Below are 115343 nucleotides of genomic sequence, written 5' to 3' on the forward strand. Positions count from 1 at the left end.
ACGGTTTCAATATGCTTTTCTAAATTATGTATACCTTCTAATACGGCGTGTGCATTCTCTTCTTTGAGTTCGGTTTTCTTGATTCCGCCATGCATCTTTAATGCTCTCACTGTCGCCACAATGACAACTGCACCAGGTTTGAAATCACCAGCTCTTGTTTTAATGTGCAGGAACTTTTCTGCTCCAAGATCTGCTCCGAATCCAGCTTCTGTTACGACATAATCAGCTAATTTTGCTGCCATTTTGGTAGCAATTAAACTATTGCATCCATGTGCAATATTAGCAAAAGGACCGCCATGGACAAGGGCTGGGGTTCCTTCAATCGTTTGAACAAGGTTCGGTTTGAGTGCATCTTTTAAAAGTAACGTCAGAACACCTTCATATCCAAGTGCTCCCACAGTGACTGGCTCTCCTTCTTGATTATAGGCAACAACAATAGAAGAAAGACGTTTTTTTAAGTCGTTTAAGTCTTCTGCTAAACAGAGGATCGCCATCATTTCGGAAGCCACTGTAATATCAAATCCGTCTTCTCTAGGATACCCATTTAACTGACCGCCAAGTCCGACAACGACCTGTCTTAATGCACGATCGTTTAAATCAAGCACCCGCTTCCACACAATGCGCCGCGTGTCGATGCCAAGTTCATTTCCGTGATGGATATGGTTATCAATAAATGCAGATAGGGCGTTATGTGCAGATGTAATGGCATGAAAATCTCCTGTGAAATGAAGATTGATTTCTTCCATTGGCAGCACCTGTGAATATCCTCCGCCCGCTGCTCCGCCTTTAATCCCCATTGTAGGACCTAATGATGGCTCACGCATCGCAATGATCGCTTTTTTGCCAATTTTTTCGAAGGCTTGACCAAGGCCGACAGTTACGGTGGATTTCCCCTCACCTGCTGGCGTAGGGTTAATCGAAGTGACAAGAATCACGTGTCCTTCTTTTTGTTTCTTTAAACGGTCAAAAATAGTCAAAGAAATTTTCGCTTTTGTGAAACCATAGCATTCTAATTCTTCGTCATGTATTTGCAGCTTTGCTGCGATGTCTTGAATCGGTCTCAGCTTAGCCTTTTGGGCAATGTCAATATCTGATAAATGCTTTGTGATCATAACAAAACGGCCTCCTTTTTTTACAGAAACAGCATTCTTTTTTGCTCTATTTTTCATTGTAACATAATTGAAACATTGAAATATCGCCAGAAAGTTCCTATAATGAAGTGAAATTAGCTTTGGTTCAGGGGGTGGCGAGTTGCCTATTAACATACCAGTTCATCTGCCGGCAAAACAAATACTAGAGAGCGAAAATATTTTCGTCATGGATGAGACAAGGGCATTCAAGCAAGATATCCGTCCTTTGAATATCGTGATCTTAAATTTAATGCCAAAAAAAATACAAACTGAAACGCAGCTGCTGAGAATGCTCGGAAATTCTCCTTTACAAGTGTACTTTACGTTTTTGATTCCAAGTACACATACACCGAAGAATACGTCGAGAGAGCATCTAGATGAATTTTATACGACCTTTGAATCGATTCGCTATAAAAAATTTGATGGAATGATCATCACTGGCGCACCAATCGAGCACTTACCTTTTGAAGAAGTTTCTTATTGGAAAGAACTGCAGGACATTTTGGACTGGAGTAAAACCAATGTGACGTCTACCCTTCATATTTGCTGGGGTGCACAGGCAGGTTTATATCACCATTACGGGATTGAAAAAATCAAGCTTCCCGAGAAAAAATTTGGCGTATTTGAGCATATTGTGAAAGAGAAAAAAGAAAGATTAGTCAGAGGTTTTGATGAAGTATACTATGTCCCACATTCTAGGCATACAGATATTAATACAGAACAATTAAAAAACACGCCGAATTTGAAAGTCTTGAGTATGTCTGAAGAAGCGGGTGTTTGTTTAATTGTTTCAGATGATGATAAACAAGTATTTTTAACTGGACATCCTGAATATGATACAGATACATTGATGCAGGAATATGAAAGAGATTTATTGAAACATGATACAGTCCAAAAACCTGTCCACTATTTTATAGAAGATGGTGACACATTAATTCCAGTAAATCGCTGGAAAGCCCATGCAACCTTATTGTTTATGAATTGGCTTAATTATTATGTTTATCAAGAAACACCATACGTTTGGGAATAAAATAGACTGTGGTCTGATGATAAATCGTCAAAATGTGTTAAAATACAAATGGCTCTGTCTTCCATTATCAATTGAATCTGTTTGTTTTTTAAAATTAGTTTAATTCTTTCGTAACGAATGATATGCTCTAACTGTTTATATGTTATCTTTATGTATATGTAGACCTATGAGATTAATAGTTTTCGTACGAAGTTTTGTTGTTGTTGATTACATTTGAGGTGAATATTCTTGAATACCAATAAAAAAATATTAATCTTGACCGCAAATTATGGAAATGGACATATGCAGGTAGCAAAAACACTGTATGATGAATGCAAATCCCAAGGGTTTGAACATGTTGTAGTTTCTAATTTGTATCAAGAATCGAATCCCATTGTGTCAGAAGTGACTCAATATTTATACTTGAAGAGCTTTTCCATTGGGAAACAATTTTATCGCTTGTTTTATTACGGTGTAGATAAAATTTACAATAAACGCAAATTTAACATTTATTTAAAAATGGGAAATAAGCGTCTCGATGAATTAATTCAGTTACACAATCCGGACATCATCATTATTACATTCCCAATGATTGTGGTACCAGAATACCGAAACAAAACAGGTAAAGTGATTCCGACTTTTAATGTCATGACAGATTTTTGTCTCCATAAGATTTGGGTACATGAAAACATCGACCGATACTATGTTGCAACCGATTATGTGAAACAAAAATTAGTGGAAATCGGCACACATCCAAGCGATGTCAAGGTGACAGGTATTCCTATTAGACCACAGTTTGAAGCAGACGTGCCAAAATCGATGATCTATAAGAAATATGGATTATCATCAGATAAAAAAGTTCTTCTCATCATGGCCGGTGCTCACGGTGTACTAAAAAATGTGAAGGAATTATGTGAGGCGCTGCTTCTCGACAGTGAAGTACAAATTGTTGTTGTATGCGGAAAGAACGCCGCGCTGAAACAATCGCTTAGCGTTCTTGAACAAGCACACCCAGATCAATTGAAGGCGCTTGGATATGTGGAACAAATTGATGAATTGTTCAGAGTAACAGATTGTATGATTACAAAACCAGGCGGCATTACTTTAACAGAAGCAACTGCAATCGGTGTCCCAGTCATTCTTTACAAGCCTGTCCCTGGACAAGAAAAGGAAAATGCTCTTTTCTTTGAGGATTATGGCGCTGCCATTGTCATTAACAGACATGAAGACATTTTAGAATCTGTGACCAGCTTACTGCAGGATGAAGAAAAATTAGAAACAATGAAACAAAACATGAAAAAACTGCACTTAAAACAATCTTCCCAAACCATTTTGGAAGATATCGTCGAGCAGTCAGATCTCATCATGAATAACAAAACTTATGCTCGCGCATTATCATAAAAAGGTGTCCGTCAATGACGGACACCTTTTCTTCACCCTTGATTTCCATTTGTTGTGTATACTTCTTCAAACGGCTGAACGACAACAAAGCCGCTTCCGGTAAACTTCATTTGAATGGACTCTCCGCTTCCCCTGCCAATAAACGTTTTAAAGGAAACATCTGTCACAAATTCAGTTTTTAAATCCCCTGACCACGCAACAGTCGCATTCGGATCTGTATAAACAGAGTCACCCGGCTGAACAATGAGTGTCAGCGGCTCATAATGACTTGTGATTGCTACTAAGCCTGGCCCTTCTAATTTGACATTAAATAATCCACCTGCAAGCATGCCAGACACTTTTTTCATCAATTTGATATCCCAGCGGACAGATGGTTCAAACGCGAGCAGATCGTTTCCATTCACAAAAATGGATTCTCCTTGAGCCAAACGAAGAATCGAGATTTTTTTACCTTGATCTGCCATATATAATTTCCCATCACCTGTCGCCTTCATTAGTGAGGTGCCTTCTCCTGAGAGCATTTTTTTGAACATTTTTGAGACGCCGTGCTCAAAAACACCTTCACGTTCAAATTTGATTTTCCCTCGATAGGAAACCATGGAACCCGTTTTTGCCCAAATCGTGTCAGTCAAATTAATTTCTAAAAGTCTTGATGTTTCAAGTTCGAAGACACCTTCTCCTTTATCTTCTTGCTGCGTATTCTGAACAAATTCTTCAAGTGTATAACGATTCATGATTGCACCTCTTTCTGTATTTTTTTTATATACGGACAAGCTGCACGTGAGGTTCCGAAAAGAACGTTTTATATTTCACTGTTATTCACCAAAAAAACAAAAAAATCAAACATTCTGCTCAAAATTTGGCTCGCCTGCTTGACGCTTTACTTTTGATGGTGTATAGTGGAACCATCATTTAACAACTGCAAAGTCGTTAGGTGATGAAAATTTTTTTTAGTATGCCAAAAGGTGTGCTACAGTACTAGGAGGAAAAAGCAATATGCAAAACGGTAAAGTAAAATGGTTCAATAATGAAAAAGGTTTCGGCTTCATTGAAGTTGAAGGCGGAGACGATGTATTCGTTCACTTCACAGCTATCGAAGGTGACGGCTACAAGTCTTTAGAAGAAGGACAAGAAGTTTCTTTTGAAATCGTTGAAGGTAATCGTGGACCTCAAGCTGCAAACGTAACAAAACTTTAATCAACTAAATCAATGATGAAACGACAAAATAAAGAGAGGCTTATGCCTCTCTTATTTGATTTTCAGCTGAATTTCAATGGCTAAAATATTTTGTTTCAGTCGTTGTTCAATTTCAGAAATATCTTTTTCGAGAAAAGGTCTTCCCTTCTTTGCTACATCTACTAGCTGCTCTAGATCGCTGTATACCTCTTGAAATGTTCGATGTAATACCGTTTCGAAATCCTTATTATCCATGCCGGCCTTCCCCTTTTCCTCTATTATCCGTCACTTAGTCAAAAAGTAACTCAACCAAAACTTTCTATAGTTATATCGGCTCATTTTTCAGAATATGTTCTTTTTTTACACATTCTATCCGTTTTTTTTCATGAGCGGATGTTTGAGCAGGGAAAACCGGGGCGGCAGCCGCTTACTTTTTAAGCAGCGTCTGTCCGTATTCTTTTATTTTCTCTCCTACTGTGCATTGCTGAATACAAAAGGAGTGGGCGTATTTTTTTCCATATTCTTTTCGAAAGTGCTTCTTAATCAAACAATCTGAACAATACGTGTCTTGGAGATCCGTCAATTCTTGTACTGCTGTTTTTTTATCCACATTATTCAGCTCCGTCTGCTTCTAATTTCAATTTACTTTCAATTGGAACGTCTGCAAGCATCTGCCTTGCAAGCTGATCCGCTTCTGCATTTTGTTTACGATCGATGACTTCATAGGTTGGCGTTAGCCTCAGCTCTTTTAAAGCCTCTTCAATCCGGTCGAGCCATTTGTTATGTATATCATCATAACAAGGCCATTCTCCTTTTAATTGATTCATGACAACAAGTGAATCGCCTCTAATCGTGACAGAATTTCTGCTTGCTCCAAGGTCTTTTAAAGCTTTGACTGCCTCAAATAAAGCCGCATACTCTGCTTCATTATTGGTGATTCCTTTGAAGGGCTGATTTTTTCTCAGACGATAAGCATCTTCTCCGAGCTTATAGTAGACGACAACCCCAAGACCAGAGTCGCCTGTTTCTTTGTGAAAACTTGCATCAAAATAGACCTGAAGCTGATCAGGTTCAAGCTTTAGTTCTTCATTTAGCTTTTCAAGTTCTTTAATAGACCACATCGCCCCTTTTTCATCTTCAAATGATAGGAGGGACTGTGGTTCTTTTTTATCGATATGTTTGGCTAAAATCAAGGCCTCTTCTAGCTCCATCCAATCTTCTTGGAAAAAAGCAATGGACCCAATCGATTTCACTTTCATTGTATAGTGTGCTCTTAATTTCATTGATCACATCGCCTTCCCGTGCTTTTAAGGTAAACATACGTTATGCTATAATCAAAAAGTTACATTTTACAATGAGAAAGGAAGTTCATGTCACTTGTTTAATGAAGGTATTTGGATCTTATTTGCGATCATTAATTTTATCATTGTTCTTCTATTTTATAAAGGATTTGGCAAGATGGGCCTTTTCGTCTGGATTGGCTTTGCGACGGTTGCTGCAAATTTACAAGTGGTCAAAACCGTTGAATTGTTTGGCTTAACAGCAACACTTGGAAACATTTTATACGGCAGTGTATTCTTTGCAACGGACGTATTGAATGAAAAATATGGACAAAATGAAGCGAGAAAAGCTGTCTGGATTGGTTTTGCCACCCTTTTAACACTAACCGTTGTCATGCAGGAGGCTTTACTTTTCCATCCCGCTCCATCTGACATTTCTCAAACATCGCTGGAAACCATATTTGGCTTTATGCCAAGGGTCGCTCTTGGCAGTCTTGCTGCTTATATCATCAGTCAAATGTTAGATGTTTATGTATATTCGTTTATTCGCCGGATATTTCCTTCTGATGGTGCGCTCTGGGTGCGCAACGCTGGAAGTACGATGATCAGCCAGCTGCTTGATACACTGATCTTCACAACGATTGCCTTTCTTGGGACCTATCCATTTCATGTATGGATCGAAATCTTCATCACGACTTATGTGATTAAATTTATCGTCGCCGCGATTGCGACACCATACGCGTATGCAGCGAAAAAAATGGTTCCGCTTGATGAAAGGGTGAAATAAATTGCCAGCTGAAATATACATTGATGGTGCTAGCGCAGGTAATCCGGGTCCTTCTGGCATCGGTATTTTCATTAAATATGATGGAAAGGCAGAATCTTTCTCGATTCCTCTTGGATCAATGAGCAATCACGAAGCAGAATTTTCCGCTCTCATTGAAGGGATGAAAATCTGCGTAGAAAAAGGACTGCGATCCGTTTCGTTTCGAACAGATTCACAGGTAGTTGACCGTGCGGCCAATGCAGGATTTGCTAAAAATCCAGCCTTTCAGCATTTTATAAAAGAGATGATCGAGCTTCAAAGCCAGTTTGATTTATTTTTCATTAAGTGGATTCCAAGCAAGGAAAATCAAGTAGCTGATCAGCTCGCTAGAAAAGCGATTCACCTTTCTAAAGGATGAATCGCTTTTTTTCGGTTATGCTAATGTATGAGGTGATACTGATTGGATAAAGAAAATAAAGGTCGTGTCACAAATGGGACAACCCCTCAAGGTGATGCGCAAACAAAAGATAAGCAGCCACTATCTCAGCTCGAAAATAGAGCGAAGAAAAGCAACACAAAAAGATGAATTTAGAGATCAGCTTAGCTTAGCTGATCTCTATTTTACTTAACCGATTTACCATCGGTTCAATTCCTTTGATTTGATGGTATCGCAGCATGGCAGCAGCCCGTTCTTGATTGATGTTCACCTTCGTCTCATCAATTGGACAGCTCAGCGGGACATCACATTTGATCTCTGCCAATAGACGGGAAAGCTTCAAATCTTCTAATCCTGCTTGCATTTTCTTTTGCTGCGCAGCCGTTAGTTCATGAACATTTTCTAATAATCCGTCAATGGTTTGATATGTTTGAATAAATTTTAATGCTGTTTTTTCTCCGATTCCTTTGACGCCTGGGTAATTGTCACTTGAATCCCCCATAAGTGCTTTCATATCGATCAGCGCCTTTGGAGAGATACCCATTTCCTCTTCAAATAAGGCTTTTGTATAATGTTTATAGTTCCCGATTCCTTTTTGCATTAAAGCAACCGTCACTTGTTCATTCAATATCTGCAGCAAATCTCTGTCCCCAGTTAGGACAGTCACACGTGCTTCATTCTGATAGACTGCCGCCAGCGTGCCGATACAATCATCTGCCTCAAAGCCCTTTATACCAACGTTTACAATTCCTAGTTCTTCTGTCGCTTCTTTTGCTAAATCGAATTGCGGAATGAGCTCGACAGGTGCCTCTCCTCGATTTGCTTTATAATCTTGAAACAATTCATTTCGGTATGTTTGGCTTCCCATATCCCAGCAGCAAACAATATGGGTTGGCTCAAATGTCTGAACAGCGGTTAATAAATGCTTCAAATAGCCATTTACTCCATTCGTCGGGACACCGTGATCATTTATCATAAAATTTCGATGGACAGCCGTTGCATAAAACGATCTGAATAGAAGCGCCATGCCATCAACAAGCAATACGTGTTTATTCATTCTTATAAACTCCCTTTTTCAAAACAATACTCCTATTCTATCATAGAACATAGAATTCGACATAAAAAAGGCGCCTTCTTCTTTTGGAAAAGAAGTGGCACCTGGGGATTACTTTTGACCGTATTGCATTTTTTTCGATTCTGCTTCTGCGTAGGACGGCATCTCTTTTTGTTTAGGGTTACGCTCATCCTGCTTTTTTGCATGCTGCTTTTTTTCCATCATCATTCCCCTTTCTCGGTTCACTTGTTAAGATGACCAAAAAAAGAGAAAGTTACTCTTTACTTCTGTTTTCGTTCGACATACTCCCTGACCATATCAATTGTGACATGCTTACGCAGAGGAACAATTCCGCCTCGTGCAAGCTCATTCATCTTCGAGGTAATCGCATTGATCTCGTCAGTTGTAAATGGTTCGTTTTGCTCACACTTGAAAACAGCAGTCTCTATTGCCTGCTCTCTTTTCTGCTCAAGCGCAAGAAACGACTTGATATGAGCATTCTGTTTTTGTGAATGTGCGGAAATCTCTTCGTGTACGCTCGTCATTTTTTATCAACTGCTTTCTTTTTTATATAGTCTATCATGAATCAAATGGTTTTCAACTGGTTCTTCCATTCATTTGTTTGTTTGTATACTTGTTCTATCATCGCCTGCTCTTTCGCATCTGTCGTCAAGCTCATGATAAATGTTTGTTTTTGTTCACTCAGCTGCTTGAGCGCTTCTGTTTCATATCTTTCAGTAAAGGTCTTCACCATCATATCGTATCTGCTCTGTAGTTCTTCTTTTTCTTTATCTGCCCATTTCGTCGTTAACTGGAAAAGAACATCTCGAATCGCTTCAATAAACGCTGCCTTCCCGTTCTGTTCAAAGAAAGCTTTCGCTGATTTTTGCTTCTTTAAGAGCGGCTCAAACGGCATCAGGTCCGCTTCCACTTCAATTTGTTTCAGCTCTGCATTTTTCTCATCTGGCGGCGACAGCCGGAGAGAAAAGTAAGGATCTTCTGCACACGCAGCCTGTAATCCTTTCTCCCACTCCTCTTTGAAGTATTGAGTGATAAACGATTCCATTCGAATATCAAGCGCTTTTATCTCCTGTACAAATTCAAATTCATAATCCTTTAACGCCTGTTCCAGCGCTTTTTTCAACTCCTGTCTGAAGTCCCCTTGAGATATTCCAGGATAAAAGGCTGTCTTTAACAGATCATTTGCATAAAGTGACAAGCGCTGAACAATGTGGTAAAGCTGTTCGTGCAAATCCTTTTTCACACTTTCTGTCACTAGCTTAGATCGTTTAATATGACTCATTTGATCAACGATCGCTTCATAGGATGTGTTTATCTTTTTCTTTTCTGCTTGCTTTTCATCTTCCGACTGATGCAGCGTCTCATGCAGCTTCTCAACTGTTCTACATAATGTACTAGCTTCAAAATACAGAAGCTCAATCGCATCTTTCGTTAATTCTTCCTCAATAAAATAGTCGAGCTGTGTTCTAAGCTGTGCATACTGGTTATAAGGCGACTGTCCCTTTCCTTCGATCTCTTCCTTACTGGATACGTGATGAAGGTTTGGATGCCGGATGCCTTCTTTTGTGAGCTCGTTTTTCACATAGTCAAAGACGGTTTCAAGCTCTGTTTGATCCTTTGCGAGGTCAGCTGCATTGATAATAAAAAACATTTTATCCATGCTAAATGAATCTTTTACAAGCCCGAGTTTACGTAAAAATGACCGGTCTGCTTTTGAGAAAGAATGCTGGTAGTAAGTTAAATAAAGAAGGGCATCAGCATCCTTCATATATTGAAAGGCAATCTCTGTGTGACGTTTATTCATACTGCTGGCGCCTGGTGTATCAACAATCGTCAGTCCTTTATCTGTTAAAGGTGTGCTTAAATAGACCGTCACTTCCTTCACCACACAAGAAACAGCCTCTTCTGCCACATATGGCTTTAATTCTTGCAGGGTGACATTGAGCGGTGTTTGTTTTTGAATGGAATCACGGAACTTTTCATGAGCGTTTAAAAAATGGTCAACAATGATGCGGTGATCCTGTTCAAGCTCTCTTTTTTTCAGTGTTCGCTCGAGTTTCGCTTGAAACGTATCTCCCTTTTCTTCTGTTATAGAATAACCGAGAATTTGATCGAGCTCCTCTAATATTTCCTGCTCGGTTTTGAACACTACTTTCACACTTTCATGCGGATGGTCTTCTGTCGGCCGCGTCAGCTTATTGATCGTGGCCGTCGTTGGTGTAGGAGATGATGGCAGCACCTTTCTCCCAACAAGGGCGTTGGCAAACGAAGATTTCCCCGAACTAAAAGCACCGAATAAGGCGAGTGTAAATTCCTTCGCTTGCAGCCGCTTTGTTCGTTTTTCAAAGGACTTTCTTTGAGACCCAAGCGCGTTTAATGGCATTAAAATTTGAGAAAGCTGCTCAAACTGGTCAATCGACTGCGCTGTCGGGATATGCTGTGATTGTCGCATTTGATCAAGCTTTATCTGCTGCTGATTTTCTTTTTCGCTTTCTTCCGTATGAGTTGATGTTTGATTCTGATTTAGCTCGTCATGCTGCATCCGATGTTTTTTCACATAAAACCAATCTTCTTCGATCTGCTCATTTGTTCCGTTTTGCCATATATCCCAGACATGCTCAATATCTTTTCTGATTTGATCATTTTTTCCCATGCATTGCTCCAGCGCTTGGAGCTCCTGTGCTGCCTGGGCCCATTTATCTTGCTGCTTTCCCTTTTCATTCAGGAGCTGGGTTTTCAGCATCTCGGTCATTTGTTCAATCAATGGTATTGCTTTCTGTTTCGTCTGTCTTTTCAGTGCTTCACCAGCATCTTTTGCATATTGCAAAACATATTCATTTGAAAATGTCGCACCGTGATGGATCACGTTTTCAAGCAGTGATTCTTCTACAGGCGTTTCAAACGCCATCACTTGATTTAATAATTCTTCACCAAGCTGATGCTTCTTGACTTCTTTTTTGAGCAGCTCAGCAATATGCCAGTCTACTTCTGCTTTCATTCTTGCTTTGACATCTGCTAAGAACTCATTCGCCCGCTTTTCTTTTTCCTGCTCGGTTTTATTTTTAGCGAACAGCAGACCTACCTTAAAGCCAGGTGCTTTCGATTCAATATAATCACTTGCGAGCTCTCTCATTTTAAATGGGGTTAGATTTGCATTTTTTAAAATGTTCTCGACTTCAGAAGACACTTCATCTGCTAACTGTTTTGCTCCATTTTCAATGAAGCTGCTTCTCGCTTCAAGTTCCTTCACTTCTTTTCTTTTTTCTTGAAGCTGTAAATCAAGATCCTCTTCCTGCAGCTCTTCTTTTAATGAGTCAATATGTTCTTTTAAAACATGCTCTATTTTCTGCTCGGTATAGGCGCGAAGCGATGCTTTCGGCAATGTTTGTAATTCTTGCAGTTTCTCAATCAAACGAATCATTTCGTTTCTTGGATGCGACTCATCAGTCACAGATGTAAAGTATAGATGTTCTTCTTCAATGCCTTCTTTTTGAAGCATATCAACTACTTGATTTTTGTAGTCTTCAAACGCTGTCTCATGTTCATCATGTCGATCGACTTGATTGACGATGAAATAAAGATTTGGCACTTTCTCTTTAATGGAGCGAATGAAACGAATGTTTTCCTCCGAATGAACATGGTTGTAATGAAGGACATAAAAAAGAGCATCTGCTTGGTGAAGAATAGACGCAGCAGATAAAAAGTGAGCATGATCCGTTGAATCAATTCCGGGCGTATCAATCACTGCCACCTTTTCTTCCAGTCCTCTATAGTCCCCGCTAATTTCCACCATTTCAATCTGTTCTCCATCCTTACAAAAACGCTGAACTGCTTCTTTATCATAAGAACCGCTCATTTTTGCAAAACGGCCATCTGAGGTGTGAAGCTTCACTTCACTCTCCCCTTTCCTCACGACGACCAAGTTTGCACTTGTTGGAATTGGACTCGTTGGCAGGATGTGATCATGAAGCAGATGATTCACAAGTGATGACTTTCCAGCTGAATAGTGGCCGGTAAATGCGATATACACTTCTTCTTCTGCTTCCTTTTTGATAATCGATGCAAGTTTGACTGCGCGTTCATGATCATCCCTTTTGAGAAGGCTTTGATATAAAGCACCTGTAGTTTGAACGATCGAATCTCGAATAGACAAGTCTTTCATGACGATAAACCCCTTTGTTTTTAGAAAAGTCAGTTATGTATGTGATACCATTTTACACAAAATGAAGAGATTTTTCTTCTGATCTAAGGAAATAAAAAAATCTGCTGCCCGATCAGTCGCAATTGACTGCGATCAGGAAGCAGATTTTTTAGAAACACCTTTTAATACGAAGCCAATTAATAGGCTGTATACACAGACCGTACCGAGTAAGAAAACCATTGTCATGTGATCACCGTCCATCCTTCGTGATTGAGAATGCTTTTCATTAATGAAAGTGTATCACAATTGATAATGATTTTCAATATTAATTTAACAAATACTGATTGAGCGCTTTCTCTTCTGTTTGAATTCTCACAGCCATCATCCATGCATTTAAACATGTGAACAAAATGGCGGTAAAATAGGCATTAAACAATAGCGGAATCAGCATAAGCTCAATCGCCACCACGACATAGTTAGGATGCTTTAACCAGCGATAAGGTCCTTTTTTCACCATCATCGCATTTGGTACAACTAAAATCTTTGTATTCCAATATGTCCCAAGAGAACATAATGCCCAGTATCGAATCACCTGTGTGGCCAGCAGGAAAATGAGCAGCACAATAAAATAGCGTGACGGCGTCCTGTTTAACCCCCATACCTCAACCATGAGTGAGAGAAAAAAGCCCGCATGCATAGCGACCATATAAGGATAATGACTTGCACCAAATTCAATGGCACCGATCGCTTTTACTTTCTTTTCATTTCTTTTAGCCACAAGCATTTCAATAAGCCGCTGACAAACGAAGAAACCAATGACGAGCCAAATGATTATGATAAGACCTCCTCCCATTTCATCATCAGCAGCTCTGAGGAAAAGCCCGGACCAAGCGCTCCGCAAAGACCCATATCTCCCGCTTCAGCAGATTGGTGTTCAAGATAATGTTTGATCACATACATAACTGTGGCAGAAGACATATTCCCGTGTTGTTTAAGTACCTCTTTTGATGAAAAAAGTTGATCCTCTTGTAAGGATAGACTTTCAATATAGGCGTCAATCACTTTTTTTCCTCCAGGATGAGCAAGAAAAACTGATATATCTTCTGCCGAATACCCTTGCTGCTCTAAAAATTGATCAACCTGCTCTTTTAACCAGCCGGAAATAATGGAAGGAATGTCACGGGAGAAAATAACCCGAAAGCCGTCACTTGTAAATTCCCAGCCCATCACATCCTCAGACTCTTTCATTGTGACGGATTGTGTACCAATCACTTTAGGGACTGTTTTTAGATGGGTATATTCTGATACACCTTTTTCTCCAGTTAAGAGTACCGCTGCTGTCCCGTCTCCGAACAAAGATGTCCCGATTAAATTGCTTTTTGATTGATCTTGCGGCTGGAAAGTTAAACTGCACAGTTCACAGGCGACAACCAGCACCTTTGCTTCTGGAAATGCCCTTATGTATTCGTAAGCCCGGGACAACCCTGCCGCTCCGCCTCCGCACCCTAATCCCCAGATCGGTACTCGTTTCGTATAAGGCGAAAAAGGAAGAACATTCATCAGTTTTGCATCAAGACTTGGTGTCGAAAGTCCGGTGCTTGAAATAAAAAACAATGCATCGATCTCTTCAAACGGAATCGGTTTTTTCAGGAACGCCTTCTCATGAAGACAGTGTATGACCGCTTCTTTTGCATGAGCCAATGCTTTTTCCAAATAGAGATTGTTTTTCTCCTCAAAAGAGTGGTGCGTCTGATACCATTCAATTGGCTGCACAAACTGTCTGCTCTCGATTTCTCCGTTTTGAAAAGCTCTCAGCAGCCGGTCGATATCTTTAAACGATCGTTTAAATTGGGATCTAGCAAAATCAGCCGCCTTTTTCTGATCCACATGATGTTTTGGCAGACTCGTTCCAACAGAAAGAATGTATGCCATCGGCTTCACCTCTTTTTTCGATTAATATCCCCTATCGAAAAAAGGATATACATGCCAAAACGTCACAATTCAGTCAAAATATTTTCCTCCGGCTAACTTTTTGTCTTGACGACAATTGATAAATATTGGATAATATAGGTGAAAACATGATGTAGTTTTCCTCCTTCACAGGTTCGTTCTAAGCCAAGCGAACCTGCTTTTTTTATGCATACTGTACAAGAATTATGTTGATTTAATGAAAAAAGAAAAGGACTCCGTTAATTGGGAGTCCCACTATGAATGACCTCTCTTACGTACACCTAAAGCGCAAAGCTTCGCCTAAATCTTTTCAAGGATTGACTTAATAAAATCAGTTTTTTCATCTGCGTATTTGTGTTTGTCATTTTCATGTAAACTTGACAATTTGAGTTTAAGCTGTTGGTATTCACTTCTAGCTTGCTCGTTATTGCTCAAGTAATCTCTGAAATTTAACTGTTCAAGTAAAAACTTATTGTCTCTTTGGTACATATGGATTTGATGTGTTCTTGGTTCTCCTTTATTAAAGTAGTGTCTTTCAGGTAATACATTTGTTCCTTTATATGAGTAACCGAGTCCTTCCAAAGCTACTACACATTTTTCTCCATCAAAAAAATGATCTATTTCAATTGCAATATCAATAATTGGCTTAGCACTTAAACCTTTTACTGCTGTACTTCCAATATGGTGTACATTGATTATGTATTGACCAATATCACCTATTATCTTGCGCTTTTCTCTTTCAAATTCTTTTGTCCACTCAATAGACCAAGGGACTAAAAAGACTTCCCCTCTTGGTAATCCAAGCATTTGCTTATCCCACCTTTTTAATTTCAACGTCCATTTGGAAAATTTTAATAAACCAAATTTATCATAGGTCTCATTTGTAGAGAGCAGACAGATTTCAATAATAATCCTATTCGTTTAGATCTATTTCCTGGTTGATGTCATTCAATACGATTCTTAACAATTCACTCTCATCTTATTTTATATCTAAAGAAATGAGTTTTCACGTTCACCTTTTACATAGTAGCCAATCACTGATTCAGTTGTACTGACTTTGATTTCTTTTGTTTCTTCTTTATTTTGTAGGGGTAAGAGCTTTTCTCTATGTATTTCGCGATTGATAGCCTCTATCTCCAATATCCACATGAGCATCCTTTTTTCAATGAAATCGTCATTTTACAACACACGGAATCTCCCTTCACTTCGCATTAATGGTTAAAACTGTTGCTATCTTAGCGTATAAATATCAACGTTTCGATCATTATTCAGAATTATTTCATTTAAACATGAATGGGTCACCTTTTATTCTGATCAACACAAAGAAATAACCATAAAATGCTAATTTATTTGATTATTATATATGAAAAGGTGTTTTTTTCCTGTATACTTAATCAATATGAACACCATGAAAAACAGTGAAAAAAGACAGAATCTACTACATGATTCGGCACAAAATTTAATTGACTGGAGTGATTGTAATGAAAAAGGTGTCCAAAAAACAGACACCCTACAACACGATACTTCTCTCGAAGATAATTGGTTTAGTGCTTCTTACACTGTTTCTCTTTTTTATCTGGGATATGTCTAAACCCCATTTGCAGGCGACAAATGGGCAAGCAAAAAATGTTGCTAGCAGTGACCTCCGTGACACAAGCATCAGTCTGAAAGCAAAAGATCAGTCTACAAGAACATTGGATACACATTTTAAGACCAATCCAAACCAACAGGCAACGAATAAAACGGTCTTTTTAACATTTGATGATGGTCCTTCTGCTACATCAAATCAGCTGTTAAATGTATTAAAAGCACATCACGTGAAGGCAACATTCTTCATGCTTGGACCGCAAATCCAAGCACACCAATCAGCTGTGAAAAGACTTTATCAAGAAGGACATCAATTAGGTCTTCATGGCATGACGCATGATATAAACCTCTTTTATCAGAACAGCGAGTCTCCCGCAAATGAAATGAGAGAAGCTCAGCGTATTCTTGCCTCTGTTACAGGCGTCTACAGCCGTCTTGTAAGAACCCCCTATGGCAGTGTTCCAAATTTAACATATCATCAAAAAGTACGTTTAATCCAAAATGGCTTTATTTACTGGGATTGGACGATTGATAGCCTTGACTGGAGATATAAAAACTCACAATATGTTCCAGAGGTGTTGAATCAACTGCAAATGTTTGAGATAAATAAACCATGGGAACCAAAAGTGATTTTAATGCATGATCAACCCTCTACCACAAACTATTTAGATAGCCTGATTACACAACTAAAAGCAAGGGGCTATACATTTGCAGTCATTAACGAAACAATGCCACCGGTACAACATTAATAGCACTAATCACAAAAAGCCCGTATCCAAAAGATGCGGGCTTTCAGCCTGTAGACAAACCCTCACACGCTCCTTCCTAGGATTCTAGAACTTCAAAGGTTTTTTATCAAGCTAAAAAGAAGACAAAGAGCTAAAATAAGTCATTTTAGCTCTTTGTCCATAATCTGAACCCCTCTCCAAGAGAGGGGTTTACATAACAGATTGCTTAGGTTCTTCTACCAGGTCATGCCCGGCTTCTTTTTTAAATGGAATCATGTGATAAATAATATGAAGCAAAATAGCGGTAAAGCTTCCGGCCACAATTCCATTACTTGTTAATAATTTAATCGAATCTGGCAGATGCTCAAACATTTGCGGTACGACAGTAACTCCTAAGCCGATTCCCACGGAGCAAGCAACGATCAGCAAGTTCTCCTGCTTTGCAAAGTCCACGCGCGAGAGCATTTTAATACCGTATGCAATGACCATGCCAAACATGGCAACCATTGCACCGCCAAGGACTGACTTTGGAATAATCGTCGTAAAGGCAGCGATCTTAGGAAAAAGACCAAATAACATGAGCAATGCTCCTGTTACAACAATGACTTGGTTTTTCTTGACGCCTGTTAACTGGATCAATCCAACGTTTTGCGAGTAGGCTGTGTACGGAAAAGCATTAAAGATTCCGCCTAATAACACAGCAATCCCCTCTGCCCGATAGCCTTTGGCCAAATCCTTCTCTTTTAATGACCGGTTTGTTAAATCACCTAATGCGAAATAAACGCCTGTTGATTCAACTAATGACACAATCGCAACTAACGTCATGGTCATGATCGGTGCAAATTCAAAGGTCGGCATCCCAAAATAAAATGGCTCAATCATACGGAAAACCTGAGCGTTTGCCACCTCAGCTGTTTCCACTTTCTCCATAAACGCAGCAACTGCTGTCCCAAGAAGAATACCGATTAAAATGGCGATCGCCTTCATAAATCCTTTCGTGAATCGATAGAGCAGTACAATGATAAACAGTACAAGGAAAGCGAGTCCTAGATTTTCAAAAGAACCATAGTCTGCACTTCCTTCTCCTCCTGCCATATTGTTCATCGCTACAGGAATGAGGGTGATACCAATAATGGTGACGACAGAACCTGTGACAACAGGCGGGAAAAATTTCACAAGCTTCCCAAAGAAAAAAGAAAGAAGAATGACAATACATCCAGAAGCGATAATACTTCCATAGATAGACGAAATTCCATACTTAGAGCCAATCGCAATCATCGGCGAAACCGCAGTAAATGTACAGCCTAATACAACAGGCAGACCGATCCCAAAGAAGCGGTTTTTCCATACTTGAAGCAATGTGGCAGCCCCGCACATAAAAATATCCGCAGAGATTAAGTAAGTCAGCTGTGCAGGCGTGAGCCCGAGCGCATCTCCAACAATGAGCGGTACAAGAACAGCACCTGCATACATTGCCAGTACATGCTGAATACCCAGTGAGAGCGTTTTGACTTTTTTAGCGGCACTCATGATTGTACCTCCCGTACAAACGTGACTTTCCCTTCCTCAAGTGATTCAATACGTGCGAGAGACTCAACGCGGTAGCCCATTTGCACAAGCGCATTTCTTCCAGGCTGGAATGATTTTTCAATGACAATGCCAAATCCGGCTACTTTCGCCTTCGCCTGCTTTGCAATCGCAGCAAGCCCTTTCGCAGCTTCACCATTCGCTAAAAAGTCATCGATGATTAACACACAATCATTTTCACTCAGATGCGTATTTGAGACAGCAATCGTGCTTTCTACTTTTTTTGTAAAAGAGTACACACTGGCTGTTAATAGGTTATCCGTTAATGTGAGTGATTGACGTTTTCTTGCAAACACAACAGGTACTTGAAGAGCAAGCCCAGCCATCACAGCAGGTGCGATGCCAGAAGATTCAATTGTGATGATTTTTGTAATGCCATCCTGCTTAAATAATCTAGCAAACTCTTGCCCGATCTCATGCATTAACACAGGATCAATTTGATGATTTAAAAAAGCATCTACCTTTAACACTTGATTTGACAGAACGATTCCTTCGTTCTCAATTTTTTGACGTAACAATTCCATCATTCTTCCCCCTAGCATATTGGCAAACATTCAATTTTTGGCATAAAAAAAGCATTGCTGTCCATGAGGAGCAAGCAATGCGAAAACGATCAACGGATCTTCAGCTCAAACAAGAGCTGTTTCATTTTGCTCACTCATAGTCGGACCTTATCGGTGTCCGGTAGAAACTTGCGTGCCATCATCACGCGATTATATGAGTGTTATAGTGTTCAAATTATAACAAGATTTCAGACGCTTGGAAAGCACTTTTCTAGAAAAATACCGAACTTAAATAATAGATCAGAACAAAATGTTCGTTTTTAGAATATTCAAGCATCAAAAAAGCACCCCTCTCATGAAAGGGTGCCCTTCTTTTATGATAAATACAGTTTCGTATATTTATCCGTTAAGTAGTCGATTAAATATTGAACATTTAATTCTTCGCCTGTTGCATCTTGAATGATTTCAGATGGCTTTTTCCGTTTACCATGCTGGTGAACATGTTCCGTCAGCCATGCTTTTATCGGTGCAAAAGACCCAGTTTGAATGAGCTCATCAAAATTTGGTAAATCTTTGATCATTTGCTGCTTTAATTGCGCTGCATACATATAACCAAGGGCATATGAAGGGAAATAGCCAAAGCTTCCATCAGACCAGTGAACATCCTGCAAGATACCGAGTGCATCATTAGGAGGCGTAATGCCAAGATACGCTTGATATTTTTCATTCCAAAGTGCAGGCAGATCTTCAACTGCTACTTCTTCATTGAAAATCGCTTTCTCAATTTCATAGCGGATGATAATGTGAAGCGGATACGTCAGTTCATCGGCTTCAATTCGAATGTAAGTCGGCTTCGATTCATTCACTGCATGCACAAAGTCTTCTAAAGAAACATCTTTAAATTGCTCAGGAGAAGCTTCTTGCAGCTTTTGATAATACGTTTTCCAGAAATCTTCGTGTCTGCCGATAAAGTTCTCAAAGAAAAGAGACTGTGATTCATGGATACCCATCGAAGTCCCATCACATAAAAGTGTTCCGCTCAGTGCTTCATCAATGTTTTGCTCATAGATCGCATGACCACATTCATGAATCGTTCCAAAGATCGCCATTCGAAAATCATGCTCATCATAACGGGTCGTCACACGTACGTCACCTCTGCTTAACGTTACAGCAAATGGATGGACTGTTGTATCAAGACGGCCTGCGTCAAAGTCATATCCTAATTCTTTTAAGAAAAAGAGACTCAATTCCTTTTGTTTATCGATTGGGAAGCTTTTCGATAAAAATGAAGTATCTGGCTTATTAGGTGAGGCTTCGATTTTTTTCACAAGAGGAACAATAGCGTCACGAAGTGCACCAAACTTTTGATCAAGCTGTTCAACCGTCATATCTGGCTCATAGTTATTGAGCAGCACATCATAAGGCGTTTTTTTCACGCCCCAATATTGGATGAAGCGCTTGTTAAAGTCAATAAGCTGTTTTAAGTATGGTGCAAAGAGTGAAAAGTCTGATTTCTCCCTTGCTTCTACCCAAACATGCTCCGCTTTTGATTGTAAAATCGAGTATTCTTTAAATTCTTCTTTCGGAATTTTAATGTTTTCATCATACTCTTTTTGTGATAATTCGAGCGCCTTCTGTGTATCTTTTGACAGCTCATCTCGATGTTTGTTTAATGCTAGAAGAAGATCTCTCATTTCATCAGAAGTCTTCATATTAAAAATATCACTTGATAATTGACCGATCGTTTCAGCTCTAAAATCCGCACTTTTTTTAGGTGCTTGTGTTCTAGAGTCCCAATAAAGTAGATGGAGCGCCTCTGTATAATGGGCGATTTTCCCTAGTAATTGATAAAACGCTTTCTCAGTTGCTTCAAGACTCATGCGTTTGTTCCCCCAATCAATAAAATATGTATGTACGTTTCAAGGCTACTTCAATGAATGTTCTTTTGTCAATGAAAAAGGAGGATACACCATGGTATCCTCCTCATTTGCAAGTTTTCACCTATTTAAGATATGATGATGGGCTTCACTGGCAGGACGGATTCAATTTTACTTTGAAGCTCAGTATCTTCCTTACGATCAAAGTAAATATGAATGCTTCCTGCATCTTGGCTTGTCCGGATCAGTCTTCCGATCCCTTGGCGTAAGCGAAGCAGCATATACGGAAGGTCAACTTCAGCATGTGCATCCTTTGCTTCATTCCGTTTCGCTTCAAATACTGGATCATGCGGCGGATAAGGAAGTCCCCAGATGATCACATTCGTTAATGATTCACCTGGAATATCAAGCCCTTCCCACAGATGAACTGAGCATAACACGGATGTCTCATCAGCTTGGAACTTTTGAACAATCGTGCTGATTTCCTCGTCTCCCTCAAAATATACGTCAAACGGCAGTGATTCATTTGCTGCTTCAAGTTGTTTTCTAAAGAAATGAAGTTCATCAAATGAAGGGAATAGAATCAGAGATCGTCCTCCATTTTCTTTCAGCTGAGTGATCACTTGCTGTGCTTTTGCCTCTTGCTCAGTGAGCTGCTGAATTCCGTGGAAATAAATCTTCATTTGTTCATCGTAATCATATGGCGAAGCGACACTCATTGATAAGTAATCTTTAATCCCGAGACTTTCAGCTAAATAATCAAAGGATTGATTCTCAGACAATGTAGCGGAAGAGAAAATATATGGTCTTTTTTGCGAGAATACTTTTTCGCCAAGCACCTCTGCGACCGTCTTCGGCATCACAACAAATGTTGTATCTAATTCCTGTTTTTCCAGCCAGCTAATGGCATTTTTTTGATAAAGCGATAAAGAATACGCCATTTGTTCAATGTATTCTTCCACAACAGATAATTCGTATTGATCGATCGTATACATCTCAGATTCAAACACGAGCGCTTCTCCGATTTTTTCAAGCAAGTCACACAATTCACTTGCAGAACGCTTCACCTCATCGACACGCCCAATTTCAAGCCGGTGCGAGCCTTTGACTTCTTTGGCATGCGTTTTTAAGAGATAAAAGAACTCATCGTTTGTTGCAAGTGCATCTTCAACAAGCTCTGCAAATTCTTCGCGTATGTCGTTTTGCAAAAGACGTTCCAAAAATGTTTCGAGCGTTGATTGCTTCACTCGGTACGTTAACGCTTTTTGTGCGGCAAACTCGAGAAGATGTCCCTCATCAAATACGACGGAGCTATGCTCAGGAAGCAGCGGAAGCTGGCCCTCACGTTTCCGGGATTCCTTTGTCCACACATGCTCCATGTAAAAATCATGTGAACAGATGATGAGATCTGTCGCTTTCCGGTAATGATCTCTTGATAAATTCAGACCGCAGCGATGACGCATATCGCACGTCAGGCAGTCCTGAAACGAGTCATAGCCAATTCGTGACCATTCATCATTTGATAACTCTGGATACTCTTTTCGATCGCCATACGGATAAAAGGTTTGCATGCCATGTGATTCATGAACAAATGAAGGCAGTGATTCATAAATATCGAGCCACTTTTCATCATCTTCACGCTGCATCGTTTTCTCCAGCTTCTTTAAGCATAAATATTGATCATGCGATTTACTTAATCTCGCATCTATTTGAATATCAAGGTGATTGGCAATTTTATAGATATCACCTTCTTGTTTAACGAGCTGTTCAATTAACGTTTCGTCTGCACATGCAATAATCGCAGGCTTCCCTGTATACCTTGCATATGTGACGGCAAATAATAGATAGACGATGGTTTTGCCTGTGCCTACCCCAGCTTCGGCAAACATCACACTTTTTTCTTTAAAGGCTCTTTCTAGTTGAAAAGCCATAAATATTTGTTCATCTCGAAGATCAAAGCCCTTTTCTGGCAAAATGTCATAAAACACATCACCAATCCAGTTGCCCAGTTCTTCGTAAAAATTGTGTTCTTTTGATAATGAAAAAGGCAAACGAGATGCTGTCACCTGCTTCAACCCCCAACTTTTGAATCATTCAGACATTCAATAGTACCATTTACGCTGGGGAAAAACAATCTTTTTTTATGAGCGCAGGCGATGTTGATAGCTTTCCTTCATTAAAAATGCATGCTCAGAACGTTCTATGTATGCCTGAGCCAGCGCCAAATCTTCGATGGCCGCCGTAAGCTGAGCAGATTGTCCACCTTCATGCCCTTCAATTTCTTGAGCAGTCGAAGCGAGTGCTTTTTGGATTAACTGAATTTGATCATAATGAATCATGAAGACACCTCTTTTTTTAAAATCAAGTTCAGTTTATTCCGTCTCGCTGAGAGTTATACCTTTTCAGTACAAAAAAGCCGCACCTTCTTTCGGTGCGGCCTTTTATTACGATTCGGTTGGTTGCTTTCTAGGCGGGCGTTTTCCCCAATATTGATAATAGTCTGTTTTAATAAATCCATTAAACAGTTTTCTCTTTTTCGTCGCTTTTCTTCCGAAGCACTCTTCGAATTTTTCGTGTGACGTTAAGATGTAAATGGACCATGTATCTAGGTTCTTAAACGCTTCACCCATTCCTTGATACATTTTTTCAACTGCTGGTTTATCACTCAGTCGTTCACCGTAAGGAGGATTTCCGACAATCACACCGTACTCTTCTTTTGTTTGAAAGTCTTTTACTTGCATTTGTTTAAACTCAATCAGTTCACTCAGTCCTGCTTCTTCTGCATTCATTTTTGCGATGTCTACCATACGATGGTCGATGTCACTTGCAATGATGCGGAGCGGCTGATCATAGTTTGCTTTTTCTTCTACTTCCACACGCGCTTTGTTCCATACGTCTTCACCGATCCATTCCCATGATTCAGACGCAAAATCCCGGTTAAATCCTGGGGCAATGTTTTGTCCTATCATCGCTGCTTCAATGGCGATTGTTCCTGATCCGCAGAAAGGATCAACAAACGGACGGTCAGGTGTCCAGTTCGTTAATAAGACGAGCGCAGCAGCAAGCGTTTCTTTAATAGGTGCTCCGCCTTGATCCATGCGGTATCCGCGTTTATGAAGACCTACACCAGATGTATCAAGCGTAAGAACCGCTTTATCTTTTAAAAGAGCGATCTCGATTTTATATTCAGGTCCCGTCTCTTCAAGCCATTCAGACTGAATGTTGTAGGAGGATTTAAGCTTTTGCGCAATGGCTTTTTTGACGATGCGCTGGCAGTCCGGCACACTGGCAAGCTGAGATTTCACAGATTTCCCAATGACAGGAAACGTACTGTTTTTTGGTAAAAAAGCGGCCCAGTCAATCGCCTTTGTCCGTTCAAAAAGCTCATCAAATGTTTTTGCCGAAAATTCAGCAACTTGTACCTTAATTCGGTCTGCTGTGCGCAGCCAAAGGTTTGCACGGCAAATCGCAAGAGCATCCCCCTTGAAAATCACTTTTCCGTTGTCGACTGTGCACTCATAGCCAAGGTCTCTTACTTCTTTTGCAACAATTGCTTCAATTCCCATTGGAGCTGTTGCGATGAGTGTATAGGTTTTCATTGATTTATCACCTGTTTTCTCGTCCTTTTATGTATTCAAGATAAAAGCTCTCCATATGTTGAAATAGGAGAGCTTTGTTTCATCATGTTTATTATAACGGATTTAACGTTCTGTAAGCCATGTTTTGTTCCATCGTACTGCAAACGGCAAATGCCTCGTACTCAGGTGGTAATCATCTATCTACAGAATTCTCTGTCCTTCTCTCCGTTTGGTTCCTTTGAGAAAGTTCCCCTACCAAGTTTGGGTTTCTCGCTCGAGGGGTTTACCGCGTTCCACTCTCACCATTTCTAGTGAGACTTCGTCACTGTGGCACTTTCAAGGATACTTTGCCATATCCTAAAAAGGACGTAGGCATTTTTCCTGCCGTCAGCCTTTCCCAGGCTGCCCTGGCTTATTTTTTCGCCAGGCACGAACACTACGGGCATCTCAGCACCGTGCGAGCATGGACTTTCCTCTGCAATGCCCTAAATAGCATTACAGCGATTACCCGAACGTTAATCAATAAGCGTTATTATAAACGACAATGACATCTGACACAAGCTTTTTCAGCAAGACTCAATCATAAAGTTTGCTGCCGAAAACGTGTTTCTCAAGGTTCGATAGTCTTTTTAAAATATCAAAGTTTGTTGTATTAGACTGTGCAGGCTGTCTTTTCCCTTGTTCAACTGCTTCTTCAAGCTGTTTTGACAAGTGGAGGTTTTCTTGTTGAAGTTTTTCGATTTCTTGGTTGAAGGTCTCATAGTCTTTAATGACCATATCTAAAAATTTATCGACTTCTTCTTGTTTGTACCCTCTGACACCTGTTTTAAATTCTTTTTCTAAAATTTCTTTCGCAGAAAGCTTTACTTTATCAGCAAGCATCTTTTTCACCTCATATCGTGAATTCATAGTATATTTTTTCAGAAATACGTGACGTTGTCAAATTTTCTCTTGCTTTTAATCAAAAAACGGATCTTCCGCCTCAACCTGCGCTCTTAGATCATCCATCGTGATGTACATAATCGGGTAATCGGTATAGGCTTCCGCCTCCCTGATCATATACTTCGGCGATCCCTCATGCTCGGGATCATATAAGACGAGAAGGCCATCTGTTTTTTCAATAAAAAAGCGGTTCTTTTGTTTAAATTGTGCCGGACTTTCGTACGGTCTATGCGTGACACTTTCTACAAAATCGGCCTGTGCAAGAATTCCTTCATACAACTCTTTGTTTTGTTCATTCCAGCGCTCTTCCTGTTCATAAAAAGGCGTAATAACTGCAAGTTTTAACGCTGGATATTCCTCCTGAAGCTCAAACACCACTTCGGCTGTCCAAATTTCTGCCCCAAGCTGGCCTGATATGAGAACCCATTCCAGACCTTCTTCGATAAGGGCTGTCAGCCTTTTTTGAAGCTCCGCTTTTATGTATTGAAGTGCAGGCTCGTCTTGTTTGAATATCCCAAGCTCAAACGGCTTGTACCCTGTGACAGCAATAATTTTCATTTTTTCACCTGCTTTTAAAAAATGGGACTTATTAAAGTCCCATTAACTTTATCTGTTACAGCAAGGTCCACCGCAGTTAAAGTGTTGATGTGTTGCCGGGTCCATCTGAGAAAACGTATGCGGGAAGTAGTGAACATGTTGGAAATTATGGTGGTGAACATTTGTCACATGCTGCGGGTGGATATGCGGCACAATTGTTGTTGACTCGCTGTGTGTACAGCAATGATTCGTCGGATGAACAATTGGCTGTGTAACATTTGGATGGCAATGATGATGATGATGGTACATGTAGCATTCCCCTCTCCTTTATTTTCTTACATTAACAATGTATGAATTAAGAGGTGTACATGTACTAATGCATTAACCTATTTTAAAAGTTGGCAAGAAAAATATCTTTATAGTTTGAAAACACAAAAGCGACCAAAATGACCACAAGAAAAAACAAGTAGAAAAGACCCTTATACATGCTCTACGCTCCTCATTCAATTTCTAACGCTATTTTACAGGATTCGCGGCCTTTCTACAATAAAAGTGCTAAACAATTTTTATTTTCGGCCGAGAGCCGAACGTTGTCATTTTTTGCGCTTTCCCGGGCAATAAATAGTTCATTGCCCAGCTTTTCTCAATAGCCGTTTTTTGCGCTTCTCAAGCTCTTTCGTGTCTCGTTCGCTTAATGAAGAGAAAGATAATAAAGATTCCGTGATGGAAAGAGCTGATCTTGCATCTTTTTGGCGATGCTCCTGAAACTTCGCAAGCTCTATGCCCGCTTTTAATGCTAAATGGACATCACTTGATTCAAATAATGTTTCCCAAATTCGAACTGCTTCATCCCACTCGTTTAGCCGTTTATATTGTAAGGAGAGATCAAAAGCCGCCTGATTGGCATGTTCAAAATCAGCACCTGTTAATTCCCGCAAATGCTTCGTAGCTTCCTGTACATCACGATGCGCAAGATGCCACCTAGCCAGCGCGTATTTCTCATCGTGCTCCTTTACCGCATCCATAGATAGAATTTTTTTGGATAGATGAATGTAGAGGCTGATTAACGAAAGGACGTCTAATTCATTATGAGTCAAAATCCCTTCAATGAGCTTCGGATTTTGTTCCTTTAAAAAGTGAAAATAGATCATCGGTGCCAAAAAACCCGGTGTGTCTCCTTCCCTGAGAACGTGCAGCTCTTCTTTTTCAACCACAGACAGCGCCATTCGTTCATATTTATGCTTCCACAACCGTCTTGACCCATGCAGAAGATCAAAATGGCCAAACTCTGGAAGCGCAGGGATTTGATCTCTCAACAAAGTATGTCTCGTTTTCACTTGCGGCCAATCGAATGATTTTCCATTATATGTAACGAGTGATTCTACGTTCACTTCATCGAGAAAACTTTTATAAAGAGCTGCTTCATTTCCCGGATTTGTGAGCAGGTGCTGTTTCACCACTACTTTGTCAGCAAAGACCCGCGCATGTCCTAGCAAGAAGATCATATTTCCCGTTCCGCCAGATAATCCAGTTGTTTCTGTATCAAAGAAAAACAGTTCATGCGGCTTGTAACCTTTAGCCGATAGAGAATGCTGGATGCCGCTTTTGTTCCAAGCCTCGATGATCTTTGGCAGTTCCGCAAACGAGTAGAGTCCATGCTTGTCTTCTAATGAATAGGTGACTTCTCGAATGAGACAAAAGGAATCCTCAAAGTGATAAGGAGCTGCACCCAATTGCTCCCATTCCTTTAAAAATGGGATGTTTTCGGCCGTTACAGGCTGAGGTTGCCCTTCCACTGCTTTTTGCCGTTTTTCATTTGGCTGGTTGTGCGATAGGTGCTTCTTCATTCGATTTAATTTCCCTTTTAAAGACATAAGTAGGTGCCTTCCTCCTTTCCCTTAAAATACAGACATCAATTCAACAATGCTGCTTTTTCCGCTCACCTCTTTCATTTCCATGCCAATGCAGGATGGACAGCCGTTCTCACAGCGGCACCGCTCTATCAGCTGAATGGCTGCACCTGCTATTTCATCGAAACGAGCTTGGACTTCTTTGCTTAAACCGATTCCGCCAGGGTAGTGGTCATATAAAAAGACTGTCGGTTTCCCGGTATGTGCCGCTTTAATTTGTGAAACAACATGAATATCTGAGCGGTCACACATCACAAAAGCAGGTACAATGTGCTGAAGAACATTTGCAATGCCAAGCAGCAGCTGTTCAAGTGTTTTCTCTTCAAATCTCCGCTCTGCATCATGTAATTCAAACCAAGCCGCACTCGTATGAATTTCTTCTTCAGGTAGGTGAATTGGACCAGAGCCGATATTTTCACCGGTACTGAGCCGGATTTTTTTGAAAATTGTTGGCATTGCGTTGACAGTCACATCACCGTAGTGAACAGATACCGCTTCTTTCTCTGTTGTCTGGTCGATTTCCAGCACCTTGAGCTGAACAGCTAAATTAGCATCTGTATAGTATTCTACATCTACTTGTTTCACATAAGCCTTCAAATGCTCGTAATCTAGCTTTTCTACTTGATACTGAACCCCTTCATGTAAATAAATCGCCTCATCATGAAGCAGTGTCATTGCACTGAATCGATCCATCTCTCCAATAATCCGAACATTCGCTACGTCGGATTGATCCACAATTACCACATTTTCCTGGCTTGCAGACCGCAGGCTGATGCCATGCGCTGGGAACGATTGATCTGACCAATAATACCGGTTCCCACTAAAATGAAGAACCCCTTCCTCATGTAAGTATTGCAAAATGTCTTCTACTTCCATGCCGCCAAACTGTTCATCCGTCCGAAATGGCAGCTCGTAGGAAGCACATTTTAGATGATCCACTAAAATAATGAGATTTTCAGGATTGATTCTGGCTGCTTCAGGCGGTCTATTAAAGAAATATTCAGGGTGTCTGACAATATATTGATCAAGGGGTGAGGAGCTTGCCACCATGATAATGAGCGCCTCCTCATGACGCCTTCCAGCACGTCCTGCCTGCTGCCATGTACTCGCTACACTGCCAGGATACCCCGTCATAATGCATACCTTTAGCTGACCTATATCAACCCCTAATTCTAGTGCGTTTGTGCTGACGACACCTAGAATGTCTCCTTCTCTTAACCCCTTTTCAATCACGCGCCGCTCTTTTGGCAAATAGCCTCCTCGATACCCGCGAATCGATTTTGGACCGATTTCTTTTTTCACAAGCTCTTGAATATGACTTAAAATCACTTCTACTCGTACTCTGCTTCTAGCAAAAACGATCGTTTGAATTTTTTCTTTTAAAAATGTTTTAGCCAATTGGTTGACGACAGTGGCAGCGCTTTGTCTAATATTTAATGGTTTATTCACCACTGGCGGGTTATAAAACACAAAATTCTTTTTACCGCTAGGCGCTCCGTTTCGTTCAATAAGATGCACTTTGCTCCCTGTGAGCTGCTGCGCCAGCTCTTTTGGATTTGCAATCGTTGCTGAAGTACAAATGAAAATTGGATCACTTCCATAAAATGCACAAATTCGTTTTAACCTGCGAATCACATTAGCCACATGACTGCCAAATACGCCTCGATATGTATGAAGCTCATCAATGACAATATACTTCAAATTCTCAAATAAGCTGACCCATTTCGTATGATGAGGCAAAATAGCTGAATGCAGCATATCTGGGTTTGTGATGACAATATGTCCTGCTTGTCTGACTCGCTGCCGAATGGCCGGGGAGGTGTCCCCGTCATATGTTTCACTATGAATCGGAACATCCATCTCGTGGATGATCTCGTTCAGTTCACTCTTTTGATCCTGCGCGAGCGCTTTTGTTGGGAATAAATAAAGAGAGCGGTTTGTCTGGTCTTCTGCGATCGACTGAAGAACAGGCAGATTGTAGCAAAGCGTTTTACCTGAAGCTGTTGGTGTAACAGTCACTACATGCTCACCATCCATTACACGTTCAAAGGCTTCCTTTTGATGAATATACAGCTCTTTCACGCCTCGTTTTTCAAGCGCCTTTTTTAGCCTGTCGTCCACTCTTTCAGGAACGGGTGAGGTCTGTGCAGGCTTTGCTTCAATTTCATGCCAATGTTCTATCTGTTCGTCTTTCTTTAATTCTTCTATCAGTTCGTTCATTGTTTTCTTTTTCATATTGCGTCCACCTCTCATTCTAGTGTACCGAATATTTGTTTGCATGACTAGGCGGCAATTTTTTGATGCAGACTTATGAGCAAATACTTTGAACTGTTGTAACAATATCTATTACACTTCTAAAGTGAAATGATTTTATCAAGGAAGAAGATGATCAGATTGAAAAACGAATTTAAGCCTTTGTTTGAACCATTTACGTTTCCAGGAGGCGCCTCTATTGATGGCCGGTTAGTGGTTGCTCCAATGACACACTTTGGTTCTCATGACGACGGCACCATTTCAAAAGACGAAATTGACTTCATTACAGCTAGATCAAGTGAAATGGGCATGGTGATTACAGCATGTGCGAATGTGACTCCAGATGGGAAGGCATTTGAAGGACAGCCTTCTATCGCAAGAGATGAAGATATACCAGGCCTGAAAAAACTGGCTGCAGCTATCCAGGCAAAAGGAACAAAAGCCATTATTCAAATTCATCACGGCGGCTCTCAGGCCCTCCCTCATTTAGTTCCAAACGGTGATGTGGTTGCGCCAAGTGATGTGTTTAAAGATGGAAAACAAATTGCACGCGCTTTAAAAGAAGAGGAAATTACTCATATTATCGACTCCTTTAAAGAAGCAACAAGACGAGCGGTTCAAGCAGGGTTTGACGGCGTGGAAATTCACGGGGCAAACGGTTATTTATTACAGCAATTTTACTCACCGCATAGCAATGAGCGTACTGATCAATGGGGAGGAAACGAAGAAAAACGTTTAGCTTTCCCTATTGCTGTTGTAGATGCAGTTAAAGAGGCCATTAAAGAACATGCGGCTAAACCGTTTATCTTTGGATACCGATTATCTCCTGAAGAGCCAGAAACTCCTGGTTTAACAATGACAGAGACGTTTACATTAGTGGATGTCCTCAAAACAAAAAGCCTCGATTATTTGCATATCTCTTTAATGGAGATTGGCTCTAAAGCAAGACGAGGCGCAGATTCTAATAAGACACGTATGGAACTGCTAAAAGAACGCTGCGGCGATGCTCTTCCGCTTATTGGAGTAGGCAGCGTCATTACAGCTGAAGATGCACTCCATGCTTACAATCAAGGAATTCCTCTCATCGCTGTCGCACGAGAGCTGATCGTCGACCCAGATTGGGCAAAGAAAATTAAAGAAGGCAGAGAACAAGAGATTGAAACCGTCATTAAACGCAGCCAAAAAGACAAGTATCTCATTCCAGAAGGATTGTGGTCTGTCATGGAAGCGAGTCAAGGCTGGGTTCCAATGGAGGATTAATGTCCCCAGCTCAATAAAAAACTACCCTATCAATGGGTAGTTTTTTTCATGAACTATTTCATTTTCACTGTAAAGAGCTTGGACGTCTGCTTTTCTACAGAGCCTTTTGGTTCTTTATCAAGTCGTTCGATAAGGTCACCGTTCATAATCACAATCGGTGTCACTGTACTTGACGCTTTCTCTTCAATCAGTTCTAAATCACACGTAATAAGAGGATCCCCGATTTTCACCTTATCCCCTTCTTTCATGTGCGCTTCAAATCCTTCACCATTTAACCCAACTGTTTCAAGTCCGATATGAATCAGAAGCTCAAGCCCTGAGAGTGTTCGAATGCCAATTGCATGTTTTGTATGGAAGAGCTGAATGATTTCACCCTCTACTGGTGACACAATCGTCCCACTTTTTGGTTTTACTGCTACGCCGTCTCCCATCATCTTTTGAGAAAAGACGGGATCTGGTACATCAGTCATATCCATTAACTCTCCATCAACTGGAGAATAAATGACTTCTTCCTTTACATCATCTTGGTTTTTTCCGAAACCGAATAGTTTTTTCAGCAATGTCAATTTGCTCCCTTCAAGCTTTGCTTCCTAAATCTATTTCGTGTATGAAACTTTACGCCCATACACCTTGCTTCATTCAACACTATTTAATCATAATTTTTTCCTCTCATCAATTGATAACCGCCTGAGCCCCCTCTGCATAGGCTGTAGATGAGAGGTGATTCAGATGAAACATGAAGGCGAAAAGAAACATGAAATGCTGGCAAATGAAGATATGCTATATGAAGCGATTGAACAATTTTTTGCATCCTCCCCGTTTCACGAGATTTTAAATAGTGCAGAGGCACTCATGACCACATCGCATTCACTTGCATCCATTACGACCGATGTGACAGAGGATGAACAAAATGTGTATATCGAGATTCAATTTCCAGACCATTTTGTCGAAGGGGATATTGCGCTAGAAGTAAAAGCCCAATATTTACACTTATCAGTGCAGGAAAAAATCAAAACGGATACGACTTCTTCGTATTCAAGCTTTACCAAAACCATTTTAATGCCGGCAAAAATAGATGAAACGAAAATGAAGAGTGTGTGGAAAGATCAATCGCTTCATGTGTCTGCGCCAAAGCAAACAACCCAATAGATCAATCTATTGGGTTTAGCTATGCTTTAAAAATGCTTGTAAATCCTTTCGCCAATGAGCCTACTTGATTCATTGTACTCATCATTTGGCCAGCTGTATCAAACATTTTGTTAAAATCGTATTGCCCATTTGACTTTTTGAATTGTGACAGCACACTTTTAAATTGAGATGGCTGCTGTTTTTGCGGCCTTGGCAAAGGATAAGGATTCATAGGCGGCTGCATGGGCATCATGCCTGGTGGCTGCATTTGGGGTGGATTCATCGCTTCAGGCGGCTGCATAAGCGGCACGTTTTCTTGGTATCCATAAGGCGGCTGATAAACAGTAGAAGGTGCCTGATTCATTCCCCCTCCACCTTGATACGGCGGCATGAAATAGTCTGGAGGCTGCGGAGGCTGCTGCTGCATCTCTGAATACGGAAAAGGCCTTTGCTTGAATTGATTGAATTCATAAGGCTGCTGGTTTGAATAAGGGAACATTTATCTCGCTCCTCTCGCTCTCAACACATATTGATGTCACTCATATATTATGACCAAGAGCAGAAGATGTGCCTAAAGAAGCCATAAGAAAAACGCAGCATCATGTCTTTAGCTGCGCTTTTTGATTTCTTCTATTAAAAGGTTCAGAGTGTAAACCACTGACTCAACTAAATTTTTCACACGGGGCGCGTGCTGTTTACCAAAATAAGATTGCAGGACAACCTCTTTACCATTTTCTTTTACGGCTTCAAGCTGTTCTTGGTGTAAATATCTAGGTTTGGCCTGCTCAATAAACGAGATCGCAGCGGTGAGCCACTCCTCCATTTTCTGATCAAATGTAACAACGGCCGGCTGAATATCCGTATAAAAATCATACGATGGGTACTCCTCTTCAGCCTTTCCCTTTTGGTACTGCTCATACGCTTCTTCGATCCATATTCTCAAGTTTTGTGTATGTTCAAGTAATGTTTGATTATCCAAAGTGTTCACCTCTATGAACCATCCTATCAAACGTTTACCTATTGCTCAAATAGAAAAGCTATCCGGCGTGATATGCCGGTCTTGCTGCCAGTTTATACTCGGCTGCATGAAGCTTCACTTCACAGTCCTTTACTTCTGATTCAAGCCGGTCAATTATTTGTTCTTGCTCTTCTATCGCTGCACGTTTCGTCTGCTTCACAGCAAGAGACAGCTCTTCCTCCACCGCATCAATTTTCCGCTCGATTTCCTCTAACAACTGCATAATGGATTCTTTTGATACAAATTCGCTCATCATCAGATTCCTCCTTTATTGTCTCTCGTTACATTCTCTTTTCTTTCTCCCCCTCCTTCACACATGACAAAACTAGAAGCAAATCGCCAATCTAAGTGTAGATAAGCGCTATTTCTTCCTTTTCGACAGATGCTTGTCCTTCTTTGTATGATTGCGTCCGATTGTGTAAATTCTAAGGACAAAAGGAGGTAGATTTCATGAAAAAGCAGCCAGCACCAAAAGAGCAAAAGCCAAAAGGGAAAGAAAACAGTCCAGATCAGCTGGATAAAAAGCTCGGCGGTCCTAATCGTCCATCTACGTAAAAAAAAGCAGGCACCCCCTGCTTTTTATTTATGCAAAAAATAGTGCTCTAATGAGAAAAGAAAACGAAGCTGTCTTTTTTTATGAAAATACCAGTCGGTCAGATCAATCTGCTTTGGCAGCGGCTCTGCCTCAAATAAAGATGGACTCAATTTCTTTTGAAACCAATCTTCCCTTAGATCGTCTAATGAATGTGTCATCACCGGATAAACCGTCCGAAGAAAAGGTGTTGACCTTCTAGCGATCCCTAAAAACGGCTCAAAATCAAACCGAGACCCCGTATGCGGAACGGTATGCAAAAAATGATAAAAATCCGAAAACAAATCGGCTCGAAATAATAGTTTCGCTAGTTTTTTACCTAATGTAATGCGTTCCTTTACATTGGAAAACTTCCGTATGGTTAAGCCGTACAAATGCCCGTCCACCGTTGGAAAAACAACGGTTTGGAAATGTCCCCACTCGCTGAAAAGATATTGAATCGAGTGAAAAACATTCTTTTTCAGAAGAGGATTTTGTATAATAGGAGATTGTATAGTATATTGTTCATTTATGATGAGTGCATAAAGCAGACGCTCTGTGTCACGCTTTAGCCAGAAACGTTCCCACTCAGCACTCATAAAACGAGACACGGAGAAATAAGGAAGCAGATGAAACAAAGGTTTACTGCACCTTTTAGACCATTCATACAAAAGAAGCTGAGGGTAAGCATCCGAAAAGATCAGCCAATTCGCTCTTTCATATGCTGTGAAAAAAAGGTGCCCCTGCTGATCCGTTAAACCTGGATGGAAGAGCTCGCCCTTTAAATCCGTCATGGACCACCCAGCATTTCTCGAGACAAAGGAAGCGAGCAGCGACCATTTCATCTCTGGATGCCGGTCATAAAAGCGCTTGTAAGCATTTGTCCTCGTCAGGTTGTCTTTATTTTTTGCTTTCGTTTCACGCAAAATTTGCTGAGTGATGATGTGCTCTTCTTGGGACAACATGGTGATCTCTCCAATACAAAATGCATTAAAAGGAGGCTGAAACTTGATGATTCGGTATCCAAACGGAAAATCGTATCAGCCCATTCAACAAATTGGGACAAAAAAAAGAATCAGCGGCGAATCCTCTTATAGTAACCGCGGGATGACGCTTGAGGCTGATTTAAATGAAACGAACCAATACTATTTGGTCAACGGGATCGCAGTCATTCATAAAAAGCCTACCCCAGTTCAAATTGTGAATGTGGATTATCCAAAAAGAAGTGCTGCTGTCATTAAAGAAGCCTATTTTAAACAATCATCCACAACAGACTATAACGGGGTATACAAAGGCCGCTATATCGATTTTGAAGCAAAGGAAACCAAAAGCACTACCTCGTTTCCGCTCAAAAATTTCCACGACCATCAAATTGAGCATATGAAACAGGTTGAAAAGCAAGGCGGCATTTGTTTCGTTATTATATCCGCTTTTGGCTCCGTTTATTATTTGCCCGCTTCAGATCTCTTTTTCTTCTGGGAGCGGCAGAAGAAAAACGGCCGTAAATCTATTAGCAAAGACGAATTAATGGAAGCTGGCCACATAATGACACTTGGATATTCGCCAAGAATTGATTATATTAAAGTAGTGGAGACACTTCATTTTTCGGATGAAAGCAAGCAGCAATTACGTTCGAAAAAGGTTTAACACGAAAGGTTGAGATGTGATGTCTGATCAATTTACAAGTCGTGAACAGCGACGTAAAGCAAGTCAAGAAAACAATAAGAAGCAAAAGAACAAAAAAGGCAAAAAGAAAGCAGGTCTATTTAAAAAAATATTTTTATCTTTACTCGTGATCGGTCTACTTTGTTTAGTTGCCGGAATCACAACTTTTGCCGTTTTTGCATCAAGCGCTCCTTCTATTGATGATAGTAAGCTTAAAACACCATACTCTTCAAAGCTTTATGATAAAGACAAGAAAGTGTTTGCAGAAGTTGGTGCAGAAAAAAGAACGTATGTCTCGATAAAAGATATACCCGATGTGGTAAAAGATGCGTTTATTGCGACTGAAGATGCACGTTTTTATAAGCACCACGGGATTGATCCAATCCGTATCGGCGGTGCCCTTGTCGCAAACGTTGAGGACGGCTTTGGTGCTGAAGGCGGAAGTACCATTACACAGCAGGTTGTGAAAAACTCCCTCCTAAGTAATCAAAAGACGTTAAAACGGAAAGTACAGGAGGTATGGCTCTCAATTCAGCTCGAGCAAAAATACTCTAAAGATGAAATTTTAGAAATGTATTTAAACCGTATTTTCTTCTCTCCTTATGCTTATGGTGTGGGGAAAGCAGCTGAACAATTTTTCGGAGTCACAGATTTAAATAAACTAACCGTTGCACAGGCTGCCACACTTGCAGGGATGCCGCAGAGTCCTTCTGCCTATAACCCAGTGAAACATCCCGAGGCAGCGGAAAAACGCCGTAATATCGTTTTAAGCCTTATGAAAAAACAAGGCTACATTTCAGAAAAAGATTATGACGTTGCAAAAGCAACCCCTGTCAGCAAGACTGTTGTTTCAGCTAGTAAATATAAGAGCCAAAACTCTAGTAAGTACTCTGCCTACATTGAAGAAGTGATGGAAGAAGTACAGAAAAAAGCCAAAGTGGATGCATCAACTGATGGATTAAAAATCTATACTTCACTTGATCGAAATGCACAGGATCATCTAAATGATATCATCAATGGAGATTCAGTTGGATTTACGAAAGGGATGCAGGCGGGTGTGACCCTGCTTGATACGAAAAATGGTGAAATTCGTGCCATTGGCGGTGGACGTGATGTACCAGCCGGCGGGTTTAACTATGCGACGGATGCAAAACGCCAGCCAGGGTCCACAATCAAACCGATCTTAGATTACGGCCCAGTCATTGAAAACAAAAAATGGTCAACATATCAGCAAATTGATGATGCACCGTATACGTACTCGGATGGTACACCGATTAACAACTTTGACAGAAGACATTTAGGTAAAATGTCGATGAGAAGCGCTTTGGCACAATCGCGTAACATCCCTGCACTTAAAGCATTCCAAGAAGCTGGTTCAGCCAATGCCGCTCAATTTGCTAATAATTTAGGCATGGACTTACCTTCTGATATTCCAGAATCTTATTCAATTGGTGGATTTGAAGATGGTGTGTCTTCATTAAAAATGGCAGGTGCATTTAGTGCGTTCGGCAATAACGGATACTATAATGAACCGCACGCTGTCACATCTGTTGAATTTAATGACGGGACAAAGCTTGACCTTACGCCGGACTCAAAAGCAGCAATGAGTGATTACACAGCATTTATGATTACAGATATGCTGAAAACTGCTGTCCAATCTGGAACTGGTACACTTGCACAAGTACCGAACGTTCAAGTAGCTGGTAAAACAGGTACAACGAACTTTACACAAGATGATATTAATAAACACAATATTCCTTCTGGCGGTGCGAAAGATTCGTGGTTTGTCGGTTATACGCCGCAATATACAGCGGCCGTTTGGACTGGAATCGGTAATTCAAAAGATGCAGACGGCAAAATATGGCTGAATGATTATGAGCAGCGTGTTGCCAAAGTCGTCTTCCAGCGATTAATCTCTCAAATTGATGATGGAAGCGGATCGTTTGAAAAACCAGACAGTGTCGTTGAAGCAACGGTTGAAAAAGGATCGGATCCAGCGAAATTAGCCGGACCGAATACACCAAGTGACAAGAAGACAACAGAATACTTTGTTAAAGGAACGGTTCCAACAAAAGTGTCTGACACATACGAGAAAAAAGAAGCCGATAAGCCTTCTGATTTAAAAGCGGTGTATGATGAAGAGAAAAAATCCATCACACTGACTTGGGGCTATTCTGACGACGCTGATGCTACATTTAATGTCAAGCAAGCGGTTGATAATGGCGGCTATAAAGAGATTCAAAACAGCTCTGCTAAAGAAGCGGTCATCTCTGATGTGAAGCCTGGCTCCACATATAAATTCCAAGTGACAGCCACTGTAGATGATGTCACAAGTAAAGCGGCTTCTACCTTCCTCACCATTAAGGATGACGCAGATGAGGAAGAAAAAGCGGATGATGAGAATAAAGAAGAAGAAGAACCGCAGCAGCCTGACGACGAGCAGACAGACCAAACAGACGATAACAAAAATCAGCCCCCTGGCACTGATGAGCAAAAGCCTGATGACAAAAAAGATCAAGATAAAGATCAGGACCAAGGCGGAAATACAGAAAACGGAAATAATGGTTCTTCAGATGATGGCTCAGACAGTACAAATGGGAACAGCAACTCGCAAACTGATAATAAAGATAAAAAGAAAGATGATGAGAAAGCCAACTCTCAAAGTTCCAATTCGCAATCAAATGCTACTTCTCGAAAAGAAGATGAATAATGAAAAAGCACTTGCCTCCTTGGCAAGTGCTTTAAGATTGTTGACAAAGGGCTAAAATGATCTTTATTTTAGCCCTTTGTCTTCTTTTCAGCGTGATAGAAAACCTTTGCAGTCTAGGAAGGACGAGCATCGGAGCGGAGCGAATTTAACATTCGTGAGCACCGGAGCGCAGGACTGACAACGAATGCGAGGGTTTGTCTACACGCTTGAAAGCACTTGCCTCCTATGGCAAGTGCTTTTTTTAACGCTGCTGTCTGATTTTCTTAAGTGCTTCGAATTTTCCATACTGCTTTTTTAATTCCATGTATAGCTCGTCCAATTGAATAAAACAGTGATATTGAGTTGGTTTTAGCAAAATGAACTCTAAACGTTCCGTCCAATTAATCGGAGCAACAGGAAATGTCTCTTGCTTGATATGTTCCCATTCAAACGTTTGGACACTCTCCCCTTTGATCCAGTAAAACATCGCAATCATACTGACGATTCCTTGCAGCATATCATCTTCTTCACAGCGGGATTTTCTTGTTTGGAAACGAGGAAGCATTTTTTCTTTTAATTCGTTCCACAGCTCAAACATCACAGGAACAAATTCTTCAGTTTCCTGCCATGGAAGCTCGTCTGTTAAAGGTTCTGAAGATAGATCATATGCGAGCGGATTGGCTCTCAGTATAGCTACTCGATCACCTTTAATCTCTACCTTTTTTTCTTTTAGCTTTTCGACATATGAGGTGAAAACAGCTGCCCCGCTCATGCCAGCTTCACCAATCCTTTTTTCAGCCTCTTCTGCCCTTCTCTGCACATATCAAGAAGTGGACACGATTCGCACTGCGGCCGCTGCGCCTTACAATGATATCTCCCAAAAAAGATCAGACGGTGATGCGTCACAGACCAATCTTCTTTTGGCACCTTTTTCATCAAGGTTTGCTCTACTTCAAGCACAGAATCCTTCCAGCGGCAGATGCCTAGACGTTTACTGACTCGTTCTACGTGTGTATCTACTGCTATTGCCGGTACCCCAAAAGCGACTGAAACGACGACATTTGCTGTTTTCCGGCCAACCCCAGGAAGCTTAACAAGCTCGTCCCGGTCCTTTGGTACTTCACCGCCATATTCTTCAATCAGCATTTTGCTCAACTTTTGAATGTTTTTAGCCTTATTTCGATAAAGACCAATCGAGCGAATATCTTGCTGCAGTTCTTCAAGCGGTACACTTAAATAGTCTTCTGGTGTTTTATATTTTTGAAATAACGTTTTGGTGACCTTGTTTACAAGCACGTCCGTACATTGAGCAGAGAGCGCAACAGCAATCACAAGCTCAAATGGGTTGGCATGAACAAGCTCACACTCAGCCTCTGGAAACATATCTCCTATAATATCTAAACACTCATTGATTTGTTTTTTTGATAACATGCCTTCTCCTTTATTGGTTATTGTTCCAGCCAATTATAAAAAGGAACTTGTCGTTTATAAGTGGACGTCTCTTCGTTTGAAGGTGGCGTTTTCTGCTGAGAACGGAAATGCTGGCTATGTTCTTTTGCTTCTTTCGCTGTTTTCAGCCCTTTCTTTTTCCACTCAAATAAAATTCGATCAATATAACGGAAATTTAATTTCCCTGATAAAACGGCTTCTCTTAGTGCTAGCCGAATCATCTCAGCATCATGATGGTCTTGATCCATCCAGATCGAAAGTGTTTCTCCTTCAAGAGGTGACAGCGGCCTGCCGAATTCATCTTCAAATAAAGCATATAAAGATTTTTCAGCCTGCACATGATGTTTTTGCGCTTCTTTCGCCTGTTTTGCTTCTAAAAAGTCATACAGCACGCCCCATAAAGGTTCTACTGAGTACCGGTCATGCTGAATACCAGACCTGTCTTCAAATGGCTGAATCGAGATAAATCCTTTTTGAATCAGATGCTGAACCATATACGCGCACTCTTCCGCTGAAATGGTCATGCCTTGAGAAAGCTCTTCAAATGTTTGAAAGAAAACGCCTTGTTCTTCATTCATTTTAATCTTGAGCATCACCATCATCTGTGATTCATTCAGTCCTAACTGCTCATAATGAGCAATCAGCAAATTAGGCAAACTTGTCGACCCCATTTGCTGCATATTAATAAATTGCTGCCTATTCATCGGATACACCTCTTCATTTTAAGTATATCACGTTTTATTTCACGTGCCCCTCTAAAAAGACGTTTGAAAAAGCCTCCATTTGTTGGAGGCTTTCACGTCTTAAGGGTATAAACGGTTTAATAATCTTGGGAAAGGAATGGTTTCACGCACATGCGGCGCTCCGCTAATCCAAGCAACTGTACGTTCAAGTCCAAGACCAAAACCTGAATGCGGCACAGAACCATATTGTCTTAATTCTGTATACCATTTGTAAGTTTCCTGATCAAGCCCATGTTCTTTCAATCTTGCTTCAAGAAGCTCTAAATCATGAACACGCTCAGAACCGCCAATAATCTCTCCGTAGCCTTCTGGTGCAATCAAGTCTGCACAAAGGACAACATCTTCACGATCCGGTGCTGGCTGCATATAAAACGGTTTTAATGATGTTGGGTAATGAGTGATAAACACTGGTTTATCATAGCTTTCGGCGATCGCAGTTTCGTGAGGCGCGCCGAAATCATCTCCCCATTCGATATCATCAAAGCCTTTTTCCTGCAAGAATTTAATCGCTTCATCGTAAGTGATGCGCGGGAATGGTGCTTTGATATTTTCTAATTTTGCTGTATCACGGCCTAGTGTTTGCAGCTCCACTTTACAGTTTTCAAGTACACTTTGAACAACATGAGACACATAATTTTCTTGATACTCAAGGTTTTCATTGAATTCGACAAAAGCCATCTCCGGCTCGATCATCCAAAACTCAATTAAATGACGTTTTGTTTTAGATTTTTCAGCTCTAAATGTTGGGCCAAATGAGAATACTTTTCCGAGTGCCATTGCTGCAGCTTCCATGTAAAGCTGACCGCTTTGAGAAAGGTATGCATCTTCATCAAAATATTTCGTAGCAAACAGTTCCGTTGTGCCTTCAGGTGCACTTCCAGTTAAAATTGGCGGATCTACTTTCACGAAACCTTCTTGATGGAAGTATTCATATGTAGCACGAATAATTTCGTTACGGATTTTCATAATGGCATGCTGTTTTTTAGAACGAAGCCATAAATGACGATGATCCATTAAGAATTCTGTTCCATGCTCTTTTGGTGTAATTGGATAATCTGTCGCTTCATGAATCACTTCAATGGATTTCACTTGCAATTCAAAACCTAGCGGTGAACGCTCATCTTTTGTCACTTGACCTGTTACATAGACAGATGTTTCTTGAGTGACTGATTTCGCAAGCTTAAAGACTTCCTCTTCCACTTCTGCTTTTACTACGACTCCTTGAATAAAGCCTGTCCCGTCACGCAGCTGCAAAAATGCAATTTTTCCGCTTGAACGTTTATTGGCAATCCATGCGCCGATGGTTACTTCTTGATCGACGTGTTTGAACACTTGATTAATCGTTGTTTTCAACATAATTCCCTCCAAAGCCAGAAAGAAACTCACCTTTAGACAGGTGTGAATCTTTTTTCATACATTTTATTATAACCGTTCTAAATCAGCATGGTCAACGCAAGACAGGAGAAACTACGGTGTTAAATTTTTTTCCACGTGTCCTGTCGAGAAGTCGACATAGCTGAAGCTATATTGATTGTTTTCATTTAAGTATGTCACTTCCCAAAGAAGTACGTCACCTTCTCTCGCTAATTTGACTTCTTTTAGCTTAGAGACCGTGTTCTCCTTTTGAACGGCTTGTACTGCTTGATTCGAGGTAATGCCTTCTTTTGCTTTTTTTGCGATCACTTTTTCTTTTTTGCTGGCAGGAACCCAAACGTAGGTCGTTTCATTCTGTTTGTTTTTCCCTTCAACAATAAATTGTTTTTCTTTCCCGACAAAGGTTTCCACTTGCTCCACTTGTACGATGTTTGCTTGTTCTTTTGCTCGTTCGATCGCTGCTTCATGCCCTTGTTCTCTTTGTCCCATGGCAATTTGATAAATCCACGTAAAGCTGATGATGCCAATAAGCAGAACGAGAGCCACTACAGATGAAATAATCCAGACTATTTTTTTCATGTCAAGCTTCCCCTATGTGCGATATATCGTAAATACCGCTTGATTTTGGTCTTCTTGATCTAATGCTAATCCAAACATGAGATCTTCTCTTTTAAGCGTTCTGTTCAATAAATCAACGATTTTGTATAGGTCTTCTGAATGCTTAATTTGAACAGTTGAAAGTACCTCTATTTTACTTTCCACTTCTAATTCCTCCTCGGTACGTAAATATTGTTAGACATACTTTTCTGCACGGGAACCGATACTATTTTTACAACGGAACACAAAAAGCCGTTACGATAAATTAACTCCAAACCCACACCAGCTAAAGGCCGCTTATGACAGCGGCTTTTCGTTGTTAAGGTTTTCTATATACGCCTCAAGTGACTCTTTTGACATCTCGTGAACCGGCGCATGAGGGAGTGATTCTAAAAATAGTTTTCCATATGAAGCGGTTTTCACTCGGCGGTCTAAAATTAGCAATGTGCCTATGTCTTTTTCAGAGCGCAGCAAGCGTCCAGCTCCTTGCTTAAAGGTTAACACAGCTTCTGGTAAAGCGACGGCTTTAAACGGATTCTTCCCTTGTTTTTTTGCTGCATCACATTTGGCTTCAATGAGAGGAGAATCAGGCGGCCTGAACGGAAGACGTGCCATGATGACTGTTGTCAGCTCTGAACCCGGAAAATCAACACCTTCCCAAAAACTACCCGTACCAAGTAAAATGGCTTGTTTTGCTAATTTGAACATTTTCGTTAATTTTACGGGGCTTCCGCCTGTCAGACCTTGAGCAAAAAGGGCGGACTGCATCCCTTCTGTTTTTAGCTCTTCATAGACTGCTTTTAACATCTCATGTGAATTAAACAAAACCAATATTTTTGCATGCTGCTGCTTTTCCATAACCTTAATATATTGCGCAGCCTGCTTTACATAATCTCGTTCATCACGGTTTGTAATCGGCGGCATGTCTGCTGGAACAATGACCTTAAGCTGTTTTTCAAGTTCAAAAGGTGAATCAATTTGCACAAGATGAGGGTAAAAATCTTGCAGGCCAAACCGTTCCAAGCAATAATCAAAGCGGTGATTGATGGTGAGTGTCCCTGATGTGAGGACAACACTCTTTTTGTTCATAAAGAAACGATCAGCCAAAAGCTCCCCAGTATCTAACGGCTGTGCATGCATAAAGACAGCGTTTTTGGCACCTTTTGCATCAATTTCAATCCAAACTGTTTCATCGTTTTTCGGTTCAAAGATAAACCGGTACAGTGTACTGCAAAAAGTATGCATAAACGACATGACTTGGTCGTATTCCTCTGCTTCAAAGGCAAAGTGTTCTGTCAGCTGATCACTTTTTTGAAGAAGCTCGTTTTTTTGCTGTTCATACAGCTTCTCACAAGCAATTAACAAGGAACAAAGCTTACTTGCCGTTTCTTTAATCCGTTTCCACTGAGCATGCTTTGAATGATGACGTACTCTATGAATGAGACGATTGATGTCGGCTTTTGGTTTTGTCCTTTTCACAAATGAATGGACGGTGCTAAAGAAAGCGTCACTTTCCATTTGAAGCTGATTGAGATACTCATCCATTTCAATAAAGGTGTCTGTCTGTAACCCTGCATGATGAAATCTCTTTTTCAGTTTCTTTAACAGTCCGCCTTGCAAGGAGCCAAGCTGCGTTAATTTCGCGTGAAGCTGGATATAAGACGCACTATCCCCTAATGTTTCATTGGCTGTTTTCTCAAATTGATGGGCTTCGTCTATCACATATACGTCAGCATGCTGAAAGATAGACGATGCCTCCGTTTGTGATAAGAGCAGACGATGATTCGTTAAAATTAAATCAGCTGTTTTTGCCCTTTTTTTGGCGCGCTCATAAAAGCAATACTCTTTAAAACGGCGCTTTTTCGATGTAAACGGCATATGCACACAGGAAATGCGGTCTTTTATATTGGCAGCTCCTGACGGTAAATTCAGTTCAGATAAATCACCTGTTTCTGTTACAAGGAGCCACATTAAAATTTGCGCCTTCGTTAAGACGACATCATAGTTATCATCTTCCTCATGAAGCACATGCTCAAACTTATCTAAACAAATATAATGCGCCCGACCTTTAAATACACAGGCAGCAGGCTCAAACGGGAGCAATTGATTCAACATCGGCACATCGCGCTGAAGCATTTGCTGCTGCAAAAGTATGGAATATGTACTAATAATGACAGGTTTTCCTGATTTCCTCGCTTCTAGAGCAGCTGGGATGAGGTAAGCGAGCGTTTTCCCAATACCCGGTGCCGCTTCAATTAATGCATAGGCTCTTTCATGAAACACGTCTCTCACTTTATTCATCATCGTAAGCTGGCCTTCTCTTACCTCATAGCCTTCTACCGTTTGCGGAAGCTTCTTTTTGATCTCCTCAAACAGCTGTTCATCATCTTCACCTACTGAATGTGTCGCCCTGCTGATAGGATTGGTGACATCTTTTACAGCAAAAGAGCCGACTTCCACCAAAGAATCTTCCCGGCTAGCATGGCTCGTTTCAAGCTGCTTAATTAAAAGTCCTATATCACTTAGGAGATAAGAGGATAATCTGCGCAGCTGCTTCAGCACATTTTTCGGTGTATGTTTTAATTGATGTAATAAAGTTAAAAATAACATGGCAGTAACTTCCGCATCACTATCCGCCCTATGCGGGTGGTCATGTGGAAGCATGAGCTCTTCACTTAATTCAGTGAGCTTATAACCTTCAAGCTCAGGATAAAGAATTCTAGAGATCTCAACTGTATCAATTGCTAGCACATCCAGCTCATGTTTCCCGCATGCTTTTAGTTCATCATTTAAAAAATTCAAGTCAAAATGAACATTGTGCGCAACAAAATAAGCACCCTGTATGAGATCATACACCTCTTGGGCAATGTCCTCAAAAAACACCGCATCGTCAACCATGTGCTGCTGAATGCCTGTCAGCTGTTCAATAAATCCAGGGATTGCTTTTCCCGGGTTCACATATTTTGAATACCGTTCGACAATTTGTCCATTTTCAATGACCACCGCAGCTATTTGAATGATTTTATCACCCTTTTTAGGTGAATTCCCGGTGGTTTCAATATCAACGACAACAAACCTTTGATCGGTCATAAAATGGACACCTCAATTCCTCGTTTCACCCTGAAGTGAAACACGCTCTGGACAAAATAGATGAAACAGAACAGCCTCTCTTCCTGAAACTGTTCTGTTTCCACGGAGCCTGCGTTATAAAATCGTTCTCGCAGGCTCTTGCCCAATCATTTGTTCAATTTGATTTTGTTTATTTAACACGACCACTTTTGGTGTATGTGTCTTAGCTTCTTCTTCTGACAGCATCCCATAAGCGATAATAATGACTTCATCCCCTGGCTGAACGAGTCTCGCCGCCGCCCCATTTAGACAAATGACACCGCTCTTTCTTTCGCCGGGAATAATATATGTTTCAAGTCTCGCGCCATTATGATTATTGACAATTTGTACTTTCTCATTTGCCATCATACCTGCCGCATCAAGTAAATCTTCGTCAATTGTAATACTTCCTACATAATGTAAGTTTGCTTCTGTTACCGTTGCTTTATGAAGCTTAGATGTCATAAAGGTTCTATACATGTTTTTCACCGCTTTCAGGAACATGGAAAATCACATTATCAATCAGTCTTGCCCGTGAGAATTTCACCGCAATCGCCATAATGACTTGACCTGCTAACTGCTGAAGCGGCTCAAGTTCTGGATATGAATAGATCTCAATATAATCTATTTCTCCGCACGTCTGAACAAGTTCCTCTTCAATCAGCTGATACACACGACTGACATCACGTTCACCGTTTTCAACAGCTGACCGTCCTTTTTTTAATGCGCGGTATAAAGCGGGTGCTTCTTGTCTTTCTTTTTCTGACAAGTACACATTCCTTGAGCTTTTCGCTAAACCGTCTTCTTCTCTGACTGTCGGTACAGATACAAGGTGAAGATCAAAGAAGAAATCCTTGATCATCGCATCGATCACAGCGACTTGCTGTGCATCCTTTAGACCAAAGTAGACATTTGTTGGTGACACAAGATGAAACAGCTTTGTGAGCACAGTGACAACACCGTCAAAATGTCCTGGACGTTTTTTTCCGCATAAGACATCTGTCCGCTTTTGAACCGTCATCGTAATAGATGGTTCATTTTGGTACATTTCCTTCACATCAGGTGTAAATAAAATATCCACCCCTGCTGCTTCTGCCAGACGTTGGTCTCTTTCCATATCCCTTGGGTAGGATTCAAAGTCTTCATTTGGTCCGAATTGCAACGGATTGACAAAAATACTCATCACGACAATGTCATTTTGTCCTCTTGCCTCTTTCGCAAGCGTCAGATGTCCTTCATGAAGAAAGCCCATCGTCGGGACAAAGCCGATGGAATGCTGCTTTTCTTGATGCTGCTTGATTAATTCTTTTAGCTCGTGAATATGGGTGACAACGTTCATTTTTTGATTCCCCCATATAAGCCATCAAGGACTTCTTCTTTGATATGAAACGTATGCATGTCCTCTGGAAATGTGCGTGCTTTTACTTCTTTTGTATATTGAATGAGCGCTTCTTCTAAAACAGTATCAATTTGCGCGTATTGTTTCACAAACTTAGGTGTTCTAGACACCCCGTATCCTACCACATCATGGTAAACGAGAACTTGTCCGTCTGCCTCAGCTCCTGCACCAATTCCGATCACAGGAATCTTCAGCATGTCGGTAATTCGTTTTGTCAGTTCACCAGGTACGCATTCCAGCACAAGTGCGATTGCACCGGCTTCCTCACATTTCAAGCTGTCTTCAATCAATTTTTGAGCACTTTCGTGGTCTTTTCCTTGCACTTTATACCCGCCAAGTACACCAACTGATTGAGGTGTGAGGCCTAAATGACTGACGACAGGAATTCCGCCTCTTGTTAGAGCTTGAATGGATTCAAATACTCCATCTCCGCCTTCTAGCTTTAAGGCATCGGCACCACTTTCTTGCATGATGCGTGCTGCATTTTTCATTGTTTCTTCTAACGAATAATGGTAAGACATAAATGGCATATCAGTCACAACAAATGTGTCCTTTGCGCCTCTTTTCACTGCTTTTGTATGATGGATCATATCATCCATCGTGACTTGAACTGTGGAATCTAGTCCAAGTACAACCATCCCAAGTGAATCACCAACTAAGATCATGTCGACTTCCGCTTTTTCCGCTTGTTTTGCAGCTGGATAGTCGTATGCGGTCAGCATCACAATAGGTTCGTTTTGTTCTTTCATTTTGAAAAAATCTAGCTTTGTCTTCATTTGTTCCTCCTCATTCTGGAGAGGAGATGGCTTGCCTCACATCACATGCTTTGATTTCTCATGTGCGGCGAATCATCCCTCTGTCCAAGTCCCTTAGGATCAAGGCAGAAATTTATCGAATTTTTCTTCCTAACAGGTACAGTTCTTTGCAGATACTGCCCACACGAAGTATATCAAAAATGTGCCGGGTGTTCCACTCAAGTTGACTTGATCTCAATGTCTGCGGAGTAGATTTTTTGGATACCGTCCTCCGTTTCAAGCAATAACACACCTTCTTCATTGATGCCAAGCGCCTTCCCCGTATATTGCCCATTGACGGTGCGGGCAACAATATGTTGACCGATCGTCATCGCAAACGATTCCCATAATTGTTTAATCGGCGCAAATCCTTGCTTCATGTAATCGTCATACCTTTTTTCAAAAGTGGACATCATCTGTTGTATGAGTGCAGCCCGATCCACTTTTTCATTCAGTTCCATTCGCAGACTTGTGGCGACATCCTTTAGTTCATCTGGGAAGTCATCAGCTGTTTGGTTCACATTAATGCCCGGCCCAATAATGACCGCATGAACCTGATCAGCTTCTGCTTTTAATTCAGTCAGAATGCCAACGACCTTTTTTCCATTCAACAAAATATCGTTTGGCCATTTAATAGATGGATTGAGTCCCGTTTGCTGCGCAATCGCTTCTGCGATGGCTACAGATGCCAAAATCGTCATTTGCGGCGCTTTATGCAGCGGGATCTCAGGCCGGAGAATAAGACTCATCCAAATGCCTGTCCCGTATGGTGAATGCCACGTTCTTTGAAGACGCCCTTTTCCGTTTGTCTGATGATCGCTGACAACGATTGTGCCGTGGGGCGCACCTTCATTGACAAGATCATGGGCAATCAGCTGAGTTGAAGCGACTTCTTTCTGAAAGTAAATATGCCTGCCGAAGCTCTCTGTTTCCAGACCAAACAGAATTTCGTCCTCACTAATTTTGTCCGGTTTACGAAGCAGACGGTATCCTTTTCTTCTAACTGCTTCTACCTCATACCCCTCTTTTCGCAAGTCCTCCATATGCTTCCACACAGCTGTTCGGGAGCAGCCAAGTTCATCACAAATCTGCTGACTTGAGACAAAATCCTGGCTGGATGCTGTAAATAGTTCAATTAATCGTTTTCTAATTGCGGATCGCATGCTATAAGCCACTCCTCTATGGCTTCTTTTCGGTTTTCTAAACGGTTTTGCAAAACGGCTTTTTTCACAAAATTGAGCTCCTCTGCAATCCATTTCCCAGACGACTTTTGCCGAAATGCCATTAAATCTTTTCCTGAAACAGCGAGGTCTTGGAGCTTTTTAATCGGCAGTGCATCATAAGAACGCTTCGCTGCCTCCAGCTCATCAAAGAAAATGCGGCGCTCATGTTTTAGCTGTGTGATCTTCAAACTAGATAAGAGCACGTGTTCACCAGCTTCAAACATGTTTTCCGCATCCCAGTCACAATCAACGTATTTACTAATGGCTACTGCTTCTTTCAAAAGCTTGGTTGACAGCTTCCATTCTTTTAAGAAGGCCGCAGCCTCCGCTTCATCTAGGCCGAGCAAATGGATGCAAGCCCCCCATACCTCTTCTAGTCCATCCAGTAAGTAATATGGAAAGGCTTGAAAGGATTCATGAAGACGCTCCTCTTTGAGACCTGGCAATTCTTCATGTAATTTGGTTGAAATGAGTACTTGAATGGCCTGCTCACAATGACGGCCTTTTAAAAGCTTCTCCATTTCAATCTTTTTGCGCTCAACTGATATGTTGGCAAGCAGATGCTTATCCTTTTTCATAGCTTCAGCCGTTTCATCAGCGAGTTCAAAGCCAAGCTGGCTTAAAAAACGGACAGCTCTCATCATGCGAAGCGCATCTTCTTGAAAGCGGCACGCAGGATCTCCAACAGTTTGAATTCGTTTCCGCTTAATATCCTGTTTACCACCTACATGATCAATAATTTCCCCATTTATATCCATGGCCATCGCATTAATCGTTAAATCTCTTCTTAAAAGATCTTCCTTAAGCGACGTGATAAACGCCACTTCTTTCGGTCTGCGAAAATCTTCATATTCTGATTCCGTTCGAAACGTCGTGACCTCATAGCTGACACCATCATGCAACACAATGACAGTGCCATGCTCCTTACCGACATCTACTGTTTTTTCAAATAAAGACTCAACCTTATCAGGTGTTGCATCTGTCGCAATATCGATATCACCGATTTCCCGTCCTAATAGAACATCTCTCACCGCTCCGCCGACAAAGTAAGCCTGATGCCCATGTTCGTGCAGTGTATGTAATATAGGGATCGCATGTGTGAATGGTTCATTCATCTTCATCATCACCTTCGATCAATTCTAGGTAAAGCTTCTCATATTCACTCACAATCTTATCAGAAGAGAAATGAGCCTGAACACTAGACTGAGCTGCCGCTGACACTTTTTCATGAAGCGCTTCGTCTTTCAGCAGAGACACTGCGTGCTTTGCTGCTCCGTCTATATCGCCGAGCGGGACAAGAAACCCTGTTTCTCCATGTGTAATCACCTCTGGAATACCACCGACATCCGTACCGATACAAGGGACACCGCACGCCATTGCTTCAAGAAGCACAAGCCCAAAGCTCTCCTTCTCTGAAAGAAGCAGTTTCAAATCACTTATTGAATATAGCTCCTCAACCTTCTCTTGCTTGCCTAAAAACAATACGCGGTCTGTCAGTCCTAATTTTTTCACGAGTTCGCATACAACCGATTTCTCAGGACCATCACCAATGAGCAGCAGCTTTGCCTGCACCTGTTCAGAAATCTTTTGAAACACATGAATCACATCATGCACCCGTTTCACCTTTCGAAAGTTTGATACATGGATGATGACCTTTTCGTTCGGTAAAAGACCATAATGTGTCTTTAGCAAATCGTGATCTTCACGCAAATACACCCGTTCATCAACAAAATTATGAATCGTATCAATTTTTTTATCTGGTTTGATGAGATCGTATGTCTGCGCAGCTAATGAATGCGACACCGCTGTTACGCGGTCCGATGATTCGATGGCGAACCGAATCACTTCCTTTAATGATGGATCATAGCCTAAAACCGTAATATCCGTTCCATGAAGCGTCGTAACGACTTTCACAGAGTGTCCAGTCATTTGTTTGGCTAGAAACGCACAGACAGCGTGCGGGACTGCATAATGCGCATGAATAATATCAAGCTTTTCTCGTTTTGCAACTTCTGCCAATTTACTTGCCAGCGCAAGGTCATAAGGCGGATATTGAAAAACTGCATATTGATTCACATCCACCTCATGAAAATAAATATTCGGATATACTTTATTAAGCCTAAACGGAATGCTAGAGGTAATGAAATGAACATCGTGCCCTTTTTCAGCTAAACGTTTTCCAAGCTCCGTTGCTATAATGCCTGAGCCGCCGACACTTGGATAACAAGTAATTCCGACCTTCAGTTTTTTCATAATTACCCCCCAAGTAAGTCATCGTCCAACAAAAGTGGTTTCTTTGTGATAAACCCTTCTGCATAAGCTTTGTTGACTTCTCTTCCATACATAGACTCTCTCATTTTGACAAAATCAATATAACCGTTCACAAGAGGCGTCTCTACTGAGTTTGCCGATTTAACAAATTGGCTTTTATACGCATGCAAGCTATCAATTTTTTGGTGCATTTCCTCAGAAATATCGATCACAAAATCTGGACGATGGTGCCCATTAATCATGTAATAATACATTTGGCTTATTTTATGCGCTGGCTGCTTGTATGAATCTTCAAATTTATGTATACCTGCAGAAAAAGCGGCCTCTTCTACAAGTGAGCCCGCATGGCCATGATCTGGATGCCGATCTTGGTGGTACGGAGCGAAAATCAGTTTCGGTTTGTAAGTTCGAATCACGCCCGCAATTTCCTTCATCGCTTCGTCGTTTAGATACAGCCCTCTATCTGGCAGTGTGAGCTGGATTCTCGCTCTGACACCTAAAATAGCGGCGGCGGCTTTTGCTTCTTCTTTGCGGCTCTCTACTGTTCCATTTGAAGATAATTCGGCCTGGGTCAAGTCGCAAATCCCGACGCGCGCCCCTTTTTTTACGTATTTTGCAATCGTTCCGCCCATTCCGATCTCTACATCATCGCTATGGGCACCGAATGCAAGGATATCAAGTCGTTTCATTTGTTCCTCCGTTTTTTGCTACATCTCGAAAATCAAACGTACCTTTATTTAAATTCCTGACTAAAATTTCAGCAGTTCCCATATTGGTGGCTAATGGAATGGTATACACATCGCAAAGCCGGATGAGTGCAGATACATCCGGTTCATGCGGCTGCGCAGTTAGCGGGTCTCTAAAAAAGAGCACAAGATCCATTGCATTATCAGCAATTAAAGCACCGATCTGCTGATCTCCCCCAAGTGGTCCTGATTGGAAACGATGAATGGGAAGCCCCGTCGCTTCTTTCACTCTCAAGCCTGTTGTCCCTGTTGCGTAAAGTGTATGATCTGCCAAAATATCACGGTACGCAGTGGTAAACTGAATCATGTCACTTTTTTTCTTATCATGAGCGATTAAAGCAATGTTCATCAGGAATCCACTCCTTATTAGTCGATGATATTTTCTAAACCATAAACGAGCTGATCAATGTGCATGACCTGCTCTACTGAAAGCTTCACGCCTGACATAAAGGATGCACGGTTATAAGAATCATGACGAATGGTGAGCGTCTGTCCGTCCATTCCAAACAGCACTTCTTGATGTGCAATCATGCCAGGAAGTCTCACGCTGTGCAGACGAATACCATCATAATCAGCTCCTCGTGCCCCTTCGATCAATTCTTTCTCTTCTGGATGTCCCTGCTTTTTGCTTTCTCTTACTTCTGCAATCATTTCAGCCGTTTTTAAGCCCGTACCGCTTGGGGCATCTAGTTTTTTATCATGGTGAAGCTCAATGATTTCAACGTCAGGAAAATAATTCGCTGCCATTTTGGCAAATTTCATCATTAAGACCGCACCGACAGCAAAGTTTGGTGCAATAATACAGCCTATGCCCTTTTCTTCTGTTAATTGCTGAAGCTCTTTTAGGTCATCTTCTGAAAATCCAGTTGTTCCGACGACTGGACGCACGCCATGTTCAAGTGCTTTTTTTGTATGTACTTTCCCGATTTCTGGTGTTGTCAGATCAATTAATACATCTGGTGCTGTTTCTGAAAGACATACATCAATATCCGTATAAATCGGTGCATGAGATGTCGTATGAATCACATCAGATAATTTTTTTCCTTCATGCGTGTGATCAAGTGCTGCCACCAGCTCAAAATGGCCTGTTTCTTCCGCCAGCTTCACAGCCTCTATCCCCATTCTTCCTCTTGCTCCAGCGATTACTACTTTGATGGTTTCGTTCGTCATCGTCTCTACTTCCCTTCTTTTTTCGTCCAGCGGTCTTTATCTCTTGTATTGAATTTATGCATCACACGATCATGTGCTTCTTCTAGTGAAATATCAAGTGAATTAGCGAGGCATGTTAACACAAACAAAACATCGCCAATTTCTTCTTCCATGCTTTTTTCTGTTTCCGTTGTTTTTTTCGGCTTTTCTCCATAGTAATGGTTAACCTCTCTTGCCAGCTCCCCTAATTCTTCTGTCAGACGGGCCATCATGGCAAGCGGGCTGAAATAGCCTTCTTTAAATTGTCCTATGTAATCATCTACTTCTTGCTGCACGTGACGCAGCGTTTTTTCTTTCGTCATGAAGCTCATCCTCCTATCCATCTCTTACATGTTAGCGAAATCATAAATATTTGACAAATGTTTAAGTCTCAGTTTGCTTGTTTCTCTCCCATACCATATAATATTATCGCTGTCTAAGCAAAAAAAGGAGTGGTCTCTTGCTAAAAGAAATTCGTCTTAAAAATATCGTATTTATTTTAATAGGATCTGCGATTTTTTCTTTCGGTCTTGTTCATTTTAATATGCAGAACAACTTGGCGGAAGGCGGATTTACAGGTATTACACTGCTTTTATATTTTCTATTTCACATTGACCCATCTATTTCAAACCTTGTCTTAAACATTCCGATCTTTTTTATAGGCTGGAAAATGCTCGGCAGAACGATGTTTACTTATACAATTGTAGGAACAGTGAGTCTTTCTGTCTTTCTTGCCATCTTCCAGCGCTTTCAAATACATATGCCTCTCCAGCACGATTTAGCCTTAGCCGCCCTCTTTGCAGGTGTATTTATCGGAACAGGCCTCGGAATCATCTTTAAATTCGGCGGTACAACAGGCGGTGTGGACATCATTGCAAGACTGATCAACAAGCATTATCAGGTGGCAATGGGACGAACGATGTTCATCTTCGACGCATGCGTCATTACCATCTCTCTGACCTACTTAAATTATAAAGAAGCGATGTATACACTTGTCGCAGTGTTTGTTGCTGCGAAGGTCATTGACTTCATGCAAGAAGGCGCTTATGCTGCCAAAGGCGCCATGATTATCTCTGAAAAAGATGACATCATTCAAAAGAAAATCACGGATGAAATGGAGCGCGGTGTCACCATCTTAAAAGGGGTCGGTTCCTATACGAAACAGGAGCGCAACGTTCTTTATTGCGTCGTTCCGAAAAACGAGCTTGTCCACCTTAAAAGCGTCGTGACCTCAGTCGATCCTCATGCGTTTGTATCTGTCAGTGACGTGCATGATGTACTCGGTGAAGGCTTTACATTAGATGAACACAAAAAGCCGCTCAATCCACATTAAAAAAGAAGCACCAGTTTTGGGCTTCTTTTTTTATGATTTAGGATAATCAGCCTGACGTTTTTGCTTCTTTTCTTTTTCAGCACGATATTTCCGAAATCCAACATACGTTAACGTTAATAAAATGATACTCCCGGTTGTTAAGATGACCCATAAAAGCGATGGATCAGCTTCATCTTCATCGACGTGAGCAAACACACTCGATAAATCCTCTTCCAGCTTCGTGAGACGTTCAAGCTTTGTCCCACTTGATGCTTTTAAAAATTCACCTTGCTCAATCACTTCCATGTGCTGCTTAATTGTCTGCAGCTTTTCAGGCGAAATATCAATGGTTAAACTTGGATAGATCATATCGTATAAAGAAACCAGCTCATTCCAAGTTTCATAAAATGTCGTCGATTCTGGATCTTTTACTTCTTTTTTCAAAGTAGGAAAAGACCCCATAATAGGCTTCTCCAGCGAACCCCAAAGAGGCTCAGAATCCGACTGGATCGCATCAAGCAGCATTCTAAATTGAGAGGCATAACGAAGTTTTTCGCGCTCATTCAATTCTTCCTGCGGCAGCCCTTTTATCATATCTTGATAGCCAAGTGTAATTTGCCGAATCTGCGTATTCGTCAAAGTTCCACGCCAATTCTCAGCTTTAAATGTCTTTTCAACATACAATGCGACTTGTAACGCCTCATCATATTTAGCTTGTCTCGTTAATTGAAAGATGGAATCTGATAGTTCCGTTAATTCTTGCAGCGTGTTAGCAGCTGTTTCCTCACCTTTAGCAACTGCTGGCTGTAATACGAGAAAAAATAATAGAATCATCGCGATTGGCTTTCGTTTCATGCAAGTCCCTCCTAGCCCTTCTCCTTACAGCGTATGAAGAAAAGGACAAGGTTAGACCAACATTGTTAAGGGAGTTCCAGCTTGACCGATTTTTTCGATAGAACGAGATAATACGAAACAAGAAGAACCGCAATACTTAGCCAAAACGTCACGTAGCCGATCTCGTTTGAATAAGCAGACAGCATAGAATAACGGGGCATCATACCAAATACATAATCAATTACATCGTTATGTAAAATCCAAATGCCGGCTACTACGAGATGACGCATTTGAAAACGATAATACGGCGCAAACAATACAGCCTGAACCGCCATCGCAAAGTGAGACCCAATCAGCATGTATCCTTCCCACGGAAAATCATCAACAGATAAAAGCACAAAGATATTCATTCCTACCGCCCATAACCCATATTTAATCAAGGTCACAAGAGCAAGTGCTTCAAAATAAGGAGCATTTCGTTTCATCAAAAACGCAAGTAATACAAATAAAAAGAAAAAGCTGGCCGTTGGACTGTCTGGTACAAAAGCTAAAAAGACAGCCGGTGTCTCTACGAGCTGCGGAATATACCAATAGTAGCCGTACACAGTGCCAAGGAAATTGATCATAAGCACCAGCACAAGCATGTAGCGCGTCGCTAGCAAATATTGAATCCATCTCATATGTCTCTTCACTCACGATCTGTTAAAATCAGAAAAAAGCTGACAGCGCCAGCTTTTTCTCTTTTGAGTATATCCTTGTACTTGCATTTAAACAACTGAATTATTTTGATTTGACCTCAGATAAATATTTAGAGAGCTTCTCAAGTTCTTCATCACTGCCTTTAAAAACACCCTTCGGCATATTGCCTTTACCTTCTACAGCGATTTTAGCGATCTCCTCAGGCGAAAGACCGTTGTCAACGAGTGACGGTCCGGCTGCTCCGCCCTGCATGTTATCCCCATGGCAGGAGATACATGTCTGCTCTTGATAAATTTTATACTCTTCAGCTGAAGTATCAATCTCTGCTTCTTTCTTAATCTCACCTTGTTTTGCCGCTGCTTCCCAATCATGAGTTGCAACAGACTCCCACGTTAAATACGTTGCTGCGCCGACTGCAAGAATCATCATCCCGACTGCAATTGGTCTTCTATACGGTCTGCGTTCTGGACCTGAATCAAGAAATGGTGCGAGCAAAAGTGCACCAAACGCAATTCCAGGCATAATCATCGCGCCGACGACAGTGAAGTTTCCTGCAGCAAATTCATATTTTAATAACTGGTACAAAAATAGGAAATACCAGTCTGGCAGCGGAATATAGCCAGTATCTGTTGGATCAGCCATCCGCTCAAGCGGAGGCGCATGAACAACAGTTAGGACAAGAAATCCAATTAAAAAAACGGCACCTACAAGCCATTCCTTTAAAAGAAAGTTCGGCCAAAAGGCTTCTGTTTTTCCCGGATATTCGGAATAGTCTTTAGGTATGTTAGGTTTTCTTTCTGCCGGTATTCTGGAATCTCCGACAAACTTCATCCCTTTTCCCCTATGCAAAGTCATCCCCTCCTCATTGAACATTCATCAAACGCAGCATTTTATAGCGGTCCAGAAATTCCTTGCTTACGAATCATAATAAAGTGGGCAGCCATCAGCCCAAATAATGCCGCTGGCAAGAAAAAGACATGGATAGCGAAAAATCTCGTCAGCGTTTGTGCCCCTACAATGTCAGGATGACCTGCAAGCAGCGTTTTGATCTCTTTACCAATGAAAGGTGTTGCTTCTGCTATTTGAAGACCAACCTTCGTCGCAAACAGCGCCTTCATATCCCATGGTAAAAGATAACCTGTAAAACCAAGTCCAAGCATCACAAAGAAAATGAGCACACCAACAATCCAGTTCAGCTCTCTAGGCTTTTTATACGCCCCTTGGAAAAAGACCCTTAGCGTATGTAAAAACATCATCACAATGACTAAACTCGCACCCCAGTGGTGCATCCCTCTGACAATCTGTCCAAATGCCACTTCATTTTGCAAATAATAGACAGATTCCCAGGCATTTTTAATATCCGGCACGTAATACATCGTTAAAAACATGCCCGAAAGGACTTGAATGACTGTCACAAAAAACGTTAAACCGCCAAAACAATACACAAAAGCGGAGAAATGATGTGCTGGGTTGACGTGCTCTGGCACCTCATGATCCGCAATATCTCTCCATATCGGTGTAATGTCCAGCCGCTCATCTACCCAATCGTAAATCTTGTTAAGCATCGTTACCCTTCCCCTTTCGGCACAGCTTTTCCAAGATAGAGGTATCCGTCCTTCACTTGCTGCTTATAATGGTCAAGCGGTGCAAGCGGTGGAGTTCCGGGTACGTTTGTACCATCCTTGTCGTACAGCCCATAATGGCACGGGCAGAAAAATTTGTTTGGATTTTTCGGATCACTGTTCCAGTTCACTGTACATCCTAAATGTTTACAAATTGGCGATAAAGCGACAATTTCATCCCCTTCTTTGTACACCCATGCTGACCTAGATTCCTTTGACTCGTACCATGCATCTACTTGATCAATTTTAAAGTCAAAGCGCTTCGGTTCCTTTGTCAATTCATCTACACTGACAACTTGAACCATATCCTGATCCTCTGTTCCTTTTAGCACAGGGTCAAGCGCAAAGCGAACCATAGGCATGAGCATTCCAGCGGCCATAAATCCCCCCACGCCGGTCAACGTGTAATTCAAAAATTGACGCCTGGACACTCCATGTCTCTTCTCGCTCATTTTTTTCTCCCCCCCTCAGGTCGTCAGCTACTTTATAACTGAATTAGAAAAAATTTCATAAAACTAGGACACCCTCATAATATATCAATCTATTCACAAGGTCAACATCCTAAAAAGCTATGTACAATGCAAATGTAAGGGTTTTTATGAAGGGTTCCATTTTTGTAACAAAAAGTTCAAAATTTGTTCTACACTGTCTTGAATGACTTTTTGCTTTAATTCAACCTTCAAATGCTCCAGCGGAACCGGCTTGAGCAAAAATAGCGATTCACTGATCTCACCATGCTCTTTCCACTTGTGATCAGATGTGATCAATATGACATGCTGAAAATGATCTTTGAGCGACTGCTTCATTGTGAGTATGTCTTCTGGTTTCCGGTCACTCACTTCCAAATATGTATGTGGCGGAAAAAGAAAAACCCGCCCTTTTAACTGTCTTTCAAGTTCATCTGCTACAAGAATAGTAAACTCTCCTAAAGACACGGTTTGTTTCATTTGATCCGCATCAATCCCAACTAATGGAATGATAGCGGTATCAATGTAAGCTTTAGATTGCAAAAAGCGATCCGCATCCTCTGATTGAAACCTCATCAAATTCCCCTCTTTCATGACATAAGCCCTGCCTGTATAGGGCAAGGCTTATTCGTTCAGTTTATGACAATAGGCTTAATTCTTTTGCCAGCTTATTAAATGTTTCTTGATCATGACGGTCAAGTGCTTCATCTATCTCTTTCATGAGCCGTTCTTTTTGGAAAGTTGCGATTGAGTGCTCAAGCACTTTCTCAGCAAGATCCTTATCTTTTTCGTTCTCATAAAGATCCTTTGGAATATGAGGATTTGTTTCAAGAACAGCTGCATATTCCGGCGAACGATAAGCAGAACGGAAATTCAATTGAATAAACAAATCCTGCTGTTTATTCAAACGAATATCATGAAATGACTTTTCAGCATCTGTCGTCATGATGTTTTCTTTATAAAATCTAAAGGGAACTTCATCCACACAGTGTGTTGACATGATGATTCCCCTTGGGCAAAATTCTGCTTGCTCTACAAAATGAACCTTTTCCATCAAAGAGTCGTGACTCATTAAATAATTTAATATCCAAACACATTCTCTTCGCTTTAGCTGATAATGGTTTAAGAACCACCGGATAAATTCCTTTTTTTCATTGACAGAAACAGGGGTCTGCATGTTATTCCCTCCTCTATCGTAAATTAAATTGCTATACATGAATTATTCAACAAACCAGTTCTTCATTCCTGCAAACTATAAGGAAATTTCGTCTTCAATTCTTAAAATGGTTTCTTCAATTTCTTCATTCGTACCATCTTTCTCTAGAACTTTGCGTAATAACGGCAATGCTTCTTTTTGTCTGCCCTCTTCTAAAAGGAACGAAGCGTATTCATATAAAAAGTCACGCTCCTCATCAAAATCAGGCAGGGCAAGCTTGAAATACTCGGCAGCTTCTTTGTATTCTTCTCGCCCGACAGAAGCAGATGCAGCATACCAATTCCATTTTGGATCATCTTCCCCAAAGCTTTTAACCTCTTTAATAACATCCAGAATTTCATCAAACAGCTCTTCATTTAAATAGATCGCCAGCAATGTTTGAACTGCTTCAATATAACCCGGATCGAGAGCAAGTGCTTCTTGAAGCAGTTTTTTCGCATCTTCTGAATCCCCATTTTTCAAATCAATCTTGGCACCATATAAATATAATTCTTTGTTATACTCATCAACTTTAATACCCTCTTTTACTACTTCTAAAGCCTCGTGATATAGTCCTTCTTCCTCATAACTTTTCGCTAAAGGCATATATAGTGACGAATAGGACGGATCAATATCTTTCAGTTCTGTAAGCTGCTGAATGGCTGTTTTCGTTCTGCCAGCCCTCATTGCTGTAAATCCGTAGCCAAAAAGAGTATTCGGGTCTGCTTGATCTTTTACTGCCTTTTCGTACCATTCAAGTGCATCCTCAAATTCTCCAGCTGTGCTGAGCGATTCAGCGAGCCGCTGATACACATTGACACCGCCAACCTCATGCTGTTGATCTGCCACTTTGTAGAAATAATCAGCCGCTTTCTTTGAAAGGCCTTGAGAAAAATACAACTCACCTAATGCAAAATCGATGATGGCTTCATTCGGAAGTAGTTCTTTCGCTTTTAAAAGCTTTTGTTCACTGACTTCAAATAGTCCTTGCATTTGATACAAATCTGCCATTAACAATAAACTCTCTGGGTACGCATCATCATCTTCAGGAATCGTTTCTAATACTGAAATTGCCTTCTCTTCTTCATCAGAGTCAATCAACAGCTCTGCATAAAAACACGTTAAACCTGTTTCCTCTGGATATAAATCATGTAAATCACTGATGAGATTCCGTGCTTTATCGATATCTCCCCAATCATAATATAATTGAGCCGCTTGCGCCTTTTCTTCATCATGCAAATGCTTCTCTGCTTGAGCAAGTGTTTGGAGTCCTTTTTCAGTCTCACCCGCCTCAACTAATTTTATGGCTTCTTGTAATGAACTATTCAAATCAAACCGTTCCTTTCTGTTTCCAAAAACCTAAACTATTGTTACTTCATATCATAATCGACAGGTACACATCCAGCAAATATGTTGCTCTTTTAAAATGAACCCATTTTTGTGTTTTAAAGACTGTTTTTCATTTCATCCTATACGAAACTGATGATTTGTAAACTGCAGACACTATTTTTATCGGACAAAATGTTTTTTTTCAAGGTTTCACCTTGAGACAAGCTATGCTATATTTCTGACAAATATGCAAAAGGAAAGAAAAAGCCTGAGGACCTCCTCAGACTGTTTTCGTTAAATATTCAATGTGTTCAAAGAAATTCGGGTATGAGACACGAACAGCATCTGTATCTTCAATCTCAATGGCTTGATTTGTCACACATGCGGCAATTCCCAGCATCATACCGATACGGTGATCTCCGTAGCTTGAGACGACTGCGCCGCCTTGAAGCGTAGTTTTACCATGAATCTTCATACCATCATCTGTTGCTTCAATATCAGCACCGAGTTTTTTAAGTTCTGATACGACTGTATCAATTCGATTGGTTTCTTTAACTTTTAACTCAGCAGCATCTTTAATGATCGTTGTTCCTTCTGCTTGGGTCGCAAGAAGCGCAATAATCGGAATTTCATCGATGAGTCTTGAAATCATGTCACCAGAAATTTCAATCCCTTTTAATGATGAAGTAGAAATCGTTAAATCACCATACGGTTCTCCGCCTTTGGCATCTACTTCATTGATTTCAAGATTTGCACCCATAAGTTTCAGCACATCAATAATACCTGTTCTTGTTTTGTTTAGCCCGACATTTTTTAAGACAATCCGGCTGTTAGAAACGATTGATCCAGCTACAAGGAAAAATGCAGCTGAAGAGATGTCTCCAGGAACAAATATATCTGTTGCTGTTAATGTCTGGCCGCCTTCAATGGATACACTTTGTTCATCTTCATCTAGTTTTACACCAAACATAGAGAGCATTCTTTCTGTATGATCTCTTGACTTATGTGGTTCAGTTAATGTTGTTGTACCCTCTGCTTGCAGCCCAGCTAAAAGGACAGCCGACTTTATTTGTGCACTTGCCACCGGGGACTCATAAGAGATGCCTTTTAAATGACCGCCACGAATAGACAGTGGTGTATACTCGCCATTTGCTCTGCCGTCTATTTTGGCTCCTAGTTGTTTAAGGGGACCCGTCACACGTTTCATGGGTCTTTTGGCAATACTCTCATCACCAATTAGTGTACTGTGAAACTCACAACCAGCTAATATTCCCATCATTAATCGAATGGTTGTACCAGAATTACCAACATCGAGAATGTCAGACGGCTCCTTGAGCTCTTTCAGTCCTTTACCATGAATGACAACATCTGTCCCTTTTTGTTCAATTTCAACGCCCATCTTTCTAAAGCAATCAATCGTACTTAAACAGTCAGCTCCAGGAAGAAAGTTTTTCACTACTGTGGTACCTTCAGCAATTGCACCAAACATCACTGATCTATGTGAAATAGATTTATCACCTGGGATATGAATTTCTCCATTCATAGGAGCATTTTTATGAATTTTCATGTTTGTCACCTCAGTCAGCATAAAATGTATCGTAATTCGCTCTATTTTTTATACAGATTTCTGCACGCTTGCGGTCGTCATCTGTTTGAAAACTAATGCGTAAAATCCCATTAATGTCTTCCCGCGTCTCAATAATACGGATATTTGTAATACTAATGTTTTCACTTGCTAGATGCCCTGTAATCTCCGATATGACCCCAGGGTGATCCGGAACATCGACATACAGATCATAAAAGGCAGGAATGGCTCCTTTTTTCCTTAGAGGCAGTCCATCACGATATTCCTTTGCATCTTGAAAATAAGAGAACAATCCTTCAGCATCTTCTTGCTCTACGAAGGTTTCAATGCGGTTAATCTCTTTTTTCCATTCATGGAATCGGTCTAAAATCTTGTGTTTATTGTGCAGCAGGATATCCCGCCACATTGCAGGATTGCTTGAAGCAATCCGTGTGATATCACGAAAGCCTCCAGCAGCAAACCGTTTAACAAGTGGGAATTGTTCTTCAAAATGATGTGCTTGATGCACAAGGCTGGCTGCAACAATATGAGGAAAATGGCTAATTACACTTGTCACAGCATCATGTTCTTCTGGTGTCATCTCGATGAAATGAGCATTTGTCCCCTTTAACAAATCCATCAACTGATCAACAGCTTGGCGGTTTGTTTCCTTTGCAGGCGTTAAAATGTAGAACGCATTTTCAAATAAAAAGTCTTTTGCTGCAATAACACCTGACTTATGAGAGCCTGCCATTGGATGTCCACCAATAAATTGGTAATGCTCAGGCAGCGCTTTTTCAGCAAAATGGACGACCTTTTGCTTTGTGCTGCCGACATCAGTGATTATGAGCTCTCTTTCAATTCCAGAGTCTGCAATATCACTAAGCATCTTTACTGTTTGCTGGACAGGTGTTGCCAAAATAATGGTCGAAGATTCTTCTAAACCAGCCAAAAACGAATCAGCTGTTGCATCAATAATTCCCAGCTTCGTTGCAGCAACCATTTGCTCTTTGGAAACATCAAATCCTACAATTTTTTTATGAGGATACTCTTTTTTAATCGAGAGTGCAATGGATCCCCCAATTAAACCGAGTCCAGCGATTAATATTGTTTCGTTTGCATCATTCATATTCATCACCTGATTTTTCGCGAAAATTAAACAACCTATTTCAACAGCTTATATGTATTGAGGTTGGTACAATGAAAGCCATATCCTGCCTTAGGATATGACTTTATGGTTATGCTACGCACGAATGCCTTGCAGTAAATCGGCAAGTGTGCTTAGAATGTCTTCATTTTGCTCTTTTGTTCCGACGGTAATACGTAAAGAAGTCGGAAAACCAAGTGCTTTACCGGAACGAACAATGTAACCTTTTTTCAATAATGCATTGAACAATTCATCTGCATCTCTTTTAAAATCAATCAGCACAAAGTTTGTTTGAGATGGATAGATATATAGTCCAAAACGGTCAGCAAAATCTTGATATTGCTTGAGACCTGCTTCGTTTTTCTGTCTGCATGATTGTATGAAATCTTGATCTTTGATCGCTGCACGAGCAGCTGCCTGAGCGATACGGCTGGTATTAAACGGCTCTCTCGCTGGTTCAATGGCAGTAATCAGCTCTTCTGATGCAATTCCGTAGCCTACTCGAAGCGCTGCAAGTCCATATGCTTTAGAAAACGTTCGAAGTACAATGACATTTTGATAATTGTGTAATAAAGATAAACTGTTTGGAAAATCTTCCGCACGAACGTACTCAAAATACGCTTCATCTAGTACAACAAGCACGTGAGCTGGCACTTCGTCTAAAAACGCCACAATCTCAGATTCTGACAAATGATTTCCTGTCGGGTTATTTGGATTACATACCCAGACAACCTTCGTATTTTCATCGATCGCATCCAGCATGCCCTTCAGATCGTGAGCTCCTCCTTCTAAAAGAGGCACTTCTCGAATTTCAGCATGTTCAATCACTGCATTGTGACGGTATTGCGGAAAAGATGGAGATGGGATGACGGTATTTGTATGTTGGTCAAGGAATGCTCTCGCAATAATTTGCACAAGTTCATCTGAGCCGTTCCCGAAAATTAATTGTTTTTCACTTACTTGAAGAAACTCAGCAAGCTCCGTTCTTAAACTTGCGCTGTATCCATCCGGATAAATCGCTAGATGTTCGAGCTCAGCTTGTATTGCCTCTCTTGCATGTACAGAACATCCAAAAGGGTTTTCATTTGAAGCCAATTTCACAATTTTGTCTAATTGATATTCTTTTTTGACCTCTTCAATTGGTTTCCCAGGTTGATACGGTTTTAGCTGTTTTAATTGATCTTTGATTTGCAAAATGTTTCACCTCATTTGAATGAATAGAGGGGACTAAATGTTTTTGCATATGTTTCAAATTCTCTTAAAGCCTCTTGACGTGTATCACTTGCCAGCAATTGTTCTTGAAGCTCTTCAATTTTTTTCACAAGTGCACTTCCGACAACAACACCGTCACTCAGTTTATTCATTGAGTCTACCTGCTCTCTTGTTGAGATGCCAAAACCGACGGCAACCGGTATGTGACTCAGCTGTTTCACTTGTTGAATAAAATCTGTAATTGACGCGTCAAAGGATTGTCTGACACCTGTTACACCAAGAGATGAAACACAATACACAAAACCTTCTGCCTGCTCTACAATGTTTACTAATCGTTCCTTGCTTGTTGGTGCAACGAGTGAAATATATGAAATGTCATGTGTTTGACAGTTCTTTTGCAGCTCGCTGCTCTCTTCAAACGGCAAGTCGGGTGTTAAGAGTCCCGAAATATGATTTTTGCGCAGTAAAGCGAAAAAGTATTCTGTGTCTAATTGTAACACAGGATTATAATACGTAAATAGAATTACAGGAATTTTTACACCGTTTTTTTTCATCTTCCCTGCTAATTCTATCGCTTTTACGATATTCATGCCATGATTTAGAGCTCTTTTGGAGGCTCTTTGAATGACAGGACCGTCTGCTAGTGGATCGGAATAAGGAACACCGAGTTCAATCGCATGTGCACCGGCTGCTTGAAGGGAGATAGCTAAATCAATCGTGATGTCTTCTGACGGATCTCCAGCTGTGATAAATGGGATAAATAATTTTTCGCCTTGCTCTAATTGAAATCTAATCATTTTGTTTTCCCCTCACTTTCGAGCACGTTCATTAATGTATGCACATCCTTATCGCCTCTTCCTGACAGGCAGACAAGAATGATTTCATCTTCATTCATCGTCTTGCTTACCTCAAACGCCTTGGCTAACGCATGTGCAGATTCAATTGCTGGAAGTATTCCTTCTTTTTCAGTCAGCAGTTTTAGGGCATCTAGTGCTTCTTGATCTGTTGCACTCACATATTGAACCCGCCCGCTCGCATGTAAATATGCGTGCTCTGGTCCAATTCCTGGATAATCTAAACCAGCGGAAATAGAATATGGCTCAATAATTTGGCCAAATTCGTCTTGGATTAAATATGTCAAAGACCCATGAATCACACCTTTGGTTCCTTTCGTGATGGTTGCAGCATGGAGCGGCGTATCGATTCCTTTTCCAGCTGCCTCTACACCAATGATATCTACCTCTTCATCTAAAAATGCCCGGTACATTCCAATGGCATTACTTCCGCCGCCAACACAGGCAATGACTTTATGAGGAAGCCTTCCTTCTTTTTCAAGCAGCTGCTCTTTTGCTTCATCACCAATCATCCGCTGGAACTCGCTGACGATTTGAGGATACGGATGAGGGCCTACAACGGAGCCAATCATGTAAAAATGATCACTGCAGTGCTGAACCCAATAGCGGATAGCTTCGTTGGTTGCATCTTTTAGTGTGCCATTCCCGCTTGTGACAGGTATAACTTCAGCGCCAAGCAGTTTCATTCGAAAGACATTGAGTGATTGTCTTTCCACATCTTCTTTTCCCATAAATACCGTGCAGGATAACCCGAACTTTGCGGCCACCGTTGCAGCAGCTACTCCGTGCTGGCCCGCGCCTGTTTCCGCGATGATGTTTGATTTCCCCATTTTTTTCGCAAGCAGGGCCTGACCAAGCGCATTGTTAATTTTATGAGCACCCGTGTGGTTTAAATCTTCTCTTTTTAAATAGATTTTTGCGCCGCCGAGGTATGCTGATAATTGGTCAGCATATGTAAGCGCAGTTGGTCTGCCTGAATAGTTTCGAAGTAGTGATACATATTCTGCTTGAAAAGCAGGGTCTTCTTTTAATTCACGAAATGCCTGCTCGATTTCTGCTAGTGGCTGCATGAGCGTTTCCGGGACAAATTTCCCTCCGAATTCTCCGTATCTGCCAATCTCATTTGGATATGCGTACATCATTTAACATCCTTTCTTTGAGCGCTTCTATCTTAGCACTGCTTTTCTTTCCGTTTTCTTCTATTCCGCTTGAAAGATCGATCGCTTCTGGACCATAGGCAAGGAGCTCTGCTATCGTTTCTGGTGTGATACCGCCTGCAATTATGCAAGTTTTCTCCAGCCGTTTTGCATGCTTAACGTATGCAGGCACCGCCTCCCAAGCAAAAGCTGTTCCAGAGCCGCCTCTCATCCCTTTTACTTTCGCATCAATGAGAAAGCCATCGACAACAGGCGCAAATGCCGTCATTTTTTCAAGCGTGTTTGTGATATTGGATTCGTGGTGGAACACTTTCCAAACGACAGCCCCTGTTTGTTGTTTGATTTCTTTAGCGTCATCCTGCGTTTCATCTCCATGAAGCTGTACGATATCTAAAGGTATATGTTTTGTGATCTCACACACTTTTTCGATCTTTTCATTTACAAATACACCGGCAATTTTCTTCTCACACTTTGTTTGGATGAGCCATTGTTTCACTTGATCTGGCTGGACTTGTCTTTTACTTGGAGCAAAAATAAATCCAATGGCATCTGCGTGAGATTGCGCAATACATTCCACATCATCTTGTGATACTGCCCCGCAATATTTTACATAAGGCTTCATCCTGTTCATTCTCCAAACAATGTTTGAACGGCTTTTTCTTGTGATTGTTCTCTCATTAATGATTCTCCTACAAGAACTGCACCCGCTCCATGTTTCTTCACAAAGGTCAGATCATCAAATGTTTGAATACCGCTCTCACTCACTAGTAAGACATCGTTTGGAACGAGGGGTGCGATCTCTTTTGTTTGTTCAACTGTTGTTGTAAATGTATTTAAATTCCGGTTGTTCACTCCAATGATTTCAGGAGTGAACAACTTTAAAATATTTTCCAGTGTATCTGCTGCATGTACTTCGACAAGGACATCAAGGCCTTTCTCTTTCGCTTCAGCATAGAGCTCTTGCAGCTTTTGCGGCTCAAGTACTTCTCCAATTAATAAAATGGCATCTGCCCCTATACGTCTTGACTCTTCTACCTGTATGGAGTCAATGATGAAATCTTTTCTTAAAATTGGACGATCTACGTGTTTTTTAATGAGGGATAAGTATTCGTTTTTCCCTTGAAAGAACGGTTCATCCGTTAAAACAGATAAGCAATCAGCGTTTGATTTTTCGTAAGCTTTTGCTGTTTGTAAAGGATCAAAATTCGGTTGAATGATTCCTTTGGAAGGAGACGCTTTTTTCACCTCCGCAATTAGACCAATTGAGCGATGAGGATTCATGAGTGCTTCTTTAAATGATCGTCTTTCAAAGTGTCCATCTACTGGTAACTGCAATGTTTGGATATGTTCTTTTTTGCGGGCAATGATTTGATTAAGCATAAATCTCTTCCTCTCTCGTTTTTTGTTTTAAACGAGCCAATTGTTCTTTGGCTGCGCCGTTTTTAATCGTTTCAATCGCTTTTAATGTTCCGGCCATGAGGCTTTCTGACTTCCCTGCGACATATAAAGCGGCTCCAGCATTCAGGGCTGTAATATGAAGCGGTGCCCCTCCTGTTTGATGATTCAATATATTCTGAATCAATTTAGCACTCTCTTCCGGTGATTGGACCTGAATATCTGATAAGTATCCTTTTTGCAGCCCAAAGTCTTCTGGATTGAGTGTATATTCTGTCATGACATCTTTTTTGAGTTCAATCACATATGAATTTGCTGTAATCGTTAATTCATCCAGTCCATCTTCTCCGCAAACAAACAGCACATGTTCTGGCTCTAACGGTGCAAGGGCTTTTGCCATTAATTTTGCCTTTTCCTTTGAGTAGACACCGATGATTTGCTTTTTGGCTTGCATTGGGTGGCAAAGCGGTCCTAAGAGATTAAATACCGTCCGGAAGCCGAGCTGCTTGCGGACTGCGGCTACTTGTTTCATAGATGAATGATACAATGGTGCAAATAAAAAGCCCATGTTTTTCTCTTGTATTTGTCTTCTTGTTTCTTCTGGTGTGGATTGAATATGAATCCCAAGACACTCTAGTACATCGGCACTCCCGCTTTTAGAAGAAACTGATCGATTTCCATGTTTGGCGATTTTGGCTCCAGCAGCGGAAGCGACAATGGCAGCGGCAGTTGATATATTAAAGGTGGAGAGTCCATCGCCTCCTGTGCCGCAAGTATCTACAACATCAAGCGCTCGTTCCATTGGTGCTGCATTTTGCCTCATGGCTTTCACAAAACCCGTCATTTCTTCAGCGGTTTCTCCTCTATGCGCTAAAATCGAGAGACTTGCAGCGACTTCAGCATCTGTTAAAAAGCCGCTCATCATATCATGCATGAGTTTATTTGCTTCATTTTCTGATAGAAAGCCTCCATTAACAAGAGCTGATAGTCGGTGATTCATCCTGCACACTCTCCTTTTCTGAGAAAATATGTTCCGCAAGCTGAATGGCTTTCAGAAGTGCTCCTGCCTTGTTACAAGTCTCTTCCCATTCATTTTCCGGGACAGAATCAGCCACAATGCCGGCGCCTGCTTGTATAGAAGCGGTCTGATTTTTGACGCTCATCGTACGAATCGTAATACAGGAGTCGATATTGCCGTCGAATCCAATATAAGCAATACAGCCGCCATACGTTTCCCTTGGCTCAGGCTCCATTTCATTTAATAATTGCATCGCTCTTATTTTCGGGGCACCTGTTAATGTGCCTGCTGGGAATGCGGACATGAGCGCATCAACTGGATGTGTATCCCGCTTTAGCTTTCCTGTCACAATGGAGATGATGTGCATGACATGAGAGAAGTTCACTACTTTTGTAAAGGTTGGTACGGACACACTGCCGTATTCTGCCACACGGCCTACATCATTTCTGGCAAGATCCACTAACATGTAATGCTCGGCTTTTTCCTTTTCATCTTCAAGCAGCTCTCTTGCTAGTTCAGCATCCTCTTCTCTTGTTGTTCCTCGTTTTCTTGTGCCAGCAATAGGATGAATTTCTAAATGCCCATTTTTGGCATGGATTAATCGTTCTGGCGAGCTGCCGACTAAATCACGATCTTTTAATTTCATAAAATACATGTAAGGAGATGGATTCACAATGCGAAGCACGCGGTATAACTCAAATGAACTCACTGATACAGGGATATCAAAGCGCTGCGAGAGTACGCCTTGGAAAATGTCACCCGCTCGAATGTATTCTTTGATTTTTTCAACATCCTTTAAAAATTGCGCTTTTTCATAGGTTGACGTTACATGTTCAAAGGATGGCGGCTCATTCATATTCCCTGATAAAATCAGTTCTTTCATATCAACCTTTGAATGGAGCTTGTGAATCATCTGTTCAAGCTGTTTTTGATTTTCTTTGTAAGCTCGAATTTTTTCGTCTTCTGTTTCATGTCCGGCCAGCTGAGTGTATTGGATAAAATGAACATGATTTGTTTCATGATCAAAGGCAATCATCGTTTGACAGACAAATAATGTGCAATTTTCTGTCGTCGATGCGCTGCGGTGAGGTCTGACAGAAGGTTCAATGTTTGGGATCAGATCGTAGCTTAAGTACCCAACAGCCCCGCCTGTAAATGGGATATCAATATCTGGCGTTTTGATTTGATATTGCTCTTTCATCCAATCCAGCAGTTCTTTCAGCTCTTGCTTTTGCACGACTTCCTGCCCCGCAGCGTCACGTGCAACGTATTTGTTTTGGTCATCATGTAAGGTTAAAAATGGGTGCAATCCAATGAAGGAATATCTCGACCAGCTGGAAGACTCATCTTTGCTTTCTAGCAAATACACAATATCTTGTTTGAGTTTTTCAACAATTTGAATCGGTGAGAGCGTATCGACTGTAATGGTTTCAACAATTGGGATCGTTTTGTAGGACTCACTGTCCTTTAAAAATTGAGTCAGGTTTGATTGGGAATTCATAAGCACACTCCTTAAATGGGATTAAGGAGAATGAGGGGACATATAGAGGGTTTGTATGAGTATACGAAATAAGCCTAAAAGAGGGTTGCTCTTTTAGGCAGTATGATTAAATAGAAGTATCGTATCTCTGCTCAACTCTACTCATCTCAACTACCCTAGTCTCATTCTCATCTTCTCTAAGCTTGCAATGCCGTTTACACCTGTGTGTAAACTTCGGCTGTTCATATCGTATTATAATTCCTTGTTTTTTGTCAACTGTAAATCAGGGCGAAGCGTCACAGCTTCTTCCAAGTATACATGCTGTATGTCTTCCTGCTTTGTATCTGTCTGGACAGTCATTAAGACACGAATACATTGCTTTAAACCGCCATCAATGTCCAGTTCCTGCATGCAAGTAACCGGTACATATGTCCATCCTTCAAACTGACGAAGTGCTTTTGCCGGAAAAACGGAGTGAATATCTTGTGTAGCTGAAATCAAGATCTGCACGACACGTTCTGGATCTACTTGGTTTCTTGAAATGATCGCTTCTAACAGCTGTTTCGTTTTGTTTAACACTTCTGTTTCTGTATCTTCTATCACAGTTGTAGCCCCACGTATCCCGCGAAACATCATAGACATCCCTCCTCCCGTTTCCATTCTTCGAGCCAGTAGTGCAGCTCATCTTTTGTGAAAGACTGCAAGGTGACGTCTCCAACCTGTTTTAATAAAACAAATTGAACACTGCCGCCTCTTGCCTTTTTATCTCCAATCATCCGGTCAACAAAAGTTTTCGTGGAAATATCTTGTGTGACTTGTACAGGGAATCCAAGCTTTTTCATCCACTCTTTTAGTTCCAAACGATTAAGGCTGAGCCCCAGCTGCTTTTCGCTCACATACAGCGCAAACTGCATGCCGATTGCAATGGCATCTCCGTGCGTGATGGCGCCATATCCATACTCTGCTTCAATGGCATGCCCCAGTGTATGGCCTAAATTCAAAAATGCACGCACACCTTGTTCTTTTTCATCTTCTTGAACGATTGACGCTTTGACTTGAATGCCTTGATACAGCATATGTGCCAGCTCGCTTTTTGATAAATCCGTCAAAGAACGAATGGACATGAGTTCTGATAAAAATTCTTCACTTGAAATCAGTGCATGTTTGATGACTTCTGCAAAACCTGATCTTCGTTCAATTTGAGATAGTGTCTCAAGCATACTAGTATCATAGATCACAGCTTTCGGCTGATGAAACGCACCGATTAAATTTTTACCGAGCGGATGGTTGATCCCTGTTTTCCCGCCAACTGCACTATCATGTGCCAGCAGCGTCGTCGGCACTTGGATAAAATCAATGCCTCTCATATAAGTGGCAGCAGCAAAGCCAGCCAAATCTCCAATCACGCCGCCTCCCAGCGCAATGATGCAGGAGGAACGATCAAGCTGAAATTGAATGGCTTTCGTATGAATATGCTCAAATTCGGCAAAGGATTTCGACTGCTCTCCGCTCGGCACAACCACTTTGTTCACTGGCCACTTCTGCTGAAGTAAGCGAACCATCTCATCACCATAAATGGCATCAACAGCTGCATCTGTGACGATTAAGAGCTTCGTATAGGAATGCCCAGTGGAAGTTATCAAGTCGACGATATTGCGTTTAATCCCATCCCCGATAAATACAGGATAAGTGGCTGAAGACGTCTTAACTTCCAGTGTTTTCATTAAAATTCCCTCTGAAGCTGGCGCATTTTCTCAACATTTTCTTTAATGCGGTCGATTTGGTCAAGGCCAAACTGCTCCACAACTGCATTGGCAATTTCCCATGCAACGACTGCTTCTGCAACAACACTTGCAGCAGGAACAGCACAGCTGTCAGATCGTTCAATACTTGCAGAGAAAGGTTCTTTTGTTTCAATGTCAACGCTTTGAAGCGGCTTATAAAGCGTTGGGATTGGTTTCATAACCCCTCTTACGACAATTGGCATACCCGTTGACATTCCGCCTTCAAGACCACCTAGGCGATTTGTTTTTCTCGTATAGCCCTTTTCTTCATCCCAGATGATTTCATCATGGACCTCACTGCCATTTTTAGAGGCTGCCTCGAAGCCAATACCGAATTCAACCCCTTTAAAAGCGTTGATACTAAGTACAGCGCCAGCAAGCTTGCTGTCCAATTTACGGTCGTAATGAACATAGCTGCCAACCCCAACCGGCATCCCTTCAACGATGACTTCAACAATTCCGCCAATTGAATCGCCGTTTTTCTTCGCTTCATCAATTGCATCCATCATTTTCTGACCTGCTTCACTGTCATAGCAGCGAACAGGGGATTCTTCTGTTACCTTCTGCAAATCTTCAATAGATTCATATGCTGTATGAGCTGCTTTCACTCCGCCAATTTCAAGAACGTGGCCAGCTACTTTAATCCCTAGATGCGCCAAGATTTGTTTGGCAACTGCGCCTGCTGCTACGCGAACCGTTGTCTCGCGTGCTGATGAGCGCTCTAATACGTTTCTCATATCACGGTGTCCATATTTGATCGCCCCATTTAAATCCGCATGTCCTGGTCTTGGACGGGAGATTTGACGCTTCATTTCACTTTCTTCTTCTTCCGTGATCGGCTCTGCCCCCATCACCTTTGTCCAATGCTTCCAGTCGTTGTTTTCAACAACAAGTGCGATTGGGGAACCTAATGTTCTCCCGTGGCGAACACCACTTAACACTTTCGCCTGGTCTTTTTCAATCTGCATTCTTCTTCCGCGGCCATGACCTTTTTGTCTTCTAGCCAATTCATAATTGATGTCATCCTGCTCTATGTAAAGTCCCGCTGGAACTCCTTCAATAATTGTGGTCAGTTGTGGACCATGTGATTCACCTGCTGTTAAGTACCTCATGACTCAATCTCCCTTCATCGCATTAACGCTTTTAAGTAAAAATATAATAACACACTTGCTACTAAAAAGTCAGCTACATACCCTTCTTTTGATAAAAGAAAGTATCAGCAGATGTCAGTCCAAACTTTTCTGGATGAAAAATTTGCTCTGTAGAACCAACAAATAATACGCCATTTTGTTTTAAACTGCTGCTCATTTTTAAGTAAATTTCTTCTTTTGCCTCTTCAGTAAAGTAAATCAGTACATTTCGGCAGACGATGAGGTCAAGCTGTTTTTCATATGGATCTGCTAAAAGGTTGTGCTTCTTAAATTGAATATGCTTTCGAACCTCATCCTTCACAGTGTAAAATGAAGAATCTTCTTTTGTGAAATATTTTTGCTTGATATGATCTGGCACCTCTTGCAGAGAGCGTTCATGATATCTGCCTTTTTGAGCTGACTGCAGAACTTTATCATCAATATCAGTTGCAATAATTTGGAAGTCTTTCACAAGAGGATGGCTTGACAGCAGCATGGAGAGTGTATATGGCTCCTCTCCTGTCGAACATGCTGCACTCCAAATCTTTAAGGTGCCGCCATTTTTCGAAAGCAGCGGCAGGATTTTTTGATCAAGTACTTCCCAGCGCTGATAGTTTCGGTAAAATTCTGACACATTAATCGTCATGCGGTCCATCGTCTCATCTAATAATGCTCTGTCCTTTTCAAGCGCGGCCGCGAATGCTTCAAAATCTTTATATCCTTTTTTATCATAAAGTGATGTTAATCTCCGTTTCATTTGTGCTTCTTTATATAAATTTAGATCAACCCCGGTTAGTTTTTTCCATTTTCCAACAAATACTTGATATGGATCCATCAATGTCCTCTCCTGTCTCATCTATCTTTGTCCTAGTATAGCTGTTTTTATCGAAAATTTGTATCTTCTCATGCGAAATTTCGTGTAGAAAGTTCAATATAAAAAAAGCCAAAGTGCTCATTAGATGAACACCTTGGCTTGAATCTTAATAAATCCAGCTTGAGATGGTTTGATCCCAGCTTGTGAGTTCTTCTTGTTTGAAGAATAAGTTAATTTCTCTTTCAGCACTTTCTGGTGAGTCTGACCCATGGATAATGTTTTTCCCAACAGTCAATCCATAGTCTCCTCTTATTGTGCCTGGAAGCGCTTCCTTTGGATTTGTTTTGCCGATAATCTGTCTTGTTACGTCTACTACCTGTTCACCTTGCCATACCATTGCAAATACAGGTCCTGACGTAATAAAGTCAACCAATTCCCCGAAAAACGGTTTTTCTTTATGCTCTCCGTAATGGGTTTCTGCTACTTCCTTTGGAATACTCATTAGTTTTGCACCAACAAGCTGAAGCCCCTTTTTTTCGAATCTTGACACAATGTCACCGATTAATTGTCTTTCCACACCATCAGGTTTAACCATAAGAAATGTTTTGTCCATATACGTTTTCCACCCCGTCGTTATGTATGTATAGGCTTACATTGTTACAAAGTGATCGTATCATTTTTTTTTATAATAATCAATTTTTGACAAAAAATTTCACAAAAAAACCAATCAACATCACGTTGATTAGAATTTTCGTTTCCCAATATATTTTGCAATGGAGGCGAGTGACGTTCTCGCACGTCCTCGAGGAAGTTTGTCGAGCTGTTCAAAAGCTTTTTTCAAATACATTTCACTCACTCGAATCGAGCGGTCGATCGCATCTGTTTGTTTGAGGCTTTCAATGACAGGCTTCAGCTGCTTCTCCGTCGTTTCACTATTGATCAGCTTCAATTGACCTTCTAGTGTCGGATTTTTCAGTGCATACAAGACTGGGAGTGTGACATTCCCTTGTAAAAGGTCTCCTCCGACAGGCTTGCCCAGCTCTTCTTCAGTTGATGTGAAATCAAGGACATCATCAATGATTTGATAAGACATGCCGACATAGTATCCAAACCAATAGAGGGCTTTATGTGTTTTTTCATCTGTACCTGCTGCAATGGCACCTAATTGACAGCTGCCTGCAATGAGCAAGGCTGTTTTTCGTTTGATTCTTCTTAAATATGTACGGAGGTTTTGTTCCATATTATATTTATCTTTCACTTGCTCTATCTCACCAAGACAAAGCTCGACGACCATTTTTGACAAAATTTCATGTGCCATTGGGTGATTGATTTTTGTCATGTATTCAAGTGATCTCGCAAACATATAATCCCCTGTGTACATGGCAATTCTGTTATCCCATTTTGCCTTTATCGTTGGTTTGCCTCTTCTCAGCTCTGCATCATCAATAACATCATCGTGAACAAGTGATGCCATATGAATCAGCTCGAGGGCAACGGCAACATATTTAATTTTATTAATGTCATAGTCACCAAACATGCCTGAAAGGAGAACAAAAACGGGGCGGATTCGTTTTCCGCCCGCTTGCAGCAAATGAAGACCTGCTTCACTTAATAATGCATAATCAGAGCGAACTGTTTGTTCAAGCTCTTTTTCAATTATATCGATATCATGATTTAAAAAAGAGATCATTGCTTTTAGTTTCATTATCTTCACCCAAATATCGTTTATTCAAAGCTTCTTTCCGATATGTGTTGCTGCTACACCGCCTGTAAATGGATGATACGAGACATCAGACAACCCGGCCTCTTCGAATAGAGCCGCCAGCTCTTTCATGCCAGGGAACGTTTTGGCTGATTCTTGAAGCCATGAATACTCCTGATAACTTTTGGCAAACAGTTTACCAAAGAGCGGCATAATGTATTTGAAATAGATGTAGTAGCCCTGTTTAAAGCCGATCATCTCAGGCTGTGAAGTCTCAAGACAGACGACCATTCCGCCAGGCTTCACTACTCTTGTCATTTCCTTTAACACCGTTAAATAATCAGGAACGTTTCTAAGTCCAAAACCGATGGTGACATAATCAAATGAGTTGTCCTCAAAAGGGAGCTCCATCGCATTGCCATGAAGCAATTCAATTTGTTTGTAGCCCCCAGTCTTCACCTTCGTTTCTCCAACACTCAGCATGTTTTTACTAAAATCAAGGCCTTTGACCTCGCCTTTTTCCCCAACAGCATCTGCAAGCGCAATTGTCCAATCGGCTGTCCCGCAGCATACATCTAATGCTTTAGACCCTTTTTGCACATTCATAAGTTTCATTGTTTTATCGCGCCATTTTTTATGCTGTTTAAAGCTGATGACAGAGTTCATTTGATCATAGTTTTTATAAATTTTTTCAAATACACCGTGTACTCGCTGTTCTTTTGATTGCTGCATGACTTACCCTTCTTCCACTTTCTGATGGTACGCAGGCTCATTTTTCATATGATCCAAGCGATTTAATAGCTCTTTTTGAACGACCGGAGATGACACAAGATGCTCCTTGATCGGTCGTTTGGCCTTTTCATAGCCTTCATTCTCAAAATTGTCAAAACATGAATAGGCGTCCGTATAACGATCGTTCAAAAAAAGTTTTAAATGTTTGTCATTTTCTGCTTGTTTCATGAAGCGTTTATAAACAAGAAAATGACTTGCAATCTCATTCCAATGCGTTAATTGAAAGTGCTCAGAAATCCTTTGGAAAAGCGCAGATTCAACTGTAGCTACACTTTTGTAAAAGTGCGCTGCATCTTGAATGGACCGGTCATACAGTCTAATTTTATGTTCATTGATCTCTTTGATCGCCGTAGCGAGCGTGCGGATCATATAAATGTCTTTCATGTCAGAGAGAAGAGAATAATAGAGACCGCTGAAATAGTCTCCTGCCAGGATGGTCAGCTGACGATTTTTGAATTCGTCTTGCTTGATGGCTGCAGCAGTTGTGACTTCGTCATGGGTATCAAGGGCAATTTGCACAAGCATCGCCGTTAAAATATAATTTTCTTTTTTCTCTGCATCAATTTGAGCTTCTTCAAACATTGCATGAAAAAGAAGGAGCTTATCTTCATCGATGAGTGGTGCGCGTAAATGCTTCGCCAAATAAGGATGAGAAAGCTTTTTATTTAATTTTATATTTAGATTAGATAAAATTCCGTAGATGTCTTGCAAAGATATCACCCTTGTCCCAAAAATTACAGTTTCATATGTAGACCTGCACATTGTATAGAGATTTATTATACCATATCAGCTCTCACTTTTATGCTATCAAGTGCTACAAGTTCTTTATTTCTTTGCTTCGCTTTGAATTTCGCCGAAGCTTGTTTGAATGACAGCATCGCCTCTTACTTTGATCGCTGACGTATGCTCAGTAAATTGTGCAATGATCACTTCACCTTTATCGAGCTTCTCAGAATGGTGAAATCTTGTATCAGAGCCTCTTGTTAGGCCGATGACGTTTACACCATTATCAATGGCTTTAATCACCACAAAATCAGATGCTTTATTTTCACTCATTTTGTTCACCTTCCATCTATTGAATTAGTCATTTTTAATAAAGGAAAGCACTTCTGCTCTTGCGGCTGCATCATTTGCAAATGTGCCGCGGACAGCTGAGGTCACTGTTTTAGCGCCTGGCTTTTTCACTCCGCGCATCGTCATACACATATGCTCTGCTTCAACGACAACCATCACGCCATGCGGATTAAGTGTTTCCACCATACTATCTGCAATGGTTGATGTAATGCGTTCCTGAAGCTGCGGGCGTTTTGCCACGGCTTCTACAGCTCTTGCCAGCTTACTAAGTCCCGTTACTTTTCCTCCGCGCGGAATATAAGCGACATGGGCTTTCCCGTAGAAAGGCACAAGGTGGTGTTCACACATTGAATGGAAAGCAATATCTTTTACAAGGACGAGTTCTTCGTGGTCTTCGCCAAAAATGGTTTTAAAATGTTCTTTTGGATCTTCATTTAATCCCGAGAACACTTCTTCATACATTTTTGCGACTCGTTTTGGGGTATCAAGAAGTCCTTCACGATCCGGATTTTCTCCGATTGCTTTTAATATATCGCGTACTGCGTGTTCGATTAATTCTTTATTTATTTCACTCATGTATTATATCCTCCAAAGGCGATTACATTTCATTCAGATTCTAGCACACTTCAGATCCTAAAAGCAAAGGAGAGCGTTCTAAACGAACCTTTTGATTCAAAAGGAAAAGCCCCTTATGAAAGGGGCTTTTCTAGACCAGTGTGAAACTGTATATGTATAACTCCTTCAACAGGATCATTACACATAACGATTATTTACCTGCCACCGCGTCTTTAAGTGCTTTACCTGGTTTGAAAGCAGGTACTTTGCTTGCAGGGATTTCGATCTCTGCACCAGTTTGTGGGTTACGTCCTTTACGAGCTGAACGCTCACGTACTTCAAAGTTACCAAAACCAATAAGTTGGATTTTGTCACCATTTTTAAGTGCATCTAAAATTGTATCAAAAACAGAATCAACTGCTTTTGTCGCGTCTTTTTTAGATAACTCGCTTGCTTCAGCAACCGCGTTAATAAGTTCTGTCTTGTTCATGCCTTTCACCTCCTCCCAAAAATATGCATTCAGTAGATTGTTATCATTTCTTCACAATTCGTCTTCTTTCTATACCCTTTTTCAGAAAAAAAGAGCGTCTAGAAAGCGTTATACATGGCTTTTCATCAGAAAACGTCTCTTTGAAGGAATGTTTGTCCAACAAAGTGAAGATTTTCTGTAAGTAGATTAACACATATGAAATACCATATCAAGCATTTTAAAGGGAAGAATCCTTATTCGTCAAGGATTAAGGGCACTTTTGCGAACGAATATTCCTAATTTCAGCCTGAATCTGACTAATCTTTATACAATTGTCTTTTTATGACTCATTCTACACGCAAAAAAAAGACCCCATCAATGAGAGGTCTCACTTGCTATAAAATAATCGCGATCAAACCGCCTGATCCTTCGTTAATGATTCTTTCAAGCGTTTCCTTCAGCTTATATCTTGCGTTTTCCGGCATGAGAGACAGCTTCGCTTGAATGCCTTCTCTGACAAGGGAGCTGAGGGAGCGGCCAAATATATCTGAATTCCAGATCGAAAGCGGATCATCTTCAAAGTCTTGCATTAAGTAGCGGACGAGCTCTTCACTTTGTTTTTCTGTTCCGATAATCGGTGCAAATTCGCTCTCTACATCTACTTTGATCATATGAATAGATGGAGCGACCGCTTTTAATCTCACGCCGAACCTTGATCCCTGCCTAATGATTTCTGGCTCATCTAAACTCATATCGGACAACGCTGGCGCTGCAATCCCGTAACCAGTCTGCTTCACCATTTTTAATGCGTCTGATACTTGATCATATTCTGTCTTAGCATGAGCAAAATCTTGCATCAGCTCTAGAAGATGGTCTTTTCCTCTAATTTCTACACCAACGACTTCTTTTAAAATATGATCATATAGATCATCTGGCGCATACAGGTCAATCTCCGCAATCCCCTGACCCATTTCAATTCCTGCTAAACCCGCTCTTTCGATAAAATCAAATTCACTGAATTGACCAACGACACGGTCGACATCTCTTAATCTTTTAATATCCTTTACAGTTTCCTTTACTGAATCCTGATAGCTCTCTCTCAGCCAGTGATCTTCTTTTAGCACCATCACCCAGCTTGGCAGGTTCACATTCACCTCTAGGACTGGGAATTCATATAATGCTTCACGAAGAACGCTGAGTACGTCTTGCTCTCTCATACTTTCTACGCTCATGGCGAGTACTGGAATATCATACTTTTGGCTAAGTTCCTGCCGGAGCGCTTCTGTTTCAGGATGATATGGCCTCACAGAGTTAATGACCATAATAAATGGCTTTCCAACCTCTTTGAGTTCATCAATCACACGTTCTTCAGATTCAATATAATCATGTCTTGGAATTTCTCCAATGGAACCATCTGTTGTAATCACTACACCTATTGTTGAATGCTCTTGAATGACCTTGCGTGTACCAATTTCCGCTGCTTCATGAAACGGGATTGGCTCTTCATACCACGGCGTATTGATCATTCTTGGGCCATTTTCATCTTCATACCCGCGCGCACCAGGGACAGTGTATCCCACACAATCGACAAGCCTGATGTTGACATCAAGACCGTCACTCACGTGAATTGATGCTGCTTGATTCGGTACAAATTTAGGCTCTGTGGTCATAATGGTTTTTCCTGCTGCGCTTTGCGGCAATTCATCCTGTGCCCTTGCACGATCTGCCTCATTATTGATATTCGGGAGCACCACGAGCTCCATAAACTTTTTAATAAACGTAGACTTCCCTGTACGAACAGCGCCAACGACTCCTAAATATATATCGCCTCCTGTTCGTTCAGCGATATCCTTGAAAATATCGACTTTTTCCAAGTGATCCCCTCCCGGACTTGCTATCCTCGTTTTCAAATGAAATACTCTATTCTTCAATCAAACTGTGCTTGAAAGGTGTCTGGACAATATATGTGTATGACGTTGTCCTATTTGAATATGACACCTTTTTGTTTTGAGAGTAAGTTTAGCCATAAAAAAACCTTTCTCCTCATTTATATGCAGAGGAAAAAGGTTCATTCTTGTTTATGACGTCTTTTTTTCTAAAAAGGCAGGCTCACCTTTTTTGTTGATGGTATATGGGACAGAAAACGCGGGTACAAACGGGGTTTCCTGCCAATATACATCTTGAATGTTTTCACCTGGTTTCAGCTTTTGCTTCGTATTCTTCAAAATGTGAGCAAAATCACTGCGGTAGTCCACATAGATGTCACCGTTTGATGAAATCAGTAATGGGAGGGAATTCCCTGTCACAGGACTTATCACCGCAGGCGGCGATTTTAATCCTAGTTTTTTTTCATTTAGCGTATATAAATTGGCTGATACGACTTTGCCATATGGCGGATATGTATGTTCATCTTGATACATCTTGATTCTAAGCCGTAATTCATTGATGGTCTGCGTCATTTTGACATCAAGCAGTTTCACAGTGGGTTTCTTTTCGACGTCTGTGAGGACATAAATATATTCGCCCCCGCCTTCATAAGATGTAGACGGTACATCGTGTAAATATCTTGGTGACAAGCGCTTAAAGTCGATGACATATTTCTGATAAACCGGCGTGTCTGCTTCTTTCGTTTCTATAGGCAAAAGACCATTTGTTGCTTTTTGAAATTCCTCAATCGCTGTCTGTACACTTTGCAGCTGCTCTTCGTATGGCACCCGGTTCTCAGCTTTGCGATTTTCTGGATACAGACATCCTGTTAATAAAATAAATGCTAACAGTGTGACACTGACTTTTGCTTTGATCATCATATTCTTCCTTTTTCTTTATTCATTGACCGGTCCGCTAAAGACAACTAAAAACACAATGATACCTGATATCAGCATCAAGCTGTATGCAACGGTCGAGGCCGTTATTTTAAGAAATTTGCTTTTCAGCTTAAACCTGCTGAGATAAATGGTTACTACGGCTAAAAACATGAGCCCCATTGAACCAAGCGCAAACCACATCTTGATTAAAGCAAAACTCATCGTGCCTGTCCCCCTTCAAAACGAACGAATTGTAAGCGTTTATATTTCATTTTAAACCAAAAATAAGGTAAATATCAATCATTTTTCCAATCATTCAGAAAAAAGCGCATAAAAAAACTGAAGCAAAGAGGGGGACTCTGCTTCAGTCATTGGATCGACTATTTTCCTCATTCTGTAGAGGCAAAGCTCTATTCAAACTTCATTGCTATGTTATGCAAGTCTTCCCCTTCTTGCATCCTCTACATGCCTAAGTTCAGTCTTTCCTTTTATTTTGTTTGGTTTTCAAACATGTTCACAAGGTCTTCCATCTCATGTGTTTTCACACGTGCCATCAATGATTCTACAGCATCGTCAACCTTTTTCCCTTCAAACAGGACGCCGTAAAGAGCCTCTGTAATCGGCATGCTGACCTTGTATTCTTTGGAGAGCTGATAAGCGCCTTTTGTTGTGCGGACGCCTTCGACAACCATGCCCATTTTTTCAAGCACTTCTTCGAGCTTATATCCTTTACCGAGTAAATTCCCGCAGCGCCAGTTACGCGAATGAACACTTGTACATGTCACAATCAAATCACCAACGCCTGTTAATCCGGCAAATGTAAGGGGATTCCCTCCCATTTTTGTGCCAAGACGTGCGATTTCAGCAAGTCCTCTTGTGATAAGCGCCGCTTTTGCATTGTCACCATATCCAAGTCCGTCTGTGATACCAGCCGCAAGAGCAATGATATTTTTCAATGCGCCGCCAATTTCCACCCCAATCACATCAGGGTTTGTGTACACCCTAAAATGATTGTTCATGAACAAATCTTGAACAAATTGAGCTGCTTCAATATTTTCTGACGAGACAGTGACAGTTGTCGGATGACGCAGACCTACTTCTTCTGCATGACTCGGCCCTGATAGGACAACGACAGCCTCTCTTTTCTCAGATGGGACTTCTTGTTCAATCATTTGAGAAATTCTAAGAAGTGTATCTGGTTCAATTCCCTTACTGACATGGACAAATGGCACCTTCGATGAGATCAACTCATTTGCCTGCTTCAATACCTCACGAATGGCCTTTGTTGGCACAGCGACAATAACCGCCTCTGTCCCCTCTAAAACCTGCTTCATATCGGTTGTCGCCTGAATAGACGCTGGCAGTTCGACATTTGGCAAGTAATCATGATTTTCATGTTTCTCATTGATTTGATCAATGAGCTCTTGTCTATGTCCCCACATGTGTACATCATGATGATTATCAGCTAATACAAGCGCAAGAGCTGTTCCCCAGCTACCTGCTCCAAGTACTGAAATTTTCTTCATCCTGCTCACCCTTTTTATTTTCTCGCTCTCGCAAATATTTTAATTGGTGTTCCTTCAAAACCAAATGCATCTCGAATGCGGTTTTCTAGGAAACGCTCATAAGAAAAGTGCATAAGCTCTGGATCGTTGACAAACACAACGAAGGAAGGAGGCTTAATGGCCACCTGTGTTGCATAGTAAATCTTTAGGCGCTGTCCGTTATGGGTCGGCGTTGGATTCATCGCCACCGCATCCATGATGATATCATTTAAAATATTGGTTTGAACGCGCATTGCATGGTTTTCGCTTGCTGTGATAATGGACGGCATTAATGTATGAATTCTCTTTTTCGTAAGAGCAGACATAAACAAGACAGGTGCATAATCAAGGAATTGAAAATGCTCGCGGATGTTTTGCTCAAATTCCTTCATCGTGCGCTCATCTTTTTCAACAGCATCCCATTTGTTCACAATGATGACAACAGCTTTACCAGCTTCGTGTGCATAGCCAGCAATTCGTTTATCCTGCTCAATAATGCCTTCCTCGCCGTCAAGTACAACAGCGACAACATCAGATCGGTCAATGGCTTTTAATGCACGAAGCACACTGTATTTCTCTGTTGTTTCATATACTTTCCCTTTTTTCCTCATACCTGCTGTATCAACAATGACAAAGTCACGCTGATTGTACGTAAACATCGTATCGACAGCATCTCTTGTTGTACCAGCGATGTTGCTGACAATGACGCGGTCTTCTCCGAGCATCGCATTCACTAAAGAAGATTTCCCTACATTCGGACGGCCAATTAAGCAGAACTGGACAACTTCTTCATCATATTGCGTATCCGGTAAATTTTTAAAATGTTCTGCCACTGCATCAAGCAGATCACCAAGTCCTAATCCGTGTGTTCCAGAAATCGGATACGGCTCGCCAAATCCGAGTGCATAAAAGTCATACACGTCGCTTCTCATTTCAGGGTTGTCCAGTTTATTGACAGCAAGTACAACTGGCTTTTTCGTGCGATATAAAATTTTTGCGACTTCTTCATCCGCAGATGTCACGCCATCTCGGCCATTCACCATAAAGATAATGACATCCGCTTCGTCCATTGCGATTTCTGCCTGATGGCGAATTTGCGCCAAGAATGGCTCATCTCCAATATCAATTCCACCAGTATCTATTAAATTAAAGTCATAATTTAACCATTCAGCAGAGCTATAGATTCGATCTCTTGTTACACCAGGTGTGTCTTCTACAATCGATATTCTTTCGCCTGCGATTCGATTAAAAATTGTAGATTTTCCAACGTTGGGCCTTCCAACAATGGCTACGACAGGTTTACCCATAGTACCCTTCCTTTCAATCCAGCCGCGATTCAATATGTTCATCATCATGTTTCAACCGGGATTTATAATTTTCATTCAGTTTTATGAAATAAACCCTTCAAACATGAAGGGTTCAACTTATATATTATATCAATTTTTAATCAGACCACAATGAATAACTTAAAAATGTTTGACAATCAAGTAAAGATCTTCTCCAATGCCGTGTGCAATTCCATCTAAAATGGCCTCTAAATTCATGGCATACATGTCGAGCTCTTCTTTATTTTCACAGAAAAAAACCGCTGTTCCGCCAATGACCCGCTCTTTATTTGTTGTTGCCACAGCCAATATAAATTGTTCAATGGTGTTCGCCATGCCCTATTACCTCACTTTCTTTTTAATGAAATCTGTCGGCATTCTTATGGCATTTTCTAAAATAGGCACCTCTTCTAATACACGGACAGCCAAATCTTCACGCTGCCATTGCGGTAAAATGAACACACCAAGTGTACCGGTATTCAGATCACGTTTTGCGAGCGGACAGAGCGATGGTTCACCAGAATCGCGGTACACGCCAAGCACGTTCGATAAATCAAATAAAATGGCTTGCCGCTGTCCAAGGTTAGCAATCGTTGTAGCAGAGTTGAAATTTTTCGGCGTCAAGATAAAGCCCATCCCATGCTCTAAAATGAGTTTTTGCTTTTCAGGCAGCCCGATATTCATAATGTATATATCATTCACATAAAGCCCTGCCCCATCAAAGCGAAGTTCCCCTTTTTGAATGCTGACGATATCCTTTAATTGACTGCCTGACATTAATAGCTTTGCCATGAAAAAACAAAGAATACCGACTACTGTTCCAACAACAAGCGAGAAGAAAATACAGGCTGTCGTTGTAATAAGTGCCGTGAGAATCGCAATATAATTTCGACTTTCAAAGGCAATGGCAATGCCTTCTATATATGTACTGCCTCGTGAGACAAGTTCATACGAATCCATTTGGGTTAACGTATTTCTTTCCATATTTCGGACATCTCGAAATTGCGTGGCTGCCAAAGTGAGAAAGGTAATCGCTGTAAATTCCTCCTGAATTAGTGCAGGCATAATGATCGCACCTAATCCTGACGCAATAAAACCAAGTGCAATGTGAATCACTTGTCCATGAATATACGTCGGGTATTGCCGGTAATCCGTTCTTAACATGTAAAGTCTGGCCGCCATCCCAAAGATGACACCAATAATCACAGGAAACGTATAGTCTGTCATGTTGATTTTGCAGCCCCTTTTACTGATTTTCTTGATGAACGGGCGTTCAAGAGCTTTTCAAGCTGATCGACACCTAATAGGAAGACGGCTCCTTGTACAACGAAGGAAAGAAAAGAGAGATCCCCTATGACAATTGATGATGTGAGGCGGTGAATCGCCAGCGCATAAAGGGCTTCGCCGAGACATACTGACATCATCCATAAGGTGATTCTTTCCGTTAACGGCTGTCCATATGTCATACACATTAAGATCAGCAGGGCAAATACGACCCAATCCACCTTTATTATCGTGAACCAAACAGGGTCATATAATGCAAATATCATAAAAAAGGCATACGCGCTCACCATCGAGCCCAATTGCATGATTCTCATCATTCGGTAACTAGACCTGAATATGACGAAAGCAGCACATGCATATAAAAAAGTCATCAAGAAACCCGCATTAATGCTCATATCTAAAACGGATATCATGACATGACTGAATATAATATGGACAAGTACACAGATGCCCAGCACGGTGCGCCACAAACTTTTTTCCATGATAAATGTCACCATAATCCAAACGAACCATATAGACCAATAATAGTACAAAGCCTCCAACGCCTCATCACCTCAATTACATTATGGGAAAATCTCCAATTTTTAAACATGCGGATCGTTACCGGCTTTGTATGAAATAAACAAGAGGTGACACCCTAATAACCTGAGGAGGGATACATGATGGGAAAAGATAGACAGGAAAAGCGTTTAAAGGCGTCAAGAAGAGTGGAATCTGACCGCGATCAATCCATTCATCATAAAGGTGCAACAGCATTAGAAGGTCCAGAAAGCGCTCGAAAAAGAAATCAATAAAAAAAGGCATGTGATCATCACATGCCTCTCTTACTATAGTACGTTGTGTCAACGCCTCTTTCTTTGAGCCAATGACTTGTTTCCCCTGAGATCACAACTTGAGCCTGTCTCAGTTCTTCAATCGTCTTCACGCCAAGCACTGTCATCATCATCTTGATATCTTCTTGAAGTTCCATGATATCTGCGATGAGGCCGCTTTCTCCTCCACTGGTCAATGATTTTAAGAAAAATCCAGCTAGACCAGCAGCAGATGCGCCAAGAGCCATTGATTTGGTTACATCAAGAGCATCTTGAATACCTCCGGAGGCTAAAATCGTTTGATTCGGAAAGGCTGTATGTACTTCAGCAAGACTCGCTGCAGTTGGAATTCCCCATTGATCAAAATAACGAAGTGCTTTTTGGCGGCGGAGATTTTCAATCTTTGAAAAGTTCGTTCCACCAAATCCGCCTACATCAACGGCTGCAACCCCAGCTTGGAATAACTTTCCTGCCGTCTCCTTGCTCATGCCAAATCCAACTTCTTTTACAACAACAGGCACACCAACAGATTCAACGATCGCTGCAATCCGCTCAAGCGCTCCCCTGAAATCTCGATCGCCTTCAGGCATGACAATCTCTTGGATGACATTCAGATGAATTTGGAGCATATTTGCCTCGAGCATGTTGACTGCTTCTTGAGCTTGCTTCATTGTCGCTTCACTGCCTAAATTCGCAAATACAATTCCATCCGGATTGACTTTACGAACGACTTCATATGTTCGTCTTTCTTCTTTATCTTTCAGTGCAGCCATTTGTGATCCAACTGCTACTGGGATATTGGTCTCCTTCGCTGCGATCGATAAAGAGCGGTTGATCTCATAGGTGGATTCTCCGCCTCCGCCAGTCATTGCATTGATAAAAATTGGCGAACCGAAAGTCAGTCCGCCAATTGTCGTATGTGTATCAATTTGTGATGTCGCAAGATCTGGTAAACTGGCGTGAACGAAGGAAACATCATCTAAACCTGTTGCTGCATGCTGGCCAGTGGACAACGCATGCTCAATATGCTGCTTCTTTCTTTCTGCTCGCGTCAATTTTGATCACCAAATTATTTTAGTTTATTGAGTTTATCGCCGATCAGGTCACCAAGCTGGAAGCCGCTTGTGTTTTCCTCTTTCGCCTGATATTGACGATAATCCTCTTCGATTTGTTTTTCAGGATTTTCTTCTAAATCACGGATGCTTAGTGAAATGCGCTCTTCGTCTTCATTCACATCAAGCACTTTCACTTTCACAGTCTGCCCTTCTTCAAGGACTTCTTGCGGCGTGCCGATATGTTTATGAGAGATTTGGGAAATATGCACAAGCCCTTCTACACCTGGCAGAATTTCAACAAATGCACCAAAGCTCACAAGACGTTGAACGGTTCCTTCAAGCACATCACCTTGTTTTACCTTTTCACCAATTTGGCTCCAAGGTCCTGGTAATGTTTCTTTAATAGATAGTGAGATACGTTCGTTATCACGATCAACAGCAAGTACTTTGACCTTGACTTCCTGTCCTTCTTCTACTACGTCAGATGGCTTTTCAACATGCGCATGGGATAGTTGAGAAATGTGAACTAATCCATCAATGCCGCCAATGTCAACAAATGCACCAAAATCAGTAAGCCGCTGCACTTTACCATCAATCACACTGCCTACTTCAAGCTTTTGCAGGAAGTCTTGCTTTTTGTCTAATTGCTCTTGCTCAACGACTGCACGGTGCGAGAGAATCACGCGATTTTTTTCGCGGTCAAGTTCTACCACGACAAGTGAGAGTGTTTTTCCTTTGTAATCTGTGAAGTCTTCTACATAGTGTGCTTCTACAAGAGATGCAGGAATAAATCCGCGCACACCAATGTCAACGACAAGACCACCTTTTACAACGTCTTTTACTTCAGCTTCAAATACTTCTTTTGTTTCAAACTTTTTCTCTAGGTCTTCCCAAGCGCGGTCTGCATCAACAGCACGTTTAGATAAAATCAAAGCATCGTCTTCGACCTTTGTTACTTTAAGCTCTAACTCGTCGCCATCTTTCACGACATCTGATGCTTTTTCAACGTGAAGACTTGATAATTCACTGATTGGGATGATACCAGGTTGTTTCACATTGACGATATCTACATTGACATGCTTGTCCTCAACTTTAGAAACAATCCCTTTCACTACATCTCCAACCTCTGGTACCTGAACATCGATTTGATTCATTTCCTCTGTCATTTCGATAACCTCCTTGGTCCAAACCTACACAGCTTAGTTAAAACGACTGGGCGAATATGTGTCTTAAGCATGATGATTGCCAGCCGAATATGTATTATAGAAACATTCAAATCAATATAATTGCTTGAATGATCAATAAAAATAGTATTAGTATAAACTTCTAATAAAAGACCTTGTTTGTCAAGAGATAAACCTCTAACTTATAAAAGTTTTCTAAAATTTCTTACTGTTTCTCCACGCGGTCTGCTGCATCTAAAATTTTCCCTGCCACCTCTTGAATAGAAAGGGAAGTGGTGTCAATTTCAATGGCGTCATCTGCTTTCTTCAAAGGTGAAACTTCGCGCTCAGAATCAAGCTTATCGCGTCTTGCAATCTCTTCGATCAGCTGATCGTAATTGACATCGTAGCCTTTTTTCTGATTCTCTTCAAAGCGGCGTTTTGCTCTTTCTTCTACTGATGCAAGCAAGAAAATTTTCACTTCAGCATCTGGAAGTACGTGAGTGCCTATGTCTCTTCCGTCCATAACGACGCCGCCTCGTTTGCCAAGCTCTTGCTGCCTGCGGACCATTTCTTCCCGAACAGCTCTGTGCTTTGCAACAACCGATACTTGGTTGCTTACGTGGTCTGTGCGAATATCCTCTGTGACATCCGTGTTGTTTAGATGGACTTTTTGACCCTCGTCTGTTGTTACTAGTTCAATGACCGTTTTTTTCAGTAATGAATCAAGTGCCTGTTCGTCTTCAAGGTCTACACCTTGATTGAGTGCCGCAAGTGTAATCGCGCGGTACATAGCACCTGTATCAATATAAATATATGATTTTTTGGCTGCGACAATTTTTGCCACAGTGCTTTTGCCTGCTGCTGCAGGACCGTCAATTGCAATAGATAATTTCTTTTTCATAATACCTCTCCTTGATTGAATCTCCCTTATGAATTGTAACACGATCACCGCTCAAACGGGGGAATTTTCTATCAATCCTTCTGCTTAAACGTTTCAATCCATTCTTCAATGCTCATGTTGTTCACACCCTCATACTGCACGACTTTTGACAAAAAAAGTTCTCCTTTCGTCAAATGAAGTGTGATCTGAACGGTGAGCAATAAAACAAGCTGAATGAACACCACTTTCAATAACCATCTTTCCATTGTCTTCATACAAAAAGCCTCCACGCTAGATTCTTTCCTCTCTAGTATGGAAGCTTTTTACACCCTTTATTCTTATGCTTTTTTCACACGTGTTAAAAGCTGCTGCTGGAAGCAGTATTTCATGATGTGCTGCTGGTGGTCATTTGTGATCTCTGAAAACTCCATGATCGCTCTTGTTTTGCCAGACTGTTCATCTTCATATACTCGATTCATCTCTGCAACCGCTTTTATTTTCACGGGCTCTTTTAGGGGAAGTTCAAACTCTGTGACCACTTCTCCATATTCTTTCAATGACACGCCCTCAGGAACAGAGATTGCTACGCCGCCAGCACTCATATTCACAATAAACGTCTCAAAGGCCTCTTCGTCCGTTTGCATGATAGTAGCTTTGACCATCGTATCCACTCTCAGATATTCTCTTCGCTGAAGGCGAATCATTTTTTCTTTTGGCGGAATGGAAATGACAATCATCGGAATATCTTCTTTTCTTTTTCCGATGACTTCGCTTGTACATTTGTATGGAATTTGGTTTTCGTCAAAAAAGAAGACGGTGATTTCTGTTTGCTGGTTTAAGTAGATGGTGCGTCCCGTTTCTTGATCAGCTGGATAATTAATGCAAATATCATCGTTATTATTTTCCAAAACCTTCGATTTTGCTGTTTTCACTTCTTTGTTCTCATTGACATATTCAATTGTGATTGCATCCCCTATTTGTAACATTCCTCATCACTCTTTTCATCTGTGAAATCGTATCCTCTCCTATATTAAACCATGTCTAAAACAAAAGGAAAAGACTTATTAGCCTTTTCCTCGTTTCCTCTTCTATAGGTCTTTATATATAGGTTCTGCGTTTTTTAGTTTATCTACTCGTTCCTCTTTTCCAGTATCTGCATTAATGAACATGCGATACGTATCGTTTTTTATCGTTCCGAGGAACTCATAGCACAGAACTTCCTCTGACATATCATTTTGTACAATCGCTAAATGAGTATCTTCGATCTTTACATGCTGATTTAATGTTTTCTTCGCTTCTTTTTGCGAGATTTTAGGTGCTTTAATGTCTCGTGTTTTATGATTCGTTAAGTAATCCTTCGCTGAAAACCCAACAACCTCACCATCGTCCAATGCGACTTTCATGCGTATACTATCTGGATAAAGCAGAACATTTTCCTGAAGAGGAACATAGGTAAATACACCGATATTATCAAATTGTGCACTTTCATCTAAATGGAACGATTCTGTGTCAAACCCTTGCTTCTTTAAAAAGCTGAGTGCTTTTTCTGATGCCTCATTTAAACTGATTTTCTGTTTTTTCACGTCACGATTCTGAAGAAGGTAGACTGGGTGTCCTCCTTTTTCAGTTAAATCTAAGTAAAAGTTTGCATGGCTGTCTGGATCAGACATCGATAAGCTGTACACGTCGCGATTGGTTTTGCTGCCGCTTTTTCTCACTTTAAAATGTTGATTATGGTCGGGTGTGAATTGCTGTGCAATGCGGATCGCTTCTTTTTTTGTAATCTTATCGCCTTTTAAATGATTGTAGCCTTGTGTTTCTTTTTCTGTGGACACATTTGTAGGCCCAAGATCGACATCTGCAAATGCATCTGCATTTCTCTCGACTGTTTTCAGCCCGTCAATGATGGTGTTGTCGTTCTTTCGATCGCCGTCAGCGAGCGCCATTTCAACATCCATCCATTTTAAGTTTTTATTAAGTACGAGGTGCTGCACTTGTCTAAGTTCGTTTTGGATATCTGACGCTTGATTATATAGAGCTGTAATGGTTTTGTGTGTATCTTTATTTAATGGTTCATCTGATAAAGATTTGACTGATGATTTGTAGCTAAAATCTCCGACATTCGCCAGAAATTCTTCCGTTTTATTAAAAGGCATCAATGTGAGAGGGAGCTGGCTGACATTGTTATGCGCTTCTGATGACATTCTCCATACATCTGCAAGTGCTGGTGAGATGGATGTTTGGCTGTTCATCGCAAGTGTTGCGCCCAGTTTGTCATGCAGCTGATCCACCTGATACGTTAAATCATGGAAGGCTCTTTGGTAGTTGTTCTCAGCATGAAGCAGCACGGCGTCTTTTTCTTGATGTTCTTTATAGCCCCAGTAACCTGTTGAGATGACAGCAATTCCTAAAATAGCAATCAATATTCCTCTGATCATTTATTTACACCCCTTTTTATTCGCAGAATATATGTTTCCCGATTCGTTTAATTTGTGGTCTTCCCCAAATCCAAGGACTTGTTGCTGTATCAGGATTAAAGTAATAGATGGCGCTCTCAGATGGATCCCAGCCATTGATTGCATCAAATACAGCTTTTTTTGCCGTTTCATCTGGCGTCATATAAAATTGTCCATCTGCTACAGCGGTAAACGCAAGCGGTTCAAAAATGACTCCTGCGATCGTATTTGGAAAGGTCGGATTGTTCAAGCGGTTTAAGATAACGGACGCGATGGCCACCTGTCCTTCATACGGCTCACCTCTTGCTTCACTGTAAACAGCTTGCGACAAGAGCTGAATGTCATTACTAGAAAAACCACCAGGCATGTTGGCTGCTGTTTGTTTTGGTGTTTGATTTCCCTGCTGGCTGCCTGACTGATTGCCAGACTTCCCAGATGATCCACTTTGACTTTTTTGATTTTCTTTTGTACCTTGTGCTGTCTTTTTTTGCGAACTTCTTTGCGCAGGAGCCTTTGTTTGCTGATCAAGAGGCTTCCCGCCATAATGGGTAAACTGGTTCCCTTGCTGCAGCTGCTTTTGAACAAACTCTTTGTAGTATTTCGTCTTTTGAACTAATAAGTTTTTTGTTTTCTGACCTACAAGTCCATCGACCTTCTTCATGCCAAATTGGCTTTGAAAGTTGCGAACGGCCCAGTACGTCCCCCAGCCATAGACGCCATCGATTTTGCCATTGTAAAACCCATTGTATTGGAGCCGCGCTTGCAGCTCGACTACATCTTCTCCTGTTGCCCCGCGCTGGATGACTTGGCCGGTGAATGCTTCACTTTTACTGGCTGTCAAAAGTGAAGACGCAAGAAGAACGATTGAGAAGATAAGAACAATTTGTTTCATGAAACGAGCTTTATCCATATTTGATCCTCCTGTACTTTTGATGTTTGAATATATGTTTCTTCCGATCCCTATTTTTATACATTCAACACAGGAGAGAATTGGATGGAAAAGACAAAAAAACGCCCTATAAACAAATAGGACGTTTTCCAAAATTAAATTTGCACCATTTTTACCGCACGGGCTTTTTTTGCTTTCCTTAAACCAAACCACCATAAAAAAATCATGAACGGCACCATGATATATCCCCAGTTTTTCATCCCTAATAGAATGAAATCATACAGGCCGTGAAACAGCACAGGGAGCGTTAAAGAAAGGATCAGCCATTTGCGCTGCTCTTTTTTATCAGAGAAGCGGGCTTTTCCGATATAAAAACCCATCACAACACCAAATAATGCGTGACTTGATACAGGTAATAAAGCACGGGTAAACGCATATTCGACCCCGTGACCGACTAAGTAAAGGATATTTTCAAGTGTTGCAAAACCAAGTGAGACACTCGTTCCATACACAATCCCGTCATAGTGTTCGTCAAACTGGGCATGCGCATAAACGCTGACCATTAAAATAAACCATTTTAATGATTCCTCTAAAAAGCCCGACGTCACAAATGAAATCAAGATAGGGTTTGTTGCGATATTTTCCTCTTGAAGGACATATTGAATAAACATGGTTGGAAACACAAGTATGACACCTAGCATAAAAGATCTGATGACCATGTGAACCGGCTCATTGTCGTACTGATCTTTCAAATAAAAATAACTTAAAAGTGCGATGCCGGGAGCTAAACCTGCTGAGATGATTGCGATCATAACCAGACCTCTTTCCCTACATTATCCTTCATTATCGTACCATGATTTACCCTTTTTTTATATGACTCGGGCCCATTTTTCTAAAAATATCTTTCTATATAATCCCAATTTATATAAAAAAGAACCGAACCCCTTTGAAGGGTTCAGTTCTTTTTTTATCCGTTCATTCTTTTGTTGATTTCTTCTGCAATGAGTCCGCCATGAAATCTTCCATTTTCGATGAAAATTTCATTGGCATTATTACCAGCAGCAATGACTCCCGCAATGAAAATACCTTCAACATTCGTTTCCATCGTCTGTTCATCAAATGCTGGACGGCCTGATTCTGGATCAATCTTGACACCCATTTTTTCTAAGAAAGAATGATCTGGGTGATAGCCAGTCATAGCAAATACATAGTCACTTTTCACTCGATCCGTTTGATCTTGCTGGTTTGTAAAAATCACATCTTCTTCTGTGATTTCTTTCACCTGCGCGCCAAACTCCATTCGAATCGTTCCATTACGGACAAGCGCTTCAAACTCTGGCAAAATCCAAGGCTTGATGCTGGATGAATATTCGGTTCCTCTATACAGCACAGTGACTCTGCTTCCGCATTTCACAAGTTCTAGCGCAGCATCCACACTGGAGTTCTTTCCGCCGATCACCGTCACATCTTTATCAAAATATGGATGTCCTTCTTTAAAATAGTGATATACGTGGGGAAGGTCTTCTCCTTTGACATTCATATAGTTTGGATGATCATAATAGCCAGTCGCAATGACGACGTAATCACATGAATAGTCGTCTTTTGATGTACTCACCGTAAAACGGCCATCTTGTTTCGTCACGGCGTTTACTTTTTCAAAAGCATGCACACGCAGTTTTTTTCGTCTGACGACCTCTCGGTAATAAGAAAGTGCCTGAATACGAACGGGCTTACGGTTCTCAGTAATAAAAGCGACATCACCGATTTCAAGTTTTTCACTTGTACTAAAAAAGGTTTGATGTGTTGGGTAATGATAAATACTGTTCACGACATTCCCCTTTTCAATCACAAGTGCATCAATCCCAATTTGCTTGAATGCGATGGCAGCTGATAACCCGCAGGGGCCGCCTCCTATTATGATCGCTTTTTCTTGTTTCATTTGTTCCACTCCTGTCATTTCACTGCAATAACAATTGCTGGGCTGTTTGATTCTTTGTTCCATTCCATAAAAAAATCTCCTATTTAAGGATAGGAGATTTTAAGGCGCGATGCAAATCAGCCGCTTAAATCCAGCCTCTGAATCGAGAAGCTTCAGCCATTTTACGTACACCGACCATATATGCAGCAAGACGCATATCAATTCGGCGGTTTTGCGCCATTTCATAAATATTATTAAATGATTTCACCATCATATCTTCTAAACGAGTTTCAACTTCTTCTTCTGTCCAGTAAAACCCTTGGTTATTCTGAACCCATTCAAAGTAAGAAACAGTTACACCACCCGCGCTCGCAAGCACGTCTGGAACAAGCAGTACACCACGATCTGAAAGAATTTTGGTTCCTTCCAGTGTCGTTGGACCATTTGCTGCTTCTACGACAATTTTGGCTTTAATGTTTGCCGCATTATCTTCTGTGATTTGGTTTTCAATGGCTGCAGGTACTAAGATATCACAATCCAGCTCAAGCAGCTCTTGGTTTGTAATTGTATCGTTAAATAGTTTAGTGACGGTTCCAAAGCTGTCACGTCGGTCAAGCAAGTAGTCAATGTCTAGACCATCTTCATCGTATAATCCGCCGTATGCATCTGAAATCCCTACGATTTTTGCTCCAGCATCATACATGAATTTAGCTAAGTAGCTTCCTGCATTCCCGAATCCCTGTACGACAACACGAGCTCCGTTAATGTCAATTCCTTTTTTCTTCGCCGCTTCTTTGATGCAGATCGTCACACCTTTTGCTGTTGCAGTATCACGTCCGTGTGATCCTCCAAGAACAATTGGTTTTCCTGTAATAAATCCTGGCGAGTTAAACTCATCAATTCTAGAATATTCATCCATCATCCATGCCATAATTTGAGAGTTCGTAAACACGTCTGGTGCTGGAACATCTTTTGTTGGTCCAACAATTTGACTGATGGCGCGAACATAGCCGCGGCTTAGTTTTTCAAGCTCTCTGAATGACATTTCTCTTGGATCACAGATAATACCGCCTTTTCCTCCGCCATAAGGAAGATCCACAATTCCACATTTTAAACTCATCCAAATTGAAAGCGCTTTTACTTCTTTTTCCGTAACGTTCGGGTGGAAACGGATTCCGCCTTTTGTTGGACCGACAGCATCATTGTGCTGTGCACGGTAACCAGTGAAAATTTTCACCGATCCATCATCCATACGTACTGGAATTTTGACCGTTAATAGACGAATTGGCTCCTTCAGCAATTCATACACTTCCTGCGGATACCCTAATTTGTCTAGCGCTTTATGTATGACGGTTTGAGTTGACTTTAAAACATCTAGCTTATCTTCTGCGTTATGAGCGGCGTTTTGATCGGCTGCCATTAAAATAAACCCCCTAGAAATCTTTCATGATCTACTGCTCCCTTTCAAGCAATAGTATACACCTTCGTACTGGTAAAGCAAAGGTAAAAAGCGTTTTTTATCAAAATAAAATATCAGCGTTTATAAATATAAAAAAGGATATAAAAAAATACTGTTGTTTCATCACAACAGTATTAAATATAATAGAAAAAAGTGATTAAAAATACATTTGAATCGTTTTCACAGCATCTTCTTGCATGATCACTTTTCCATATTCTTTTAGCCGGTGAATGGTGAGTGTCGTAGGTGAACCAAACTCTGCTAAAATCGAAATGACTGTATCAGCAGATAATTCTCCAACATCATCCAGGCTGAGATAATATTGACCTTCATAATGGTAAACTGTACCCCCTAAAAGTCCAATACGACTTAAACTATGGGACAGTTGAATCACATCTTCAAACGAGGCAAATTGATAGAGCACATGCTTACTCTCGTCGAGCTTGACTTGCATCTCAATGTAATCTTCATCAAACTCATCATCAGCATCTTCCTGCTGACTCTTTGTGACAATGACGACCATCCCCTGCGCCTGAAGAGAAAATACTTCAACTGCAATCGGTCCATTCGCTTCAAAACCGAGCTCCTGATTCGCTTCGTTCATCATGTCTTTAAACAGCTGATGGACTTTGAACGAATCTTTCCAAAGGTCTTCTTTCGTAAGACCTCGGTCTGTCAGGTCATCTAGTGTGAGAAAAATTTTGATTTTATTATAATTCAGACGCTCCAGTCGCATAACGTTCCCTCCTGCCTCTTCTAAACACACATCATACTGTAGTATATGAGATGATGAGTCATAGGTTCTTAATTTTGTATTCAGTTTACACTGTGTCAAGACGGAAGACAAGCATGAAGCTATGCTTACGGTGACTTTTATGGAAAATATTGAGGGTGCCGCAAGTTAACGTGTTTTTAGAGGCATTAAATAGATCAGATGGGTTTCTGGTTCTGCTCCGAGACGCATGGGAATTTTTGTTGTCCCGTAGCCATTACTAATGAGAAAGAACGCACCCTTGACCTGGCCTGTTCTTCCTTTTTCATATGGACCAAATTTCCCAATTCGGATCTGCCCCCCATGCGTATGACCGCTCAGGACAAGGTCGATTCCCTCTTCTTCACTCATCAAATGATGTACATCTGGATTGTGTGATAAGAGAATATTGACATCATCTTTCACAAACTCAGGCCGTATGGCTTCATAATCTGCTTTTTCAAGCCGAATATCATCAATTCCTCCGATTTTGATTCGCTGGCCTTCGAAATTCCATACAGCCGTTTCATTTTGCAAAGTCGTGACATTGTATGCATGAAGAATCTCTTTAAACCTTTGCTGGTGCAGCTCATGATCATTATTTCCCCAAACAAAATAAACCGGCGCAATTCTTGATAAACGTTTCACATTTTCTTCAATCCTTGCATAGGGTACACCTTTTTCTGCTAAATCTCCGCCAATCATAATCACATCTGGCTCTTCCTGTCTGATTTCTGCTAATAAAGTGTCACTGATGAGACGTCTGTGTGTATCAGAAATAAAGAAAATGACAGCAGGCCGATCTGATTGAAGTGCTTCTATTGTAAAATAATGCTTTTTGATGTTGTTTTGTTTTGCCGTTTTCACCATTTTTGCCGTTACACACACACCTGTTGTAACAGCCGCAATGGCGGCAGTAAATCCGATGGCATATTTCATCACAAATGGCTCCCTTACGTATCTTTCTTTCATAAGACGCTTGAAAGAAAAAAGACGTTTCAACTGTTAAACGTCTTTTTTCTCATTTATTTACTTTCATAATAGAGATTAATGTCATATTGCTTCTGCATAAAGTGAAAAACCGTCTCGCGCTCTTTCCACTGATTTGATTGAGGCCATAAATCTGTGCTTTTTTGTATAATTTCACATCTAAGCCGATGATATTCATCCTCAGCCTTTTCTTCTTTTTTCTTATAGTAATAAGAGGCGTAAAAAGCAAAGACCTCGGCCATGATCCAAAACAGAAATACTTCATGACCAAGCAGTGTTGCAATCATGGCTTCCGGCTGAAGCGAGCCGCCTCCCGCATTTGCCGTGATCACAAAATAAAACAAAAGAATGGCCAGCGATAGAAGGGCTGTCCATTGCCATCTTTTGCACTGCTTGGCAAAACCCTCATATTTATGCTTTCTTTTGATCAATGTTTCCATCATCTTCTGTGTCGGCTGATCCATATATCGGCTGATTGTGTGCAATGTCATCACATACACCCTGTCCCTTTTTTCTACATATGTATGTGCGTGCTTCTCCATTCATGTCAGGTGATTAGTTTTCTAGTGGAATATTTAGCACTTGACCACTGTACACGCTGTTACCTTTTAAATGATTATAGGCTCTAATTTTCTCTTCACCCGAACGGTTTTTGTAATACTTCATTGAAATTCGATACAGGTTTTCCTCTGGACCAACAGTGTGCTGTACGACACGGACTGGCTTTTCTTCCTGCTGCTTTTTCTCTTCGGCTTCTTTTCTTTTTTTCTCTTCCTGTTGCTTTTGCAAGGCTAGCTGCTGCTGTTCACGCTTTTTGGCAGCTTCAGCTCTCTCGCGTTCTTTTTTTTCTTTCGCTGCTTGTTCACGCTCTTCTTTCTCTTTAGCAGCTTTTTCTTTTTTCTTCTGTTCAGCTTTTTCTTTCAATCGCTGTTTTTCTTCCTCTTTTTTTTGCTTCTCATCATCAGACGCATCCGCTTTATCAGTATTAGAATCATTTTTCGTTTCGACAAGTGCTGACGGGACTGGGTCTGTGTCAGCACTTGATGTAGAATCAATATTATATACATCTTGATTATTATTATGGTTGATTTCCTTTGATGTGTAGTAGATCAAAAGGAAGAACACTGTGACAACGATAATAGGAAAGATAATAGCCAGTGTTGTAAATAATGGATTTCGCACCTTTTTCGTGCGCTGCTTTTTATATTCATGGAAATCTTCTCTTGTAGGAAAGTGAGAGTCATCTGAAGGCTGAACTTCTTCTTCAAAAATTTCCTCTGCATCATCATCATGGATGTTTGTCAGCTGCTCCTTCTTTCTCTTCATTCTCGACATTTCTTCCATGTTCATCCCTCCCCCTATATTTCAAACGAATTTGACAAGCAAAGACTAAGTCAATGACAAAATGGGTCATGACAGGAACAAATAAATTCCCCGTCCACTCGTATAAAAGTCCTAAAAAAATACTAATAGAAACCACAAGGATAAACAAGAGTATTTTTGATAAGTAGCGAAAGTGAAGGAGCGCAAACACAATACTGGCAATTTCCAATCCAAATTGCTGCTGGACGATCCCTCGGAATAGAATTTCCTCTGAAAAGGCGATGAGCAGTGTTAACCAAACAATATGCGGGATGCTGCGGTTTTTGAACATTTTTTCATTTAAACCGCCATCATCATACATATGAGCAGGAAACACCTTCATGACAATCGCATCCACGATGATCACAAGCACAGCGCCGCCAATTCCATAAGTCAGTATCCGCGCATCTTGGATCTCCCAAAGGGATGTAAAATCTGTCCAATGATCGAACATAAATATACCTAGTAAAAAGGAAATGACCAGCATCAGCAGCTGCGTGAAATACAGCTGTTCTACCACTTGTCGATCGGTTAATTTTTCGATGATCCGGCGATGTTGTTCAATCAATGCTGCGCCTCTTTTGTCAGATGAAACATACGATCCAGCACGATCTTCCAGTGTTTCATTTCATTCAGCTCCAATGGTTGATCTTTTTTTTCATAATCAGACAGGTCAAGTCCGCAAGAAGAGCAGCAGCTGCCAGAGGATGCGCTCTCCGTTTGATCAAGCTGTTCGTAAAAGTATGATAACAGAGATTGTCTAAAGCAGCTATGATCTGTGATTCGCTCTTTAAATTGCCACACTTTTCTCAGTTTTTCTGTTTGTCTGTCCTGCAATTTCTCTTTCAGTTTCACCAGGAGCACACGCGGCTCGTCAGACTGATACATCCTGTAATAATGGATCAGCATTCTTGCACGTGTCTCCTGAAGCCCTGATTCCATCAATTGTTCACGTAATTTCTTTTCATCATTTGTCTGCATTTGTGTCAGCCTAGCTAAGAAGAAATTAATTTCTGGCTCATCAAAGCCCTCTGCTTGTATTAAATGCTGTTGAATGTCCGCATCCTCTTCTGTATATAAAAGAATGCTGACACTCTTTTTCCCGTCCCGTCCTGCTCTTCCAATTTCCTGCATAAATGCTTCAATTGACTGCGGCGGGCTCATATGAATAACAAATCGTATATCTGCTTTATCAATTCCCATTCCAAAAGCACTTGTACAACAAATGAGGTCAAGCTGTCCGCTGATAAATTGCTGCTGAATAAGCATACGGTCTCCTGCATCCATCCCGCCATGGTAATACTCTACACGCTGATGGGTTTTTTGTTTCATTATGAGCGCCATATCTTCTGTCATTTGCCGGGTCGGGCAATAAATCAGGCCAGGGCCTTGCAGGAATTCCACAAGCTCAATGGCCCGTTTCTCTTTTGCTTCTTTCGTTTCGTGCGCTTCTTTGACTAATGCGATGTTTGGCCGGTTGACAGAATGGATATGAAAGTCTGGATGCTGCAATCTTAACGTTTGCACGGTATCTTTTAGCGTTTGTTTCGTTGCTGTTGCCGTCAGTGCTAATGCGACAGGATGACCTAACGCTTCTCTCCATTCTCCCAGCTTGGAATATTCCGGACGGAAATCATGCCCCCATTCCGATATACAATGGGCTTCATCGACGACGAACAGACCAATATGCATCGATTTGAGCTGTTCTAGCAGCACCTCTGACATTAATGCCTCAGGCGCGACAAATAAAAATTTATATGATGGCAAATGCCGAATGATATGTCGCCTTTCCTGAAAAGACAATGTGCTGTTCAGTGCCGCCACTCGTTTTTCTCCGCGCATTTTCATTCGTTCGACTTGATCCTCCATAAGCGATAACAGCGGCGAAATAATGAGAACTAATCCTTCAGTCATATAGCCGGGAATTTGATAGCAGATGGACTTTCCGCCGCCAGTAGGCAGCATGGCAACCGTATCTTTCTGATTCAGTACACTTTGAATAATGTTCTCTTGACCTGCCTTAAATGAGTCGTAACCAAAATATCGCATGAGCGTCTGATGAAGCTTATCCATTTGCTTTCACCATCCTTGTCAGAGCCAATCGTATTTGAAAATAAGTAAATGGATGTTCGAGTTTTTCTTTAATCAGCTTCATTTTATTTGTTTGAAGCTCCCTGGCTACTGCATGAATGGCCTGCTGCTCTTCTTCGCTCACATACGGCTCTATTGAGAAGCTCGGTTCATGTATGGAAAGCTCGACAATATGGTCTTCGATCGTTGCCTTTTTTAATGAACGAATGTGAGCAATCTGATCAATATCATAGCCTTTTTGCACAAGCTCGAGCGTTTTATGGGTAGAGGTTGTTAGCACGCGTTTGAATTCAAGGTCACCTACGAGCTGCTGCATGACCTGCGCTTCACCTTTTTGGGCAGCATGAATAAAATAATGGAGGACATTCCAAAAAAGCAGGTACACATACCACACATCTTCTTTTAGCCACTCTGCCATTTGCTGATACGTACGCCCAATTCTTTCATTTGAGGTCAATGAATAAACAAATATCAGCGCCTCTTGATCACTTATACGGCTAAGGAGCTTTTCGAGTTCATGATGCAGCTCTTCCGAAAGCTTATTCTTCTCGTGATGCTGTTTTAAGAAGGATTTCGTCCAGCTTTGTACAGATACATCTCTTTGTATTGGGACATATTGATGCGATCCAGCCAGATGGTGAGACAGCACTTGTACAAGTAACGAGAGCCTCATCCATAGCACCTTTGCTTTATCATGATATTTGGCACCATGAAAATAAGCGGGCATCGGTTTTTCTGAGAAATACTGGTTTAGCATATGCTGTCCTGCATCTGTAACAGTGAATGTCTCCCCTGTTTTTTTGATGTAGTGCTTTTCGTCAAGTTTTATAGTAGAGCGATTCAGCTGATTCCTCGTAAACCCCGGGTAACAGCCGAAATACTTTGAAAGCTGAAACAAACTGGCATCCTGTATGGTTTGTGATGATTTTTTCCCTTTAAAAAGATGGTAGACAGCACTTATGGAGCGTTCGCCGTTCAATTTATATACGCTGTCCATTAACATGACATCCAAGTAATGAAGAGTCATTCGCCAAAGCACCTGTCTTCCTGACAAAATACGAATATTTTCTCCCTTTATTTTAACAGATTTCATAGAAGAAGAAATGTTTAAACTCAATTTGTGGGGGAAAGTTATGAACAAACCCTTATGTGATAAGCATTCTCAATCACTTTACAGTTGAAATGTGAAATTAAAATCATTACAATAAGGTTTGAGGAAATTGTTTTTTATCGGTGAAACTAAAAAGGTTAGACCATTTGTTCCATCGAACAATCTGGGAGGTATTTTTTTAACATGGCAAAATATACAATTGTAGACAAAGACACATGTATTGCTTGCGGCGCATGCGGTGCAGCTGCTCCAGACATTTATGATTATGATGATGAAGGCATTGCATTTGTTACGCTTGATGACAACCAAGGGACTGTAGAAGTTCCAGAAGTACTTGAAGAAGATATGCTTGATGCATTTGAAGGATGTCCAACAGATTCAATCAAAGTTGCGGACGAATCTTTCGATGGTGACCCGCTTAAGCATGAATAGTATAAAAGCCCCTTATGCAGGGGCTTTTTTTATATTAACTATTTTGAAGTCGGCGTTTATTTTCAAACCATGGACGCATTTTCACAAAAATGAGGCTAAACACGATGGTAATGATGATGCCTTTAATAAGATTAAAAGGCAATATCCCTGCTGTTATCGTCGCCTTGAGCATATTATCCGAAAGTTGAGGTGCATTTAAAAACCATGTGTAAGCCGGCAGAAACAGGAAGTAATTTAAAATACTCATCATCACAGTCATAAGCACTGTGCCCAAGAACATAGACCATACAATTCCCTTTGCGGATTTGATTTTTTTGAAAATGAAGGCCACTGGTAAAATGAACAATACACCTGCTGTAAAGTTCGCTACTTGATCAACAGGAACACCAGACATACTGCCATGAATGAGATAATGCAGTACATTTTTTAATGCCTCAACAGCAATCCCTGCACCCGGCCCATAAATTAAAATCGCAATAATTGCTGGAATATCGCTGAAATCAATTTTCAAATATCCTGGAAGCCCAGGGAACGGGAAGTTTAATAACATTAAAACAAATGAAATACTGCTAAGCATACTGATTACAACTAAACGCTTTACTTTACTTTGATTCAATATTCTCTCTCCTTTTCGATCAAATCTTTCGAAAAGAGGATTGTTCCATTTTAGCCACAAAAAAACCGCCCTTGAAAACAGGAGCGGGGAAATTGGGCTAGACAAATAAACGTGTGAACATCAATGTTTTCAACGTTTACGAACCTCCATCTTCTCCCATCCAGACTATACTGTCGGCTTCGGAATCACACCGAATCCTGCCAAAAAGGCTCGCGGGCTTAGAGACTATGCTCATCACCGCCGGTAGGGAATTACACCCTGCCCCGAAGATTGATCATTATTCAATTCGACATCATTATATATGATATATGAGCATTTGTACAGATAAAAATCCTGAGCAAATTCATCAGTTTTAAGAAATCGTAAAAAACACAAAAATTATAATGACAAATGCGCAAAAATTGGTTATCTTTTGTTTAAAGGTGTTCATTCTTTATAAAGACACAAAGAAATGTTCGTGTTTTCTTTTTCACTTTACTGCTTTAATTTGATTGACACAGTGAAAAGGAATATGGTAAATTATCAGATATTTATGACGTTTATTTTAGGAGGAAATCTTACGATGTTTCGAGTATTAGTCTCAGATAAGATGAGCAATGATGGTCTTCTACCACTTTTAGAATCAGATTTTGTTGAAATTGTCCAAAAAAATGTAGCAGAAGCAGAAGATGAATTACACACGTTTGATGCCTTACTTGTCAGAAGTGCCACGAAAGTAACGAAAGAGCTTTATGAAAAAATGACTTCATTAAAAATTGTCGGCCGTGCTGGTGTGGGAGTAGACAATATTGACATTGATGAAGCGACCAAGCATGGCGTCATTGTAATCAATGCACCAAACGGTAATACGATCTCGACAGCTGAGCATACGTTTGCTATGATTTCATCACTTATGCGTCATATTCCGCAGGCCAATATTTCTGTCAAATCAAAAGAATGGAACAGAGGTGCTTATGTTGGTGCTGAGCTTTACGGAAAATCTCTTGGGATTGTCGGCTTAGGCAGAATCGGAAGTGAAATCGCCCAGCGTGCAAGAGCATTTGGCATGACAGTCAACGTGTTTGACCCATTTCTCACAAAGGAACGTGCAGAAAAAATTGGCGTCAATGCGAAATCACTTGATGAAGTACTCGAAGTATCAGATATTATTACTGTACATACGCCATTAACAAAAGAAACACGAGGACTTCTCAATAAAGAAACGATTGCAAAAACGAAAAAAGGTGTTCGCCTTGTAAACTGTGCGCGCGGCGGCATTATTGACGAAGCTGACCTTCTTGAGGCACTTGAAAGCGGCCATGTGGCAGGAGCTGCACTCGATGTATTCGAGGTAGAACCGCCAACTGATAATCCGCTTGTGGATCATCCACACGTCATTGCAACTCCGCATCTTGGTGCCTCTACAAAAGAAGCACAATTAAATGTAGCGGCGCAAGTATCTGAAGAAGTCCTTCAATTTGCAAAAGGCCTTCCTGTCATGTCATCTATTAATCTACCAGCGATGACAAAAGACGAGTTCAAAAAGATTCAGCCTTATCATCAATTTGCAGGAAAACTTGGACGTCTTGTCTCTCAATCCATGAGAGAACCTGTAAAAGAAGTAGGCATTTCTTATGAAGGCTCTATTTCAAAACTCGAAACATCCTTTATCACAAAGAGTCTCCTGTCAGGGTTTTTAAAAGAGCGTGTTGATTCGACTGTGAATGAAGTAAATGCTGGAATGGTCGCAAAAGAACGAGGCATTAGCTTTAGTGAAAAAATCTCTTCCAGCGAATCTGGTTACGAGAACAGTATTTCTATTGAAGTCAAAGGTGATCTTTCAACCTTTACTCTAAAAGCGACTTACATTCCGCATTTAGGGGAACGCGTTGTTTCTATTAATGGCTTTAATATTGATTTTTACCCAGATGGACACCTTGTCTACATCCAGCATACAGATGCACCTGGTGTGATTGGAAAGGTTGGACAGATTTTAGGCGACCATGATGTCAACATCGCAACAATGCAGGTGGGACGTAAAGAAAAAGGCGGCGAAGCCATTATGATGCTTTCTTTCGACAAGCATCTTGAGGACGAAATTGTGAAAAAATTAACTGAAGTGCAGGATATTCTTTCTGTCCGCCTGATTGATCTATAAAAAACTGTGATAAACCTCATGCTTTTGCATGAGGTTTATTTTGTTGAAACCATTAAACGGTCTCCTGTTCGAATGAGGTGAGTGGTCAGCTCATTGATCTTTTTCAACTGTTCCACAGTCATTTCATGCGCCTTTGCTATCGACCAAAGGGTATCCCCTTGTTTAATGACATATGTATTTTTTTCATGTCCATTTACATGAAGAGCCGGCTCTTGGAAACGTTCTACAGCAATCATTTTGAGCGGATCTACCGCATCCTTTTTGCTTACTGACCAATTTCCACGATGTACCTCAAAATGCAAATGAGTGCCTCTGGAGGCTCCTGTGTTGCCAATTATGCCAATCGGCTGTCCCGCTTGTACATGGTCACCCTTTTTCACAAAACGCTCGTGTAAATGAGCATAGACAGTTTCATATCCGTTTGGATGCTGAATAAATACAACTTCTCCATATGTAGCCGATACATACGAACGCGTGACCACACCTTCACTTGCAGCAAAAATGGATTCTCCTTCTGGCGCAGCTATATCTAATCCCTTATGCGAGCCGCCCCTTGTCCCAAACAAGTCAGTGACTTCTCCTTTCACTGGTTCCACCCATTCGGTTGTCTTCTGCGCATGGGCAAATGGCGCTAAGATCAAGAGCAAAAAACAGCTGGCACCTATGAAGCAATACCTTTTCATCAGTGACTCCCCTTCTTTGAGGTTCTTTTCATGACAGCTTAGTATACAGCAAGAAGACCATTTTCTATACATCAAAAAAGAACGCAATGAAATGCTTGCGTCCTTTAACGTTCTTTTATGACAACTGGATTCGGCAGAGCCGGTACCTCTATTGGTTCATTTAATTCATATGGTCCTACTTGATCTGTTCCTGCATATTGAATGGTGACATCTGTAAAACCAAAATCTTTCGCTGTGAGCAGCAGACCTTCAATGAGTAGAGTATGATTAATTGAGTCCGATAATTGTGCTGATGCTCCAAACGTGATGGTTACATGCTTACCTTTTGATGTCACTTCTTTAATGGGTTCTTCTTTAATTAATGGTTCAAGTCCAGAATCACTCGTGCGTTTCATGGCCTCTACCGCATCTTCATAAGTAGAATAATGTGTTTTTGAGGGCACCAAAAAAGTCCCGCTCTTATTTTCTAGCACGTAATAAGCTTTCCTCGTTTGTTTATCAATTGATATCGTGCCAAAGCTGCTAGTCCCTAATTGAAGATGAGAGCCTTTGACTGACCTGACCTCCACTTGTTTATACCTGCTCCATTTGAGCGTTTCTTTTACCATATCTTTAAATCGATTGGCTTCCTTTATCGTATCAAGGGACAAATCATTTTTTAACTGAAAAACAAGTGTATTCCCATTTTCACGAAGATCCACCATCTCAAGATATGATTGAAGAGGCTTTGTCATTTCAGGCAGCTGCACCTGTTCATATGTGTTCATCATTTCCTGCAAATGGCCATGTTCATTCTCTTTTTCAATACTAATAGGAACCACTTGAGATGTCGATTCATCTATGTATACAACCGTCATATACTTTTTCTTGTCTTCATGAGAAACAACGTGTGTGGTACCATTTGCCTGTTTGACCGGCTCTAATGTGGCATTTGCCTGTCCTTTGTCAGCACTTGATTCCATTTTCATCTGTTTATGCTGTTCTTGAGCAGCCGGCTGAAATAAATGAGGAGAAATTAAAAACGCCATAAATAAAACCACAACGGTTGCCACCGCTGGACCGATCCATTTGACACTTTTCTTTTTCTTCCCGCTTGCCATCAGCACCTGCTGGTATATCTGCTTAGATGAACGGTTGTCCTCCACCTTTGGAAGCTGACTTAGTAACACCTTGATTCGTTCTTCGCTCCAATCGGACCTGTTCGTTTTCATTCACTAGCTCCTCCTTCAAAAGCTCCATATGTTTTCGGAGCACTTTCAGGCCTCGGTGCTGCGTTGTTTTGACTTTGCTTTCCGAGAACTTTAGCGCCTTTGCCGTCTCCATGATTGAGTAGCCCTGGATAAACCTTAAAATGATGACAGCTCTTTGATCAATCGTGCAGTGATCAAGCGCGGCATAAATTTCTTTAGTATTTTCATCCTGTACAGCCAGTTCGTCTGGGAGCAAGTCTGGGTCTTTTACATCCTGCTTATCCCAATCAAACGTGCCGAGTACCCGTTGTCTTATGGTTTGCTGTTTGCGAAACCAGTCAATCGCTACATGCCTTGCAATTGAAAACAGCCATGTTTTCTCGCTGCTTCTTCCTTCAAAAGTTTTATATGAGTGAAGTACCCGAATGTAAACCTCCTGTACGAGATCCTCTGCCTGATTTTTATCTTTAACCATATAAAATAAAAACTGGTACAAATCTTGATGGTACGAATCATATATTTTTTGAAAGGTTTCATGCATAGGAAACCCCTCCGTTCACTTATTTTTGTCGAGTGACTCTTATAAAACGTTACATTACAACTTTATGACAAATATATTACAAGTTCGACAGTTTGGAAAGGGCTTTTTGTTTAACTTCTCCTTAAAAATTTGAAAATAGAAAAAACACTTCATTTTCTTTACGAAAAGAAGTGTTTCTCATGTAACAAGATTCTTCGTCAAGATTAGACGAGTTCCTGCTTTTTTCTCGGAATATAAAATGTGAAGTGTGTACCTGCACCCGCTTTGCTATGAGCATGTATAGAGCCTTGATGCGCCTCGACGATGTTCTTCACAATCGCAAGGCCAAGTCCAGTACCAGAACGTCCTCTTGTCCTTGCTTTATCGGCTTTATAGAAGCGTTCGAAAATAAAGGGCAGATCCTCTTCCGGAATTCCGCTCCCCGAATCTTTTACATCCATTTTCAGTCCGTTCTCCACCGATTGAACCGAGAAGTGAACCTCGCCGCCCTCTGGTGTATGACGAATGGCATTATCAATGAGATTCGTAAACACTTGCTCAATCTTATCTGGATCGAATACAAAGTTCGGTTCATCCACTTGAATATCATACGTAAGGTCGATTTGTTTTTCTTTCGCAATCCCGAGAAACTTACGGTAGATCTTCTCAGTCAGCTCTTCCGTATCTGTTGATTCAAGATTCAGTGTAATATGACCTGCTTCCATTCTCGCTAGATCTAGAAGATCATTTACAAGTCGTCCCATTCGAAGTGATTCATCATAGATAATTTGCGCAATCTCTTTCTTTTCCTCTTCTGATCCTGCAATATCATCTACAATCGCCTCACTGTACCCTTGCAGCATGGCAATTGGCGTACGAAGTTCATGACTGACATTGGCAATGAAGTCTTTTCTCAGCTTATCAAGTCTTCGTTCCTCCGTCATATCACGAAGGACTGCAACTGCTCCCCTGACATCCTGCTGATTATACAGCGGAGACATGAGAAGAACCCAGGTACGCCCTTGCAGCGTAACTTCGATCATTTGCTCTTTTTCTGTGCTGACAGCTGTATGAAATAGCTCGCGCGCTTCTGGCGGCAGTTCATCTCCATCTTTGATTTTCATATTTTGCTCATAATACCATGCCTGTAAAAATCGTTCTGCTGGAGGATTTGTCATCAAGATCGTTCCATCAATATTGATGGTGATGACGCCATCAGCCATACTGCTTAAAATATTAGATAAATGTTCTTTTTCTTGATTTAAGGCTGTGATATGGAATTTAAGCTGCTTCCCCATTTGATTAAAGGCGATCGCCAGTTCTCCAATTTCATCTTGCGTTAAAATAGGAATCTTTGTATCAAATTTCCCTTTCGCCAAATCTTGTGCACCCTCTCTCATCTTTCTGAGAGGATAGGTGACACGTGTTGACAAGAAGAAAGCGAATATAGTGGTCAGTACAATCGCAATTCCGGCGGCTAAAAAGATGTAGCGTGTCGTATGTTTCGTTGTTTGTTCTACAGCGAGGAGTGACTGAGAAAGAAAGACCATGCCTTTTTTTCCATTCGCCTCATATGGAACACCGACTACAATCCGTTCATCTTTTCGATTGCCTGCATCAGGTTCTGCACGTTTACTGATTTTTTTACGATCTTGCAGTGCTTGATTTAAATCGCTGTCTGCTTCAATTTGTTTCTTTGTAATCGCAGGAAGCTTGCCGTCTTTTTCAGACGAATACCACTCTAGCCCGTCCTCTTGGATGATCGCAATACTCGTCAATTTGTCAGCGAGCTCTGATGTAATCGACCTTGCAAGCGATTGATCCTCATGGCTTTCTAAAATGACCGCTACTTTGTTTGCCATTTGTGTTAAATCAGATTTTGCTTCTTCTACATGATAATTCTCAATGAACTCTAAAAGAAGCACAGTTAAAATAGATAAAACGATCAGGACGAGGAAAAGAATGGTTAACCATAGCTTTCCTACAACACTTTTCCACAGTTTCATTCAGCGCCGACCTCAAATTTGTACCCGACACCCCATACAGTAACGATTTTTTTCGCTGCTTCTGGTGACACTTTATTCAGTTTTTCACGAAGACGTTTGACATGGGTATCAACTGTTCGTAAGTCTCCAAAGAATTCATATTGCCATACTTCTTTTAGCAGCTTTTCTCTGTCATAGACCTTATCTGGTGTTTTTGCAAGGAAATATAAAAGCTCATATTCCTTCGGCGTGAGGCTGACTTCTTTGCCATCAGCCGTCACTCTATGTGCATCATGGTCAATAGAAAGATGAGAAAACACAAGAACATCCTTTGTTGTTGTCCCAGTATTCAAATAAGACGTTTGAGACGATCTTCTGAGCAATGCCTTTACACGTAAAACCACTTCACGCGGGCTGAAAGGTTTGACGATGTAGTCATCCGTTCCTGCCTCAAATCCTTGAACGCGGTTGGCTTCTTCTCCTTTTGCCGTCAGCATAATGATTGGAGTCGCTTTTTTGTCTCGAATTTGATTACACACTTCGATTCCATCTGTACCAGGCATCATTAAATCGAGCAAAATGAGGTCGTAATCGGTTTGAAGCCCTTTTTGAATCGCCTCATCTCCATTTTCCGCTTCATCGATTTCATATTTTTCACGTTCTAAATACATTTTTAAAAGACGGCGAATTCTTGCCTCATCATCTACGACTAATATTTTCGTTTGAGTTGTGTGTTCCATTAGACAGTCCTCCTGCTTTCTCCGTTGTTACATTCATTTTAACAAAAAGCCGAATTGAATCATAAAAGTTGGCTTTTCCTTGTGATTATGCGTAAGAATGAAGCCCCGCAATGACAAGGTTGACAAAGATGAGATTAAACATAATAATGGCGAAGCCGATCACAGCAAGCCAAGCGGACTTTTCACCATGCCAGCCTCGCGACAAGCGAAGATGAAGATAGGCAGCATAAAAGAGAAACGTAATCAATGCCCATACTTCCTTCGGGTCCCACCCCCAAAACCTAGTCCATGCAATTTGCGCCCAGATCATAGCAAAGATCAGCCCGCCTAACGCAAATACTGGGAAACCAATCGAAACCGCCCTATACCCAATTTCATCAACTAAATCTAGGTTCACCTGTTTCACTAGCGGTTGAAGCAGTGCGCTTAGTCGTTTGCGAATGATCAATCGAATGAGTCCGTATATGATCAGCCCTACGCCAAATGACCATAACACCGTATTGACCTTTCTACCTGAAAAAACAGGCGGCAGCTCAACAAACGGTTCCAAACGATCTTCCGTCACAAGCTCCCCTTTATGAGGTCCGACAAGAGCTGGCAGCTCATAGACCATCTCACTTTTTTCTTTATTTTTATCGATCCAATTAAATGTCGCTTCATATCCTGTCATTCTAAAGATAGACGTGACAGCGATAAATGCAAGTGTGACCACAATCATAAACATGACAAGCTCTAAACCAAACGTCTTCTTCCCTGGCTTTGTTTGATCCACATGCTTTAATAGAAAGATGACACCTGCCACAAAGCTGATGGCTAAAATGGCTTGGCCAAGTGCTGCTGTTGTCACGTGAATATAAAGCCAATTACTTTGAAGTGAAGGAATCAGCGGTGAAATATCTGATGGGAACATACTTGCATAGGCAATAATCAATAAAGCGATTGGAAGTGTGAATAAACCAAGTACAGACACTTGATACACAAAATATAAAATGATGAATGCAAGCACCAGCATCATGCCAAAAGACGTTGTGAACTCAAACAAATTACTGACTGGTGCATGACCAGATGCGATCCATCTTGAAATAAAATAGCCCAACTGGCTCAAAAAACCGATGATGGTAAGCGTAATGCCAATGAGTGCCGCCTTATTCCTGCGCGGTCCTTCTTCTTTCTTTTTTCCCTTAATGGCACCACCAAAAAAAGGAACTGCCGCTAAATAAAATAGAAAAGCTGCAAATAACAGATTTTCACTGACTGCCGCCATCTAATCCTTCCCCCTTGCTTTTGCTGATACTTGTTGTATCAGGCAGTTCTTTTTGATCAACTGGCTGTTTGATGCCACTGCCGTTCAGTAACACACCAAGATCGGACTTTAAGCCGAACCAGTTTTTGTTTGTATGTCCTGCCACCAATACTTTTCCATCCTTTGCCGACAGCCAGATTCTTCTATGCTGCCAATACATCCCCTGCACGACACCAATCATGAAGATGATTCCGCCTACTATGAGCACGCCAAGTGTTAAATCCTTTCTCACTGTTAACCCTGTGACGTTTTTCGTTTCAACCCGGTCAAACTTCATTTTATATAGATTGTTATCAGAACCCTCTACTGTCTCTTGAATGGCGACAAAGCTTTTTTCACCTTTAGGTTTTTCAGGAGAAATCATTTCAAACACGAAAGCAGGATTATTCGGATTTCTTGTTTTCGTACTTGGCGTTCCATCATCGTCAAAATAAAAATCAGGCAGATAGCTCATCACCTTGACTTTGTAACCGCTACCAAGATCATATTCTGACTTAGGCTCCAGCAGATTAATCTTCACTGTACCGAAAGATTTTTCTGTATCTTTACGAATCAGCTGAAAGACCATTTGATCGAGTTCATTTTGCTTAAAATCCACTTGATATAATGAGAAATTGTCAAACTTGAGCGGTTCATTCACTTTGATATCGTGTTCTGTTACCTGCTTCAGCTTGGGCTTTTCACCAAATACAACTTCTCCTTCACGTTTGTATAAAACGGCATCCGTTTTATAGCTTTTCACCACTTGACCATCGCCAGCTTTTTCAATGGCATTCTCAAACACTTCTTTTTCATTTCCAGTTTCATAGCGATCAATTGAAAACGCATTATTTTTCAAGAAGTATTGACCATCCGTACCTGGAATTGGTGCAGTTTCCCCTTCTCTGACCCACAGCGTTTCATCCACGTACATACCCGGGACAAACCGGAGCATCGCTCCAATGAGAAAGATGATTAGTCCAATGTGATTGACGTAAGGTCCCCAGCGTGAAAAACGTCCTTTTTCGGCTAAAATATGCCCATTTTCTTCTCGCACGCGGTAACGCTTTTGTTTCATTGCTCTTATGATGCCTTCATATGTATGCTGATCTAATGTTTTGTCTGTCTCGCTAAACAGACGCTGTCTTCTCATAAAGCCTTCTTTTTTGATAACCCCTTGGTTTTTGAGTGCTCGATAAAGAGGAATAACACGGTCGAGACTGCAAATAACAAGGGAGATTCCGATAGATGCGACAAGAGCTAAAAACCACCAAGAATTATAAAGATCATGGAATCCAAGTGTGTAATACAGCTTGCCAAACGATCCATATTGCTCTTCATAATACGTGGAAGCAGATGCACCTGGCGGAATAAATCGCTCCTGCGGAAAAATCGTTCCAAGCGAAGAAGCGAGCAGTGTAATGACAATCAGCCACACACCCACTTTAACGGAAGAAAAAAAGTTCCATACTTTATCAACAATCGTTTTGTTGTATGTTTGCGAGCGTCTTGCACTGCCGTCATATCTCATATCAAGCAGCTTTGAAGAGTTTTTCTCTTTAGCCGCAATGGGATTCCCGCATGATTCACATAGAACAGTACCGATTGGATTAATATGTCCACACTCGCACTTTACCTCTTTCATTCTATGACCCCTTTGGTTTAATCAAATTCATATATTCATAGACATTACGTTCTGTCATCGTTCCTTTTATGACTTTGATTACCTTGCCTTCAGGACTGATTAAAAATGTGGTTGGCAGCGGCGTAATATCATATGCCTCTGTCACTTGACGATCTTTGTCCATGGCAACAGGAAAATTCACGCCATAGGATTCCATAAAATTTTTCACGGCAATCTTGGATTCCGCAACATTGACTGCAACAATTTCCACACCGCGATCCTTGAACACTTCATATTGATTCGCCATATAAGGAAATTCTTGTTTACACGGACCACACCATGTACCCCAAAAATTAAGAAAGACACCTTTGCCTTTTAAGTCCTTTAACTCAATCCGATCCCCATCGACAGATTGAAGGACAAAGTTTGGCGCAATAGATCCTTCTTTGACTCGATCCTGTTTGGCAAATACTGAGTTATACATTGTATAACATAGTGCCGCAAGCATCACGAGGAGAATGCCCGTCCGTATGAAAAACCGTCTTTTTTTCATCTGAAGTACCCCTTCCCCATAGACATTCAGGTAAATTATAGCATTCTCCTTCTTTTGATGCTTCTTCATTTTTTGAAGTTTATGTGAAAATTAAAAAGCGCTTTTCCCATGATCGGCAATTGCTCTCAGGCGCTTTACTTCATGCGGAGACAATTCTCTGCGGTCTCCTGGTCTCATACCTTCAATATGAAGGAACGAATATTGCTCCCTTTTTAGCTTTAACACATCATGTCCAATCGCTTCAAACATGCGGCGCACCTGTCTGTTTCTGCCTTCGTGAATGGTTAATTGAACAATACAAGTTTGCTTTCGTTTATCAATAGAAAGCATTTTCGCACGAGCAGGTGCTGTTTTTTTATGATCTAACATGATCCCTTTTTCTAGCTTTCTAAGCAGTTCCTTTGATGGAATGCCTTTTAGCTTCGCTGCATACGTTTTATCAATTTCGTATTTCGGGTGCATGAGCTTATGGGCAAATTCCCCATCATTTGTAATCAAAATCAAACCGCTCGTATCATAATCTAACCGGCCGATTGGGTAAAGACGCTGCGGGACATCATCAAAGAAATCTGTGACGACCTTGCGTCCTTTATCATCCTCGGCAGCCGAAATGACGCCGCGCGGTTTATAAAGCATAAAGTAAACCGGTTCTTCTCTTTCAAGCTTTAATCCATTGACTTCAATTTTATCTGAAGAGCCCACCTTCACTCCGAGCTCTGTCACTGTTTGACCATTAACGGTAACTCGTCCTTCTTTAATTAATTCTTCAGCCTTTCGTCTTGAAGCGACGCCGGCATGTGCAATTACTTTCTGTAAACGTTCCATTTGTCTTTCACCTCATGTACTATCTTACTTGCTTGACTTAAAACAAACAAGCATTCGTGGAAAAATAAGCGTTTCGTCTGTCTAATTTCAGCTAAAAAGCGATTTTCCATCCATGAAATACAAAAAAGCGCCTGATTAGGCGCCGCTAAATAACAAACTGACGAT

At 41.0% G+C, this 115343-nt stretch carries 125 protein-coding genes, 1 other RNA gene and 2 riboswitches (2 of these 128 only partly in view); of the genes, 16 read left to right on the forward strand and 110 right to left on the reverse strand.

The genetic code is table 11. The features are described from left to right. On the reverse strand, positions 1-1112 hold the 5' portion of the coding sequence (locus AWT60_RS11485; RefSeq protein WP_218677284.1) for a formate--tetrahydrofolate ligase. Its footprint begins 571 nt before the window's first position; only the first 1112 of its 1683 coding nucleotides appear in the window; its start codon is at positions 1110-1112; its stop codon lies off the left edge, out of view. A 139-nt stretch (positions 1113-1251) separates the two neighbouring features. On the opposite strand from AWT60_RS11485, the gene metA reads away from it, so the two are divergent. Both metA and AWT60_RS11495 read left to right on the forward strand, forming a co-directional pair. Continuing rightward, on the forward strand, positions 1252-2160 hold the full coding sequence (metA, locus tag AWT60_RS11490; protein ID WP_218677285.1) for a homoserine O-acetyltransferase MetA: 909 nt from the start codon (positions 1252-1254) through the stop codon (positions 2158-2160). Between the two features lie 228 nt (positions 2161-2388). Beyond that, positions 2389-3540: a diglucosyl diacylglycerol synthase gene (locus tag AWT60_RS11495; RefSeq protein ID WP_041109555.1), complete on the forward strand. Its 1152-nt coding sequence runs from the start codon at positions 2389-2391 to the stop codon at positions 3538-3540. A 32-nt stretch (positions 3541-3572) separates the two neighbouring features. Here AWT60_RS11495 and AWT60_RS11500 read toward each other — a convergent pair whose 3' ends face one another. Next, the gene (locus tag AWT60_RS11500; RefSeq protein ID WP_218677286.1) at positions 3573-4274 is read right to left on the reverse strand and encodes an AIM24 family protein; all 702 of its coding nucleotides are present in this window, start codon (positions 4272-4274) and stop codon (positions 3573-3575) included. 262 nt (positions 4275-4536) lie between these two features. Between AWT60_RS11500 and cspD the strand changes: the two genes are divergently transcribed. Further along, positions 4537-4737: a cold-shock protein CspD gene (gene cspD, locus AWT60_RS11505; protein ID WP_024422747.1), complete on the forward strand. Its 201-nt coding sequence runs from the start codon at positions 4537-4539 to the stop codon at positions 4735-4737. A 51-nt stretch (positions 4738-4788) separates the two neighbouring features. Here cspD and AWT60_RS11510 read toward each other — a convergent pair whose 3' ends face one another. From AWT60_RS11510 to AWT60_RS11520, 3 genes are all read right to left on the reverse strand, one after another. After that, positions 4789-4971 carry a hypothetical protein gene (locus AWT60_RS11510; RefSeq protein WP_008346368.1) on the reverse strand — a complete coding sequence of 61 codons (183 nt, stop codon included), beginning with the start codon at positions 4969-4971 and terminating at the stop codon, positions 4789-4791. 172 nt (positions 4972-5143) lie between these two features. Continuing rightward, entirely contained in the window at positions 5144-5326 is a 183-nt protein-coding gene (locus tag AWT60_RS11515; protein WP_024422748.1) for a zinc-finger domain-containing protein, read from the reverse strand. Position 5327: 1 nt separating this feature from the next. Beyond that, the gene (locus AWT60_RS11520) at positions 5328-5999 is read right to left on the reverse strand and encodes a ribonuclease H family protein (protein ID WP_041109557.1); all 672 of its coding nucleotides are present in this window, start codon (positions 5997-5999) and stop codon (positions 5328-5330) included. Between the two features lie 94 nt (positions 6000-6093). Here AWT60_RS11520 and AWT60_RS11525 point away from each other — a divergent pair, with 94 nt between their 5' ends. Genes AWT60_RS11525 through AWT60_RS11535 form a run of 3 tightly spaced genes read left to right on the forward strand, consistent with a single transcriptional unit; the run spans position 6094 to position 7348 of the window. Further along, positions 6094-6783: a queuosine precursor transporter gene (locus AWT60_RS11525; protein ID WP_024422750.1), complete on the forward strand. Its 690-nt coding sequence runs from the start codon at positions 6094-6096 to the stop codon at positions 6781-6783. Between the two features lies 1 nt (position 6784). Then, positions 6785-7180 carry a reverse transcriptase-like protein gene (locus tag AWT60_RS11530; protein WP_041109559.1) on the forward strand — a complete coding sequence of 132 codons (396 nt, stop codon included), beginning with the start codon at positions 6785-6787 and terminating at the stop codon, positions 7178-7180. A gap of 42 nt (positions 7181-7222) precedes the next feature. Continuing rightward, positions 7223-7348: a hypothetical protein gene (locus tag AWT60_RS11535; protein ID WP_003215584.1), complete on the forward strand. Its 126-nt coding sequence runs from the start codon at positions 7223-7225 to the stop codon at positions 7346-7348. Between the two features lie 19 nt (positions 7349-7367). On the opposite strand, the gene AWT60_RS11540 is transcribed toward AWT60_RS11535, so the two are convergent. From AWT60_RS11540 to AWT60_RS11570, 7 genes are all read right to left on the reverse strand, one after another. After that, on the reverse strand, positions 7368-8255 hold the full coding sequence (locus AWT60_RS11540; protein WP_024428128.1) for a 5'-3' exonuclease: 888 nt from the start codon (positions 8253-8255) through the stop codon (positions 7368-7370). A gap of 278 nt (positions 8256-8533) precedes the next feature. Continuing rightward, entirely contained in the window at positions 8534-8797 is a 264-nt protein-coding gene (locus tag AWT60_RS11545; RefSeq protein WP_041109561.1) for a YpbS family protein, read from the reverse strand. A 41-nt stretch (positions 8798-8838) separates the two neighbouring features. Further along, positions 8839-12435 carry a dynamin GTPase gene (gene dynA / locus AWT60_RS11550; protein ID WP_218677287.1) on the reverse strand — a complete coding sequence of 1199 codons (3597 nt, stop codon included), beginning with the start codon at positions 12433-12435 and terminating at the stop codon, positions 8839-8841. Positions 12436-12567: 132 nt separating this feature from the next. Beyond that, complete coding sequence (gene fbpC, locus AWT60_RS11555) at positions 12568-12675, reverse strand: Fur-regulated basic protein FbpC (RefSeq protein ID WP_306299200.1); 108 nt, start codon at positions 12673-12675, stop codon at positions 12568-12570. Between the two features lie 64 nt (positions 12676-12739). Beyond that, positions 12740-13249, reverse strand: a complete 510-nt coding sequence (locus tag AWT60_RS11560; protein WP_076841088.1) for an isoprenylcysteine carboxyl methyltransferase family protein — start codon at positions 13247-13249, stop codon at positions 12740-12742. Further along, positions 13246-14346 (reverse strand): type III polyketide synthase, encoded by a 1101-nt coding sequence (locus AWT60_RS11565; RefSeq protein WP_041109565.1) that lies wholly within the window; start codon positions 14344-14346, stop codon positions 13246-13248. Before AWT60_RS11565 ends, AWT60_RS11560 begins: the two co-directional genes overlap by 4 nt. Positions 14347-14664: 318 nt before the next feature. After that, entirely contained in the window at positions 14665-15171 is a 507-nt protein-coding gene (locus AWT60_RS11570; protein WP_041109567.1) for a GrpB family protein, read from the reverse strand. A gap of 674 nt (positions 15172-15845) precedes the next feature. Between AWT60_RS11570 and AWT60_RS11575 the strand changes: the two genes are divergently transcribed. Next, positions 15846-16700 (forward strand): polysaccharide deacetylase family protein, encoded by an 855-nt coding sequence (locus AWT60_RS11575; RefSeq protein ID WP_041109569.1) that lies wholly within the window; start codon positions 15846-15848, stop codon positions 16698-16700. 189 nt (positions 16701-16889) lie between these two features. Here the strand turns inward: AWT60_RS11575 and pbuX are convergent, their stop codons facing one another. The 12 genes from pbuX to AWT60_RS11635 form a co-directional block, all read right to left on the reverse strand. Then, positions 16890-18209: a xanthine permease PbuX gene (pbuX, locus tag AWT60_RS11580; RefSeq protein WP_218677288.1), complete on the reverse strand. Its 1320-nt coding sequence runs from the start codon at positions 18207-18209 to the stop codon at positions 16890-16892. Beyond that, positions 18206-18790: a xanthine phosphoribosyltransferase gene (gene xpt / locus AWT60_RS11585; protein WP_041109573.1), complete on the reverse strand. Its 585-nt coding sequence runs from the start codon at positions 18788-18790 to the stop codon at positions 18206-18208. Before xpt ends, pbuX begins: the two co-directional genes overlap by 4 nt. 117 nt (positions 18791-18907) lie before the next feature. After that, positions 18908-19007, reverse strand: a riboswitch (purine riboswitch). Positions 19008-19143: 136 nt separating this feature from the next. Then, a complete protein-coding gene (locus AWT60_RS11590) occupies positions 19144-20649 on the reverse strand; it encodes a carboxypeptidase M32 (RefSeq protein ID WP_218677289.1) in 1506 nt (501 codons plus the stop codon). Between the two features lie 125 nt (positions 20650-20774). Further along, on the reverse strand, positions 20775-22712 hold the full coding sequence (locus AWT60_RS11595; RefSeq protein WP_075623375.1) for an ATP-dependent DNA helicase: 1938 nt from the start codon (positions 22710-22712) through the stop codon (positions 20775-20777). Between the two features lie 75 nt (positions 22713-22787). Further along, positions 22788-22985: a hypothetical protein gene (locus AWT60_RS11600; RefSeq protein WP_024422762.1), complete on the reverse strand. Its 198-nt coding sequence runs from the start codon at positions 22983-22985 to the stop codon at positions 22788-22790. A gap of 105 nt (positions 22986-23090) precedes the next feature. Then, positions 23091-24245 carry a THUMP domain-containing class I SAM-dependent RNA methyltransferase gene (locus AWT60_RS11605; protein WP_034623490.1) on the reverse strand — a complete coding sequence of 385 codons (1155 nt, stop codon included), beginning with the start codon at positions 24243-24245 and terminating at the stop codon, positions 23091-23093. Positions 24246-24353: 108 nt separating this feature from the next. Next, an RNA gene (rnpB, locus tag AWT60_RS11610) (RNase P RNA component class B) lies at positions 24354-24740 on the reverse strand. A gap of 60 nt (positions 24741-24800) precedes the next feature. Beyond that, complete coding sequence (gpsB, locus tag AWT60_RS11615) at positions 24801-25106, reverse strand: cell division regulator GpsB (RefSeq protein WP_012010336.1); 306 nt, start codon at positions 25104-25106, stop codon at positions 24801-24803. Between the two features lie 75 nt (positions 25107-25181). Continuing rightward, complete coding sequence (locus tag AWT60_RS11620; protein WP_029706022.1) at positions 25182-25724, reverse strand: SLOG family protein; 543 nt, start codon at positions 25722-25724, stop codon at positions 25182-25184. A 48-nt stretch (positions 25725-25772) separates the two neighbouring features. Continuing rightward, a complete protein-coding gene (locus AWT60_RS11625; RefSeq protein ID WP_218677290.1) occupies positions 25773-26012 on the reverse strand; it encodes a CotD family spore coat protein in 240 nt (79 codons plus the stop codon). Between the two features lie 317 nt (positions 26013-26329). After that, positions 26330-27577, reverse strand: coding sequence for a ribonuclease H-like domain-containing protein (locus AWT60_RS11630; RefSeq protein WP_041109580.1), 1248 nt, complete (start codon positions 27575-27577; stop codon positions 26330-26332). Positions 27578-27601: 24 nt separating this feature from the next. Beyond that, entirely contained in the window at positions 27602-29848 is a 2247-nt protein-coding gene (locus AWT60_RS11635) for a DEAD/DEAH box helicase (RefSeq protein WP_041109582.1), read from the reverse strand. 159 nt (positions 29849-30007) lie between these two features. Here AWT60_RS11635 and AWT60_RS11640 point away from each other — a divergent pair, with 159 nt between their 5' ends. Next, positions 30008-31126 (forward strand): NADH-dependent flavin oxidoreductase, encoded by a 1119-nt coding sequence (locus AWT60_RS11640; RefSeq protein ID WP_226014581.1) that lies wholly within the window; start codon positions 30008-30010, stop codon positions 31124-31126. A 53-nt stretch (positions 31127-31179) separates the two neighbouring features. Here the strand turns inward: AWT60_RS11640 and AWT60_RS11645 are convergent, their stop codons facing one another. Next, positions 31180-31686 (reverse strand): PTS sugar transporter subunit IIA, encoded by a 507-nt coding sequence (locus tag AWT60_RS11645; RefSeq protein ID WP_024422767.1) that lies wholly within the window; start codon positions 31684-31686, stop codon positions 31180-31182. Positions 31687-31855: 169 nt separating this feature from the next. Between AWT60_RS11645 and AWT60_RS11650 the strand changes: the two genes are divergently transcribed. Next, positions 31856-32275 carry an Hsp20/alpha crystallin family protein gene (locus tag AWT60_RS11650; RefSeq protein WP_041109586.1) on the forward strand — a complete coding sequence of 140 codons (420 nt, stop codon included), beginning with the start codon at positions 31856-31858 and terminating at the stop codon, positions 32273-32275. Between the two features lie 19 nt (positions 32276-32294). On the opposite strand, the gene AWT60_RS11655 is transcribed toward AWT60_RS11650, so the two are convergent. The 3 genes from AWT60_RS11655 to AWT60_RS11665 all read right to left on the reverse strand — a co-directional run bounded on the left by AWT60_RS11655 (position 32295) and on the right by AWT60_RS11665 (position 33525). Further along, positions 32295-32753 carry a YppG family protein gene (locus AWT60_RS11655; protein ID WP_041109588.1) on the reverse strand — a complete coding sequence of 153 codons (459 nt, stop codon included), beginning with the start codon at positions 32751-32753 and terminating at the stop codon, positions 32295-32297. Positions 32754-32861: 108 nt separating this feature from the next. Beyond that, positions 32862-33242, reverse strand: coding sequence for a YppE family protein (locus tag AWT60_RS11660; RefSeq protein ID WP_224426683.1), 381 nt, complete (start codon positions 33240-33242; stop codon positions 32862-32864). 49 nt (positions 33243-33291) lie between these two features. Continuing rightward, positions 33292-33525, reverse strand: a complete 234-nt coding sequence (locus AWT60_RS11665; RefSeq protein ID WP_223251001.1) for a DUF5446 family protein — start codon at positions 33523-33525, stop codon at positions 33292-33294. A 197-nt stretch (positions 33526-33722) separates the two neighbouring features. Here AWT60_RS11665 and sspM point away from each other — a divergent pair, with 197 nt between their 5' ends. Then, positions 33723-33827, forward strand: coding sequence for an acid-soluble spore protein SspM (sspM, locus tag AWT60_RS11670; RefSeq protein ID WP_024422772.1), 105 nt, complete (start codon positions 33723-33725; stop codon positions 33825-33827). A gap of 24 nt (positions 33828-33851) precedes the next feature. Here sspM and AWT60_RS11675 read toward each other — a convergent pair whose 3' ends face one another. Next, positions 33852-34808, reverse strand: coding sequence for a DUF2515 domain-containing protein (locus AWT60_RS11675; RefSeq protein WP_041109590.1), 957 nt, complete (start codon positions 34806-34808; stop codon positions 33852-33854). A 46-nt stretch (positions 34809-34854) separates the two neighbouring features. On the opposite strand from AWT60_RS11675, the gene recU reads away from it, so the two are divergent. Together recU and AWT60_RS11685 are read left to right on the forward strand one after the other, a co-directional pair. After that, positions 34855-35490 carry a Holliday junction resolvase RecU gene (gene recU / locus AWT60_RS11680; RefSeq protein WP_034280474.1) on the forward strand — a complete coding sequence of 212 codons (636 nt, stop codon included), beginning with the start codon at positions 34855-34857 and terminating at the stop codon, positions 35488-35490. Positions 35491-35509: 19 nt separating this feature from the next. Continuing rightward, the gene (locus AWT60_RS11685; protein WP_218677291.1) at positions 35510-38218 is read left to right on the forward strand and encodes a PBP1A family penicillin-binding protein; all 2709 of its coding nucleotides are present in this window, start codon (positions 35510-35512) and stop codon (positions 38216-38218) included. 241 nt (positions 38219-38459) lie between these two features. Here the strand turns inward: AWT60_RS11685 and AWT60_RS11690 are convergent, their stop codons facing one another. From AWT60_RS11690 to AWT60_RS11770, 17 genes are all read right to left on the reverse strand, one after another. Beyond that, positions 38460-38969: a YpoC family protein gene (locus tag AWT60_RS11690; protein WP_087975873.1), complete on the reverse strand. Its 510-nt coding sequence runs from the start codon at positions 38967-38969 to the stop codon at positions 38460-38462. Beyond that, the gene (nth, locus tag AWT60_RS11695; RefSeq protein WP_024422776.1) at positions 38966-39628 is read right to left on the reverse strand and encodes an endonuclease III; all 663 of its coding nucleotides are present in this window, start codon (positions 39626-39628) and stop codon (positions 38966-38968) included. The genes AWT60_RS11690 and nth overlap by 4 nt, the downstream gene beginning before the upstream one ends. Positions 39629-39645: 17 nt before the next feature. Then, entirely contained in the window at positions 39646-40350 is a 705-nt protein-coding gene (locus tag AWT60_RS11700; RefSeq protein ID WP_041109596.1) for a DnaD domain-containing protein, read from the reverse strand. Between the two features lie 99 nt (positions 40351-40449). Further along, positions 40450-41742 (reverse strand): asparagine--tRNA ligase, encoded by a 1293-nt coding sequence (gene asnS, locus AWT60_RS11705; RefSeq protein ID WP_024428109.1) that lies wholly within the window; start codon positions 41740-41742, stop codon positions 40450-40452. A 114-nt stretch (positions 41743-41856) separates the two neighbouring features. Next, the gene (tseB, locus tag AWT60_RS11710) at positions 41857-42342 is read right to left on the reverse strand and encodes a cell wall elongation/penicillin-binding protein regulator TseB (RefSeq protein ID WP_024422779.1); all 486 of its coding nucleotides are present in this window, start codon (positions 42340-42342) and stop codon (positions 41857-41859) included. Between the two features lie 12 nt (positions 42343-42354). Next, complete coding sequence (locus AWT60_RS11715; RefSeq protein ID WP_065214698.1) at positions 42355-42525, reverse strand: YpmA family protein; 171 nt, start codon at positions 42523-42525, stop codon at positions 42355-42357. A 132-nt stretch (positions 42526-42657) separates the two neighbouring features. Further along, positions 42658-45450 (reverse strand): ATP-dependent DNA helicase DinG, encoded by a 2793-nt coding sequence (gene dinG / locus AWT60_RS11720; protein WP_041109600.1) that lies wholly within the window; start codon positions 45448-45450, stop codon positions 42658-42660. A gap of 114 nt (positions 45451-45564) precedes the next feature. Next, the gene (gene panD / locus AWT60_RS11725) at positions 45565-45948 is read right to left on the reverse strand and encodes an aspartate 1-decarboxylase (RefSeq protein WP_024422780.1); all 384 of its coding nucleotides are present in this window, start codon (positions 45946-45948) and stop codon (positions 45565-45567) included. After that, positions 45941-46807: a pantoate--beta-alanine ligase gene (gene panC / locus AWT60_RS11730; RefSeq protein WP_041109602.1), complete on the reverse strand. Its 867-nt coding sequence runs from the start codon at positions 46805-46807 to the stop codon at positions 45941-45943. Before panC ends, panD begins: the two co-directional genes overlap by 8 nt. Further along, positions 46804-47643 (reverse strand): 3-methyl-2-oxobutanoate hydroxymethyltransferase, encoded by an 840-nt coding sequence (panB, locus tag AWT60_RS11735; protein ID WP_024422781.1) that lies wholly within the window; start codon positions 47641-47643, stop codon positions 46804-46806. Before panB ends, panC begins: the two co-directional genes overlap by 4 nt. 197 nt (positions 47644-47840) lie before the next feature. Beyond that, on the reverse strand, positions 47841-48824 hold the full coding sequence (locus tag AWT60_RS11740) for a biotin--[acetyl-CoA-carboxylase] ligase (protein ID WP_218677292.1): 984 nt from the start codon (positions 48822-48824) through the stop codon (positions 47841-47843). Continuing rightward, positions 48797-49999: a CCA tRNA nucleotidyltransferase gene (locus AWT60_RS11745; RefSeq protein ID WP_041109604.1), complete on the reverse strand. Its 1203-nt coding sequence runs from the start codon at positions 49997-49999 to the stop codon at positions 48797-48799. Before AWT60_RS11745 ends, AWT60_RS11740 begins: the two co-directional genes overlap by 28 nt. Then, complete coding sequence (gene bshA, locus AWT60_RS11750) at positions 49992-51137, reverse strand: N-acetyl-alpha-D-glucosaminyl L-malate synthase BshA (RefSeq protein WP_041109605.1); 1146 nt, start codon at positions 51135-51137, stop codon at positions 49992-49994. Before bshA ends, AWT60_RS11745 begins: the two co-directional genes overlap by 8 nt. A gap of 2 nt (positions 51138-51139) precedes the next feature. Then, positions 51140-51844 carry a bacillithiol biosynthesis deacetylase BshB1 gene (bshB1, locus tag AWT60_RS11755; RefSeq protein WP_024422785.1) on the reverse strand — a complete coding sequence of 235 codons (705 nt, stop codon included), beginning with the start codon at positions 51842-51844 and terminating at the stop codon, positions 51140-51142. Beyond that, positions 51831-52250 (reverse strand): methylglyoxal synthase, encoded by a 420-nt coding sequence (gene mgsA / locus AWT60_RS11760; protein WP_024422786.1) that lies wholly within the window; start codon positions 52248-52250, stop codon positions 51831-51833. The genes bshB1 and mgsA overlap by 14 nt, the downstream gene beginning before the upstream one ends. A gap of 17 nt (positions 52251-52267) precedes the next feature. Next, on the reverse strand, positions 52268-53071 hold the full coding sequence (dapB, locus tag AWT60_RS11765) for a 4-hydroxy-tetrahydrodipicolinate reductase (RefSeq protein WP_041109607.1): 804 nt from the start codon (positions 53069-53071) through the stop codon (positions 52268-52270). 5 nt (positions 53072-53076) lie between these two features. After that, complete coding sequence (locus tag AWT60_RS11770; protein ID WP_024422788.1) at positions 53077-53412, reverse strand: nucleotide pyrophosphohydrolase; 336 nt, start codon at positions 53410-53412, stop codon at positions 53077-53079. Between the two features lie 137 nt (positions 53413-53549). On the opposite strand from AWT60_RS11770, the gene AWT60_RS11775 reads away from it, so the two are divergent. Continuing rightward, positions 53550-54422: a YitT family protein gene (locus AWT60_RS11775; RefSeq protein ID WP_024422789.1), complete on the forward strand. Its 873-nt coding sequence runs from the start codon at positions 53550-53552 to the stop codon at positions 54420-54422. Positions 54423-54452: 30 nt separating this feature from the next. Here AWT60_RS11775 and ypjB read toward each other — a convergent pair whose 3' ends face one another. The 36 genes from ypjB to AWT60_RS11955 all read right to left on the reverse strand — a co-directional run bounded on the left by ypjB (position 54453) and on the right by AWT60_RS11955 (position 86193). After that, positions 54453-55256, reverse strand: coding sequence for a sporulation protein YpjB (gene ypjB, locus AWT60_RS11780; RefSeq protein ID WP_041109608.1), 804 nt, complete (start codon positions 55254-55256; stop codon positions 54453-54455). A gap of 65 nt (positions 55257-55321) precedes the next feature. Continuing rightward, positions 55322-55915: a lipoprotein heptaprenylglyceryl N-acetyltransferase LhaT gene (lhaT, locus tag AWT60_RS11785; RefSeq protein WP_024428102.1), complete on the reverse strand. Its 594-nt coding sequence runs from the start codon at positions 55913-55915 to the stop codon at positions 55322-55324. 100 nt (positions 55916-56015) lie between these two features. Continuing rightward, positions 56016-56783, reverse strand: a complete 768-nt coding sequence (locus tag AWT60_RS11790; RefSeq protein WP_024422792.1) for a menaquinol-cytochrome c reductase cytochrome b/c subunit — start codon at positions 56781-56783, stop codon at positions 56016-56018. Positions 56784-56824: 41 nt separating this feature from the next. Continuing rightward, positions 56825-57499, reverse strand: coding sequence for a menaquinol-cytochrome c reductase cytochrome b subunit (qcrB, locus tag AWT60_RS11795; protein WP_003215804.1), 675 nt, complete (start codon positions 57497-57499; stop codon positions 56825-56827). A gap of 2 nt (positions 57500-57501) precedes the next feature. Continuing rightward, the gene (locus tag AWT60_RS11800) at positions 57502-58008 is read right to left on the reverse strand and encodes a ubiquinol-cytochrome c reductase iron-sulfur subunit (protein ID WP_007500911.1); all 507 of its coding nucleotides are present in this window, start codon (positions 58006-58008) and stop codon (positions 57502-57504) included. 144 nt (positions 58009-58152) lie between these two features. Next, the gene (locus AWT60_RS11805; RefSeq protein WP_218677293.1) at positions 58153-58599 is read right to left on the reverse strand and encodes a YpiF family protein; all 447 of its coding nucleotides are present in this window, start codon (positions 58597-58599) and stop codon (positions 58153-58155) included. Between the two features lie 61 nt (positions 58600-58660). Next, on the reverse strand, positions 58661-59200 hold the full coding sequence (locus tag AWT60_RS11810; RefSeq protein ID WP_008344562.1) for a ReoY family proteolytic degradation factor: 540 nt from the start codon (positions 59198-59200) through the stop codon (positions 58661-58663). 75 nt (positions 59201-59275) lie between these two features. Next, complete coding sequence (locus AWT60_RS11815) at positions 59276-60547, reverse strand: tetratricopeptide repeat protein (protein ID WP_024428100.1); 1272 nt, start codon at positions 60545-60547, stop codon at positions 59276-59278. 280 nt (positions 60548-60827) lie between these two features. Beyond that, on the reverse strand, positions 60828-62114 hold the full coding sequence (gene aroA / locus AWT60_RS11820) for a 3-phosphoshikimate 1-carboxyvinyltransferase (protein ID WP_163115408.1): 1287 nt from the start codon (positions 62112-62114) through the stop codon (positions 60828-60830). 10 nt (positions 62115-62124) lie between these two features. Beyond that, positions 62125-63240: a prephenate dehydrogenase gene (locus AWT60_RS11825; protein WP_041109614.1), complete on the reverse strand. Its 1116-nt coding sequence runs from the start codon at positions 63238-63240 to the stop codon at positions 62125-62127. Between the two features lie 114 nt (positions 63241-63354). Beyond that, positions 63355-64452 carry a histidinol-phosphate transaminase gene (hisC, locus tag AWT60_RS11830; RefSeq protein WP_024422797.1) on the reverse strand — a complete coding sequence of 366 codons (1098 nt, stop codon included), beginning with the start codon at positions 64450-64452 and terminating at the stop codon, positions 63355-63357. A gap of 11 nt (positions 64453-64463) precedes the next feature. Beyond that, positions 64464-65267 carry a tryptophan synthase subunit alpha gene (trpA, locus tag AWT60_RS11835; protein WP_041109616.1) on the reverse strand — a complete coding sequence of 268 codons (804 nt, stop codon included), beginning with the start codon at positions 65265-65267 and terminating at the stop codon, positions 64464-64466. Next, positions 65264-66463 carry a tryptophan synthase subunit beta gene (gene trpB, locus AWT60_RS11840; protein WP_041109618.1) on the reverse strand — a complete coding sequence of 400 codons (1200 nt, stop codon included), beginning with the start codon at positions 66461-66463 and terminating at the stop codon, positions 65264-65266. Before trpB ends, trpA begins: the two co-directional genes overlap by 4 nt. Continuing rightward, positions 66444-67112, reverse strand: coding sequence for a phosphoribosylanthranilate isomerase (locus AWT60_RS11845; protein WP_163115407.1), 669 nt, complete (start codon positions 67110-67112; stop codon positions 66444-66446). Before AWT60_RS11845 ends, trpB begins: the two co-directional genes overlap by 20 nt. Further along, positions 67109-67861, reverse strand: a complete 753-nt coding sequence (gene trpC, locus AWT60_RS11850) for an indole-3-glycerol phosphate synthase TrpC (RefSeq protein ID WP_041109622.1) — start codon at positions 67859-67861, stop codon at positions 67109-67111. Before trpC ends, AWT60_RS11845 begins: the two co-directional genes overlap by 4 nt. Then, positions 67854-68876, reverse strand: a complete 1023-nt coding sequence (gene trpD / locus AWT60_RS11855; protein ID WP_041109624.1) for an anthranilate phosphoribosyltransferase — start codon at positions 68874-68876, stop codon at positions 67854-67856. Before trpD ends, trpC begins: the two co-directional genes overlap by 8 nt. Beyond that, the gene (trpE, locus tag AWT60_RS11860) at positions 68848-70395 is read right to left on the reverse strand and encodes an anthranilate synthase component I (protein ID WP_218677294.1); all 1548 of its coding nucleotides are present in this window, start codon (positions 70393-70395) and stop codon (positions 68848-68850) included. Before trpE ends, trpD begins: the two co-directional genes overlap by 29 nt. A gap of 231 nt (positions 70396-70626) precedes the next feature. Further along, the gene (gene aroH / locus AWT60_RS11865) at positions 70627-71010 is read right to left on the reverse strand and encodes a chorismate mutase (RefSeq protein ID WP_024422804.1); all 384 of its coding nucleotides are present in this window, start codon (positions 71008-71010) and stop codon (positions 70627-70629) included. Continuing rightward, positions 71007-72098: a 3-dehydroquinate synthase gene (aroB, locus tag AWT60_RS11870; protein WP_218677295.1), complete on the reverse strand. Its 1092-nt coding sequence runs from the start codon at positions 72096-72098 to the stop codon at positions 71007-71009. The genes aroH and aroB overlap by 4 nt, the downstream gene beginning before the upstream one ends. Continuing rightward, entirely contained in the window at positions 72098-73270 is a 1173-nt protein-coding gene (gene aroC / locus AWT60_RS11875) for a chorismate synthase (RefSeq protein ID WP_024422806.1), read from the reverse strand. The genes aroB and aroC overlap by 1 nt, the downstream gene beginning before the upstream one ends. Positions 73271-73343: 73 nt before the next feature. Then, positions 73344-74123: a CheR family methyltransferase gene (locus tag AWT60_RS11880; protein ID WP_024422807.1), complete on the reverse strand. Its 780-nt coding sequence runs from the start codon at positions 74121-74123 to the stop codon at positions 73344-73346. Between the two features lie 145 nt (positions 74124-74268). Further along, the gene (gene ndk, locus AWT60_RS11885) at positions 74269-74715 is read right to left on the reverse strand and encodes a nucleoside-diphosphate kinase (protein ID WP_024422808.1); all 447 of its coding nucleotides are present in this window, start codon (positions 74713-74715) and stop codon (positions 74269-74271) included. A gap of 129 nt (positions 74716-74844) precedes the next feature. Further along, entirely contained in the window at positions 74845-75807 is a 963-nt protein-coding gene (gene hepT / locus AWT60_RS11890; RefSeq protein WP_041085904.1) for a heptaprenyl diphosphate synthase component II, read from the reverse strand. 24 nt (positions 75808-75831) lie between these two features. Then, positions 75832-76536, reverse strand: a complete 705-nt coding sequence (locus AWT60_RS11895; protein WP_024422810.1) for a demethylmenaquinone methyltransferase — start codon at positions 76534-76536, stop codon at positions 75832-75834. Between the two features lie 3 nt (positions 76537-76539). Next, on the reverse strand, positions 76540-77307 hold the full coding sequence (locus AWT60_RS11900; protein WP_218677296.1) for a heptaprenyl diphosphate synthase component 1: 768 nt from the start codon (positions 77305-77307) through the stop codon (positions 76540-76542). A 114-nt stretch (positions 77308-77421) separates the two neighbouring features. After that, the gene (gene mtrB, locus AWT60_RS11905; RefSeq protein WP_008344541.1) at positions 77422-77652 is read right to left on the reverse strand and encodes a trp RNA-binding attenuation protein MtrB; all 231 of its coding nucleotides are present in this window, start codon (positions 77650-77652) and stop codon (positions 77422-77424) included. A gap of 24 nt (positions 77653-77676) precedes the next feature. Continuing rightward, complete coding sequence (gene folE / locus AWT60_RS11910; protein ID WP_202738868.1) at positions 77677-78246, reverse strand: GTP cyclohydrolase I FolE; 570 nt, start codon at positions 78244-78246, stop codon at positions 77677-77679. A 190-nt stretch (positions 78247-78436) separates the two neighbouring features. After that, a complete protein-coding gene (gene hbs, locus AWT60_RS11915; RefSeq protein WP_003215863.1) occupies positions 78437-78715 on the reverse strand; it encodes a non-specific DNA-binding protein Hbs in 279 nt (92 codons plus the stop codon). Between the two features lie 374 nt (positions 78716-79089). Next, positions 79090-80568 carry a stage IV sporulation protein A gene (spoIVA, locus tag AWT60_RS11920; protein ID WP_008344534.1) on the reverse strand — a complete coding sequence of 493 codons (1479 nt, stop codon included), beginning with the start codon at positions 80566-80568 and terminating at the stop codon, positions 79090-79092. Positions 80569-80772: 204 nt separating this feature from the next. Beyond that, positions 80773-81498, reverse strand: coding sequence for a hypothetical protein (locus AWT60_RS11925; RefSeq protein ID WP_098677465.1), 726 nt, complete (start codon positions 81496-81498; stop codon positions 80773-80775). An 18-nt stretch (positions 81499-81516) separates the two neighbouring features. Continuing rightward, complete coding sequence (locus tag AWT60_RS11930) at positions 81517-81720, reverse strand: DUF2768 domain-containing protein (RefSeq protein WP_024422813.1); 204 nt, start codon at positions 81718-81720, stop codon at positions 81517-81519. Between the two features lie 266 nt (positions 81721-81986). Further along, positions 81987-83024 (reverse strand): NAD(P)H-dependent glycerol-3-phosphate dehydrogenase, encoded by a 1038-nt coding sequence (locus AWT60_RS11935; protein WP_041109636.1) that lies wholly within the window; start codon positions 83022-83024, stop codon positions 81987-81989. A gap of 14 nt (positions 83025-83038) precedes the next feature. Beyond that, positions 83039-84349: a ribosome biogenesis GTPase Der gene (der, locus tag AWT60_RS11940; RefSeq protein WP_024422815.1), complete on the reverse strand. Its 1311-nt coding sequence runs from the start codon at positions 84347-84349 to the stop codon at positions 83039-83041. Positions 84350-84508: 159 nt separating this feature from the next. After that, positions 84509-84703 carry a capping complex subunit for YIEGIA gene (locus AWT60_RS11945; protein WP_008344527.1) on the reverse strand — a complete coding sequence of 65 codons (195 nt, stop codon included), beginning with the start codon at positions 84701-84703 and terminating at the stop codon, positions 84509-84511. A 6-nt stretch (positions 84704-84709) separates the two neighbouring features. Then, positions 84710-85594 carry a YIEGIA family protein gene (locus tag AWT60_RS11950; RefSeq protein WP_024422816.1) on the reverse strand — a complete coding sequence of 295 codons (885 nt, stop codon included), beginning with the start codon at positions 85592-85594 and terminating at the stop codon, positions 84710-84712. Continuing rightward, positions 85591-86193: a YphA family membrane protein gene (locus tag AWT60_RS11955; RefSeq protein WP_483861525.1), complete on the reverse strand. Its 603-nt coding sequence runs from the start codon at positions 86191-86193 to the stop codon at positions 85591-85593. The genes AWT60_RS11950 and AWT60_RS11955 overlap by 4 nt, the downstream gene beginning before the upstream one ends. A gap of 120 nt (positions 86194-86313) precedes the next feature. Between AWT60_RS11955 and AWT60_RS11960 the strand changes: the two genes are divergently transcribed. Further along, a complete protein-coding gene (locus tag AWT60_RS11960) occupies positions 86314-86445 on the forward strand; it encodes a YpzI family protein (protein ID WP_073206119.1) in 132 nt (43 codons plus the stop codon). 17 nt (positions 86446-86462) lie between these two features. On the opposite strand, the gene fni is transcribed toward AWT60_RS11960, so the two are convergent. The 17 genes from fni to AWT60_RS12045 form a co-directional block, all read right to left on the reverse strand. Continuing rightward, on the reverse strand, positions 86463-87518 hold the full coding sequence (gene fni, locus AWT60_RS11965) for a type 2 isopentenyl-diphosphate Delta-isomerase (protein ID WP_076841010.1): 1056 nt from the start codon (positions 87516-87518) through the stop codon (positions 86463-86465). Positions 87519-87532: 14 nt separating this feature from the next. Beyond that, a complete protein-coding gene (gene rpsA, locus AWT60_RS11970) occupies positions 87533-88684 on the reverse strand; it encodes a 30S ribosomal protein S1 (protein ID WP_024422818.1) in 1152 nt (383 codons plus the stop codon). A 223-nt stretch (positions 88685-88907) separates the two neighbouring features. Beyond that, positions 88908-89585, reverse strand: a complete 678-nt coding sequence (gene cmk / locus AWT60_RS11975) for a (d)CMP kinase (RefSeq protein ID WP_218677298.1) — start codon at positions 89583-89585, stop codon at positions 88908-88910. A 71-nt stretch (positions 89586-89656) separates the two neighbouring features. Continuing rightward, positions 89657-89839 (reverse strand): YpfB family protein, encoded by a 183-nt coding sequence (locus AWT60_RS11980; RefSeq protein WP_041109645.1) that lies wholly within the window; start codon positions 89837-89839, stop codon positions 89657-89659. A 63-nt stretch (positions 89840-89902) separates the two neighbouring features. Further along, on the reverse strand, positions 89903-90550 hold the full coding sequence (locus tag AWT60_RS11985; protein WP_041109646.1) for a flagellar brake protein: 648 nt from the start codon (positions 90548-90550) through the stop codon (positions 89903-89905). Positions 90551-90652: 102 nt separating this feature from the next. Beyond that, positions 90653-92002: a germination protein YpeB gene (ypeB, locus tag AWT60_RS11990; RefSeq protein ID WP_041109647.1), complete on the reverse strand. Its 1350-nt coding sequence runs from the start codon at positions 92000-92002 to the stop codon at positions 90653-90655. A 16-nt stretch (positions 92003-92018) separates the two neighbouring features. Further along, positions 92019-92930: a spore cortex-lytic enzyme gene (gene sleB / locus AWT60_RS11995; protein ID WP_202738866.1), complete on the reverse strand. Its 912-nt coding sequence runs from the start codon at positions 92928-92930 to the stop codon at positions 92019-92021. A gap of 134 nt (positions 92931-93064) precedes the next feature. Then, entirely contained in the window at positions 93065-93721 is a 657-nt protein-coding gene (prsW, locus tag AWT60_RS12000) for a glutamic-type intramembrane protease PrsW (RefSeq protein WP_024422824.1), read from the reverse strand. Between the two features lie 155 nt (positions 93722-93876). Then, a complete protein-coding gene (locus tag AWT60_RS12005; protein ID WP_041109649.1) occupies positions 93877-94848 on the reverse strand; it encodes a YpdA family putative bacillithiol disulfide reductase in 972 nt (323 codons plus the stop codon). 124 nt (positions 94849-94972) lie between these two features. Continuing rightward, positions 94973-96247, reverse strand: a complete 1275-nt coding sequence (locus AWT60_RS12010) for a Glu/Leu/Phe/Val family dehydrogenase (RefSeq protein WP_007500982.1) — start codon at positions 96245-96247, stop codon at positions 94973-94975. A gap of 196 nt (positions 96248-96443) precedes the next feature. After that, on the reverse strand, positions 96444-97022 hold the full coding sequence (locus tag AWT60_RS12015) for a genetic competence negative regulator (protein ID WP_024428080.1): 579 nt from the start codon (positions 97020-97022) through the stop codon (positions 96444-96446). 165 nt (positions 97023-97187) lie between these two features. Next, a complete protein-coding gene (locus AWT60_RS12020) occupies positions 97188-97976 on the reverse strand; it encodes a metallophosphoesterase (RefSeq protein ID WP_076841009.1) in 789 nt (262 codons plus the stop codon). Between the two features lie 86 nt (positions 97977-98062). Next, the gene (locus tag AWT60_RS12025; RefSeq protein ID WP_041109651.1) at positions 98063-98518 is read right to left on the reverse strand and encodes a DUF2663 family protein; all 456 of its coding nucleotides are present in this window, start codon (positions 98516-98518) and stop codon (positions 98063-98065) included. 64 nt (positions 98519-98582) lie between these two features. Beyond that, positions 98583-99371 (reverse strand): LysM peptidoglycan-binding domain-containing protein, encoded by a 789-nt coding sequence (locus tag AWT60_RS12030; protein WP_041109652.1) that lies wholly within the window; start codon positions 99369-99371, stop codon positions 98583-98585. Beyond that, entirely contained in the window at positions 99316-99957 is a 642-nt protein-coding gene (locus AWT60_RS12035; RefSeq protein WP_041109653.1) for a CPBP family intramembrane glutamic endopeptidase, read from the reverse strand. Before AWT60_RS12035 ends, AWT60_RS12030 begins: the two co-directional genes overlap by 56 nt. Then, positions 99954-101462 carry a RecQ family ATP-dependent DNA helicase gene (locus AWT60_RS12040; protein WP_218677299.1) on the reverse strand — a complete coding sequence of 503 codons (1509 nt, stop codon included), beginning with the start codon at positions 101460-101462 and terminating at the stop codon, positions 99954-99956. The genes AWT60_RS12035 and AWT60_RS12040 overlap by 4 nt, the downstream gene beginning before the upstream one ends. Further along, on the reverse strand, positions 101455-102507 hold the full coding sequence (locus AWT60_RS12045) for a YpbB family protein (protein WP_218677300.1): 1053 nt from the start codon (positions 102505-102507) through the stop codon (positions 101455-101457). The genes AWT60_RS12040 and AWT60_RS12045 overlap by 8 nt, the downstream gene beginning before the upstream one ends. 267 nt (positions 102508-102774) lie before the next feature. Here AWT60_RS12045 and AWT60_RS12050 point away from each other — a divergent pair, with 267 nt between their 5' ends. Beyond that, on the forward strand, positions 102775-103023 hold the full coding sequence (locus AWT60_RS12050; RefSeq protein WP_008361239.1) for a ferredoxin: 249 nt from the start codon (positions 102775-102777) through the stop codon (positions 103021-103023). A 34-nt stretch (positions 103024-103057) separates the two neighbouring features. Here AWT60_RS12050 and fmnP read toward each other — a convergent pair whose 3' ends face one another. Beyond that, positions 103058-103639, reverse strand: coding sequence for a riboflavin transporter FmnP (gene fmnP / locus AWT60_RS12055; protein WP_024428075.1), 582 nt, complete (start codon positions 103637-103639; stop codon positions 103058-103060). A gap of 144 nt (positions 103640-103783) precedes the next feature. After that, positions 103784-103914: riboswitch (FMN riboswitch) on the reverse strand. Between the two features lie 287 nt (positions 103915-104201). Between fmnP and serA the strand changes: the two genes are divergently transcribed. Next, the gene (gene serA, locus AWT60_RS12060) at positions 104202-105776 is read left to right on the forward strand and encodes a phosphoglycerate dehydrogenase (protein WP_024422834.1); all 1575 of its coding nucleotides are present in this window, start codon (positions 104202-104204) and stop codon (positions 105774-105776) included. Between the two features lie 35 nt (positions 105777-105811). On the opposite strand, the gene AWT60_RS12065 is transcribed toward serA, so the two are convergent. The 10 genes from AWT60_RS12065 to AWT60_RS12110 form a co-directional block, all read right to left on the reverse strand. Next, positions 105812-106459 carry a M23 family metallopeptidase gene (locus AWT60_RS12065; protein WP_202738862.1) on the reverse strand — a complete coding sequence of 216 codons (648 nt, stop codon included), beginning with the start codon at positions 106457-106459 and terminating at the stop codon, positions 105812-105814. A 104-nt stretch (positions 106460-106563) separates the two neighbouring features. Next, positions 106564-107670 carry a sigma X negative regulator gene (locus AWT60_RS12070; RefSeq protein WP_218677301.1) on the reverse strand — a complete coding sequence of 369 codons (1107 nt, stop codon included), beginning with the start codon at positions 107668-107670 and terminating at the stop codon, positions 106564-106566. Continuing rightward, positions 107582-108190 (reverse strand): RNA polymerase sigma factor SigX, encoded by a 609-nt coding sequence (sigX, locus tag AWT60_RS12075; protein ID WP_024422837.1) that lies wholly within the window; start codon positions 108188-108190, stop codon positions 107582-107584. Before sigX ends, AWT60_RS12070 begins: the two co-directional genes overlap by 89 nt. A gap of 203 nt (positions 108191-108393) precedes the next feature. Further along, complete coding sequence (locus AWT60_RS12080; protein ID WP_041109660.1) at positions 108394-110175, reverse strand: ATP-binding protein; 1782 nt, start codon at positions 110173-110175, stop codon at positions 108394-108396. Continuing rightward, positions 110172-110894 (reverse strand): response regulator transcription factor, encoded by a 723-nt coding sequence (locus tag AWT60_RS12085; protein ID WP_075623424.1) that lies wholly within the window; start codon positions 110892-110894, stop codon positions 110172-110174. The genes AWT60_RS12080 and AWT60_RS12085 overlap by 4 nt, the downstream gene beginning before the upstream one ends. An 85-nt stretch (positions 110895-110979) precedes the next feature. Further along, positions 110980-112158 carry a c-type cytochrome biogenesis protein CcsB gene (gene ccsB / locus AWT60_RS12090; protein WP_218677302.1) on the reverse strand — a complete coding sequence of 393 codons (1179 nt, stop codon included), beginning with the start codon at positions 112156-112158 and terminating at the stop codon, positions 110980-110982. Beyond that, on the reverse strand, positions 112142-113821 hold the full coding sequence (gene resB / locus AWT60_RS12095) for a cytochrome c biogenesis protein ResB (RefSeq protein WP_218677303.1): 1680 nt from the start codon (positions 113819-113821) through the stop codon (positions 112142-112144). The genes ccsB and resB overlap by 17 nt, the downstream gene beginning before the upstream one ends. 1 nt (position 113822) lies before the next feature. Continuing rightward, positions 113823-114353, reverse strand: a complete 531-nt coding sequence (resA, locus tag AWT60_RS12100) for a thiol-disulfide oxidoreductase ResA (protein WP_024422841.1) — start codon at positions 114351-114353, stop codon at positions 113823-113825. A 90-nt stretch (positions 114354-114443) separates the two neighbouring features. Beyond that, positions 114444-115178: a 23S rRNA pseudouridine(2605) synthase RluB gene (gene rluB / locus AWT60_RS12105; RefSeq protein ID WP_024422842.1), complete on the reverse strand. Its 735-nt coding sequence runs from the start codon at positions 115176-115178 to the stop codon at positions 114444-114446. Between the two features lie 135 nt (positions 115179-115313). Further along, on the reverse strand, positions 115314-115343 hold the end of the coding sequence (locus AWT60_RS12110) for a spore maturation protein (protein ID WP_024422843.1). Its footprint extends 507 nt past the window's final position; 30 of the gene's 537 nt are visible here — the last part of the coding sequence; its start codon lies off the right edge, out of view — the gene reads right to left on this strand; it ends in the stop codon at positions 115314-115316.

The organism is Bacillus sp. F2HM, assembly GCF_019266135.1.
Lineage (GTDB): Bacteria > Bacillota > Bacilli > Bacillales > Bacillaceae > Bacillus > Bacillus safensis.

Excerpts from the sequence above, each read along its gene's own strand:
- AWT60_RS11500 (WP_218677286.1), bottom strand. The coding sequence starts at position 4,274 with ATGAATCGTTATACACTTGAAGAATTTGTTCAGAATACGCAGCAAGAA.
- cspD (WP_024422747.1), top strand. The coding sequence starts at position 4,537 with ATGCAAAACGGTAAAGTAAAATGGTTCAATAATGAAAAAGGTTTCGGC.
- AWT60_RS11510 (WP_008346368.1), bottom strand. The coding sequence starts at position 4,971 with ATGGATAATAAGGATTTCGAAACGGTATTACATCGAACATTTCAAGAG.
- AWT60_RS11520 (WP_041109557.1), bottom strand. The coding sequence starts at position 5,999 with ATGAAATTAAGAGCACACTATACAATGAAAGTGAAATCGATTGGGTCC.
- AWT60_RS11540 (WP_024428128.1), bottom strand. The coding sequence starts at position 8,255 with ATGAATAAACACGTATTGCTTGTTGATGGCATGGCGCTTCTATTCAGA.
- AWT60_RS11545 (WP_041109561.1), bottom strand. The coding sequence starts at position 8,797 with ATGACGAGCGTACACGAAGAGATTTCCGCACATTCACAAAAACAGAAT.
- dynA (WP_218677287.1), bottom strand. The coding sequence starts at position 12,435 with ATGAAAGACTTGTCTATTCGAGATTCGATCGTTCAAACTACAGGTGCT.
- fbpC (WP_306299200.1), bottom strand. The coding sequence starts at position 12,675 with ATGGACGGTGATCACATGACAATGGTTTTCTTACTCGGTACGGTCTGT.
- AWT60_RS11565 (WP_041109565.1), bottom strand. The coding sequence starts at position 14,346 with ATGGCATACATTCTTTCTGTTGGAACGAGTCTGCCAAAACATCATGTG.
- AWT60_RS11570 (WP_041109567.1), bottom strand. The coding sequence starts at position 15,171 with ATGCTTGGATTACCAAGAGGGGAAGTCTTTTTAGTCCCTTGGTCTATT.
- AWT60_RS11575 (WP_041109569.1), top strand. The coding sequence starts at position 15,846 with ATGAAAAAGGTGTCCAAAAAACAGACACCCTACAACACGATACTTCTC.
- pbuX (WP_218677288.1), bottom strand. The coding sequence starts at position 18,209 with ATGAGTGCCGCTAAAAAAGTCAAAACGCTCTCACTGGGTATTCAGCAT.
- xpt (WP_041109573.1), bottom strand. The coding sequence starts at position 18,790 with ATGGAATTGTTACGTCAAAAAATTGAGAACGAAGGAATCGTTCTGTCA.
- AWT60_RS11590 (WP_218677289.1), bottom strand. The coding sequence starts at position 20,649 with ATGAGTCTTGAAGCAACTGAGAAAGCGTTTTATCAATTACTAGGGAAA.
- AWT60_RS11600 (WP_024422762.1), bottom strand. The coding sequence starts at position 22,985 with ATGATTCATTATGATCAAATTCAGTTAATCCAAAAAGCACTCGCTTCG.
- AWT60_RS11605 (WP_034623490.1), bottom strand. The coding sequence starts at position 24,245 with ATGAAAACCTATACACTCATCGCAACAGCTCCAATGGGAATTGAAGCA.
- gpsB (WP_012010336.1), bottom strand. The coding sequence starts at position 25,106 with ATGCTTGCTGATAAAGTAAAGCTTTCTGCGAAAGAAATTTTAGAAAAA.
- AWT60_RS11620 (WP_029706022.1), bottom strand. The coding sequence starts at position 25,724 with ATGAAAATTATTGCTGTCACAGGGTACAAGCCGTTTGAGCTTGGGATA.
- AWT60_RS11625 (WP_218677290.1), bottom strand. The coding sequence starts at position 26,012 with ATGTACCATCATCATCATCATTGCCATCCAAATGTTACACAGCCAATT.
- AWT60_RS11630 (WP_041109580.1), bottom strand. The coding sequence starts at position 27,577 with ATGTCTTTAAAAGGGAAATTAAATCGAATGAAGAAGCACCTATCGCAC.
- AWT60_RS11635 (WP_041109582.1), bottom strand. The coding sequence starts at position 29,848 with ATGAAAAAGAAAACAATGAACGAACTGATAGAAGAATTAAAGAAAGAC.
- AWT60_RS11650 (WP_041109586.1), top strand. The coding sequence starts at position 31,856 with ATGAAACATGAAGGCGAAAAGAAACATGAAATGCTGGCAAATGAAGAT.
- AWT60_RS11655 (WP_041109588.1), bottom strand. The coding sequence starts at position 32,753 with ATGTTCCCTTATTCAAACCAGCAGCCTTATGAATTCAATCAATTCAAG.
- AWT60_RS11665 (WP_223251001.1), bottom strand. The coding sequence starts at position 33,525 with ATGAGCGAATTTGTATCAAAAGAATCCATTATGCAGTTGTTAGAGGAA.
- sspM (WP_024422772.1), top strand. The coding sequence starts at position 33,723 with ATGAAAAAGCAGCCAGCACCAAAAGAGCAAAAGCCAAAAGGGAAAGAA.
- AWT60_RS11675 (WP_041109590.1), bottom strand. The coding sequence starts at position 34,808 with ATGTTGTCCCAAGAAGAGCACATCATCACTCAGCAAATTTTGCGTGAA.
- recU (WP_034280474.1), top strand. The coding sequence starts at position 34,855 with ATGATTCGGTATCCAAACGGAAAATCGTATCAGCCCATTCAACAAATT.
- AWT60_RS11685 (WP_218677291.1), top strand. The coding sequence starts at position 35,510 with ATGTCTGATCAATTTACAAGTCGTGAACAGCGACGTAAAGCAAGTCAA.
- AWT60_RS11690 (WP_087975873.1), bottom strand. The coding sequence starts at position 38,969 with ATGAGCGGGGCAGCTGTTTTCACCTCATATGTCGAAAAGCTAAAAGAA.
- nth (WP_024422776.1), bottom strand. The coding sequence starts at position 39,628 with ATGTTATCAAAAAAACAAATCAATGAGTGTTTAGATATTATAGGAGAT.
- AWT60_RS11700 (WP_041109596.1), bottom strand. The coding sequence starts at position 40,350 with ATGAATAGGCAGCAATTTATTAATATGCAGCAAATGGGGTCGACAAGT.
- tseB (WP_024422779.1), bottom strand. The coding sequence starts at position 42,342 with ATGAAAAAAATAGTCTGGATTATTTCATCTGTAGTGGCTCTCGTTCTG.
- dinG (WP_041109600.1), bottom strand. The coding sequence starts at position 45,450 with ATGACCGATCAAAGGTTTGTTGTCGTTGATATTGAAACCACCGGGAAT.
- panD (WP_024422780.1), bottom strand. The coding sequence starts at position 45,948 with ATGTATAGAACCTTTATGACATCTAAGCTTCATAAAGCAACGGTAACA.
- panC (WP_041109602.1), bottom strand. The coding sequence starts at position 46,807 with ATGAACGTTGTCACCCATATTCACGAGCTAAAAGAATTAATCAAGCAG.
- panB (WP_024422781.1), bottom strand. The coding sequence starts at position 47,643 with ATGAAGACAAAGCTAGATTTTTTCAAAATGAAAGAACAAAACGAACCT.
- AWT60_RS11740 (WP_218677292.1), bottom strand. The coding sequence starts at position 48,824 with ATGCGATCCGCAATTAGAAAACGATTAATTGAACTATTTACAGCATCC.
- AWT60_RS11745 (WP_041109604.1), bottom strand. The coding sequence starts at position 49,999 with ATGAATGAACCATTCACACATGCGATCCCTATATTACATACACTGCAC.
- bshA (WP_041109605.1), bottom strand. The coding sequence starts at position 51,137 with ATGAAAAAACTGAAGGTCGGAATTACTTGTTATCCAAGTGTCGGCGGC.
- bshB1 (WP_024422785.1), bottom strand. The coding sequence starts at position 51,844 with ATGAAACGACTTGATATCCTTGCATTCGGTGCCCATAGCGATGATGTA.
- mgsA (WP_024422786.1), bottom strand. The coding sequence starts at position 52,250 with ATGAACATTGCTTTAATCGCTCATGATAAGAAAAAAAGTGACATGATT.
- dapB (WP_041109607.1), bottom strand. The coding sequence starts at position 53,071 with ATGACGAACGAAACCATCAAAGTAGTAATCGCTGGAGCAAGAGGAAGA.
- AWT60_RS11770 (WP_024422788.1), bottom strand. The coding sequence starts at position 53,412 with ATGACGAAAGAAAAAACGCTGCGTCACGTGCAGCAAGAAGTAGATGAT.
- ypjB (WP_041109608.1), bottom strand. The coding sequence starts at position 55,256 with ATGAAACGAAAGCCAATCGCGATGATTCTATTATTTTTTCTCGTATTA.
- lhaT (WP_024428102.1), bottom strand. The coding sequence starts at position 55,915 with ATGAGATGGATTCAATATTTGCTAGCGACGCGCTACATGCTTGTGCTG.
- qcrB (WP_003215804.1), bottom strand. The coding sequence starts at position 57,499 with ATGCTTAACAAGATTTACGATTGGGTAGATGAGCGGCTGGACATTACA.
- AWT60_RS11800 (WP_007500911.1), bottom strand. The coding sequence starts at position 58,008 with ATGAGCGAGAAGAGACATGGAGTGTCCAGGCGTCAATTTTTGAATTAC.
- AWT60_RS11805 (WP_218677293.1), bottom strand. The coding sequence starts at position 58,599 with ATGAGGTTTCAATCAGAGGATGCGGATCGCTTTTTGCAATCTAAAGCT.
- AWT60_RS11810 (WP_008344562.1), bottom strand. The coding sequence starts at position 59,200 with ATGCAGACCCCTGTTTCTGTCAATGAAAAAAAGGAATTTATCCGGTGG.
- aroA (WP_163115408.1), bottom strand. The coding sequence starts at position 62,114 with ATGAAAATTCATAAAAATGCTCCTATGAATGGAGAAATTCATATCCCA.
- AWT60_RS11825 (WP_041109614.1), bottom strand. The coding sequence starts at position 63,240 with ATGAATGATGCAAACGAAACAATATTAATCGCTGGACTCGGTTTAATT.
- trpA (WP_041109616.1), bottom strand. The coding sequence starts at position 65,267 with ATGATTAGATTTCAATTAGAGCAAGGCGAAAAATTATTTATCCCATTT.
- trpB (WP_041109618.1), bottom strand. The coding sequence starts at position 66,463 with ATGTACGCATATCCAAATGAGATTGGCAGATACGGAGAATTCGGAGGG.
- AWT60_RS11845 (WP_163115407.1), bottom strand. The coding sequence starts at position 67,112 with ATGAACAGGATGAAGCCTTATGTAAAATATTGCGGGGCAGTATCACAA.
- trpC (WP_041109622.1), bottom strand. The coding sequence starts at position 67,861 with ATGCTTAATCAAATCATTGCCCGCAAAAAAGAACATATCCAAACATTG.
- trpD (WP_041109624.1), bottom strand. The coding sequence starts at position 68,876 with ATGAATCACCGACTATCAGCTCTTGTTAATGGAGGCTTTCTATCAGAA.
- trpE (WP_218677294.1), bottom strand. The coding sequence starts at position 70,395 with ATGAATTCCCAATCAAACCTGACTCAATTTTTAAAGGACAGTGAGTCC.
- aroH (WP_024422804.1), bottom strand. The coding sequence starts at position 71,010 with ATGATGTTTCGCGGGATACGTGGGGCTACAACTGTGATAGAAGATACA.
- aroB (WP_218677295.1), bottom strand. The coding sequence starts at position 72,098 with ATGAAAACACTGGAAGTTAAGACGTCTTCAGCCACTTATCCTGTATTT.
- aroC (WP_024422806.1), bottom strand. The coding sequence starts at position 73,270 with ATGAGGTACTTAACAGCAGGTGAATCACATGGTCCACAACTGACCACA.
- AWT60_RS11880 (WP_024422807.1), bottom strand. The coding sequence starts at position 74,123 with ATGGATCCATATCAAGTATTTGTTGGAAAATGGAAAAAACTAACCGGG.
- ndk (WP_024422808.1), bottom strand. The coding sequence starts at position 74,715 with ATGGACAAAACATTTCTTATGGTTAAACCTGATGGTGTGGAAAGACAA.
- hepT (WP_041085904.1), bottom strand. The coding sequence starts at position 75,807 with ATGAAACTAAAAGCAATGATCTCTTTTTTAAATCATGATATCGATATA.
- AWT60_RS11895 (WP_024422810.1), bottom strand. The coding sequence starts at position 76,536 with ATGCAGCAATCAAAAGAACAGCGAGTACACGGTGTATTTGAAAAAATT.
- mtrB (WP_008344541.1), bottom strand. The coding sequence starts at position 77,652 with ATGAGTGAAAATAAAGCATCTGATTTTGTGGTGATTAAAGCCATTGAT.
- folE (WP_202738868.1), bottom strand. The coding sequence starts at position 78,246 with ATGAGTGAAATAAATAAAGAATTAATCGAACACGCAGTACGCGATATA.
- hbs (WP_003215863.1), bottom strand. The coding sequence starts at position 78,715 with ATGAACAAGACAGAACTTATTAACGCGGTTGCTGAAGCAAGCGAGTTA.
- AWT60_RS11925 (WP_098677465.1), bottom strand. The coding sequence starts at position 81,498 with ATGATCAAAGCAAAAGTCAGTGTCACACTGTTAGCATTTATTTTATTA.
- AWT60_RS11930 (WP_024422813.1), bottom strand. The coding sequence starts at position 81,720 with ATGAGTTTTGCTTTAATCAAGATGTGGTTTGCGCTTGGTTCAATGGGG.
- AWT60_RS11935 (WP_041109636.1), bottom strand. The coding sequence starts at position 83,024 with ATGAAGAAAATTTCAGTACTTGGAGCAGGTAGCTGGGGAACAGCTCTT.
- der (WP_024422815.1), bottom strand. The coding sequence starts at position 84,349 with ATGGGTAAACCTGTCGTAGCCATTGTTGGAAGGCCCAACGTTGGAAAA.
- AWT60_RS11945 (WP_008344527.1), bottom strand. The coding sequence starts at position 84,703 with ATGGCGAACACCATTGAACAATTTATATTGGCTGTGGCAACAACAAAT.
- AWT60_RS11950 (WP_024422816.1), bottom strand. The coding sequence starts at position 85,594 with ATGACAGACTATACGTTTCCTGTGATTATTGGTGTCATCTTTGGGATG.
- AWT60_RS11960 (WP_073206119.1), top strand. The coding sequence starts at position 86,314 with ATGGGAAAAGATAGACAGGAAAAGCGTTTAAAGGCGTCAAGAAGAGTG.
- rpsA (WP_024422818.1), bottom strand. The coding sequence starts at position 88,684 with ATGACAGAGGAAATGAATCAAATCGATGTTCAGGTACCAGAGGTTGGA.
- cmk (WP_218677298.1), bottom strand. The coding sequence starts at position 89,585 with ATGAAAAAGAAATTATCTATTGCAATTGACGGTCCTGCAGCAGCAGGC.
- AWT60_RS11980 (WP_041109645.1), bottom strand. The coding sequence starts at position 89,839 with ATGAAGACAATGGAAAGATGGTTATTGAAAGTGGTGTTCATTCAGCTT.
- AWT60_RS11985 (WP_041109646.1), bottom strand. The coding sequence starts at position 90,550 with ATGTTACAAATAGGGGATGCAATCACAATTGAATATGTCAATGAGAAC.
- ypeB (WP_041109647.1), bottom strand. The coding sequence starts at position 92,002 with ATGATCAGAGGAATATTGATTGCTATTTTAGGAATTGCTGTCATCTCA.
- sleB (WP_202738866.1), bottom strand. The coding sequence starts at position 92,930 with ATGGATAAAGCTCGTTTCATGAAACAAATTGTTCTTATCTTCTCAATC.
- prsW (WP_024422824.1), bottom strand. The coding sequence starts at position 93,721 with ATGATCGCAATCATCTCAGCAGGTTTAGCTCCCGGCATCGCACTTTTA.
- AWT60_RS12005 (WP_041109649.1), bottom strand. The coding sequence starts at position 94,848 with ATGAAACAAGAAAAAGCGATCATAATAGGAGGCGGCCCCTGCGGGTTA.
- AWT60_RS12010 (WP_007500982.1), bottom strand. The coding sequence starts at position 96,247 with ATGGCAGCCGATCAAAACGCCGCTCATAACGCAGAAGATAAGCTAGAT.
- AWT60_RS12015 (WP_024428080.1), bottom strand. The coding sequence starts at position 97,022 with ATGCGACTGGAGCGTCTGAATTATAATAAAATCAAAATTTTTCTCACA.
- AWT60_RS12020 (WP_076841009.1), bottom strand. The coding sequence starts at position 97,976 with ATGAAATATGCCATCGGATTTACTGCCGCCATTGCGGCTGTTACAACA.
- AWT60_RS12025 (WP_041109651.1), bottom strand. The coding sequence starts at position 98,518 with ATGACATTGCACACAATCAGCCGATATATGGATCAGCCGACACAGAAG.
- AWT60_RS12030 (WP_041109652.1), bottom strand. The coding sequence starts at position 99,371 with ATGGAAGAAATGTCGAGAATGAAGAGAAAGAAGGAGCAGCTGACAAAC.
- AWT60_RS12040 (WP_218677299.1), bottom strand. The coding sequence starts at position 101,462 with ATGGATAAGCTTCATCAGACGCTCATGCGATATTTTGGTTACGACTCA.
- AWT60_RS12045 (WP_218677300.1), bottom strand. The coding sequence starts at position 102,507 with ATGACTCTTCATTACTTGGATGTCATGTTAATGGACAGCGTATATAAA.
- AWT60_RS12050 (WP_008361239.1), top strand. The coding sequence starts at position 102,775 with ATGGCAAAATATACAATTGTAGACAAAGACACATGTATTGCTTGCGGC.
- serA (WP_024422834.1), top strand. The coding sequence starts at position 104,202 with ATGTTTCGAGTATTAGTCTCAGATAAGATGAGCAATGATGGTCTTCTA.
- AWT60_RS12065 (WP_202738862.1), bottom strand. The coding sequence starts at position 106,459 with ATGAAAAGGTATTGCTTCATAGGTGCCAGCTGTTTTTTGCTCTTGATC.
- AWT60_RS12070 (WP_218677301.1), bottom strand. The coding sequence starts at position 107,670 with ATGAAAACGAACAGGTCCGATTGGAGCGAAGAACGAATCAAGGTGTTA.
- sigX (WP_024422837.1), bottom strand. The coding sequence starts at position 108,190 with ATGCATGAAACCTTTCAAAAAATATATGATTCGTACCATCAAGATTTG.
- AWT60_RS12080 (WP_041109660.1), bottom strand. The coding sequence starts at position 110,175 with ATGAAACTGTGGAAAAGTGTTGTAGGAAAGCTATGGTTAACCATTCTT.
- AWT60_RS12085 (WP_075623424.1), bottom strand. The coding sequence starts at position 110,894 with ATGGAACACACAACTCAAACGAAAATATTAGTCGTAGATGATGAGGCA.
- ccsB (WP_218677302.1), bottom strand. The coding sequence starts at position 112,158 with ATGGCGGCAGTCAGTGAAAATCTGTTATTTGCAGCTTTTCTATTTTAT.
- resB (WP_218677303.1), bottom strand. The coding sequence starts at position 113,821 with ATGAAAGAGGTAAAGTGCGAGTGTGGACATATTAATCCAATCGGTACT.
- resA (WP_024422841.1), bottom strand. The coding sequence starts at position 114,353 with ATGAAAAAAAGACGGTTTTTCATACGGACGGGCATTCTCCTCGTGATG.
- rluB (WP_024422842.1), bottom strand. The coding sequence starts at position 115,178 with ATGGAACGTTTACAGAAAGTAATTGCACATGCCGGCGTCGCTTCAAGA.